The sequence below is a fragment of the Streptomyces sp. NPDC026589 genome (assembly GCF_040638385.1).
Taxonomy (GTDB): Bacteria; Actinomycetota; Actinomycetes; order Streptomycetales; family Streptomycetaceae; genus Streptomyces.
Map to the genome: position 1 here is coordinate 17,789 of NZ_JBEZYG010000027.1, position 112,114 is coordinate 129,902.

Genomic DNA, 112,114 nt, shown 5'->3' on the forward strand with positions numbered 1-112,114 from the left:
CCGGACAGGCTGGGTTTGCCGGGCCCGCCCAACCCCGTAGGCGCCTCGCCCGCCCGCCTGGACGGTTCCGTCCTCAAACGCCGGACAGGCTGGGTTTGCCGGGCCCGCCCAACCCCGTAGGCGCCTCGCCCGCCCGCCTGGACGGTTCCGTCCTCAAACGCCGGACAGGCTGGGTTGGGAGGGCGCGGTCAGTCCTTCGCCAGGACGAAAGACGCTCGCTGGACCGGTTCACCGGGGGTCTTCGCCTCCAGGAGGTACGTCCCCGGGCCGGCCTTGCCGGCCGGCGGGGTCGCACAGCCGGGGGCGGACAGCGTGCGGTTCCAGTCGACCGTGTGGATCACCGTCGCGCCCGCCGGAACCTTCAGGAACAGCGGGCCGGCCGCGGCGGGGCAGTCCTTCGAGGACCAGATCGGATCGTCGTCCTCGCCGCCGGCCTCGGTCACCGTGAGGATCGCGCTCTTCGGCCCGAGGTCGGCCTTGCAGGCGGCCGACGAGGTGTTCTTGGCGATCAGTTCGAACTTCGGCTTGTCGTCGGGGCCGTAACTGACCTTCGTCCGCAGGCTCAACCGCACCGCGTCGGGCTTGCACTCGGGGAGCGGGGAGCCGGCCGGGACCTGCTGGCCGGCCGTGCCGCCGCCGCCCGCACCCGAACCGGCCGTGTCCGCACCGCCCGTTGACGCCCCGTCGGACGAGGCCCCGTCGCCCGCGCCGCCGGAGGACGCGCCCGCGCCACCGTCGGAGCCGCCCGGCCCGCCCGAGCCTCCGGAGCCGCCGTCCGCACCCGACTCGTCGCGGCCGCCCGGCTGTTGGCTGATCGCGGGGCCGGAGCCCGACGGCCCGGGTGTGATCGACTCGACCGGATCGGAGCCGCCGGACTTGCCGTCGTTCCGGTTTCCCCCACCGCCTCCGGACGTCACGCCCCAGGCGATCAACACGGCGAGCAGCGCAACCAGAAGTCCCGCTACCGCCCTCCGTCGCCAGTAGATGCTGGAGGGAAGCGGACCGACCGGATTGCGCATAGATCCCACGTCCCGAACTCTACGAGAGATCCGGGCCCGCTCCGGCCCCACCCGCCGCTCCGGCAGCAAGTTTTGCCGATCATCATCACGGGGATCCGGTCACAGGGGACAGAACGGGTGGCGTTGTCACCCCCTGGGCCGCCGCGTGGGCCGACACTCCCCCGCCCGTGACCGCCGCACCCTCTTCCGTGCCAGGATCGTCCGTGCGATGACTGCCATGACTTCGACACAGACGCCCCCCGCCGCCTCCCTCCACGCCCCCGTCATCGGGTGGTTCGAGCAGCATGCCCGCGATCTGCCCTGGCGCCGCCCCGAAGCGGGCGCCTGGTCGGTGATGGTCAGCGAGTTCATGCTGCAGCAGACCCCGGTGAGCCGGGTCCTCCCGGTGTACGAACAGTGGCTCGCCCGCTGGCCCCGCCCCGCCGATCTGGCCGCCGAGGCGCCCGGGGAGGCGGTCCGCGCCTGGGGCCGGCTCGGCTACCCGCGCCGTGCGCTGCGCCTGCACGGGGCCGCGCAGGCAATAACGGAACGGCACGGCGGCGATGTGCCGAGCGAGCACGCCCAGCTGCTGGCGCTGCCCGGGATCGGCGAGTACACGGCGGCGGCCGTGGCCTCGTTCGCGTACGGACAGCGGCACGCGGTGCTCGACACGAACGTCCGCCGGGTGTTCGCCCGCGCCGCGTCCGGGGTCCAGTACCCGCCGAACGCCACCACGGCCGCCGAGCGCAAGCTCGCGCGGGCGCTGCTGCCCGAGGAGGACGAACGGGCGGCGCGCTGGGCGGCGGCCACGATGGAGCTGGGCGCCCTCGTGTGCACCGCGCGCAACGAGGACTGCGACCGGTGCCCGATCGCCTCGCGGTGCGCCTGGCGGCTGGCCGGGAAGCCCGCGCACCAGGGTCCGCCGCGCAAGGGCCAGACGTACGCCGGCACCGACCGCCAGGTGCGCGGGCGGCTGCTGGCGGTGTTGCGGGACTCGGTGAGCCCCGTGGCCCAGGCCGCGCTGGACGCGGTGTGGGAGGAGCCGGTGCAGCGGGCCCGCGCGCTGGACGGGCTGGTGGCCGACGGACTGGTCGAGCCGCTGGCCGACGGCCGGTACCGGCTGCCGCTGACCTGATCCCCGGGCCCGCCGCACCGGGCCCCCGGGCCTGATCCGTAATCCGTGATCCGTAATCCGTGATCCGTAATCCGCGGGGCACGGGGCGCTGTGCGCGGTGCCTGGCCCGTGATCCGTAGCGTGATCCGTAGCCCGTGATCCGCGGGCCCCGGCCCCCTGGCCCCGGTCCGCGGAAACGTCCTCTCCTGCACTGTTACACAACCGATGGGCAGCCGTGCACCGGCCTACGGCTGCTCCGCACATCGCCGTGACAACGCCTCCGTAGCGTCTCCGACAGCAGGACGGCCGGACCGCGCGGAACACCCGCGGCCCGGCGGTGACACGGGGATGTTCGGGGACGGAGGCGGTTGTCATGGCGCAGGGCGAGGTGCTCGCATTTGAGGACTACGTACGCACACGGCAGGAGGCGCTGCTGCGCAGCGCGCGCCGTCTGGTTCCCGACCCTGTGGATGCCCAGGACCTGCTGCAGACCGCCCTGGTGCGCACCTACGGCCGCTGGGACGGCATCGCCGACAAGTCGCTGGCCGACGCCTACCTGCGCCGCGTCATGATCAACACCCGTACCGAGTGGTGGCGGGCGCGCAAGCTCGAAGAGGTCCCTACCGAGCAGCTGCCCGACGCGAGTGTCGACGACGGCAGCGAGCAGCGCGCCGACCGCGCCCTCCTGATGGACATTCTGGGCATTCTGGCTCCCAAGCAGCGCAGCGTCGTCGTGCTGCGACACTGGGAGCAGATGAGCACGGAGGAGACGGCCGCGGCGCTCGGCATGTCGGCCGGTACGGTCAAGAGCACGCTGCACCGGGCCCTGGCACGACTGCGCCAGGAGCTGGAGAGCCGCGATCTGGTCAGCCGCGAGGCGGTCGCCCGGGAGACCGGGGCCCACCGGAGCGCGGTGCCGGTCGCCTCCGCCCGTGTCCCCGCCCAGCGGTCGCCCGTCACGACGGTGCCGGGGGCGAGGGCACACACACCGGCGCAGCGCAACGGGCGTCACGACGAGCGGGGGATGGAGCGGTGCGCGGCCTGAGTGGCAGCAGCGGCGGCGGGGGCGGCTTCGGGGACGATTCCTTGGGCAGCGTTTCCAGGAGGGGCCCTGCGTCGAGTGATTCCTCCTCGAACAACTCCTCCAACTCCTCCCTGAGTGGTTCCTCCTTCACCAGATGCCCCCCGAGTGGTTCGTCCGTGAGTGGTTCCGGGGGCTCGGACGACGGCGACGATCCGGGGAGACCGGGCCGGAACCGGGGGTTGCGGAGCGGTATGGCGGCGAGTGGCACGGCCTTGGCCGGACTCGTCGCCTTCGGGCTGTTCGGCGTCGGCTGCTCCACGGGCGGGACCGGCACCCGGGACGAGGGCCCCGCCGGCAGTCAGCCGGTCGCCCAGATCACCCCCCAGGCCAGCCCTTCCGGCACGACCCCGCCCGTCAGGCGGGTCGACGCCGTACGGCTGCTCAAGGGCGACCCCAAGGTGGGCGAGCAGGTCAGGGACGGGCTCAAGCCCTGCGCGGGCAAGGCCTATCCGGTCGACACCTCCTACGGGTCGTTGACGGGCGGCCGGGCCGCCGACGTGGTGGTCAACGTGATGAGCTGCGCCGACTCGGTCGGCGTCGGAACGTATGTGTACCGGGCGGACGGCGACGGCTCGTACGAGAACGTCTTCGCGGCCGAGGTCCCCGCCGTCTACGGGACGATCGACCGGGGCGACCTGGTGGTGACGACCCAGGTCTACGGGTCGAAGGATCCGCTGGCGTACCCGTCCGGCTCGGAGGTGGTCACCTACCGTTGGGCGAGCGACCGCTTCACCGAGCACGACCGGGTGCACAACGACTTCAGCCGTGCCGTCGAGGGCACGGACGGCGAGCTGCCGGTGCAGTCGGAGCCGGTGGACCCGGTGGAACCGGTTCCGTCGGAGGCGCCGGTGGAGCAGGACAGGAATTGAGACCGGGCAGGCACGAAGCCGTGCCGGTGCAACCGGGCGGGAACGGAAAGCGAGAAGCAGCCCCATGGCCGAGACCCACGTCCTCTTCGTCGAGGACGACGACGTGATCCGCGAGGCCACCCAGCTCGCCCTGGAGCGGGTCGGCTTCACGGTCACCGCGATGCCCGACGGGCTCTCCGGTCTGGAGGCGTTCCGCGCCGACCGGCCGGACATCGCCCTGCTCGACGTGATGGTGCCGGGTCTTGACGGGGTGAGCCTGTGCCGCCGCATCCGGGACGAGTCGACCGTCCCGGTGATCATGCTCTCCGCGCGGGCCGACTCGATCGACGTGGTGCTGGGTCTGGAGGCCGGGGCGGACGACTACGTCACCAAGCCCTTCGACGGAGCGGTCCTGGTGGCCCGCATCCGGGCGGTGCTGCGCCGCTTCGGCCACGCGGCCGGGCCGGACGGGCTGGGCCAGGGCGGTGCGGAGGGGGAGGCCGAGACGTTCGGCGGAGTGCTGGTCTTCGGCGATCTGGAGGTCGACACGGACGGCATGGAGGTGCGGCGCGCCGGTGAGCAGGTGGCGCTGACACCCACCGAGATGCGGCTGCTGCTGGAGTTCTCGTCCGCGCCGGGCACCGTCCTGTCCCGCGACAAGCTCCTGGAGCGGGTCTGGGACTACGGCTGGGGCGGGGACACCCGGGTCGTGGACGTCCACGTCCAGCGGCTGCGCACCAAGATCGGCCAGGACCGGATCGACACGGTCCGCGGCTTCGGCTACAAGCTGCGCGGATGAAGCGGCCCGCGCGGACGGAGCGACCGGTGGGGACGGAGCGACCGGTGGGGCGCGCATGAAGCGACTGGCCCTGCGGACCGGGGTCCGCTGGAAGATCAGCATCGCCATCGCGGCGGTGGGCGCGCTCGTCGCGGTGGCGCTGAGCCTCGTGGTGCACAACGCGGCCCGCGTCTCGATGATCGAGAACGCCCGTGAGGTACAGCTGGAGCGGCTGCTGGGCGCCCAGCGGTTCTACGAGGCGACGAGCATGCAGAAGGGCGGGCCGAAGTTCGGGGCGAAGCTCAACGACCCGACGATCCCGCCGAGCCTGCGCGACGAGGTCCGCAAGAACCGCCGGGCCACTCACGTGACGCAGGGCTCCGACGGGGTCCCCGAGGTCTGGGCGGCTGTTCCGCTGGCCGGTGGGGACGTGCTCTCGCTGCACTCCCGGTTCGCGGACCGCTCCGCCACGATCATGGACGACCTGGACCGGGCCCTGATCATCGGCTCGGTCTCGGTGGTCTTCGGCGGCTGCGCGCTCGGGGTCCTCATCGGCGGCCAGCTCTCGCGCCGGCTGCGCAAGGCGGCGGCAGCGGCGGGCCGGGTCGCCGAGGGGCAGACGGACGTACGGGTCAGGGAGGCCGTCGGCGGGGTCGTCCGCGACGAGACCGACGAGCTGGCGCGGGCGGTCGACGCGCTGACCGACGCGCTGAACGAGCGCATCGAGGCGGAGCGCCGGGTCACCGCGGACATCGCCCATGAGCTGCGTACCCCGGTGACCGGGCTGCTCACGGCGGCCGAGCTGCTGCCGCCGGGCCGCCCCACCGAGCTGGTACGGGACCGCGCGCAGGCGATGCGGACGCTGGTCGAGGACGTGCTGGAGGTGGCCCGCCTGGACAGCGCATCGGAGCGGGCGGAGCTCCAGGAGCTGCCGCTCGGCGAGTTCGTCAGCCGCCGGATAGGCCTGCTGAACCCCGAGGTGACCGTGCGGGTGGTGCACGAGTCGTGGGTGTCCACCGATCCGCGCCGGCTGGAGCGCATCCTCGGCAATCTGCTGGGGAACGCCGCCAAGCACGGCTCGACCCCGGTGGAGGTCACGGTCGAGGGCCGGGTGGTGCGGGTCCGCGACCACGGTCCGGGATTCCCTGAGGAGCTGCTGCGGGACGGGCCGAGCCGGTTCCGTACCGGAAGCATGGACCGGGCCGGACACGGGCACGGCCTCGGCCTGACGATCGCGGCGGGCCAGGCGAGGGTGCTGGGGGCCCGGCTGACCTTCCGCAACGCGGCGCCCTCGGGCGCGGCGGAGGGCACGGGCGGGGCGATCGCGGTGCTCTGGCTGCCGGAGCACGCGCCGACGGTCACCGGAAGCTTCCCGGTGCTGCGGATGGCGGACCAGCGGCCGGCGTCGGACTGAGCCGGACGCACGGTGCACCGTGCACCGTGGATCGTGGACGGTGGACGGTGGTGGGGGACGGTGGGCCGTGTGGTGGAACGCCGACGGCGACCCCGAGGAGTGAGCCGTGAGGCTGTCCTCGACGTCGCCGTCGGACGGGTGGCCCGGGCGCACGCCCCGGGTACCGGGGTGTAACGGGTCCACTGACTCTTTTCGGTTGTGCTGCGCGTCCGCCGGGCACAGGGCTCCGGCGCGGCCGCGCGGTTACGCCGGCCGGATCAGATGGAGACGTGCACCGAGCGGAGGAACGCGGCCGGGTTCAGCGCCGAGCCGTAGTTCGGGCTGGTGCGGATCTCGAAGTGCAGGTGCGGGCCGCTGGAGTTTCCGGTGTTGCCGGACAGGGCGATCTTCTCGCCCGTCTTCACGGTCTCGCCGACCTTCACGTTGACCGTCGACAGGTGCGCGTACTGCGAGTACTTGCCGTTGGAGTGCTTGATCACGACGGCGTTGCCGTACGCGGGGCCGTCGCCGGCGCCGTTCGGGCCGGCCTTCACGACGGTGCCCTTGTGGACGGCCGTGACCGTGGTGCCGACCGGCACGGCGAAGTCCTGGCCGGAGTGCTTGGCGGCCCAGCGGGCGCCGCCGGTGCCGTAGCTGGCGCTCAGCGTGTACTTCTTGACCGGCGACTTCCAGGAGGCGGCGTTCTTCTTCGCGGCCTTCTTCTTGTCCTCGGCCTTCTTCTTCGCGTCGGAGGCCTTCTTCGCGGCCGCCTCGGCGGCCTTGCCCTGCGCGGTCGCCTGCGCGGCGACGGAGTTGGCGGTCGTGCCCGCGGCCAGGGGAGCCGCGGCGGCCTCGGTGCCGCCGGAGGCGAACGCCGTTCCGGCACCCAGCACCACGGACGCTCCCAGGCCGGCGGCCAGGACGGCGCCACGGACGCGGAAGGCGGACGGGCGGATGGTGTGCTGGTTCGTTGCGCGCTTCATACGAGGAAGTCCTCCGAAGGTGAGTGGACCCGGCGTGCTGTCCGGGCTTGCTCCACCTTGGTAACCCGCACCCCTGCCGGTGCTCAAACACCCCATCTACGAAGAAAAGCCGTAGAGAGGGCTGGGGGAATTCGTCGCGCTTGTCCCTTTGCGGGGAGTCGACGCGGGCCTCGAAATCCTTCGCACGGAAGCGTTTAACACCTGCTCCATGAGTACTTTTCCGGACATGGCGCCGCGAAAAGGCCGTACCGCCCAGAACCTCGAAAGGGCCCGCCGAGGCCGGGCCGAAGGTCCTGCGGCCGCTCACGGCCCTTTCCCCTAGCCCGGGTAGTAGGCCTGTTTCGGCCTGTGCGCCTTGTCACCGCCGGTGGGACCTAGGTCCTTCCGATTCGGGACCTTCGGCCTGCTACTTCACTACGCTGACGGGAAAGCGGCACCGCACCCCGGGGGGACCCCATGACGGCCGAGAACACCCATGCACCGGACACCCACGCGCTGGAAACCCACGCGCTGGACGGCATCGAGCTCGCCGATGCCGTCGCGTCCATCCGCAACCAGCTCATCGACGCGGCGACCCGGGCCACGGACCACCCGGTCTCGTTCGCGGTCGGCGACATTCAGATGGAGTTCACCCTCGAACTCCGCCGGGAGGCCAGGGCGGGCGGCAAGGTGAAGGCGTGGGTGGCCGAGGCGGGCGCGGACGCCGCCCGCACCACGGGCCGCACGCACAAGGTGGCCTTCACCCTGACCCCGCGCAACGCCGCCACGGGCGAGGCGTGGGAGATCGGGACGGAGGACGACGGGTCGACGGCGGGGTTCGGTGACGGGGCGGGGCGCCCGTGAGTGCGCCGCACACCACCGTCACCCATTTCGCCGACCGCACGGTGGTCGTCTCCGGCGACCTCCAGGGCAGCGGCGTTCTGCTCACCGACCGGCTGGTCCTGACCTGCGCCCATGTGGTCAAGTCCGGCTCCGTCCTCATCGCCCACCCCGCGCTCCCGGACCGGATACGGGCCACCGTCACCTGGATCGACTACCGGCTGGACGTGGCCCTGCTGGAGGCCACCGAGCCGGTGCAGCCGATCCCCCCGGCGCGGCTCGGCGTGCTGGACACCCGCGAGGCGATCCCGGGGTGCGAGATCACCGGCTTCCCGCGTGTGCAGCGCTACGGTGGCGTCCGCCGCAGGAACCTGGAGGTGGACCAGTACACGGTGACCGTCCTGCCCATGGCGGGCCGCGTGCGTGACCTGCTGGTCTGCGACCTGGACAGCCCGCCCGCCGTCCGCCCGGACGACGAGTCCCCGGCCCTGTCCGGACTCTCCGGCGGCCCTGTCTTCGCCGGGGACATCCTCCTGGGCCTCGCCCGCCGGGTTCCGCAGCAGCGCGGGGGCCGCCGCGTCGAGTGCGTACCGCTCGGCCCGGTCCTCGCGGCGGAGCGCTTCCTTCAGGCCTACCGCAGGGCCGGCGCCCTGCTGCGCGAGGAACGCGTCCACGGCAACTTCCCGAGAGACCTGCGGTACGAGGCGGAGTACGCGCAGGCTCTCGGCGTCGCCTACCGCCGCACGAAGATCTTCGGCCTGGACGAGCTGAGCCGGCACGACGCCGAGTGGGACCTGGACACCGCCTACCTCAGCCTGGAGGCCCAGGCCCAGGCGCATGACCGGGCCGCTCCCGGGCCCCCCGCGGCCCACGCCCCGCCCCTCCCCCAACGCGTCCACACCCTCCTCGCCGACCGGCCCCGGGTCCTGCTGCGCGGCGAGGCGGGCGCGGGCAAGACGACGCTGCTGTGGTGGCTTGCCGCCCACGCCTCGGCCCGCACCCTCGACGACGACCTGGCCCCGCTCAACGGGCTGGTCCCCTTCGTGGTGCCCCTGCGCACCCTCCGGGCCCGCGGGGCGACGTTCCCGAGCCCGGCCGAGCTGTCGGGTGCGGCGGGACTGGTGGTCGACGGGGCGCCGGAGGGCTGGGCGGGCCGGGTCCTGGAGTCGGGGCGGGCGCTGCTCCTGGTGGACGGGCTGGACGAGGTGCCGCCGGAGGAGCGCGAGCAGACGCACACCTGGCTCACGCAGCTGCTGGCCCGCTACCCGGACACCCGGTGCGTCGCGACGGTACGGCCGCTCGCCGTCGAGCCGGACTGGCTGCGCTCGGAAGGCTTCGCGGAGTTACGGCTGCTACCGATGAGCAACGAGGACATCCAGGCGTTCGTGGTCTCCTGGCACCGGGCGGCCCTGCTGTCCGAGCCGGACGACCACGACCGGCTGAACGAACTCGAAGGCGACCTGTCCCGCCAGTTCGACCAGAACGCCACGCTCCGTGACCTGGCCCGTACGCCGCTGCTCTGCGCGGTGATCTGCGCCCTGCACCGCCGCCGCGACGGCTTCCTCCCGGAGACCCGCTGGAAGCTGTACCGCTCGGCGCTGGAGATGCTGCTGGGCCACCGCGACCGCCGCCGCCGGATCGGGGGGCCCGAGGGCGTCGAGCTGGAGGTGGAGGAGCACACCCAACTGCTCCAGCGCATCGCGGTGTGGCTGGTCCGAGAGGGCCAGTCGGAGTTCACCCGGGGCCAGGCGCTGCGCCAACTCGGGCGTGCGCTGGCGGGGATGGGCCGGGTCAGGGCCCAGGGCCCGCCCGAGAAGATCCTCACCCACCTGCTCAACCGCAGCGGTCTGCTTCAGGAACGCACCGACGACACCTACCAGTTCATCCACCGCACCTTCCAGGACTACCTGGCCGCGAAGGAGCTGATCGAGGACGAGCACCTCAACGAGCTGCTGCGGCACGCGGACGAGGAGTCCTGGCAGGACGTGATCCTGCTGGCGGCGGGGCATTGCGGCAGGCGCGAACTCGCGGTGCTGGTGGACGGGTTGCTGGACGCGGGGCTGAAGCACGCGGAGGGCTCCGCCGAGCGGAGCGCCCTCCATGTCCTCGCGGCGCTGTGCGAGCAGCATGCGACCTGGCTGGACGGCTCGGTACGGGACCGGGTCCGCCACAACACGGCGTCGCTGTTCCCGCCCGCCGACGCGGACCAGGCAGCCGTCCTGTCCCGGCTCGGGGCGGCGGCGCTGGACCACCTGCCGGACCCGGAGAGCGTGCCGACGGACAGCCCGGGCGCCCATCACGTATCCCTCCTGCTCCGCAGAATCGGCGGTGCCGAGGCCATCCGGCACGTCCGCGCATGGCTTACCGCGCACCCCGCGCTGTTCAGCGACTTGGCCGTGCTGTGGAGCACCTTTCCACCGGAGGCCTACGCCCGTGAGGTGCTCGCCCCTCTCGACCTCTCGAAGCGCATCGTCCTCGTCGACCGGGGCCGGCTCGACGCCCTGCGCCACCTGCCGTCCCTGGAACAACTCGTCCTGTTCGGTGATCTGACCGATGACGAGTTGCGCACTGCCCTGGCCGAGACCCGTCTGAGGCATCTGCGCCTCCACGGAAACACCCTGTTCGCGGACATCTCCCTGCTGGACTCCCAGGCGGACACGCTTCGCCATCTCAGTCTCGGCCAATGTCCTGCGATCGAGGACCTGACGCCGCTCGGCGCGCTGCCTTCCCTCACCGAGCTCGGGGTGGACCTGGGACAGCGATCGGCCGGTCTCCTCGCTCCCGTGGCCGGCATGCCCGGCCTCACCTACCTGAATGTCGTCGGATTCGACCCGGCCGAGTGGGACGAGCTGCCCATCCTCCCGGGCCTGACGCAGCTCTGGATCCGCAGTGACCAGCCCCTGTCCGTGCGGGGGCTCGGGGCCTGGAAGTCACTCACCGCGCTGCGTGTCTCGGAGGTCGCGTCCCTCGGCGACGTACTGGCCGAACTCCGCGCGAACCCCCGCATCACCCTGCTCGAGCTCCGGCCGTTCCCCTTTCCGGCGTCGGCCGCTCTCGAACCGGTCCCCTCGGTCAAGACGCTTGAGGTCGATACCGTCCGGGACGCCGAGCAGGTGGACCTATTGCACCGGCTCTTTCCCGGACTCACCACGCTGACGCTGAACGTTCCGGTGGGCACAGCGGAACTGGACCTCACGCCCTTGCTCTCCTGGACCGGTCTACGGGTGAACGTCTACGGACGCGTTGGCACGCCCCTGGTGGGCGGCGACGCGCTGGGAGACCGGCTCAGCATCCATGTCTGACGCGAAGGGGCTGCCCCGGACCGGTACGGATACCGGTTCCGGGGCAGCCCCTTCACACACGCTCGGGCTCACGCCCTAGGCGCGCGTCACGCGTCCTTCGTGAGGTTCGGGCCGGCGCCGCCTGCCGCCTGCTCGATCGGCGGGGCGTCGGGCAGAGCCGACTTCTCCTCGCCGCGGAAGGTGAACGTCTTCTCGTCACCCTCGCCCTCGGTGCCCACGACCACGATGTGACCGGGACGCAGCTCACCGAAGAGGATCTTCTCGGAGAGGATGTCCTCGATCTGACGCTGGATCGTCCGGCGCAGCGGCCGGGCGCCCATCACGGGGTCGTAGCCCTTCTTCGCGAGCAGCATCTTGGCCTCGCCGCTGAGCTCGATGCCCATGTCGCGGTCCCGGAGGCGCTCGTCGACCTTGGCGAGCATGAGGTCGACGATCTGGATGATGTCTTCCTCGGTCAGCTGGTGGAAGACGACGGTGTCGTCGACACGGTTGAGGAATTCCGGCCGGAAGTGCTGCTTGAGCTCCTCGTTGACCTTGGTCTTCATCCGCTCGTAGTTCGTCTTGACGTCGCCCTGGGCGGCGAATCCCAGGTTGAAGCCCTTCGAGATGTCCCTGGTCCCGAGGTTGGTCGTCATGATGATGACCGTGTTCTTGAAGTCCACGACCCGACCCTGGGAGTCGGTCAGGCGACCGTCCTCCAGAATCTGGAGCAGGGAATTGAAGATATCGGGGTGGGCCTTCTCGACCTCGTCGAAGAGGACGACGGAGAACGGCTTGCGGCGCACCTTCTCGGTGAGCTGCCCGCCCTCCTCGTAGCCCACGTAGCCGGGGGGCGAACCGAAGAGACGGGAAACCGTGTGCTTCTCGCTGAACTCCGACATGTCGAGGGAGATCAGCGCGTCCTCGTCGCCGAAGAGGAATTCGGCGAGCGTCTTGGAGAGCTCGGTCTTACCGACACCGGACGGGCCGGCGAAGATGAACGAGCCACCGGGGCGCTTCGGGTCCTTCAGACCGGCTCGCGTACGGCGGATCGCCTGCGAAAGGGCCTTGATGGCGTCCTTCTGCCCGATGACGCGCTTGTGGAGCTCGTCCTCCATGCGCAGCAGACGGGAGGACTCCTCCTCCGTCAGCTTGAAGACCGGGATTCCGGTGGCCGTGGCCAGGACTTCGGCGATGAGCTCGCCGTCGACCTCGGCGACGACGTCCATGTCGCCGGCCTTCCACTCCTTCTCCCGCTTGGCCTTCGCCGCCAGCAGCTGCTTCTCCTTGTCGCGGAGGGAAGCCGCCTTCTCGAAGTCCTGGGAGTCGATGGCCGACTCCTTGTCGCGGCGGACGCCCGCGATCTTCTCGTCGAACTCGCGGAGGTCCGGCGGCGCGGTCATCCGGCGGATGCGCATGCGGGAGCCGGCCTCGTCGATCAGGTCGATCGCCTTGTCCGGCAGGAAGCGGTCCGAGATGTACCGGTCGGCCAGGGTCGCGGCCTGGACCAGCGCCTCGTCCGTGATGGAGACCCGGTGGTGGGCCTCGTAACGGTCGCGCAGACCCTTGAGGATCTCGATGGTGTGCGGCAGCGACGGCTCCGCGACCTGGATGGGCTGGAAGCGGCGCTCGAGAGCGGCGTCCTTCTCCAGGTGCTTGCGGTACTCGTCGAGCGTGGTGGCGCCGATGGTCTGGAGCTCACCGCGCGCCAGCATGGGCTTCAGGATCGAAGCCGCGTCGATGGCGCCTTCCGCGGCACCCGCACCGACGAGCGTGTGGAGCTCGTCGATGAACAGGATGATGTCGCCGCGGGTGCGGATCTCCTTGAGGACCTTCTTCAGGCGCTCCTCGAAGTCACCCCGGTACCGGGAGCCGGCGACCAGGGCGCCGAGGTCCAGGGTGTAGAGGTGCTTGTCCTTGAGGGTCTCGGGCACCTCGCCCTTGACGATCGCCTGGGCCAGGCCCTCGACGACCGCCGTCTTGCCGACGCCGGGCTCGCCGATGAGGACCGGGTTGTTCTTGGTCCGGCGGGACAGCACCTGCATGACCCGCTCGATCTCCTTCTCGCGCCCGATGACCGGGTCGAGCTTGGACTCACGAGCGGCCTGGGTGAGATTCCGGCCGAACTGGTCGAGCACCAGGGACGTGGAGGGCGTGCCCTCGGCGGGACCGCCTGCGGTGGCCGCCTCCTTGCCGCCCGAATACCCGGAAAGCAGCTGGATGACCTGCTGCCGGACCCGGTTCAGGTCGGCGCCCAGCTTCACGAGGACCTGGGCGGCGACGCCCTCGCCCTCGCGGATCAGGCCGAGCAGGATGTGCTCGGTGCCGATGTAGTTGTGGCCCAGCTGAAGAGCCTCGCGGAGCGACAGCTCCAGGACCTTCTTGGCTCGCGGGGTGAAGGGGATGTGCCCGGAAGGAGCCTGCTGCCCCTGCCCGATGATCTCCTCCACCTGCTGGCGGACCGCCTCGAGCGAAATCCCGAGGCTCTCCAGGGCCTTAGCGGCGACACCCTCACCCTCATGGATCAGGCCCAGGAGGATGTGCTCGGTGCCGATGTAGTTGTGGTTGAGCATCCGGGCTTCTTCCTGAGCCAGGACGACAACCCGCCGCGCGCGGTCGGTGAACCTCTCGAACATCGTTAATCGCTCCTCAGAGCGGTCGGTCAGTGAGGGGTCGGTCCCCTCCCAGTCCTTCCGCATGCTAGTCCCGCAGGACGGGACAGCTCATTCCAACTGCCGACATCCGTCCGGATCACCCCGCGCCGGGCGGGGATTCTTACTGCCGAACAGCTGACAACTGCTCCAACCCGATGGTGCGAGACGATGTTCCCGCAGGCCAGGCAGATACCCCTTTCGCCAGTACGCCGATGGCGAACGTGAGACGCCTCGGCCAGCGTGTCGCCCCTTCCCACTAGGAAAGTCTTACCCGCAATCACTGACAGTCCATGCGGCGCGCCTCGGTTCCCTCCGCTACGGGCGAACATCCTTGCGCTGCTGAATGCTCTCGCGCGCCCCCACAGCCAGGACTGAACGTGATGTCGCGGAAACCCTGCGTAACCCCGGAGGCGGTGCGGCGGTTCATCGGACATGCCTCCCACCGTTCCCCAGCCCCGATCCTCACCCGATGCCGCTCCGGGTTCGGCCGATGCCGCACTCGCTCAGCGGTACGCGAGGGAGCTGGGCTGGGCCACCGCCGGACGGACTCCGCTGCGACTGCTCACCGGGGCGCTCTTCGATGTGCTGGAGCTGCCCGCCGAGGCCGGTCACGCCGTGCTGCGGCGCGGGGTGCGCACCGGTCCCGTGCTGCTGTCCGGTACGCGGATGGGGCTGCTGGTCGCCGCGGGCGGCGCCGATGAGCTGCCGGGGCTGCTCGACTGGCTCGAGTGGGGCCCGGTCGCCCTGGACCTGACCGCCGTGGGCGCGGGGGGCCGCGTCACGGCCCCGCCTCTCCCGGGCGCCCCGGGGGACTCGCCGGGGGCCGCCGTGTGGCTGCGGCCCCCAGAGCCGAGGCGTGCGCCCGAGAGGATGCTGCCGGCCTTCGCGGGCTTCGGGAGCAGCGGTGGGGATGCCCCCGATCTCGTACGCCTGGTGGACGCCGCGGCAACCGAATGCCATCGGGTCCGGCTGTCACGCGCCCGTTCCGGGGCGCCGACAAGGGGTGGAACGGATCAGCCGTTGGCCTTCTCGTAAGCCTCGCGGATCTCTGCGGGAACGCGGCCGCGGTCATTCACATTGTGGCCGTTCTCCCGCGCCCACCGGCGGATTTCCGCGGTGTCCTTGTTACCGCCGGCCACGGCGCGGCCCTTGCCACGGCCCGTGGCGGCACGGCCACCGGTGCGACGCCCACCCTTGGTGTAGGGCTCGAGAAGGCCGCGAAGCTTGTCCGCGTTGGCCGTGGTGAGGTCGATCTCGTACGTCTTGCCGTCAAGGGCGAACGTGACGGTCTCATCGGCCTCGACGCCGTCGAGGTCATCGACAAGAAGGACCTGAACCTTCTGTGCCACGGGATTTCCTTTCATCGAAAATGGAGTACGCGGAAAGGAAACCGCTTTTCCCTCGAAAACACAAACCCCCTGCAGAGGTTCAGCAGCCCGAGAAGACAGGAAACGTGCGCGATTCGGACATAGGGTTGCAGGTCCTTCTGCAGATCACAGGTGCAGAAGCATCCGACTGTTGCCCAAGGTGTTCGGCTTCACTCGTTCGAGACCGAGGAACTCCGCGACACCCTCGTCGTACGAACGCAGCAGCTCACTGTAGACATCGGTGTCCACAGGCGTCTCCCCGATCTCGACGAAGCCGTGCTTCGCGAAGAAGTCCACTTCGAAGGTGAGACAGAAAACCCTGCGGACACCGAGCCATCGCGCGGTCCGCAAGAGCTTGTCCAGTACGTGGTGCCCGACTCCCGCACCCCTGATGCGGGGGTCGACGGCAAGGGTCCGCACTTCCGCCAGGTCTTCCCACATGACATGAAGTGCGCCGCAGCCGATGACCGTCGCGTCCTCGTCGCGTTCCGCGACCCAGAACTCCTGGATGTCCTCGTAAAGGGTGACGGTCGCTTTGTCCAGCAGGATGCCTCCGGACACGTACCCGTCGAGGAGGCGTCGTACGGACGTGACATCACTCGTCCTGGCCCGCCGGACGGTGAGGGCGGGCTTATTTACCGACGGGTCGGTATGGAGTTCGGTATCCGGATCGTTTTGCGGCTGCTCTGGGGACATGCCCCGACGCTATCTCCCGCTCTCCGGCTCCACGTCATCGGCCGGGGCGTCATCTCCGCCGGCGTCGGCGGTCGGTTCCGCGGGGTTGCCGGAGGATTCGACGGGGTTGACGGAGGATTCGGCGGGGCTGGGGGAAACCATGCGAACAGCGTCCTGCAGCGCTTCGCGCTGTTCGGCGGACATCATGCCGAAGAACGCGACAAGTGCGGCGGCGGGGTTGTCACTGCGTGACCAGGCTTCGTTCATCAGTGCGGCCGAGTAGGCGGCCCTGGTGGAGACGGCCGTATATCGATAGGCCCGGCCGTCGACTTCCCTGCGGACCCAGCCCTTCTGATGGAGATTGTCCATTACCGTCATCACGGTCGTGTAGGCGATGGACCGTTCCTGCTGAAGGTCCTCAAGGACTTCCCGCACGGTGACCGGTCGGTTCCATTGCCAGACGCGTGTCATCACGGCGTCTTCGAGGTCTCCCAATGGGCGGGGCACAGGATCACTTTAGTGCTAGATGTCCTGAATGTTCTGGTATTTACACAGCGAAAGAGCGCACGGCTCCGATGAGTCGTGCGCTCCGGGGGTGCGCGTCGGGAGGATTACGGGGCGGACGGGCCACTCGCGCGATCAGGCATTATCCGGACGAGCGGTCTGCTTCACGGATTCCGCGCGGGCGAGCGCCGCGTCCACCACGGCGTCCTCCTTGGTCTTGTTCGGACCGCCCTGGCTCTTGACGATGATCACGATCAGGGCGATGAAGAAGACGGCCATCACCACGGGGGGCACGAGCGCGGATACGTAGTCCATGCCGTCCAGAGTAGCGAGCCCGGAACGGTCCGACGCGGCGACCTCCCGGTGGGAGGCCGCCGCGTCGGACACCGCGCGGAGGTCAGCCGGCCGCCCGCTCCTCGGACGGCGGCGGCGCGGGGCGGCGGCGCGGCGGGAAGACCTCGGAGGGCTTGGGCATCGGGCGGTCGCCGGGTTTCCGCGGGCGGTCCGGGGCGGTCGGGGCGCTGGGCCGGTCCGGTTCCCGGTCGGCGGCGCGGCCGCCGGGCAGGGCGAGCAGCCGACTGCGGGGCCCGGGGGCCGTGAGCCCGGCGGAGCGGCCGGCGAGCCGGGCCCGTACGGAACGCTCGGCGAGCACCTGGCAGCGTTCCAGGAGGGCCGCCGCGAGCCGCCCGCCGCGCAGGGCCCGCAGGGCGGCCAGATCGTCCGGGCGGGGGTCGTAGCCGGCCGCCAGGGCGTCCTGGAGCAGCTCCAGGTAGCCGGCGGCGGAGCCGGGGAGGGCGTTGCGGTAGCGGGCGAGGTCGGCGAGGAGGAACGCTCGCAGCCGACCCGCCTCGCCGACCGCCTCGTCCACGGAGCCGGCGAGCCGCAGGCAGTCCTGGACATCCTCGTCGGACAGGGGCATGGGGTGGAGGGCGATGGCAAGGGCACGTCGGAGCACCCGCAGCTCGTCCGCGCTGAACGCCATGCCGCCTCGTGAACCGTAGGGCGTGGGCATAACGCGACAATACGTGCTAAATGGACAAAATCCGTTTAACTGGTCGTCGGTGGCGCGGCGTACCCCGGCGGTGTCCCGGCCCCCGTCCCCGGTCGTCGCCGCAGGTACCGCCCGGTTCCGGCGGAACGCCCCCTACGACCGGGAGACGTTCCGTTCGTACACCAGGCGCAGTCCGATGAGCGTCAGCCACGGCTCGTGCTCGTCGATGACCGAGGACTCCCCCAACACCATCGGAGCAAGGCCGCCCGTCGCGATGACGGTGACGTCGTCCGGGTCGGCCGCCAGCTCCTTCTTCATCCGGGCCACCACCCCGTCGACCTGGCCCGCGAAGCCGTAGACGATGCCGGACTGCATGGCCTCGACGGTGTTCTTGCCGATCACGCTGCGCGGCCGGGCCAGCTCGATCTTGCGGAGCTGGGCGCCCTTGACGCCGAGCGCCTCGACCGAGATCTCGATGCCGGGGGCGATCACCCCGCCGGTGTACTCGCCGCGCGGGGAGACCGCGTCGAAGGTGGTGGCGGTGCCGAAGTCGACGACGATCGCCGGGCCCCCGTACAGCTCGACGGCGGCGACCGCGTTGACGATGCGGTCCGCGCCGACCTCCTTGGGGTTGTCCATCAGGATCGGCACGCCCGTCTTGACGCCGGGCTCCACCAGGACCGCGGGCACGTCGCCGTAGTAGCGGCGGGTGACCTCGCGCAGTTCGTGCAGGACCGAGGGGACGGTGGCGCAGATCGCGATGCCCTCGATGCCGTCGCCCAGCTCCATGCCGAGCAGCGGGTGCATGCCCATCAGGCCCTGGAGCAGGACGGCCAGCTCGTCGGCGGTGCGGCGGGCGTCCGTGGAGATCCGCCAGTGCTCGACGATCTCCTCGCCGTCGAAGAGGCCGAGGACCGTGTGCGTGTTGCCGACGTCGATGGTGAGCAGCATCAGGCGTCGGCCCCGTCGCTGGCGGAGGCGTCGGCGTCGGCGTCGGCGTCGGCGTCGGCGTCGCGGAAGTCCAGGCCGATGTCGAGGATCGGCGAGGAGTGGGTGAGCGCCCCGACCGCGAGGTAGTCGACGCCCGCGTCGGCGTAGGCGCGGGCCGAGTCGAGGGTCAGGCGGCCGGAGGACTCCAGGACCGCCCGGCCGGCGACCAGGGCGACGGCCTCGGCGGTCTCGGCCGGGGTGAAGTTGTCCAGCAGGATCAGGTCGACGCCCGCGTCCAGCACCTCGCGGACCTGGTCCATCGTGTCGACCTCGACCTCGATGGGCAGCTCGGGGAACTCGGCGCGGACCCGCTTGAAGGCCTCGGCGACGCCGCCCGCGGCGATCACGTGGTTGTCCTTGACCAGGGCCGCGTCGGAGAGCGACATCCGGTGGTTGACGCCGCCGCCGCAGCGCACCGCGTACTTCTCCAGCGCGCGCAGGCCCGCCGTCGTCTTGCGGGTGTCGCGGACCTTGGCCTTGCTGCCCTCCAGCACGTCCGCCCAGGCGCGGGTGGCGGTCGCGATGCCGGAGAGGCGGCAGAGCAGGTTCAGCGCGCTGCGCTCGCCGGTCAGCAGGTCCCGGGTGCGGGTGGTGACGGTCAGCAGCTTCTCGCCGGGGGCGATCCGGTCGCCGTCCTCGACGTGCCGCTCGACCTCGAACTCCTCGGTGCAGACGATCGACAGGACCGCCTCGGCGACCCGGAGCCCGGCGACCACGCCCGCCACGCGGGCGGTGAAGTCGCCGGTGATCACGGCGTCCTCCGGGACGGTCGCCACGGTCGTGACGTCCACCCCGCCGTCGAGGTCCTCCTCGATCGCCACATGGGCGACGTCCTCGACCTGGACGGGGTCGAGCCCCGCCCGGGCCAGCAGCAGGGCGAGCGCGGGGTCCAGGCCGCACTCCAGGGCTTCGGGGTCGAATCCGTCGTCACCACCGCAGCCGCAGCCGTCGCCGCAGCCGCCTTCCGCCGGTACGGAGGATGCGGGCGCGCCGACGCTGATCAGCGGTACGTCCACGGGTGTGGGGCGCGGATTCTCTTCGGGCGTGCTCACGGTGACGGCTCCTCGGGGACGTGGCGGGCGGTGCGGGTAGGGCGGGTAATTCTCGTGGGCCGCCGATACCGCCCTGTGGTGTCCGGCGGTGCGGCTGCTTCCAGCAGTCTGCTCAATCCGACGGGCGTACGGGCGGGAACGCGGCGGTCTCCGTGCGGTGCACGACCGGGGTGCGGTCCGGCGCGATGCGGACGACCAGGTGGCTGCGGCCGTGGGCGTCGTCGCGGTCGGGCCGGTCCTCGCGCCAGTGGCAGCCGCGGGTCTCCTCGCGGTCCCGGGCGGCGGCGACCAGAACCCGGGAGACCAGGAGCAGGTTGGTGACCTCCCAGGCGTCGACCCCGGGGACGACCGCCTTGGCGTCCCTCGGCCCCTCCGCGTCGGCGGCGGCGTCGCGGTGCAGGGCCTCCAGCTCCTCGGCGGCGGCGGCCAGGCTGTCGGCGGAGCGCAGGACACCGGCGCCCCGGGTCATGGCGCGCTGGATCGCCGTACGGGCCTCGGGGGCCAGCAGCGGGACGGGGGCGCCGGCGTCCGGGCTCGCGGCCGGTTCGGTGCGGGGCGGGCGGGCCCCGGCGATGTCGGCGGCGATGCGCTCGGCGAAGACCAGGCCCTCCAGGAGGGAGTTGGACGCGAGGCGGTTGGCCCCGTGCACACCGGTGCAGGCGACCTCGCCGCAGGCGTACAGGCCGGGGACGGTGGTGCGGCCCCGCAGGTCGGTGCGGACGCCGCCGGAGGCGTAGTGCGCGGCCGGGGCGACCGGGACCGGCTCGGTCACCGGGTCGATGCCGTGGGACCGGCAGGCGGCCAGGATGGTGGGGAAGCGCTGCTCCCACATCCGCGCCCCGAAGTGCCGGGCGTCGAGATACATGTGCTCGGCGCCGTGCTCGTACATGCGGCGGGTGATGGCCTTGGCGACGATGTCGCGGGGGGCCAGCTCGGCCAGCTCGTGCTGTCCGAGCATGAAGCGGACGCCGTCGCCGTCGACGAGGTGCGCGCCCTCGCCGCGTACGGCTTCGGAGACCAGCGGCTGCTGGCCCTCGGAGTCGGCGCCGAGGAACAGGACGGTCGGGTGGAACTGGACGAACTCCAGGTCGGAGACCTCCGCCCCGGCCCGCAGCGCGAGCGCCACCCCGTCGCCGGTGGAGACGGGGGGGTTCGTGGTGGCGGAGAAGACCTGGCCCATGCCGCCGGTGGCCAGGACGACCGAGGGTGCCCGGACCGCGCCGACGCCGTCGTGCTGGCCCTCGCCCATGACGTGCAGCGAGACGCCCGCCGTACGGCCTTCGGCGTCCGTGAGCAGGTCCAGGACCAGGGCGTTCTCGATGGTGTGCAGGGCGGCCTCGCGGACCGCGCCGACCAGGGCGCGGGAGATCTCCGCACCGGTCGCGTCGCCGCCCGCGTGGGCGATGCGGCGGCGGTGGTGGCCGCCCTCGCGGGTCAGTGCGATGTCGCCGCTGTCGGTGGTGTCGAAGTGCGCGCCGGTGGTGATCAGCCGGCGTACGGCGTCGGGGCCCTCGGTGACCAGGGTGCGCACGGCCTCCTCGTCGCAGAGACCCGCGCCCGCGACCAGGGTGTCGTCGAGATGCTGCTCGGGGGTGTCGCCCTCGCCGAGCGCCGCGGCGATGCCGCCCTGGGCCCAGCGGGTCGAGCCGTCGTCGAGGCGGGCCTTGGTGACGACGACGGTGTCCAGGCCGGCGGCGGCGCAGCGCAGCGCCGTGGTGAGCCCGGCGACGCCGGAGCCGACCACGACGACGTCCGCGTCGATGGCCCAGCCGGGGGCGGGGGCGGTCAGCCGTATTCCGGTCACGTCAGGGCTCCGAAGGTGAGGGGGATGTTGTCGATGAGGCGGGTGTCCCCGACCCGGGCCGCGACGGCGAGGATCGCCTCCCCGCTCTCGCGGTCGTCCGGGATCTCGGTGAAGTCCGCCGGGTCCACCAGGGCCAGGTAGTCGAGGGCGAGCGGCGCCCTGTCCCGGGCGGCGGCGGCCTCCAGGATCGTCCGCGCGGTGGCCCGGACGGCGGCGGGCGCCCCGTTGGGCCGGGCCAGCGCCACGGCCTGGGCGTCGGCGGCGGCGCGGGCCTCGCCGAGCCTGTTGAGCCCGGCGGCCCGGTCGCCGCCGGGCGCGGTGGCCCGGGCCCGCTCGTGCAGGGCCTGCTGGGCGGCGAGCCGGTCGCGGGCCGCGAACAGGGCACGGGACAGGGCGAGCGCGGTGTGCCGCTCCGCGGCGGTCAGGAAGCGGTTGCGGCTGGAGAGCGCGAGGCCGTCCGCGTCCCGGACGGTGGGCACGCCGGTGATCCGGACGCCGAAGTTCAGGTCGCGGACCATGCGGCGGATCAGAGCGAGCTGCTGGGCGTCCTTCTGCCCGTAGAACGCCTCGTCGGGCCGGGTGAGGTGGAGGAGTTTGGCGACGACGGTGAGCATGCCGTCGAAGTGCCCGGGGCGGGCCGCGCCTTCGAGGCGCTCGCCCATGGGGCCGGCGGTGATCCGGACCTGGGGTTCGCCGCCCGGATAGACCTCGTCCACACCGGGGGCGAAGACCGCGTCGGCCCCCGCCGCCGCGGCGGTCTCCAGGTCGGCGTCCAGGGTGCGCGGATAGCGGTCCAGGTCGGCGGCCTCGCCGAACTGGAGCGGGTTCACGAAGACGGTGACCACGACCTGGCCGCCCGCACCTGCGGCTTCGCGTGCTGCGCGGATCAGGGAGGCGTGGCCGTCGTGGAGCGCGCCCATCGTCATGACGACGGCACGCTCGGCCCCGGCGGGGCGGGACAGCGCGTCCAGCTCGGCGGCGGTGCGCAGGAGGGCGGGCCGGACCGTGCGCGTCATCGGGGCTCCCCGGGTCCGGTGCGGCCGGTGATGGGCGCGGGGGCCGGTCCCGCACAGCCGGTGATCGTCCCGCTGGTGATCGGCGTCATCGGGTCTCTCCCGGCCCGGGGCCACCGGGGCGGCGTTCCTGGTCGGCCAGGACGACGAGGAGGTCCTCGGCCAGCTCGGCCTTGAGCAGACCGTGGGCGAGCGCCCGGTCGGCCGTGGCGCGGGCCATCGCGAGGTATCCGGCCACCGCCTGCGGGGCGTGCTCGCGCAGCTCGCCGATGTGGGCGGCGACCGTCCCCGCGTCACCCCGGGCGACCGGGCCGGTCAGCGCGGCGTCGCCGGAGCGCAGGGCGTTGTCCAGGGCCGCGCCGAGCAGCGGGCCGAGCATCCGGTCCGGGGCGGCGACCCCGGCCTTGGCCAGCAGCTCCATCGACTGGGCGACCAGGGTGACCAGGTGGTTCGCGCCGAGGGCGAGGGCCGTGTGGTAGAGCGGGCGGGACTCCTCGGCGATCCACTCCGGCTCGCCGCCCATCTCGATGACCAGGGCCTCGGCGGCGAGCCGCAGCTCCTCGGGGGCGGTGACGCCGAACGAGCAGCCCGCTAGCCGCTGAACGTCGACGGCGGTGCCGGTGAACGTCATCGCGGGGTGCAGCGCGAGCGGCAGGGCCCCGGCACGCCTCGCCGGGTCCAGCACCTTCGCCCCGTACCGCCCGGAGGTGTGGACGAGCAGCTGGCCCGGCCGTACGGCGCCGGTCTCGGCGAGGCCCTCGACCAGCGTGGGCAGCACGTCGTCGGGGACGGTCAGCAGCACGAGCTCGGCGCGGGCCAGCACCTCGGCGGGCTCCACCAGGGGCACGTCGGGGAGCAGCTCGGCGGCGCGGCGCCGGGAGGTGTCGGAGACGCCGGACACGGCGACCGGGCGGTGCCCGGCGAGCCGGAGCGACGCGGCGAGGGCGGGTCCGACCCGGCCCGCACCGACGACGCCGACCGTGAGTCGGGCGGGGCGGTCCCTCGCGTCGAGGGGTTCCTTCGAAACTGGTGCGTTCACGCGGCGATGGCCTTCCGTTCCAGTCCGCGGGGGGTACCGGACGATTTCTCTGCATGCTACGCCAGCCGTTTCGGCGGAGCCCTCCAGCCGCCCACAGCCTGTGGATAACTTTCCCGGCCCGACCACCGCCCAGCCCTGCCCGCCTCCTGTCCGCCCCTGTCCGACCCCGGCGGGCTCCGGCGCGCTCCGGCGGGGCTCCGGCGGGGCTCCGGACCTGCCGGGACGCCGGGCGGAAATCGGCGGGCGCGCGGTGGGAGGCACGGGTGATGATCTTCCCATGGTGACCATGGATGAGCAGGAGCGGCGGCGGCGCAGGCTGACCGCGTGGCGGGCGTCGCGGCGGACGCTGGCCCGGGTGGGCGCGGACGGCACGCTGGGCGAGCGGCTGGCGGCGCTGGCCGCCGACGCCTCTTCCGTACACGACCTGGAGGACTGGAGCGACGTGTACGGGGGCGGGGTCGTCGCCGATCTGGAGCGGCGGGTCGCCGGGCTGCTGGGGATGGAGTCGGCGGCGTTCTTCCCGACCGGGACGATGGCCCAGCAGATCGCGCTGCGGTGCTGGGCGGGACGTACGGGCGACGCGACGGTGGCGCTGCACCCCCTGTCCCACCCGGAGCTGCACGAGGGCGGGGCGCTGGGCGCGGTGAGCGGGCTGCGCACGGTGCATCCGACGTCCGAGCCGAGGCTGCCGAGCGCCGAGGAGGTCCGGGAGCACCCGGAGCCGTTCGGGACGCTGATGCTGGAGCTTCCGCTGCGGGACGCCGGGTTCGTGCTGCCGTCCTGGGAGGAGCTGACGGCGGTGGTGGCGGCGGCCCGGGAGCGGGACGCGGTGGTCCACTTCGACGGGGCGCGGCTGTGGGAGTGCGCGCCGCACTTCGGGCGGGAGCTGTCGGAGATCGCCGCCCTCGCGGACAGCGTGTACGTGTCGTTCTACAAGTCCCTGGACGGGCTGTCGGGCGCGGTGCTGGCGGGCCCCTCCACGCTGGTGGAGGAGGCCCGGGTGTGGCGCCACCGGTACGGGGGGCTGCTCTTCCAGCAGTACCCGGCGGCGCTGTCCGCGCTGCTGGGCCTGGAGCGGGAGCTGCCTCGCCTCCCGGCGTACGTGGCCCACGCGAAGGTGGTGGCCGGGGCGCTGGCGGAGGGGTTGGCGGCGTCGGGGGTGCCGTGGTTCCGGGTGCGTCCGGAGCCGCCGCACACGCATCAGTTCCAGGTCTGGCTGCCGTACGGGGCCGACGTGCTGGACGAGGCGTCGGTGCGGCAGGCCGAGGAGACGGGCGTGACGCTGTTCCGGCGCTGGTTCGCCGGGGCGGGCGGGGCGGGGCTGCCACTCCCGCCCGGGGTCTCGTGCACCGAGGTGACGGTGGCGGGGGCGGGTCTTGAGTGGTCGGCCGAGGATGTGCGGGACGCGGTGGCGGGGTTCGTGGGGTACGTCGGGTAGGGCGGGGGCTGCCCGGCCTCGGGGCCTTGTCGCGTGGCCGGGCCCCGGCGTCAGGGTTCCGTCCTCAAACGCCGGACGGGCTGGGTGTGCCGGGCCCGCTGGAAGTGCCGGGTCTGCGGAGGCTGCGGTACAGGTCGCGCAGGACCGAGCGGTCGTGGCGGCCCGGGGGCGGGGGTGCGGGCTGCGACAGCCGGGCCGTGCGGTGGAGGTCGAGCAGGTGCTGCTGGGTGGCGTTCATGCGGCCCAGCCTGTGCGGGTCACGGCGGCAGCGCGCATGGATTGACGGCCCCCGTCAAATGGCACGACGGCCCGCCCGCGTACCCCCACTATGGAGAGGTGAGCGTGCACATAGACATCGCGGGCCTGCCCGCCGACCGCGTCGTTTTCGCGACCTCTCCCCTGGCCGAACTGGGCCTCGCCCTGCACGCGCTCGCCGAGCCCGGACACCATCCGGGGCTGCACGGCTGGGCCACCGCGACCGCGACGGCCCTGGAGCCCGACCTCGCGGACCGGCTGGTGGAGGCGGAGTTCCTCTGGCGGAACACCTTCTCCGACGTGTTCATGGCGTTCGCCGGGATCCGGGGCGGCGACGGCAGGACCGGGGCGACGCTCGCCGAGGACCTGGACCTGCTGGACAAGCTGGACGACGAACGGTTCGTCGCCGCGGCCCTGGAGTTCACCTGCGCCAGCCATTACGGGGCCGGGTCGCCCTCACCGCTGAACGACGCGGGGATGCGGGGCCGCGCCCTGGACCTGGCGGCGGCGCGCGGCCCGCAGCAGATGGACTTCACCCGGCGGCTGCTGGCCGACCCCGCCTCCGTACGCGGCTGGGTCCGGCGGCTCTTCGAGGACTGCGACCAGGCGTTCTTCGCCGACACCTGGCGCCGGGTCTCCGTCCAGCTGGTCGCCGACGCCCGGCACAAGACGGAGCTGCTGCGGCGCAAGGGGCTGGCCGACGCGGTCGGGGCGGTGTCGTCCGCCGTGACGTTGGACGAGGGCGCGGGCCGGATCAACGTCGACAAGCTGTCCGAGGGCCGGACCACCGCCGTCGACCCGGGCGTCGGCCGGGGCCTGACGCTCATCCCGACCAGCTTCGGCTGGCCGCATCTGATGGTGCTGCACGCCCCGGGCTGGCGGCCGGTGATCCACTACCCGGTCCACCTGCCCGACCTGCCGGCGCCCGCCTCCGTGGAACTGCTCCAGCTGCGTCTGGAGGCACTGGCCCACCCGATGCGGATGCGGCTCTGCCGCAACCTGGCCCGCTCCCCGTACACCACCGGCGAGCTGGCCGACTCCAACGGCATCACCTCCCCCGAGGTCTCCCGCCATCTCTCCATGCTCAAGAAGGCCGGCCTGGTCACGACGCGCCGCCGCGGCCGCTACGTCCTGCACCAGCTGGACCTGACGGTCGTCGCCCGGCTCGGCAGCGACTTCCTGGAGGGCGTGCTGCGCTGAGCCCGTCAGCTTCCTGAAGGGCCGTCCCGCACCTTCCTGAAGGGCCGTCCCGCACCGAGGCTCCTCAGCCCGCGCCGCCGCCTGCCCGGACCAGACCGGTCTCGTAGGCGAGGACGACGACCTGGACCCGGTCGCGGAGGTTCAGCTTGGTGAGGATCCGGCCGACGTGCGTCTTGACCGTGGCTTCGGAGAGCACCAGCCGGGCCGCGATCTCCCCGTTCGACAGGCCCTGGGCGACCAGGAGCATGACTTCCCGTTCGCGCTCGGTGAGCTTGCTGACGTGCTTGTTCTTCGGCTCCTTGTCGCCGCTGGGCAGCATCGGCGAGAAGCGGTCGAGCAGCCGGCGGGTGGTGGACGGGGCGACGACCGCGTCGCCACTGTGCACCGAACGGATCGCGGCGAGCAGCTCGGCCGGCGGCACGTCCTTGAGCATGAAGCCGCTGGCCCCCGCCTTCAGCCCGGAGAAGGCGTACTCGTCGAGGTCGAAGGTGGTCAGGATGAGCACCTTCGGCGGGTCCTGCTGCGCACAGATACGGCGGGTCGCCTCGACGCCGTCCAGCCGGGGCATGCGGACGTCCATCAGCACCACGTCGACGGCGGTGGACCGCAGGACCTCGATCGCCTCCGCACCGTCCCCGGCCTCGGCCACGACCTCCATGTCGGGCTGGGCCGCGAGCACCATCCGGAAACCGGTCCGCAGCAGCACCTGGTCGTCGACGAGCATCACGCGGATGGCCGTGGTCATGGGGATCGTGTCCTGTCCTGGGGTCGGTCGTCGTGTCCTGGGGTCGGTCGTGGTGTTCGTTGTGGCGGCCGTGGCGGCCGTGGTGTTCGTTGTGGCGGCCGTGGTCGCCGTGGTCGTGAAAGGCGGGTCGACGACCGGGCGGCGGATCAGCCCGGGGGCTTGAGCGGCAGCAGGGCACTGATCCGGAATCCGCCGCCGGGGCGGGGCCCCGCGTCCAGAGTGCCGCCGACCATGCCGATCCGCTCCCGCATCCCGATCATCCCGTGCCCGGCGCCGTCCGCGCCGCCGTCCTCGTACAGTTCGTGCGCCGCGCCCCGGCCGTCGTCCTCGATCAGCAGCCCGAGGCCGTCGTCGAAGTAGACCAGCCGGACGCTGGCCCCGGCGTCGGGTCCGCCGTGCTTGCGGGTGTTCGTCAGGGCCTCCTGGACGACCCGGTACGCGGTCAGCTCCACGCCGCTGGGCAGCGGGCGCGGGGTGCCCTCCACCTTGAAGTCGACCACCAGGCCGGTCTGCCGCACCTGCGCGACCAGGTCCTCGATCTGCTCCACATCGGGCTGGGGGACGTACTCCCCGCTCTCCGGGGCGTCACCGGTCCGCAGCACCCCGAGCAGCCGCCGCATCTCCGCGAGTGCCTGGCGGCCGGTACTGGAGATGGTCTCCAGGGCCTGCTTGGCCTGGTCGGGGGCGGCGTCCATGACATAGGCGGCGCCGTCGGCCTGGACGACCATCACGGAGACGTTGTGCGCGACGACGTCGTGCAGTTCGCGGGCGATCCGGGCCCGCTCGGCGGCGACCGCGACCTTGGACTGCGCCTCCCGTTCCCGCTCCAGGCGGGCGGCACGCTCCTCCAGCTGGTCGAAGTAGGCGCGCCGGGTCCGCAGCGAGTCCCCGAGCACCCAGGCCAGCACGAACGGAACGGTCATGATGATCGTCACGAAGACCACCTGGGCCCAGGAACCCCCGGGCTCGGCCTCCCACCGCAGCTGCGACAGGGCCGCCGCGCTCAGGCTGCACACCAGGGCGAGCCGGGACGCCCAGCGCTCGCCGACCGTGGCGACGGTGTAGGTGATCACCAGCATCGCGAAGTCCCCGATACCGGGCCGGACGTCGAACACCAGCTGCACGACGCCCACCAGGATGGCGAGCAGCAGCATCTTCTCCGGGGCCCTGCGGCGCAGCGCCACCACCGTGGAGAGCCCCAGCATCACGGGAATGGCGACGATCTCCTCACGCCCGGTGTCGTACATGCCCGACACCATCGACATGCCGGAGAGCCCGAGGAGGAAGACGGCCCAGAAGACGTCGACGCCCGTCGGGTGTCTGCGGATGAAATCGTAGAGGCGCTGCACGTAACCCAGCGTAGGGACAGCTGATCGGTGCCCGGGTCAACCGGAGGGTCGATCCGGGTCCTGGGACCGTACTCCCCAAGGTGGAGACTTGGCCATGTGACGGACGAGTGGCGTGGGTGGCGGGAGGCGGCTCAGGCCGCTCTGTACGGATACGAGGGCTTTTATCGCAGCCGGCTGCGGAGCCCGGAGGGGCCGGCGGGCCACTTCCGTACATCGGTCCACGCCTCGCCCCTTTTCGCGGCGGCGGTGGCCCGGCTGCTGACCGGAACGGCGCGGGAGCTGGGCACCGGCACGGTCGCGCTGGTCGACGTCGGGGCGGGGCGCGGCGAGCTGCTGACCGGAGTGCTGGCCGCCCTGGCCCGGCTGTCCGGCGGGCCGGACGTGACCGCGTACGCCGTCGAGGTCGCGGACCGGCCCCCGGGCCTGGACCCCCGGATCGAGTGGTGCGCGGAGCCGCCCGCGGGGGTCACCGGGCTGCTGTTCGCCAACGAGTGGCTGGACAACGTTCCGGCCGAGGTGGCGGAGGCGGACGCGGACGGCGTCCCCCGGTACGTCCAGGTGCGGACCTCGGACGGCGCGGAGCGCCTCGGCGAGGAGGTGAGCGGAGCGGACGCGGCATGGCTGGAGCGCTGGTGGCCGCTGACCGCGCCGGGCGAGCGGGCCGAGATCGGCCGGACCCGGGACGCGGCCTGGGCGCGGGCGGTCGGCTCCCTCACCGCCGGCCTCGCGGTGGCGGTGGACTACGCGCATGTACGGGGCGCCCGGCCGCCCTTCGGAACGCTGACCGGCTTCCGGGGCGGGCGCGAGGTGCGCCCGGTGCCGGACGGCTCCCGCGACCTGACCGCGCACGTGGCGCTGGACGCCTGCGCGGCGGCGGTGCCGTACGCGAGCGCGGAGCTGACCGACCAGCGGGCGGCGCTGCACCGGCTGGGCGTCGACGGGGGCCGGCCGCCGCTGAGCCTGGCCGCGACCGATCCCGCGGGCTACGTCACCGCTCTGTCGGCCGCGGGCGAGGCGGCGGAGCTGACGGCCCGCGGCGGCCTCGGCGACTTCGGCTGGCTGCTGCACCGGGTGGGACCGGTGCGGCCGGTGCTGCCTGATCGCGGGTGACCCCGTGGCGGGCCGGCGTCAGGGAATACTGTCCCGCATGACGGAGACGACGATCGGCATCGGCGGAGCGGCGGAGAGCACCGACATGGTGCTGAACATCGGTCCCCAGCACCCCTCGACGCACGGGGTCCTCCGGCTGCGGATCGTGCTGGACGGCGAGCGCGTACAGCACGCGGAGCCGGTCATCGGCTATATGCACCGGGGTGCGGAGAAGCTCTTCGAGGCGCGCGACTACCGGCAGATCATCATGCTCGCCAACCGCCACGACTGGCTCTCCGCGTTCTCGAACGAGCTGGGCGTGGTGATGGCCGTCGAGCGGATGCTCGGCATGGAGGTCCCCGAGCGCGCCGTGTGGACGCGGACGCTGCTCGCCGAGCTGAACCGGGTCCTCAACCACCTGATGTTCCTCGGCTCCTACCCCCTCGAACTCGGCGGCATCACCCCGGTCTTCCACGCCTTCCGGGAGCGCGAGGAGCTCCAGGCGGTGATGGAGGAGGTCTCCGGCGGGCGGATGCACTACATGTTCAACCGGGTCGGCGGACTCAAGGAGGACGTCCCGGCGGGCTGGGCCGGCCGGGTCCGCGACGCCGTCGCCTCCGTCCGCTCCCGCATGGACGTGTACGAGAACCTCGTCCTCGGCAACGAGATCTTCCGGGGCCGTACGCGCGACGTGGGCGTGCTGTCCGCCGCGGCGGTGCACGCGTACGGGGTGTCGGGGCCGATCGCCCGCGCCTCGGGCGTCGACTTCGACCTGCGGCGCGACGAGCCGTACCTCGCGTACGGGGCGCTCCAGGACACCCTGAAGGTCGTCACCCGGACCGAGGGCGACTGCCTGGCCCGCTTCGAGTGCCTGCTGGAGCAGACGCTCAACTCCCTGGACCTGGCGGACGCCTGCCTGGACCGGATGGCCCACCTGGCGCCGGGGCCGATCAACCAGCGGCTGCCCAAGGTGCTCAAGGCGCCGGAAGGCCACACCTACGCCTGGACGGAGAACCCGCTCGGCGTCAACGGCTACTACCTGGTGTCCAAGGGCGAGAAGACGCCCTACCGGCTGAAGCTGCGCTCCGCCTCGTTCAACAACATCCAGGCGCTCACCGAGCTGCTGCCGGGCACCCTGGTCGCCGACATGGTGGCGATCCTGGGCTCGCTGTTCTTCGTCGTCGGCGACATCGACAAGTAGGGGTTCTCAGACCGCGCCGCGCAGCTCCGCCACCTCGATCTGCTCGGTCTCGTCGTGCGCGGTGAGGTCGATGACCTTGCCCACGGCCCGGTTGTCGACGGCTCCCGTGCGGTGGGCGGCGAGCGCCTCCTCGCCGACGACGTCCGCGAGGTCCTCGTTCTGCACGGACTCGATCACGGCGTTCGCCTTCTCGGCGCTCTGGGCGTGCTGGGCGCCGAAGAAGTCGAAGTTGCCCTGGGGTGCCAGGTCGCGGCGCGCGGCGTACGGGACGACGGCCGAGGCGCCCGGGATCGCGCGCGGCACGGGCACCGGCGCGATGGAGGCCGGGGCCTTCCCGCCCGGGAGCGCCGGGGCGGGCAGGGGGGTGGAGGGGCGGCGGTGCTGGTGGTCCCGGTGCTCGCCCGCCCCGGGGGCCGCCGCGTGCTTCCCCCGCGGGCCCTCCCCCTCCGTGTCCTGGTGCCGGTCGTCGACGGCCGGCTGTCGCCGCCGGGCCGCCTCCACCGTCCGGCGGGTCTCCTGGAGCGCCGCGTTGCGTGTGAGGTTCATCAGGGCCTCGTCCGCGCGCCGGTACGACTCGGGGGTCGGCGTGGACCGCGCGGGCAGCAGCTCCTTGGGGGCGGCGGCCTCGATGGCGAGCTGCCTGCGGCCCTCCAGCGCGCTGGCCCGCTCGGTCTCGGCGTTGGCGTAGCGGCGCAGCAGCCCGGCGTGCTCCCCGCGCAGCCCCGCGAGCTCTACGCGCTTGCGGCGGAGCTTGGTCTCCAGACGGCCGCGCAGCTCGCGCGACTCCTCCAGATCCTGCTCCAGCTCGGCTATCCGCTCCTCGGCCCGCCATTCGTCACTGGCGCGGGCCCGGGTCAGCTCGGCGACCCGCAGCCCCGCCGCCCGGTCCCAGCTGCGCATCAGATACGCGCCGGTGACGGCGGCGGCCGCCACGGCGGCCACCAGGCCGCGCAGGACCAGGGGTTCGGCCAGGAGCCAGGCGCCGGCGGCACCGACGACCGGCACTCCCGCCACCACGGAGGGGGGCAGGATTCTGTGGAGGGGTGGGGAATGGCGGTGGCGTCCACGTGGCATGGCCTGAAATTTACCGTGTGTACGCGCCACTTGGGGGCCGCTCGGCAATCTGTTCCCCGCCGGTTACCTCGCGGCCCCCGAAATGACCCGTAGCCCGAGCCCTACTTCTTGATCAGCCCCTTCGACTCCAGATACTCCTTGGCCACGTCGGCCGGCTTCGCGCGCTCGGCGTCGACCTTGCGGTTCAGCTCCGCGAGATCCTCCGTGGTGAGCGCGTCGGTGAGCTTTCCGAGCGCGTCGGCGATCTCCGGGGCGCCCGCGTCCTCGGCATTGAGGACCGGCAGGACGTTGTCGGCGTTCTGCAGCTTCTTGTCGTCCTCCAGGAAGACCAGCCCGTCCAGCACGGCGTCCGTCGTGGTCGTCAGGACCAGCTCGACCTTGCCGTCGCGGACGGCCTGCTTGGACTGCGGGGTTCCGACGCCCTTGGGGTCGATTCCGGTGACGTCGATGCCGTACGTCTTCTTCAGACCGGGCGCGCAGAACGGCCGCACCTCGCACTCGTCGCCCGCCGCGATCTTCACCTTGAGCTTCGACTTTCCAAGATCGGAAAGGGTCGTGAGCTTGTTCTTCTCGGCGAATTCCTTCGAGACCGCGAAAGCGTTCTGGTCGACGGCCTTCCCGGCCGGGAGCACCTTGAGGCCCAGCGGGCCCGCGAGCTTCTCCAGCTCGGCGACCGTGGCGTCGGCGTCCGGGGAGGCGAGGGGGGCGCCCTGGGCCTTCTCCGCCCCGTTCACCTTGGCGTTGAGGAATTCGGTGATCGTCGCGGCGTATTCGGGGACGACGTCGATCTCCCCCTTCTCCAGCGAGGGCTCGTACAGCTCGCGGTTCTTCACCGTGGTGACCGAGGTGTCGTACCCGGCGTCGCCGAGGATCTGCGCGTACAGCTCGGCGAGCACCTTGGACTCGGTGAAGGAGGCCGAGCCGACGACGAGGGAGCCCTTCTTGCCGTCGCCGCCCGAGGAGCCGGAGCCCTTCTCCTGCTCCAGGCTGTCGCCGCCGCAGGCCGCCAGCGACCCCGCCAGCGCCACCATGCCGATGACCGCTCCGGCTATCCGCGAGGTTCTGCTCATGTCTGTTCTCCGTCCGAACCGAAAAAAGGTGACCAAAGGGAAGTTGGGGAGGGGCGTCGGGCCCGTCACGCGGGCCGGCGGCGGCGCAGCGGTGACAGCAGCCGGTCCAGGCCCACGAGCACCCCTTCCACCAGCAGGGCGAGTCCCGCGACCAGGATCGCGCCCGCGAAGACCTGGGCCGTGTCGTAGGTGTTGAACCCGGCGGTGATGATCCGGCCGAGACCGCCGAGGCCGACCATCGCCGCGATCGAGGCGGTGGCCACGACCTGGACGGCGGCGGACCGCAGCCCGGTCATGATCATCGGGTAGGCGAGCGGCAGCTCGACCCGGACGAAGAGCTGCCCGCCCGACATCCCCATGCCGCGCGCGGCCTCCACCACGGCCCGGTCCACCTCCCGCATCCCGACATAGGCGTTGGTCAGCAGCGGCGGCACCGCGAACAGCACCAGCGCGATGATCGTGGGCCAGTAACCCGAGTTGCGCAGGGGCGTGACCATGAACAGGGCGAGCACCGCGAAGACCGGGACGGCCCGCCCCACGTTGGAGATGTTCACCGCGAGCGCACCGCCCCTGCCGATGTGCCCCAGATACAGGGCGAGCGGCAGGGCTATCGCGCAGGCCACCGCGAGGGCGACCCCGCTCACGTACAGATGCTCGCCGAGCCGGTGCGCGGCGCCGCCGTCGCCCGACCAGTTGGACCCGGTCGTCAGCCAGGTCCAGGCATCGCCGATGACTCCCACGGGTCAGCCCGCCTCCACCTTCGCCGGGGCGGGCAGGCCCGCCGGTCCGCCCGGCCCGTCCGGGTCCGTGCGCCTGGCCTTGTCCACCCCGGACGGGCCGGGCGCCCCGGAAGCCCCGGATATCCGGGTCCAGGGCGTCAGGAGCCGCTGGAGGCCGAGCAGCAGCAGGTCCGCCGCCACCGCGAGCAGCACGCACAGGACCGAGGCGGCGAGCACCTGGGCCTTGAAGAAGCTGGGCAGCGCGTCCTCGATGAGATTGCCGAGGCCACCCTTGCCGACGAGCGAGCCGACCGTGGTCAGCGCGACCGTCGACACGGTGGCTATCCGCAGCCCCGCCATCACCGCGGGCAGCGCCAGCGGGAGCTCCACCTCCCACAGCAGCCGCCCCGGCCCGTATCCCATGCCGCGGGCGGCGTCCCGGGCCTCCTCGGGCACCGCTTCGAGCCCGGCCAGGATGTTGCGGACGAGGATGGTCAGCGAATAGAGCACCAGGCCCGTGACGACGAGCGCGGCCGACAGCCCGAACAGGGGCAGCAGCAGCGAGAACATCGCCAGCGAGGGCACGGTGTAGAGCACGGTCGTCAGCCCGAGCACCGGCCCGGCGAAGCGCCGGCCCCGGCGGGCGAGCAGCGCCAGCGGAAAGGCGACCGCGAGCCCGATCAGCACCGAGACCACCGTGATCCCGATGTGCTGCACGGTCGCGTCGGTCAACTCCTGGCTGCGGGAGCGCAGATACTCCCCGCAGATCCAGTCGTTCGTCACCAGGCAGTTCTGCTCGGCCATCCGCCCCCCACCTCCTGCTTTCTCCCGTCGTCCGGAATCTCGCCCGGGATCACGCCGGGTTCCCCCGGGGATCACGCCGGGTTCTCCCCCGGATCGCCCCGGATCGCCCCGGATCGAACTGATGACTGGCGAGCCTATCCTCGACCACTGACAATCGCGGAGGCTGTCGCATTCCGGCAACACGCCCTTCACAGAACGCCCTCCACAATGGGGAACCATGATCCGTTTCGAGCACGTCACCAAGCGTTACGCGGACGGCACCACCGCCGTCGACGACCTTTCCTTCGAGGTCGCCGAGGGTGAACTGGTCACGCTCGTCGGACCTTCCGGTTGCGGCAAGACGACCACCATGAAGATGGTGAACCGGCTGATCGAACCGACCGAGGGCGGGATATTCCTCGACGGGGACGACATATCCACCATCGATCCCGTCCAACTGCGCCGCCGCATCGGCTATGTGATCCAGCAGGTGGGACTCTTCCCGCACAAGACGGTGCTGGAGAACACCGCGACCGTTCCCCATCTGCTGGGCTGGAAGCGCGGAAAGGGGCGCGAGCGCGCCGCCGAACTCCTCGACCTCGTCGGACTCGACCCTTCCGTTTATGGCGACCGCTATCCGGAACAACTTTCCGGCGGCCAGCGCCAACGCGTGGGCGTGGCCCGCGCATTGGCCGCCGATCCGCCCGTCCTCCTGATGGACGAGCCTTTCGGCGCGGTCGATCCGGTCGTCCGCGAACGGCTCCAGAACGAATTCCTGAAACTCCAGGCCCAGGTGCGCAAGACCGTGTTGTTCGTCACGCACGACATCGAGGAGGCCGTCCGCCTGGGCGACCGGATCGCCGTCTACGGCCAGGGCCGCATCGAGCAGTTCGACTCCCCCGCCACCGTGCTCGGAGCCCCCGCGACCCCGTACGTGGCCGACTTCGTCGGCGCGGACCGCGGGCTCAAGCGGCTCTCGGTGACGCCCATCGAGGAGAGCGACCTCGACCAGCCGCCGGTCGTCCATCTCGACGACCCGCTGGCCACGGCCACCGAACGGCTCAGGTCCCAGGGCGCGCGCTGGGCGGTCGTCCTGGACGGCCGGAACGACCTCCACGGCTGGATCCCCGCCGACGCGACCGCCGACGCCACGGCCGGCACGGCCACCGATGGCGCACCGGCCACCGCCAAGGGCACCGTCCGCGAACACGCCCGCCGGATGGAGGCCTGGCTTCCGCTCGGCGCGCCCCTCAAGCAGGCCTTCGCCACCATGCTCCAGCACGACGCGGGCTGGATCGCCGTCATCGACAAGAAGAGCGAGGGGCGCTTCCTCGGTGTGCTGACCCCCGCCCGGCTCCACGAGGCCCTGCGCCGCTCCATCGACGCGGACGCCCAGGACGTACCGCGCGCCGAGGTCGCCGTGGAGACGGTCGCGACGATCCCGTCCCCCTGAAGTCCGCCCGCATCAGTTCGCGCTGAGCCGGGCGCTCAGCCACTCCAGGGCCGGCGGGATCTCCCGCCGCCAGGTCGTGAAGTTGTGCCCGCCGCTGTCGAGCACGATGGAGGACACCTTCGCGGGCGCCCTCACCTTCTCGATGAACTCCATCGTGCTCCCGAGGTTGTCCTCGCCCTCCCGGGACGTCGTCACCAGGAACGAACCGCCGGACGGCGGCCGGTTCTCCAGGGTCCACATCAGGTCGGCCCGGTCGCGCAGCTCCTGCCTCCCGTGGAACAGGTCGCCCGTCGTCGGGTCCTCGGCCGCCTTGTAGTACGCGGAGAGCCCAGCGCTCGCCGCGTACCGTTCCGGGTGGTGCAGCCCGATCTTCAGCGCGCAGTAGCCGCCGGTCGAGTTGCCGATGATGCCCCAGTTGCGGGCCTTCTCCCCGACCCGGTAGGTCCCCGAGATCGCCTCCGGGAGGTCCTTCGCGAAGAACGTCTCGGTCCGCGGGCCCCCGGGGACGTCCACGCACTCGGTGTCCCGGGGCGGCGCGACGGTCGGCCGCAGCATGACCAGGATCATCGGCCGGGCCTTCCCCGCCTTCACCCGGTCATGCGCCGTCTGCGGGTAGCGCAGCCCCTTCAGCAGGTTCTCCGCCGTGCCCGGGTAGCCGGTGAGGACCACCGCCGCCGGGAACGTCCGCCCGGCGTACGCCGCCCGGAAGTACTCCGGCGGCAGATAGACGTACGCCGGGGACTCGATGCCCGAGGTCCGCCCGGAGACGACCACCTGGTCGATCCGCCCGCCGACCGAGGGCACCCGGCCGCCCGGCACGTCCGGGTGCTGGGTGCCGATCCGCGTCATCTGCCGCGAACCGGACCCGTTCCCCGCATGATCGGTGACCACACCGAGTTCCTGCTGCCGGCCGAAGAGGTCGGCCCAGGAACCGTAGAAGAGGAAGGCGTTGTTGGCGGCGAGACCCACCGCCGCGAACAGCGTCAGCTGGGTCGCCAGCAACAGCCCGACCCGGCCCGACACCGCCGCGGCCCCGGGCCGGGCCAGCCGCGGCCAGAGCCCGACCGTGGCGGCGAACAGGGCGACGGCGACCGCCGCCACGACCGCCAGAACGGCGGAGCTGGTGAGACCCATGAGCGTGCTTTCTCCGTGATTCCTTACGCGAGCCGGATGCGGGAAATTTCCGGAATGTGGGGGAACCCGCGCTCCCCGGCCCACGTCCTAGAGGGCGCACATCGTCCGTGGGGCTCCAGTCGGCGGACTCAACGAATCTCTCGCGAAGCCACGGGAAGCGATGTCTGTCACGCTAGATGGGGATAAGTCGGTTTCGGTTCCGCAGCGCGTACGCCGGTTGCTCCGCGGACCACGCCCCGAATCCGTACCGGCGCTCGTCGGTACCGCCTGCACCGTCGTCGGGCTGATCGACGTCGCCGCCGGGGTCTTCCCCCGCTTCCGGCACAGCCGGATGCACACCCTCGCCGAGGTGCTCCCCGGGGCGCTCGGCCCGTTCGCCGCCGCGCTCTCGCTCAGCGCGGGCATGCTGCTGCTCCTGCTCGCCCACGGGCTGAAACGGCACAAGCGGCGGGCCTGGCGCGCGGCGGTGATTCTGCTGCCCGCGGGGGCCGTGGCCCAGTTCGCGTACCGCCACTCGATCGTCGGGGTGCTCGTGTCGCTGGCGCTCTGCTGGCTGCTGGTGCGCCACCGGGACCAGTTCCGGGCGCTGCCTGACCCTCGAAGCCGCTGGCGCGCGCTCGCCAACTTCGTACTGCTCGGGGCCGGCTCGCTGGGGCTCGGGCTGATCATCGTCAGCGTCCACCCCGGCCGGGTCGTAGGCGACCCGTCCATCGCCGACCGTCTCCAGCACGTGCTGTACGGCCTGTTCGGCGTCGAGGGGCCCGTCGGCTACGCCGGGCGCACCGGCTGGACCGTGGCCTACTCGCTGGGCGCGCTCGGCCTGCTCACCGCCGTCACCACCATCTACCTCGCCTTCCGCCCCGAACACCCGGCCGCCCGCCTCACCGAGGACGACGAGAGCCGGCTGCGGGCCCTCCTGGAGCGGCACGGCGGCCGGGACTCGCTCGGCCACTTCGCGCTCCGCCGCGACAAGGGCGTGGTCTTCTCCCCCAGCGGCAAGGCCGCCGTCTGCTACCGGGTCGTCTCCGGGGTGATGCTGGCCGGCGGCGACCCCATCGGTGACGTGGAGGCCTGGCCGGGCGCGATCGAACGCTTCATGGACGAGGCGCAGGCGCACTCCTGGACCCCCGCCGTGATGGGCTGCAGCGAGACCGGCGGCCAGGTCTGGACCCGCGAGACCGGCCTCACCGCCCTGGAACTGGGCGACGAGGCGGTGGTGGACGTGGCGGATTTCTCCCTCGCCGGACGGGCCATGCGGAACGTGCGCCAGATGGTCAAGCGCATCGAACGGAACGGCTACGAGACCCGGGTCCGGCGGGCACGTGACATCGGCGACACCGAGCTGGACCGGATCCGCCGCGCCGCCGCCGAGTGGCGCGGCACCGACACCGAACGCGGCTTCTCCATGGCGCTGGGCCGGATCGGCGACCCGGCCGACGGCGACTGCGTGATCGCCACGGCCCACCTGACCGGCTCCGGTACGGAGGACTCCCCGGGCGGCGACCTGAAGGCGGTCCTCCACTTCGTCCCCTGGGGGCCGGACGGCATGTCCCTGGAGCTGATGCGCCGCGACCGCTCGGCCGACCCCGGCATGAACGAGCTCCTGATCGTCGCCTCCCTCCAGGCCGCCGAGAGGCTCGGCGTCGCCCGGGTCTCGCTGAACTTCGCGATGTTCCGCTCCGCGCTGGCCCGCGGCGAGCGGCTCGGCGCGGGACCGGTGCTGCGCTGCTGGCGGGGGCTGCTGGTCTTCCTCTCCCGCTGGTTCCAGATCGAGTCGCTGTACAGGTTCAACGCCAAGTTCAAGCCCCGCTGGGAGCCCCGCTTCGTGGTCTTCCGCACCAGCCGCGACCTGCCCCGCATCGGGATCGCGGCGATGCGGGCCGAGGGCTTCGTGAACCTCTCGCTGCCGCGCCCGTTCCGCCCCCACCGTCCGCGCCCGTGCGGCCACACGCCGCGTACGCCGTCGGAGCACAAGGTGAGCGCGGCGTGAGCGCGGCGCGCGGGGCCCATGGCAGGTCCTAGTCTGGTCGTATGAGTACGACACGCACGCGGGGCACGGTCCGAGGACTGCCGGAGTGGGACCGCTGCGCGGTCATGGGCGTCGTCAACGTGACGCCCGACTCCTTCTCCGACGGCGGCCGCTGGTTCGACACCGCGGCCGCGGTCAAGCACGGTCTGCACCTGGTGTCCGAGGGCGCGGACCTGGTGGACGTGGGCGGTGAGTCGACCCGTCCCGGCGCCAGCCGGGTGGACGAGGCCGAGGAGCTGCGCCGGGTCGTGCCCGTAGTGCGGGGGCTGGCCTCCGAGGGCGTCACCGTCTCCGTGGACACCATGCGCGCCCGCGTCGCCGAGCAGGCCGTCGCCGCCGGGGCCGCCCTGGTCAACGACGTCAGCGGCGGCCTCGCCGACCCGGACATGATCCCGGCCGTCGCCGCCGCCGAGGTCCCGTTCGTCGTGATGCACTGGCGCGGCTTCAGCGAGTCGATGAACAGCCGCGCGGTGTACGAGGACGTGGTCGCCGAGGTCCTCGACGAGCTGCGGCAGCGGATGGACGCGGTGGTCGCGGGCGGCGTCGCCCCCGAGCGCGTCGTGATCGACCCCGGCCTCGGCTTCGCGAAGGACGCCGCCCACGACCTGTCGCTCGTCGCGCACCTGGCCGGCCTGCACACGCTGGGCCGCCCGCTGCTGGTGGCCGCCTCCCGCAAACGTTTCCTCGGGCACGTCCTGGCCGGGCCCGGATCGGCCCCGCCGCCCGCCCGCGAACGCGACGCGGCGACCGCGGCCGTCTCCGCGCTGTCCGCGTCGGCCGGAGCCTGGGCGGTCCGGGTCCACGAGGTACGGGCCACCGCCGACGCGGTCCGCGTCGCCCGCGCGGTCGAGGGCGCCGCGTGAACGAGGAACACGCACGGGCCGCCGCCGACATCGCGGAGGTCGAGGCCGCCAACACCGCCTTCTACGAGGCGTTGGAACGCGGCGACCACGACGAGCTCGCCGGCCGGTGGCTGCCGGGCGAGGACCTCACCGTCTCCTGCGTCCACCCCGGCTGGCCGGTACTCACGGGCCGCGGCGACGTACTGCGCAGTTACGCCCTGATCATGGCGAACACCGAGTACATCCAGTTCTTCCTCACCGACGTCAACATCGCGATGACGGAGGACACCGCCCTGGTCACCTGCACCGAGAACATCCTCAGCGGCGGCCCCGCCGAGGAGGGCAACGCGCTGGGCCCGCTCGTGGGCCAGCTGGTCGTCGCCACCAACGTGTTCCGGCGCACCGCCGACGGCTGGAAACTCTGGTCCCACCACGGATCGCCCGTCCTGACCGAATCCGATGAGGACGACGACGAGGAAACACCCTCCTGAGTGGGTACGGGACCCGTAGGGGTTGGAACCGATGACCACCGGGTAGGGGCGGCTACCAGCCCGAAGGCGCTGTCCACGGCCCCCACGGGCGAGCACTGTCGGTGCTCGCAGGTAGATTCGAAAGAAGGCACCTCGCCGCCCGCACGCGGCCGGGTGCCTCTCGACCAACGACAGCAGGAGTGATTCGCGTGGATCGTGTCGCGCTGCGCGGCCTCAAGGCCCGTGGGCACCACGGTGTCTTCCCCCGGGAACGGGAAGAGGGCCAGACCTTCATCGTCGACCTGGTGCTCGGCCTCGACACCCGCCCCGCGGCAGCCACCGACGACCTGGCCCGCACCGTGCACTACGGCGTGGTGGCCGAGGAGGTCGTCGACGTGGTGACGGGCGAACCGGTCGATCTGATCGAGACGCTCGCCGAACGCATCGCCCAGCAGTGCCTGAAGCACGAAGGCGTCCAGGAGGTCGAGGTCGTGGTGCACAAGCCGGACGCACCGATCACCGTCCCCTTCGACGACGTGACCATCACCATCATCCGGAGCCGAGCATGACTGCATTTTCCACCGAAGGGCAGAGCGACCCGACCGTACAGCCGGTTCCGACCGCCGTCGTCCAGCAGGTGGACGCCGCCGACGTCACGCTCTCCAACCCCAAGATGGCCGTGATCTCCCTCGGCTCCAACCTGGGCAACCGGCTGGAGACCCTCCAGGGGGCCGTCGACGCCCTGGAGGACACCCCGGGCCTCCGGGTCAAGGCCGTCTCCCCGGTGTACGAGACGGAGCCCTGGGGCGTTGAGGCGGATTCCCAGCCCTCGTACTTCAACGCCGTCATCCTCGTGAAGACGACGCTGCCCCCCGCCTCCCTGCTGGAGCGCGGCCAGGCTGTCGAGGAGGCCTTCGACCGGGTCCGCGAGGAGCGCTGGGGTCCGCGCACCATCGACGTCGACATCGTGGCGTACGCCGACGTCCTCTCCGACGACCCGGTGCTCACGCTCCCGCACCCGCGCGCCCACGAGCGGGCCTTCGTCCTCGCCCCCTGGCACGACATCGACCCCGAGGCCCAGCTGCCCGGCGCCGGCCCGGTGGCCCAGCTCCTCGCCGAGGTCGGCCGCGACAGCGTCCTGCCCCGCACCGACCTGGAACTGCGCCTGCCGGAGTAATGGTCAGGGTCTGTCGTTCGGATCAGCCCGGCATGATCCGAACGACAGGCCCTAAGCTCGACGGACGGTGGTCCGGCACACGGCCGGACCGGGCACAGGCGGCGCGAAGGGCGGCTCACTCGGTGAAGCAACTACGGCTCGGGGTACTGGCGGGCCTCTTCGCCGCCGCCGGTGTCCTCTCCTGGGGCGGGGCCCGCCTCTGGGACTCCCTCGGCACCCTGCCGAGCGTCCCGCTGGCCGCGTCGATCGTGCTCGCCGTGATCGCGGTGATCCTCCTCGCGACCGCCCTCTCCACCCGCACCCGCCTGCGCGCCCAGCGCGAGCGCCGCCCCGGCGCCAAGGGGGTCGAGCCGCTGTTCGCGGCCCGCGCGGTCGTCTTCGGCCAGGCAAGCGCCCTGGTCGCCGCCCTCGTCGCCGGAATGTACGGCGGCACCGGCGTCTTCCTCCTGGGCTACCTCGACATCCCACCCCGCCGCGACCAGGCCATCTACGCGGGAGCGGCGGTGGTGGCCGGCATCGCGGTCATCGCGGCCGCGCTCTTCCTGGAACGCGTCTGCCGCCTCCCGGAGGACGGCAACGACCACGACGGCACGGGCGCGGCAGCCGCGTAGACGGATACGGGCGCGGCAGCCGCGCCACGCGGCTGCCGCGCCCGCTTCTCGCGTTCGGGAGAGCGTCAGCGCGCCATGATGAGGCTCATCGCCTCGGCACGGGTCGCCGGATCCCGGAGCTGGCCGCGGACCGCGGAGGTGAGGGTCTTCGCCCCGGGCTTGCGGATACCGCGCATCGACATGCACATGTGCTCGCACTCGATGACGACGATGACTCCGCGGGGCTCCAGGATCGACATGAGCGACTCGGCGATCTGCGTCGTCAGCCGCTCCTGGACCTGCGGACGGCGGGCGTAGACGTCGACCAGCCGGGCGAGCTTCGACAGTCCGGTGATCTTGCCGGTGGAGGCGGGGATGTAGCCGACGTGCGCGACGCCCCTGAACGGCACCAGATGATGTTCGCAGGTCGAGAACACCTCGATGTCCTTGACCAGCACCATCTCGTCGTGGCCCAGATCGAACGTGGTCGTCAGGACGTCCTCGGGCTGCTGGTACAGGCCCGCGAATATTTCCTTGTACGCCCGCGCAACCCGCCCCGGCGTCTCCCGCAGGCCCTCGCGGTCCGGGTCCTCTCCGACGGCGATCAGCAGTTCGCGTACGGCCGCCTCGGCCCGCTTCTCGTCGAACTCGCCGATCGAACCCTGGCCGTCCAGCGTCACCGGGTCGGTCATCTGTGCCTCGTTCCTCTGTGCTGTCCCGTGCGCGGGTTCGCGCTCAGACCTCGCAGGCATACGAAAAGCCGCGCCCCCACAGGCTAAAACCTGGGGGGCGCGGCATCCATTCCGGGACCGGGTCGGCCCCCGTGACGGGGGTCTCACCGGAGTCGGAGTGTCACTGGCTCTCGGGACGCTCCTCGGGGATCGCCTCGGTGGACGGGGCGACGTCCTTCGTCAGGTCCTTCGGGGCGATCTCCGGCGGGGTGGCCGAACCGTTGGCGACCGATGCGCCGTTGGTGAGGGCCAGCTCCTTGGGAGAGAGCACCGGGGGCCGCGTCGACGGGGTGCGCCGGACGGATCCGGTCCATGCCGGTCGGGCGGGACGCCGGACGAGCGGGGCGAAGATCTCCGCGATCTCGTCCTTGCCCAGCGTCTCCTTCTCCAGCAGTTCGAGCACCAGGGCGTCGAGGATGTCGCGATTCTCGACGAGGATCTCCCACGCGTCGTTGTGGGCGGTCTCGATGAGCTTCTTGACCTCCTCGTCGACCAGTGCCGCGACCTCTTCCGAGTAGTCGCGCTGGTGGCCCATCTCACGGCCCAGGAAGGGCTCCGAGTTGTCGCCGCCGAACTTGATCGCGCCGAGACGCTCCGTCATGCCGTACTGCGTGACCATCGCGCGGGCCGTCGCCGTGGCCTTCTCGATGTCGTTCGCGGCGCCGGTGGTCGGGTCGTGGAAGACCAGCTCCTCGGCCGCACGTCCGCCCAGCATGTACGCCAGCTGGTCGAGCATCTCGTTGCGGGTCGTGGAGTACTTGTCCTCCTCCGGGAGCACCATCGTGTAACCGAGGGCGCGACCGCGGGAGAGGATCGTGATCTTGTGGACCGGGTCCGACTGGGGGGAGGCCGCCGCGACCAGGGCGTGTCCGCCCTCGTGGTACGCGGTGATCTTCTTTTCCTTCTCGGACATGATCCGGGTCCGCTTCTGCGGACCCGCCACGACGCGGTCGATGGCCTCGTCGAGGCTCTCGTTGTCGATGAGCTTCTTGTTGCCGCGCGCCGTCAGGAGCGCGGCCTCGTTGAGCACGTTCGACAGGTCGGCGCCGGTGAAGCCGGGCGTGCGTCGGGCGACGGCGCCGAGGTCGACGCCCTCCGCCACGGGCTTGCCCTTCTGGTGCACCTTGAGGATCTCCAGGCGGCCCTGCATGTCCGGGCGGTCGACCGCGATCTGCCGGTCGAAGCGTCCGGGGCGCAGCAGCGCCGGGTCGAGGATGTCCGGGCGGTTCGTGGCGGCGATCAGGATGACGCCGCCCTTCACGTCGAACCCGTCCATCTCGACGAGCAGCTGGTTGAGCGTCTGCTCGCGCTCGTCGTGACCGCCGCCCATGCCGGCGCCGCGGTGGCGGCCCACTGCGTCGATCTCGTCGACGAAGACGATCGCCGGGGCGTTCGCCTTGGCCTGCTCGAAGAGGTCACGCACCCGGGAGGCGCCGACACCGACGAACATCTCGACGAAGTCGGACCCGGAGATCGAGTAGAACGGCACGCCCGCTTCGCCGGCGACGGCGCGTGCGAGCAGCGTCTTGCCCGTACCGGGCGGCCCGTAGAGCAGGACGCCCTTGGGGATCTTGGCGCCGACGGCCTGGAACTTCGCCGGCTCCTGGAGGAACTCCTTGATCTCGTGGAGTTCCTCGACCGCCTCGTCGGATCCCGCCACGTCGGAGAAGGTCGTCTTGGGGGTGTCCTTGGTGATCAGCTTGGCCTTGGACTTGCCGAACTGCATGACCTTGGATCCGCCGCCCTGCATCTGATTCATCAGAAACAGGAAGACGACCACGATGAGGACGAAGGGCAGCAGCGAGAGGAGAATCGAGACGAACGGGGACTGCTTCGACGGCGAGACGGTGTAACCCTTCTCGATGTCACCGTCCTCGAACTTCTGCTGCAGCGTGTCGGCGAGCTCGACGCCCTGGTTGCCGATGTAGCTCGCCTGGAACTTGCTGCCGGACTCGCCTTCGAGCTTCTGGCCCTTCTTCAGCTCGATCTTGAGGATTTGTTCGTCACCGGTGGTCAGCTTGGCCTGCTCCACCTGGTTCTTGCTGATCGCCTGGATCACCTTGCCGGTGTCCACCGTCTTGTGGCCGCCGGACGAGCCGACGACCTGCATCAGCACGACCACGGCGAGGACGGCCAGCACGATCCACATGACGGGCCCACGGAAGTATCGCTTCACGTCCATCCATACGGAGCGAAGATGCCCCGTCCCTCCTGCCCGTAGGTAAATGCTGCTGTTGGAAAAGACTGTTCTTCGGACGGTACCCCAGCATCGTCACCAGCGACTGCCGGGTACGACGGAGAAACCTGCTTTCGCAGCTTCAACGGCCCGAGGGCGGCGAGGGTTCCCCGGCAGGTCGCCGGGGTCAGCCGCCGTAGACGTGCGGGGCGAGCGTGCCGACGAAGGGCAGGTTGCGGTACTTCTCCGCGTAGTCCAGCCCGTAGCCGACGACGAACTCGTTGGGGATGTCGAAACCGATCCACTTCACATCGATCGCGACCTTTGCGGCATCCGGCTTGCGCAGCAGGGTGCAGACCTCCAGCGAGGCCGGTTCCCGGGAGCCCAGGTTGGAGAGCAGCCAGGACAGCGTCAGACCGGAGTCGATGATGTCCTCGACGATCAGGACGTGCTTGCCCTTGATGTCGGTGTCGAGGTCCTTGAGGATCCGGACGACGCCGGAGGACTGGGTGCCGGCCCCGTACGAGGAGACGGCCATCCAGTCCATCGTGACGGGGGTGGACAGCGCGCGCGCCAGGTCCGCCATGACCATCACCGCGCCCTTGAGGACGCCGACGATCAGCAGGTCCTTGCCCGCGTACTCCGCGTCGATCTCCGCGGCCAGCTCGACGAGCTTCGCGTCGATCTCTTCCTTGGTGAGGAGCACCGACTGAAGGTCGGTACCCATGTCCTTCTCGTTCACCCACGTCTCTTTCTCTGCCTGCCGGCCCGGGAAAGCGCCCGGGCCGGGCCGGCTGTTCGCCTGCACTTCAGCCGCTCGCGCGTCAGCTCTGCCGAATGACCAGTCTGCCACCCTGCCGCATCGCCTCGACGCGGCCGGGCAGGTTGATGGCCCGCTGACCGCGCCAGCCGGTGATCAGGCGGTCGACTTCTTCGAGGTGCCGGGCGAAGAGGGAGCCGGCGGGCGCCCCGGCCTCGATCAGTGCGCGGCGCAGCACCCGGCGGCGTACCGCGGGCGGCAGGACGTAGAGCTTGGCGCACTCCAGGCGGCCGGTCTCGTCGCGTACGGACAGCTCGGCCTCGGCGGCCCAGGTGTCCAGGGCGTCGGCGTCGTCGCGTGAGAGCTGGGCGGTGCGGGCGAGGGCCTCGACGACGCCTTTGCCGAGCGCCTTCTCCAGCGCGGGCAGGCCTTCGTGGCGGAGCCGGGAGCGGGTGTAGGCGGGGTCGATGTTGTGCGGGTCGTCCCAGACGGGCAGGGACTGGACCAGGCATGCCTTGCGGACGGCCTGCCGGTCGAGCTGGAGGAAGGGGCGGCGGTAGCGGCCGGCCGGCCCGGAGGCGGCGGCCATGCCGGAGAGCGAGCGGATGCCGGAGCCGCGGGCGAGGCCGAGGAGGACCGTCTCGGCCTGGTCGTCGCGGGTGTGGCCGAGCAGGACGGCGGCGGCGCCGTGGCGCTCGGCGGCGGCGTCCAGCGCGGCGTAGCGGGCGTCGCGGGCGGCGGCCTCGGGGCCGCCCTCGCGTCCGACGTGCACGGCGACGGCCTCGACGGGGTCGAGGTCCATGGCGGTGAGCCGGGTGACGACCTCGGCGGCGCGGAGGCCGGACCCCGACTGGAGGTTGTGGTCGACGGTGATGCCGCCGGCCCGGACGGAGAGTTTGCGGGCCTCGAACGCGAGGGCGGAGGCGAGCGCCATGGAGTCGGCGCCGCCGGAGCAGGCGACGAGGACGAGCGGGGTGTCGGGCCGGTCGGGGAGAGCGGTCCTGCCCGCGGCGCCGGCTTCGGCATAGCGGGTGCGGGAGCGGGCGGCGTGCGCGGGGCGCCTCGCCGCGTCGGCGGGCCGGTCGTGGTCGGCGCGCCGGTGGAATTCGGTGAGGACGTCGTGGAGTACGCGGCGGACCGCCAGGCGTATCGCCGCGACCGCAGGATGGGGACCCATGTCCGGTGCCCTTCGTGGAGTTCTGGAGGAGCGTCGAGCGCCGGAACGCGTCAGTCCCGTCACTCAGAGTGCGTCGATGGTGACAGAGGCAAGCTGTTCATCGAGCATTGCACGCCTTCCCATGCCTCTACGGTCCCTCGGATGGGTGATTGGCGGGCCAATATGGCTCCCCGGGCCGTCCGATGGTCAGGATTCGGCCTTACGGTGCACCCGCGCGACCCAGTCGGCGGGCTTGGCGATCTCGGCCTTGGTCGGGAGGGTGTTCGGTGAGGTCCAGACGCGGTTGAAGCCGTCCATGCCGACCTCTTCGACGACCGATCGTACGAACTTCTCGCCGTCCTTGTACTGCCGGAGCTTGGCGTCGAGGCCGAGGAGCTTGCGCAGGGCCTGGTCGAGACGGCCGGCGCCCTGGGCCCGGCGCTGCTGGAACTTCTCCCGGATCTCGGAGACGGAGCCGACGACGTCGGGGCCCACACCGTCCATCACGTAGTCCGCGTGCCCTTCGAGGAGGGACATGACGGCGGTGAGGCGGCCGAGCACTTCGCGCTGGGCGGGGGTCTGGACGATGTCGACGAGGCTCCGGCTGTCGCTCTCGCCCTGTTCGCCCTCGGGGCGGCCGGCGCCGGAGAGGGACTGGGCGGCCTCGCGGAGGCGTTCCAGGAAGGTCATCGGGTCGACGTCGGTCTCATCGAGGAACGTCTGGATCTCGCCCCGGAGGTGGTCGCGGAGCCAGGGCACGCCGGTGAACTGGGTGCGGTGGGTCTCCTCGTGGAGGGCGACCCAGAGCCGGAAGTCGTGCGGGTCGACGTCCAGCTCGCGTTCGACGTGGACGATGTTGGGGGCGACGAGGAGCAGCCGGCCGCCGCCGTCGGCGGAGGCGGGGAGGTCCCTGGTGGCCGGGGCGAACGTCTCGTACTGGCCGAGGACCCGGGAGGCGAGGAACGAGAGCAGCATGCCCAGTTCGACGCCGGTGACCTTGCCGCCGACCATGCCGACGACGGCCCCGCCGGGTCCGCCGGAGCGGCGGCTCTCCATCTTGGCGAGCAGGGGGCGCAGCAGTTCGCGGAAGCCGGCGACGTTGGCCTTGATCCAGCCGGCCCGGTCGACGACGAGGACGGGGGTGTCCTCGGGTTCGGTCCCCTCGGGGATCATCCGGGTGAAGAGCCGGACGTGTTCCTCCGAGGCCTTGGCATGCCGCCGCAGCTCCGCGACGACGGCGCGGGCCTCCTCGCGGCTGATGTCGGGGCCGGGCCGGACCAGTCGGGTCGCGGTCGCCACCGCGAGATTCCAGTCGACCATCTGGGCACCACCGATGCTCGTCATGCGTCAACCGTACGTGAGCCCGTCGCCCGGTGGTGGGGTCTTGCACCGCTCTTCGGGTGCTGGGCGGTGATCAGCGGGCCGGGCGGGCGAGTGCGGTGGCCAGGGCGTCGAGGGCTGGTTCGGCCTCGGTCGCGGAGCGGCTGCCGGAGGCGAGGAAGGCGAAGGCCAGCAGGCGGCCCCGGGGGTCGACGACGGTCCCGGCGAGGGAGTTGACGCGGCTGAGGGTGCCGGTCTTGGCGCGGATCAGGCCGGTGCCCTCGGAGCCGTCCCCGTAGCGGCCGCCGAGGGTGCCGCTGAATCCGGCGATCGGGAGGCCGGTGAGGACCGGGCGCAGTCCGGGGCGGCCGGGGTCGGCGGCGCGGGCGAGGAGGGCGGTGAGGAGCGCGGGGGTGACCCGGCCCTCTCGGTCGAGGCCGCTGCCGTCGGCGAGGTGGGCCCCGGTCACCGGGACTCCCAGCTTCTTCAGTTCGTTGGTGACGGCGCGGCGGGCTCCGGCGAAGTCGGCGCTCTCGCCCTTGGCGATGGCGGTCTGCCGGGCGAGTGCCTCGGCGATGTCGTTGTCGCTGTTGGTGAGGGTGCGCTCGACGAGGGCGGCGAGCGGGGCCGAGTGGTGGGTGGCGACGGTGCGGGCCCCGTCGGCCGGGCGGGCCTCACGGGGGGTGCCGGTGACCTCGACGCCGGCCTTCTTCAGCTGTGCGGCGAAGGCGCGGGCGGCGTCGCCGGCGGGGTCGTCGGTGCGCTTGGCGGGGCCGCGGTCCGTGTCGTTCAGGCGGCCCTCGTTGACCATGAGGGCGGTGACGGGGGCGATGTTCACGTTGGGGCTGATGGGGTGGAGCACGGGGCCGGTGTAGCGGGAGACGTCGTACGTGAGGCGTACCGGGCCTGCTGGGTCCTCGCCGTCGTCCCCGCCGTCCCCGGCGTCCTCGCGCAGGGCCTTCGCGGCGTCGGCGGCCATCGAGCGCAGGGCCGCCCTGCTCAGCGTGGGGTCGCCGCCGCCGACGAGGGTGAGGGTGCGGGCGTCGGGGGAGAGCGCGGCGGTGGTGGCGATGCGGTGGTCGGGGCCCAGGACGGAGAGCGCGGCGGCGGTGGTGGCGATCTTGACGGTGGAGGCCGGGGTCATCGGGGCGGTGGCGCGGGTTCCATACAGCTGCTTGCCGGTGGCGGTGTCGATGACGGACGCGGCGACCCTGTCGCCGAGTCCGGGCGCGCCGATGAGCGGGGCGAGGGTGTCGCGGAGCGCGGCGGCGTCCCTCGGGGCGTCGTGGGTGGTGGTGCCGAGGGCCGGGAGGACGGCCGGGGCGCTGGGGGCCGGTCGGGGGCCGTCGGGTGTCGGGCGACCGTGATGTGCGCCACCTGTTCGGTCCGCGGTGACTGCCAGTGCCCGCTCGGCCTTACGCTGACCGTTGTCCCAGGGGCCGGCGGCGAGGACGGCGCCGGCAGCGACGACCAGGCCGAGCGTTGCGGAGCCTGCGATGACCTGCCAGGTGTACGACCCGTTGTGTCTGTTCTTCAGGACCCTCAGCCCGCCCCACGGGTCCGACGGGCGCATTGACGGTCTTTCCACCGGCTCGGCCACCGTTGACCAGCCCCTTTCGCGAGCACTCTTCTGCGTGGGGGACACTTAATCACCAGTCGTATGTGTTGATCATGGAGGAGCCACCCGTGGAGTTCGACGTCACCATCGAGATCCCGAAGGGTTCGCGGAACAAGTACGAGGTGGACCACGAGACCGGTCGGATCCGCCTGGACCGTCGACTCTTCACCTCGACCAGCTACCCGGCCGACTACGGCTTCGTCGAGAACACCCTCGGCGAGGACGGCGACCCGCTGGACGCGCTGGTCATTCTGGACGAGCCGACCTTCCCCGGTTGCCTCATCAAGTGCCGCGCCATCGGTATGTTCCGGATGACCGACGAGGCGGGCGGCGACGACAAGCTGCTCTGCGTCCCGGCGTCCGACCCGCGGGTGGAGCACCTGCGCGACATCCACCACGTGTCGGAGTTCGACCGCCTGGAGATCCAGCACTTCTTCGAGGTCTACAAGGACCTGGAGCCGGGCAAGTCCGTCGAGGGCGCCGACTGGGTCGGCCGTACCGAGGCGGAGGCCGAGATCGAGGCCTCGTACAAGCGTCTTGAGGCGCAGGGCGGCGCGCACTGACGTCCCTCTTCCGGTTCCGTTTGTGAGCCGGACGGCCGTCTCGGCACGGGCGGCACACCTTCACGGGTGTGCCGCCCGTTTCGCTGTCCGCACTTCCGCGCGTGCGGGGCCCATGCCCGTGGCCATACTGGGCAGACGTGCGACGGGACAGACACCCAGGGTTGTGCGGTCGAGGAGGAGCGAGGTCGAGTGGTGGCGGAATCGGGCGGTCCCGAGGACCAGAAGCCCCAGTCCGACGAGGCGCGGAGCGCTTTCGCCCCGCCCGCGGGGACGAGTCATCCGGCGTCGCCGCCCGAGGAGGACCATCCGACGTCGGAGTTCGCGCTGCCGACCGGTGTGCACCAGGAGCAGGCCGGTCCGGCGGGTTCGGGCGGCGGCTCCGGGGGCGGTTCGAACTCCGACACGCTGAGTTCCGCTTTCACCCCGCCGGCCACGTACAGGGCCCAGCAGTCGCCGCCCGCGTTCACCCCGGCGCAGGGCATTCCGATGGTCAGGCTGACCAAGGAGGCGCCCTGGCAGGACCGGATGCGCACGATGCTGCGGATGCCGGTGACCGAGCGTCCGGCCACCGAGGCGATCCAGCGCACCGACGACGAGACGGGTCCCGCCGTGCCGCGCGTGCTCGACCTGACGCTGCGTATCGGGGAGCTGCTGCTGGCGGGCGGCGAGGGCGCCGAGGACGTCGAGGCGGCGATGTTCGCGGTGACCCGGTCCTACGGTCTCGACCGCAGTGAGCCGACGGTCACGTTCACGCTGCTGTCCATCTCGCACCAGCCGTCGCTGGTCGACGACCCGGTGACGGCGAGCCGTACGGTACGCCGCCGGGGCACCGACTACACCCGTCTGGCGGCCGTGTTCCGGCTGGTCGACGACATCACCAGCACGGACACCGAGATCTCGCTGGAGGAGGCCTACCGGCGGCTCGCGGAGATCCGCCGCAACCGCCACCCGTATCCGGGCTGGGTGCTGACGGCCGCCGCCGGGCTGCTGGCCGGTTCGGCCTCCGTGCTGGTCGGCGGCGGGTTCCTGGTCTTCGTCGTGGCGGCGGCGGGCGCGATGCTCGGCGACCGTCTCGCGTGGCTGTGCGCCGGGCGCGGGCTGCCGGAGTTCTACCAGTTCACGGTGGCCGCGATGCCGCCCGCCGCGATGGGGGTGGCGCTGACGCTGACCCATTCGACGGACATCCGGCCGTCCGCGGTGATCACCGGTGGGCTGTTCGCGCTGCTGCCGGGGCGGGCGCTGGTGGCAGGGGTGCAGGACGGGCTGACCGGTTACTACATCACCGCGTCGGCCCGGCTGCTCGAAGTCATGTACTTCTTCATCGGGATCGTCGCGGGTGTGTTGATCGTCCTGTATCTGGGGCTCCAGCTGGGGGCCCAGCTCAATCCGGAGGCGCGGTTCACGCCGTACAACGAACCGGTGATCCAGATCCTGGCGTCGATGGCGCTGAGCCTGGCCTTCGCGGTGCTGCTCCAGCAGGAGCGCTCCACCGTGCTGGCGGTCACCCTGAACGGCGGAGTGGCCTGGCTCATCTTCGGGGCGCTGGCCCGGACCGGGGGCATCTCGCCGGTCGCGGCGACGGCGGTGGCGGCCGGTCTGGTGGGACTGTTCGGCCAGTTGTTCTCGCGCTACCGGTTCCATTCCTCGCTGCCGTACATCACGGCGGCCATCGGGCCGCTGCTGCCCGGTTCGGCGACGTACTTCGGTCTGCTGGGCGTGGCGCAGAACGAGCTGGACACGGGGCTGGCCTCGCTGTCGACGGCGGTCGCGACGGCCCTGGCCATCGCGATCGGGGTGAACCTGGGGAGTGAGATCTCGCGGCTGTTCATGGGGGCGCCGGGGGCGGTCGGCGGGGCGAGCCGCCGGGCGGCGAAGCGGACCCGGGGGTTCTGAGCGCGCGTACGCGCCGGGCCCGTGCCGCCCCCGAGCGATCGCGCTGCCCGTACCTCGTGCCCGTGTCCGTGTCCGTACGACGCCTCGCGCCCGTGCCCGTGTCCGTACGACGAAGGCGCCCCTCCCCGGATCTGCGGGGAGGGGCGCCTTCGGTGCGTGCGTACGCGGCGTGAGGTCAGCGCTTGGCGTGCCGGCCGCGCTGGCCGGTCGAGGGGCCGTTGCCGCCCGCCGGGGGGAGACCGGAGCCACCGCCCTCCCGTGCCTCGGCCGCGGCGGCCTTCTTGCCCTGGCTGCGGGCGCGCAGCACCTCGACCACGATCGGCACCACGGAGATGAGCACGATCAGGATGAGGATCATCTCGATGTGCTCGTGCACGAAGTCGATCTTGCCGAGCATCGCGCCGAGCACGGTGACGCCGACGCCCCAGAGGATCGCGCCGACGATGTTGTACGTGATGAAGGAGCGGTAGTTCATCCGGCTGACGCCCGCGATGATCGGCGTGAAGGTGCGCACGATGGGCACGAAGCGCGCCAGGACCAGGGACTTCGGGCCGTGCTTCTCGAAGAACTCGTGGGCCTTCTCCACGTTCTCCTGCTTGAAGAGGCGGGAGTCGGGGCGCTTGAAGAGGGCCGGGCCGACCTTGCGGCCGAAGAGATAGCCCACCTGGTCGCCGACGATCGCGGCGACGGCGACCAGCGTGCAGACGAGCCAGAGCGGGTACTTCAGCTGGCCCGTGGTCACCAGCAGCCCCGTGGTGAACAGCAGCGAGTCGCCGGGCAGGAAGAACCCGATCAGGAGGCCGGACTCGGCGAAGACGATGAGGAGCAGGCCGGGGAGCCCGAACGTGTTGAGCAGATAGTCCGGGTCCAGCCAGCTCGGTCCGAGCGCAAGCGTATTCAAGGGTCCGGGCTCCAGGATGGTGTGCGATGGCGGCTCTGTGGCTGCCCCAAGCTATCAACGCCCGGCCGGCGCCCTTGGTTCCAGTGGCGCACAGCGGGAGTGCGCATCGTACGGAGCGGTCCGAAGCCGCTCACAGGAGGTGCCACAAACATGGGCATTGAGGATTTCGGCGGCGGTCGGGCCGCCCGGGCGGACGTGCTGGTCGTCACCACGAACGACGTACCCGGCCATCAGGTGACCCAGGTCATCGGCGAGGTCTTCGGACTGACCGGGCGAGACGCGGGACCGCTGGGGCCACCATTGAGGCGTTTTGTCTGGTTCGCCCCTCTAGGGTGAGCCGGTGGTCCCCGAATCCCCCGCACCTCCGTCGGCTCCCCCGCACCCTCCGGCCGCCCCGGCCCGGCGGCTGCTGCCGCTCGTGCTGCCCGCGATCGCCGTCGGCGTCGCCTGCGCGCTGATCCTGCTCGGGGTGAGCCTGCTCGCGGAGAGGCTCCAGGACGTGCTCTGGGAGACGTTGCCCGACGCGCTCGGAGTGGGGCGCTTCTCCTCGCTGTGGATGATCGTGATGCTCACCGCGACCGGTCTCGCGGTGGGGCTCGTCCTGCGGACCGTGCCCGGTCACGGCGGGCCCGATCCGGCCACCACCGGCCTGGTGGACGCGCCGATGAGCCCGGGCATCGTGCCCGGGCTGCTCCTGGTGACCACCCTGGCGCTGGCGGGCGGGGTGAGCCTCGGTCCGGAGAACCCGATCACCGCGGCCAACGTCGCGCTGGCCTTCTGGCTCGGCCGGCGGTTCGCGCCCGGGGCGCCCGGCGAGCTGTGGGTGGCGCTCGCCGCGGCCGGGACCATCGGGGCCCTCTTCGGGACCCCGGTCGCCGCCGCGCTGATCCTCTCCGAGACGCTGGCCTCGCAGCCGGGCCACGGGGCGTTCTGGGACCGGCTGTTCGCCCCGCTCGCGGCCGGTACGGCGGGCGCGCTGACCATGTCGCTGATCGCGCACCCCAGCTTCGACCTGTCCCTCCCGGCGTACGCGGGACCGCACTGGGGCGATCTGCTCTCCGCCCTGCTGATCGCCTCGGCGGGCGCCCTCCTCGGTCTGCTCGCGGTGTACGCCTTCCCGGTGGCCCACCGGGTCTTCACGGCGCTGCGGTACCCGGTGCTCGCCCTGACGCTGGGCGGGTTGGCGCTGGGGCTGCTCGGCGCGCTGGGCGGCCACCTCACCCTCTTCAAGGGGCTCGACGAGGTGAAGGAGCTCGCCGGGGACCCGGACGGCTGGTCGGCCGGGGAGTTCGCGGGGATGGCGGTGGTGAAGACGGCCGCCCTCGTGATCGCGGCGGCCTGCGGCTTCCGGGGCGGCCGGATCTTCCCGGCGGTCTTCGCGGGGGTGTCGCTGGGGCTCTGCGCCCACGCGCTGGTCGACGCGGTCCCGCCGTCGCTCGCGGTGTCCTGTGCGGTGCTGGGCGTGCTGCTGGCCGTCACCCGGCAGGGCTGGGTGAGCCTGTTCACGGCGGCGGTGCTGGTGAGCGACACGTCCGTGCTGCCGCTGCTGTGCGCCGCCACCCTGCCCGCCTGGCTGCTGGTCACGGGACGGGCCCAGATGCAGCTGGACGAGGACGGGAAGTCGCTGCGCTGAGGGGGCGGGTGCCCCCGGTCACGGAGAAGGGCTGCGTCCGACGCGCCGGACGCAGGGAACCTCCGTATCGTCTGCTGCGTGTGCTTTTGAGCCATCTTGTACCGATCCTGCTTCGACGGAGGTCCCTCGCATGCCCCCACCCGTCAACGTCGCCGTCATCTACTACTCCTCCACCGGCACCGTCGCCGCGATCGCGAAGGCGATGGCCGGGGACGCGGAGCGGGCCGGGGCGCGGGTGCGGCTGCGCCGGGCGGCGGAGCTCGCCCCGCAGGCGGCCATCGACTCCAACCCGGCGTGGGCCGAGAACGTGACCGCGACCGCGGACATCCCCGAGGTCTCGCAGGACGACATGGCGTGGGCGGACGCGGTGATCTTCGGTTCGCCGACCCGGTACGGGAACGTCACCGCCCAGCTGAAGCAGTTCATCGACACGCTCGGCGGGATGTGGCAGGCGGGGCAGCTCGCCGACAAGGTCTACAGCGGCTTCACCTCCAGTTCCACCGCCCACGGCGGTCAGGAGTCCACGCTGCTCGCGCTCTACAACACGATCCACCACTTCGGCGGCATCCTCGTCGCCCCCGGGTACACCGACCCCTCGAAGTTCGTGGACGGCAACCCGTACGGCACCTCCCACGTCTCCGGGCAGGGCGACATCCCGGTCGGCGAGCAGACCCTGACCGCCGCCCGGGTGCAGGCCGAACGGGTCGTGAAGTTCACCCGGGCGATCAAGGCGGGCCTGGCCGCCGAGAGCTGACCCCGCACCCCGAGCCGACCCCGCGCCGAGAGCCGACCCCGCACCCCGACCGCTTCGGCCGAGAGAAGGGCCTCCACCATGCCGCTCCACCGCGGTGCCCACCCGGAACAGGACGAACCCTCGAACGAGCGGCGCAGGCTCGCCCTGAACCCGTTCTTCGGCGAGGCCGACCCGACGGCCGCGATGAACACCGCGCCGCCCCGGCACCGGCTGCCCGACGGGCCGCTGCCGCCGTCGACGGCGTACCGGCTGGTCCACGACGAGCTGATGCTCGACGGCAACTCCCGGCTCAACCTGGCCACGTTCGTCACCACGTGGATGGAGCCGCAGGCCGGCGTCCTGATGGGTGAGTGCCGGGACAAGAACATGATCGACAAGGACGAGTACCCGCGCACCGCCGAGCTGGAGCGGCGCTGTGTGGCGATGCTCGCCGACCTGTGGAACGCGCCCGATCCGAGGGCGGCCGTGGGGTGTTCGACCACCGGGTCGAGCGAGGCGTGCATGCTCGCGGGGCTCGCCCTGAAGCGGCGCTGGGCGAAGCGGAACGCCGACCGCTATCCCGCGACAGCCCGGCCCAATCTGGTGATGGGCGTCAACGTTCAGGTCTGCTGGGAGAAGTTCTGCGATTTCTGGGAGGTGGAGGCCCGGCTCGTCCCGATGGAGGGCGAGCGGTTCCATCTCGACCCGGCGGCCGCCGCCGAGCTGTGCGACGAGAACACCATCGGGGTCGTCGGCGTCCTCGGCTCCACCTTTGACGGGTCCTACGAGCCGATCGCCGAGCTGTGCGCGGCCCTGGACGCCCTCCAGGGGCGGACCGGTCTCGACGTCCCGGTCCATGTGGACGGGGCGTCGGGCGCGATGGTGGCGCCCTTCCTCGACCCCGACCTGGTGTGGGACTTCCGGCTGCCGAGGGTGGCGTCGATCAACACCTCGGGCCACAAGTACGGCCTCGTCTACCCGGGGGTCGGCTGGGCGCTGTGGCGGACGGCGGACGCGCTGCCCGAGGAGCTGGTCCTGCGGGTCAACTACCTGGGCGGCGACATGCCGACGTTCGCGCTGAACTTCTCCCGGCCCGGGGCGCAGGTGGTCGCGCAGTACTACACGTTCCTGCGCCTCGGGCACGAGGGCTACCGCGCGGTCCAGCAGGCCTCCCGGGACGTGGCGTGCGCTCTGGCCCGCGCGGTGGAGGAGCTGGGCGACTTCCGCCTCCTCACCCGGGGCGACGAGCTGCCGGTGTTCGCCTTCACGACCAACGCGGACGTCCACGCGTACGACGTGTTCGACGTGTCCCGCCGGCTGCGGGAGCACGGCTGGCTGGTGCCCGCGTACACCTTCCCCGCCAACCGGCAGGACCTCTCCGTGCTGCGGGTGGTGTGCCGCAACGGGTTCTCCTCGGATCTGGCCGAGCTGCTGGTCGAGGACCTGAAGCAGCTGCTTCCCGAACTGCGGGCCCAGAAGCACCCGTTGAGCCATGACCGGGAGGCCTCGACGGCCTTCCACCACTGAGCGCGGCTACCGGCGCCACCCGGAGCGCCGCTACCGGCTGAGGCGCGCGAACTTGGCCACCGCCAGGGGGAAGAACACCGCGATGATGGCCACCGGCCAGAGCACCGCCAGGAGCCCTGCGTGCTCGGCCGCCCAGGAGCCGGTCGCGCCGCCCGGGTTGCCGAACAGCTCCCGTACGGCGGTGGCCGTGGCGGACATCGGGTTCCACTCGACCACCGCACCCAGCCAGCCCGGCATCGACTCGGGGGTGGCGAACACGTTGGAGAGGAAGCCGACCGGCCAGACCAGGATCTGGACCGCCGCGACCATCTCCGGCCGTCCCGCCACCATGGCCAGCAGGATGCCGACCCAGAGCATCGCGAACCGCAGCAGGAGCAGCAGACCGAACGCCCCCAGCGCGGCGGCGGCCCCGTGGTGCCAGCGCCAGCCGACCGCGTACCCGACCCCGGTCATCACCGCGAGCGCGGCCGTCGACTGGAGCATGTCCGCAGCGCTGCGGCCGACCAGGACGGCGCCGGGGACCATCGGCATCGAGCGGAAGCGGTCGATGACGCCCTTGCCGAGGTCCTGGGTGACCGCGAGCATCGTGCTCTCCAGGCCGAAGGCCATGGTCAGCGCGAGCATCCCGGGAACCAGGAACTCCACGGGGTCGCCGTCCAGCCCCCGGCCGCCGCCGACCAGATAGGTGAACATCACCAGCAGCATCACCGGGAAGACCAGGCCGACGAGCACCTCGACGGGCTGCCGGGCCCAGTGGGCCAGTTCGCGGCGGGTCATCGTCCAGGAGTCGGCCAGCGCCCAGCCGAACCGGGAGGCCGCCCCGCCCGGTCCTGGCGCCGTCGTCGTCGCCGCGCTCATGCCGCCACCTCCGCCTTCTCCGCCTTCGCCGTCTTCCCGTCACGCCGTTCGCCGGCGGCCCGGCCGGTCAGCGACAGGAACACCTCGTCCAGGGTGGGGCGGCGCACCGCGATGTCCTCCGCCTCGATCCCCGCCTCCTCCAGCACCCGCACCGTCCGGGCCAGGGTCGCCATCCGGTCCGGGGCCGGCGCGCCGATCCGCCGCCGGTCGGCGTCCAGCACCAGGTCCGCGCCGCCGAGCAGGGCGCCCGCCTCCACCAGCCGGGACGCGTCGCGCAGGACGACGTCGATCCGGTCTCCGCCGACGAGGGCCTTCAGCTCGTCGGGGGTGCCCTCGGCGACCGCCCGGCCGTCGTCGATGAGGGAGATCCGGTCGGCCAGCTGGTCCGCCTCCTCCAGATACTGCGTGGTCAGCAGCACCGTCGTGCCACCCCCGACCAGGGACCGCACCGCGTCCCACACCTCGGTCCGGCCGCGCGGGTCGAGGCCGGTCGTCGGCTCGTCCAGGAACAGCACGTCCGGGTCGGTGATCAGCGACGCGGCCAGGTCGAGGCGTCTGCGCATGCCGCCGCTGTACTGCTTGACGGCCTTGCGCCCGGTGTCCGCGAGGCCGAACCGCTCCAGCAGCTCGTCCGCCCGGCTGCCCGCCCGGCGTGCGCCCAGGTGGTACAGCCGCCCGAACATCTCCAGGTTCTGCCGACCGCCGAGCTGCTCGTCCACCGCCGCGTGCTGGCCGAGCAGCCCGATCCTGCGCCGCACCTCGCCCGCCCGTTCGCGGACGTCGAGGCCGGCCACGGTCACCCGGCCCGCGTCGTGGCGCAGCAGTGTCGACATGATCCGTACGGCGGTGGTCTTGCCCGCCCCGTTGGGGCCGAGCACTCCGTGCACGGTGCCGCTGCCGACGGCCAGGTCCAGTCCGTCCAGGGCGCTCTTCTCCCCGTACCGCTTGTGCACGCCGTCCATGACGATCGCTTCGGACACGTTCCCCGCCCTCCTGTAGTCAAACTTGACTAGGAGGTCGAAGGTAAACCCGGATCCCCCATTCGTCAAACTTGATTAGTCGTGGTCCCCGGGGTGGGGCACACCGGTGGCGTAAGGATTCCCCTCGTCATCGGCGAGCAGCCCGACGAACGGGTCACCCTCGTCGGCGAAGGTGTACGCGCCGCCCTCGATGCGGGCGATCAGACCCCGGGTCCACTCCGCGCCGGTGTCGGCCGAGTGCACCCAGAAGTTCATGATCTCGCCGATGTGACCGAGGGATTCGGGGCCTTCCTCGGGGGTGTAGTACTCGGTGACCGCCGTGCGCCACTTCTCGATGCCCTCGATCCGCTCCCTGAGCAGCGCGACCGCCTCCGCCCGGGGCAGGTCGACGATGAAACCGATGGCCGCCGAGAGGACGTCCATGCCCTGGTCGTGGGAGCGGATGGCGTCACGCAGCAGGCGGCGGCACTCCACCAGCCCCTCGTCCGTGAGCTCGTACTCGGTGCGCGGCGGGCCGCCCGCCGTGGAGGGGGCCGTCTCGTGCGCGAGGAGCAGTCCCTGCTTCGCCATCTGCTTCAGGGCGTGGTAGATCGACCCGGGCTTGGCGTTGGACCACTCGTGCGCGCCCCAGAACTCCAGGTCGTTGCGGACCTGATAGCCGTGCGCGCGGCCGTGCATGCGCACGGCGCCGAGGACCAGCAGTCGGATCGCGGACATGACACCAACACCCATCTTCCTATTCAACTTTGACTAGGGTAGCCCGCCCGCTTGCGTTCGGCCGGTCGGTGTGCCCTCACGCGTACGGCCGGGGCCAGCAGTGCGGCGACGAGGCAGCCGGCCGCCAGCGCCGCCCACACCACGTCGTACGTACCGAAGACGTCCCGCGCGGTGGCCCCGAGGAACGCCGAGGCGCCCGCCCCCAGCTGGTGGGCGGCGTTCGTCCAGCCGAAGACGACGGCGCCGTCGTCCCCGTACACGCGGCGGGCCAGCTCGATGACGGGCGGCACGGTCGCGACGTCGACGAGTCCGTAGACCGCCACGAACAGCAGCATCGGGGCCGTGACCGTGGAGGTGAACACCAGGGGCAGCGCGAGCAGGGTGAGCGCGCGGACGGCGAAGCAGACGGTCAGCAGCCGGCGCGGGTCGAACCGGTCGGTCAGCCACCCGGCCAGCAGCGCGCCGAGGGCGGAGAAGATCCCGACGAGGGACAGCAGCGAGGCCGCCGCCGTGGCCCGCATGCCGTGATCATGCGCGGCGGGCGCCCAGTTGGACCACATGATGCCGTTGGTCGACGCTCCGCAGAGGGCGAAGACCCCGGCCAGCAACCAGAACGGGCCGGTGCGCGCCGCACGCAGCAGCACCCTCAGCGCCCGCCCGGCCGCTCCGGGGACCGGGGGCGGGCGGGGGACGAACTCCGTTGCCCCGTACGGCTTCACGCCCACGTCCGCCGGGTGGTCGCGCAGCAGCAGGAACACCAGGGCGGCGACCGCCAGGGCCACCAGGGCCAGCGTCACCACCGGCGGACGCCAGCCGAAGCGGCCCACGGACCAGGCCAGCAGGGGCAGGAAGAGCAACTGGCCCAGGTGGCTGGAGGAGCTGAGCGCACCGGTCACCAGGCCGCGCCGCCGGTCGAACCAGCGGGCGGTGATCCCGGCGGCGAATGTCATGGTCAGGCAGCCGCTGCCGAGGCCGATCAGCACGCCCCAGTACGCGACCAGTTGCCACGGCCGCGTCATGACGCCGGTGAGCAGCGCCCCCGCGGTGACCAGCAGCAGCGCACCCATGACGACGCGGCGGGCCCCGACGCGGTCCATCAGCGCCGCCGCGAACGGGGCGGTGAGGCCGAACAGCACCATGTTCACCGAGGCGGCGAGCGCGATCTGCCCCCGTTCCCAGGCGTACTCCTCGTGCAGGGGCGTCACCAGCAGGCCCGGCACGGTGGTGAACGCCCCGGCCGTGACGATGGCCGCGCCCGCGACGGCGGCCATCAGCCAGGCGCGGTGGATCCGGGAGGGCCGGCGGGAGAGCGGGGTGTACGGGGATGCCGAGGTCGAAGGGGCCATGGCTTCAGCGTCGCGAGCGGGGCCCGTCCCCACGAGTGTCCAGATGGACCAGGTGCGCAAGGATATGGCCATGACGGTCTTCACCCACCCCGGGCGGCACCGCGTCGCCGTGCTCGCCCGCGAGGTCCTGCTCCCCATCGAGCTGGGCATCGTGCACCAGCTCTTCGGCCAGGCCAGGCAGGGGGCCTCGGCGGACGGCGAGCCGCTGTACGAGGTCGCCACCTGCACCCTGTCGCCCGGGGACGTGCGCACGGACGGCGACTTCACCGTGGCCGTCCCGCACGGCCCCGAGGCGCTGGCCGAGGCCGACACCGTGATCGTCCTGTCCTCGTACGAGGACTACGTCCAGGAGACCCCGGCGCTGCCGGCCCCGCTGGCGGAGGCCTTCGCGCTGATCCGGCCCGGCGTCCGGGTGGCCTCGATCTGCACGGGGGCGTATCTGCTGGCCTCGGCAGGACTGCTCGACGGGCACCGGGCGACGACCCACTGGCGGTACACGGAGCGGTTCGCCCGGCTCTTCCCCCGGGTCGAGCTGGACCCGGACGTGCTCTACACCGACGGCGGGACCGTGCTGACCTCGGCGGGCTGCGCCTCCGGGATCGACCTCTGCCTGCACATGATCCGCCGCGACCACGGGAGCGCCGTCGCGAACGACGTGGCCCGGCGCACGGTCGTACCGCCCCATCGCGAGGGCGGGCAGGTCCAGTACATCCGCAGGCCGGTGCCCGAACGGTCGGCTCCGGGGACCTCGGCCGCCCGTGCGTGGGCGCTGCGCCGGCTCCAGGACCCGATCACGCTGGGGCAGCTGGCGGCCAGGGAGTCGATGAGCGTCCGGCACTTCACCCGGCGGTTCCGGGACGAGGTCGGGCTGACGCCCATGAACTGGCTGACCCGGCAACGTATCGAACTGGCCCGGGAGTTGCTGGAGGAGTCGGACGTGCCCGTCGAGCAGGTGGCCGCCCGCGCCGGGCTCGGCACGGCGGCCAATCTGCGCCACCACTTCCACGCGGCGCTCGGCGTCTCGCCGAGCGCCTACCGCACCACGTTCCGGGGGCCGGGGAACTGAAGAAGGCAGCAGCCGCCATCAGAAAGCGGCAGCCCCCGTCAGAACGGGGAGACCGCCGGAACGGAACGGCCGTCAGAACGGGAAGACCGAGCGGCCGTGCTGGATCGACATCCACCGCTGGGTGGTGAACGCCTCGACCACGGCCTCGCCGTTCAGCCGGCCGACCCCGGACGTCTTCTCACCGCCGAACGCGACGAGCGGATCGTCCTGCACGGTGGAGTCGTTGACGTGGAACATCCCGCTGACGATCCGCTGCGCGAACTTCACGCCGCGCTCCGCGTCCCGGGTGTGCACCGCGCCGCTGAGTCCGTACGGGCTGTCGTTGACGATCCGCACGGCCTCCTCCTCGCCGTCGAACGTCATCAACAGGGCCACCGGGCCGAGGATCTCCTGCCGAAGCAGCGGGGAGTCCTCCGCGAGGCCGGTCAGGACGGTCGGGCCGACGACGTTGCCGACGGTCCGGCCGCGCACGAGCGCCGTCGCGCCGTCCGCGACCGCCCGGGCCACCAGGGCGTCCAGCGCGTCGGCCTGGAAGGCGTTGATGACGGGGCCGATCCGGGTCTCCGGGTCCCTCGGGTCCCCGGTCTTCAGGGCGGCCACCTCGGCGGTGAACCGCTCGGTGAACTCCGCCGCCACCGACCGGTCCACCAGGATCCGGTTGGCCGCCATGCTGACCTGCCCCTGGTGCAGGAAGCGGCTGAAGACGGCCGCCCGGACCGCGTAGTCGACGTCGGCGTCCTCCAGCACCACCAGGGCGCTGTTCCCGCTCAGTTCGAGGATGGTCCGCTTGAAGGCGCCCGCCGCGGTGGCGGCGATGTGCCGGCCGACCCGGTCCGATCCGGTGAACGAGATCACCTTGGGCACGGGGTGCTCGATGAACGCGTCGCCGATCTCGGCGCTGTCGGTGATCACCACGTTGAGCAGCCCGGCCGGCAGCCCGGCGTCCTCGAAGATCCTCGCTATCAGACCGCCGCCCACGACGGGCGCGTTCTGATGGGGTTTCACGACGACCGCGTTGCCGAGCGCCAGGGCGGGGGCCACGGACTTCATCGTCACCAGGAAAGGGAAGTTGAAGGCGCTGATGACACCCACGACACCGACGGGCAGCCGGTAGAGCCGGTTCTCCCGGCCGTCCCCCACGGCGGGCAGCAGCCGCCCGGTGGGCCGCAGCGCCTGGCGGATCGCCTCGCGCAGGAACTCGGTCGCACCCCGGACCTCGTACTGGGCCCGCAGCCGGGTGCCGCCCAGTTCGTCGATGATCGCCTCGACGATCTCCTCCGCGCGTTCACCGGTGACGCGGAGCGCGCGTTCGAGGACGGCTCGGCGCTCGTAGGGATTGACGGCGGCCCACTCCCGCTGGGCCCGCTCGGCGGCCCGGTAGGCCCGGTCGACCTCCAGCGCGGTGGCCACGGTGACGGCGGCGAGTTTCTCACCGTTGTAGGGATTGAAATCGATGATGTCCCACGAGCCGCTGCCGGTCAGCCACTCGCCGTCGATGTACTGGTGGGCCAGTTCATGGAAGAAGGACATGCAATCCCTTACTGCAGGCGTTCGCAGACTCCTGATGCGACGTCATCGTACTGAGAAATTACGCCAGTTGGAGTAGACCGCGCAGAAGATCCCGGCTGTCTTCCGGTGTGGGGCTGTCCTGGGCGAGACCCGCCATGGCTTTTTCGTACTGCGCGACTTCCTCGGGCTTGTCCAGATAGAGCGCACTCGTCAGCTGCTCCAAATAGACAATGTCCGACAGATCGGATTCCGGGAAACGCAGCATCGTGAACGATCCGCTCTCGCCGGCATGACCGCCATGACTGAAGGGCATGACCTGGAGCGTGATGTTCGGCTGCTCCGACATATCGATCAGATGCCGCAATTGGGCACGCATGACGTCGCGTTCGCCGTACGGGCGGCGGAGCGCCGCCTCGTCGAGCACGGCGTGGAACGTCGGGGCGCGCTCCGAGACGAGGGCCTTCTGGCGCTCCAGCCGCAGGGCCACCCGGCGGTCGACCTCGGCGGGCGAGGCTCCGCGCATTCCGCGCGAGACGACGGCGTGGGCATACGCCTCGGTCTGCAACAGCCCGTGCACGAACTGCACTTCATAGACACGGATGAGAGAGGCGGCGCCCTCCAGGCCGATGTACGTCTGGAACCAGCCGGGCAGCACGTCTCCGTAACTGTGCCACCAACCAGCCACGTTGGCCTCACGGGCCAGACCGAGGAGGGAGTCGCGCTCCGCCTCGTCCGCGACTCCGTAGAGCGTGAGCAGGTCCTCGACGTCCCTGGCCTTGAAGCTCACCCGTCCCAACTCCATGCGGCTGATCTTCGATTCGGAGGCCCGGATCGAGTAGCCGGCCGCCTCACGGGTGATTCCGCGCGACTCCCGCAGTCTCCTGAGCTGAGAGCCCAGGAGGATGCGCCGCACCACCGATCCACTCGACTCGCCTGCCGACACTGGCCCGACCCTCCCCATCGCTTCCCCTGGCAACCGGAGTCCCCCAACCCCGACTGCCGGATTCTGCCACCAAAACGCTTCAGCCCGTACTCATTCGATTACGGAAATGGGAAGACGTTTAAGAAGCACCCGAAACTGACCCAGGGAAGAAATGCCCCGGAACCACCACGGTATCGGGCAGGTCCGGCGCGTGCACGTGCATCTGCCCTTGCATCTGCCCTGCGCATTCGGAACCATGGTCCTCGCGCACCTGCGTGCTCGTGTTGTGCCGCTGTACCCCCCGCAGTACCGCTACAGGCAGTGCCGCTACAGCCGCGAATCCCGGGAGTGCCTCGTATGGGGACGAATGGATCGACGATGCTCGAGCCGTTACGGCAGGGGCTTCCCCCCACCGACCCCTCAGGGGTTGCCGGATCGGCGTCCTGTGCTCTGCCCGCACGCTACGAAGCGGTCGGCGGGGCACGGAAGTTCACCCGGTCGACGCTGGAGCGATGGGAGCTGGGCGACCGTTTCGACGACGTCGCCCTGGTGGTGTCCGAACTCGTCACCAACGCCCTGCGCCACGCGCTGCCCGGCGATCCGCCCCGGGAATTCCAGGACCCGCCGGTGCGACTGCATCTGATGCGCTGGACCTCGCGACTGGTGTGCGCCGTGCGCGACCCCAGCCGGGAGAGCCCGGTCGCGGGCGAGGCGGCGGATTCGGCCGAATCCGGCCGCGGACTCTTCCTGGTGGAATGCGTCAGCGACAGCTGGGGCTGGCACCCCTCGCCCGTACAGCTCGGAGAACTGCCTTCGGGCCCGCTGTACGGCAAGGTCGTCTGGGCTCTTTTCCGGCTCCAGGAGAACGCGAAGCCGAGTTCGTGAGTACGCCGGGTCCGGCCCGTCACGGGCCGGACCCGGCGTCAGGCGCCCGCGGCGAGGTGGTCGAACTCGCCGTCCTTGACGCCGAGCAGCAGTGCCTCTATCTCCGCCGGCGTATAGACGAGGGCGGGCCCGTCGGGGTGGCGGGAGTTCCGCATCGCCACATTCCCTCCGGGCAGCCGCGCGAACTCCACACAGGATCCCTGGGAGTTGCTGTGCCTGCTCTTCTGCCAGACGACTCCGCGAAGCTCTGTGGCCGCCATGCCGTTGTACACGTGGTGCACAGGACGCTCCCCGAGTTGCAAGGTGCAAGTGTCAACTAGCTCGGATCATAGCTCTGTTCATATGCCAATGCATGAGCAGATGCACGTGCACACGGGGTGTTGCTTTGATTACAGGCTTTTCCGCCCCGGCCCCGCCCTCCGGGAAGAGAGACGAACGGCACGCCTATTTCGCTCCCGTTCAAGGGAGTTGATCGCTGCGGACCTTGGTAACGTGGCGCGGTCTTTCGACCGGAAAACAGCAAGGGGGAACTCCACGTGACCAGGTCTCTACGCACCGGCGCCGTCGCGGTCGCCGCTCTGGCCGCCGCACTGGCGCTGACCGCATGCGGCGGCGACGGGGCGAGCAAGGATTCCGGCGCGGATTCCGCGGCGAGCGCGACGCCCGGGAGCGGCGGCGGCCATGGTTCCGGGGAGTCCGCCGGCAGCGGCGCCGTGGACGCCGCGGCGCTGGAGGGCACCTGGGTGGGGCTGACGGACGGCAAGAACGTCACGGCGTCCATCAGCGCCCGCAAGGTCGCCCTGGTCGCCGATCAGTCCGTGTGCCAGGGCGATGTGAAGGACATGGGCGGCGAACCGATGCTGGCGCTGAAGTGCACCGGCGGCTCCACCGACCGCACGATGGGCGCGATCGACTCCGTGGACGGCACGAAGCTGGTGCTCTCGTGGGACGGCGGCGTCAAGGACACCCTCACCAAGGCCGACCCGGGCAAGCTGCCGAGCGGCATGCCCTCGCTCCCCGGCCTCGGGGACCTGCCCGAGATCCCCGCGCCCTGACACCCGCCCGGGGGCCGCTCAGCCCTCGGCCAGCGTGCTGCTGACCCGGGTGGAGCCGCCCCGCTCGTCCAGGGCCCGGGTGAACTCCTCCAGCGCGTCCAGGAGCAGCGCCGCGCCCCGGCGCACGACCGGGTCGCCGATCGGCGTCGTGCCGTCGTCCGCCGGGGTGGGCATGTCCCAGTGGGCCACCGCGTCCACCACCGGCTGCCAGTCGGGCAGCCGCCGCTCCCGTACCGCCCTGGCGCCCTTCTCGGTGGCCCGGCGCAACGCCTCGGCCAGCTGGGCGGCGCCGGGCACCGGGTCGGCCGACCGGGCCGGCAGATGGGCCTCCAGCACCATCGCGGACCGGCCCAGCTGGGCCAGCGCGTGCTGGGCGTCGGTCGCGGCGGCCCGGGAGATGCCCCGGTGGCGTACGGGTTCGTGCTGGGCGGTCGCCAGCGCTTCCTGCCACGCAACACGCGCCTCCCGGGTGGCGATCAGGGCGTCCCGGACGTCCTCGGCGTCCCGGGAGGCGGGCTCCGCGTACCGGTCGACGACCGTGGCCGCGTACCGCCCGTCCGCCACCAGCCACTCGGCCAGCCGGTCGCGCAGCCGCGGGGTCTCCCAGGCCGGATAGACGGCATACGAGATCATCGCCAGGAGTCCGCCGACGAGCGTCAGGACGATGCGCTCGGTGACGGTCTGGGACCAGTCGTCGCCGGCCATGCCGAGCAGGAAGACGACGTACGCGGCGACACAGACCTGGCCGACGGCGTAGCCGGTGCGCATCAGCAGGTACATCAGCCAGGCGCAGATCACCGCGAGGAGCGCGGAGAGCCGGGCGTCGGGATTGGTGGTCTGCACGACGGCGGTGGCGAGCCCGACGCCGACCAGGGTGCCGCCGAAGCGTCCCGCCGCGCGGGCGTACGTCTGCGAGAACTCGGGCCGCATCACCATGACGGCGGTCATCGGCGCCCAGTAGCCGTGGCCGAACGGCACGGCCTCGCCGACGAAGTACCCGGAGACGGCGACCACCGCGACCCGGACGGCGTGGCGCAGGATCGGCGAGCCGTGGTGCAGCTCGCGGCGCATCGAGGTCAGCACCACCGGGACCAGCTTCAGCAGCGTGGGCCGCTGCCGGGTGTCCGGGGCGAGGCCGGAGGGGATCCCGCTGTCGGTCCCCGTGCCCTCGGCGATCTCCAGGACGTCGTCGAGCAGGGCCGAGAGCCGGTCGGCGGCGCGGCGGGCGGGGCCGACGAGGATCACATCGTTGTCGGGGGTCTTCAGGACGCCCAGGTCCGTGGCGGAGAGATGGACGGGCTCGCCGTGCCGGACAGCGCGCGCGGCGGCGTCCAGGACCGATCCGGCCGCGCCCAGCAGCTCGTTCACCCAGAGCCGCTCAAGACCGTCGCCGGGCACCCCCATCGCCGGGTCCGCGAGCGAGGCGAGCACCGGGCGCAGCCGCTCGGCGACCCCCCGGGCCCCGTGCAGTTCGGCCGGGCGGCGGCGGGCCTCCCGCGGGGTGACGGCGGCGGCGCTGCGGGCGGTCATCAGGGGCAGCGGGTCGAAGGGGGCGACCGGGTCGAGCCGCAGGCGGCGGGCGTAGTCGGCCTCGGCGGCCAGGGCGTCGGCGAGCGCGTCGCGCTGGGCGCCCCATCTGCGGACCGGGAAGAGGACGATGAGGGCCGCCTGCACGACCCCGCCGACGGCGATCATCCCGGCGTGGGCGGCGGCGTCCACGACCGAGGTGGGCAGGGTGATCGTCACCAGCATGATCGCGACGTTGGACGCGGCGATGATGCCGCCCGTGGGGCCCGCCGCCCAGGCCAGTCCGGCGAGGAAGGTCCAGGCGCCGAGGAGGCACAGGAAGAGCACGACGTGCGCGCCGCTGACGTAGCCGACGAACGTCGATACGGCGAGGCTCGCACCGGAGACGAGGGCGAGGACGGGGCGGGGCCGCCAGCTGCGCTGGAAGGTGGCGAGGGCCGCCTGGAACGCGCCGAACGCGGAGCTCGCCGCGATCTCCGGCCCGAACATCACGAGGCCGGCCCCGACGACGAGGGCGAGGCCGGCCGCACCGCGCAGGGCGATGAGGGGTTCCAGCCTCTGCCGCTCGATCTCCAGCCCCGAGCGGGCGGTCTCCTTCAGCGCCCGGAGCCAGCTCATGGGCCGAGCCTAGCCGTGCAATCCAGGACAAGCTCGACTTAGGACATGATTTCGCCATCGGGTCGGTGGGACGTGCCGCCCGTGTGCGCCCGGTCGGCGGCCTCGGTGCCGTGCGTCCAGCCGTCCAGGTCGGTGACGCCGCGGACCCGCGATGTCGTGGTCCTCGGGAACATCCGCCCGGCGGTCTCGGTGACCGCGACGTCCCGGGCGGCCAGCACCGGCAGCAGCTCGCCGGCCGGAACCGCGTCGGCGCCGTCCGCCGCGGTGACCCGCTCGGCGCCGTCGGCGAGCCGGCGGCCGAGCCGCTGGGCGTACCCCATCAGAAACGCCTGCCGGAAGGTCTTGGTCCGCTTGCGTCCTCCGGCGCGCTGACCGGCCTCCGCCCGGGTCATCGCGGCCGTCCCCTGGACGAGCAGGGAGGTGAACAGCAGCTCGACGGCCTCCAGGTCCGGCTCGAAGCCGACGACCGTGGTGAAGCCGAGATCGTCGTTCCACACGGCCCGGCAGCGGTTCGCGGAGGCGACCGCGTCGAGCAGGATCGCCTTGGCGCTCTCGTACGGGGGCTCCACCCCGATCCGGCGGGCGCCCGGCGTCTCGCGGCTGTGCGTCCGGGCGGCGAGGAGGGCCTCGTCGATGCTGTGCCGGGCCATCAGCTCCTGCGCCTTGGTGGTCAGCGCCTCGGCCTCCTCCGGGAAACCGGTCGCCTCCGCCTTCGCCAGCAGCGCCCGGATCCGGGTCAGCATGCGGGGCTCGTCGGCGGCGGGCGGCCGGTGCAGGTGGTCGGCGGCGGCGCCGGGCGGGGGCCCCACGGGCTCGATGGCGGGCAGCCGCAGCAGCAGCCGGTACAGCTCCAGCAGGTCACCCGCGTAACGGAACCGGTCCGGGCGGTTGCGCGGCACGGGCGCGGGCAGTTCGGCGAGCTGCTGCCGCCAGCGGGGCGGCAGCTCCGCGTAGCGGGCGGTCTCGGCGGTGATCAGGGTCGCGGCCAGCGCCGCCCGCCGCTCGTCCAGCTCATGGCGGACGAACCGGACCAGGTCGGCCGGGTGCCAGCCCCGGTCCCACGCCCGGCGCACGAACTCCTCGCCGCGCCGGTGCGCCTCCGCGTCCGCCTCCGGGGCGGCGGCGAGCAGGGAGGCCCCGGTGTCGAGGGCGGCGTCGCCCTCCACGTAGAGGGCCGCCGCGCACGCCCGGTCGATCACCGATTCCATCCGGCCAAGGGTAGGCGCACCGCCCGCACCGCCCGCACGGCCCGCACGGCCCGCACCGCCCCTTTTACGGAAGCAACGGAGGCGGGAGCCCTCAGGCCCAGGGGCGGCCCGGACCACGGGCAGCCCGGACCACGGGCAGCCCGGACCAGAGGCGGCCGGCCCCTGCCCACGGACAACCCGGCGCGCCGGGGGCCCGGCCCACCCGAGGCCCGGCGCGCTCCGCCTACGGGGCACTGTCAGTGGCGGGTGCCAGACTCGCACCCATGACCGAACGGTGGGCGGTGGCGGCTGCGGACGGGGGCGGGGCGCTGCTCGCGCCGCTGGCCCGGGACGGCATGCCCGCCGGGCCGGTCCTCGCCGAGCCCGACCTCGTCGAATCGGTCCGCTCCCGGCCCGACGTGGTGCGCTGGGTGTGGCGGTCGACCGCCGAGATCTACCCCCGGCTGCTGGCCGCCGGGGTCCGGGTCGAGCGGTGCTACGACATCGAGTGCGCCGAGCTGCTGCTGCTCGGGCACGCCGGGCGGCTCGGCGAGCCCCGTTCCGCCGCCGCCGCGCTGGCCCGGCTGGACAACGCGCCGGTGCCGCCGGACCCGCCCGCCCGGTCCGCCGAGCCGGGCGCGCAGTCCTCCCTCTTCGAGCCGCCGTCGGGCCCCGCGGTGCCGTTCGAGGGGCACCTGCGGGTCTACGCGGACCAGGTGCGCCGTCACGACGCGGCGGAGCACCCGGACCGGATGCGCCTGCTGACCGCGTCGGAGTCGGCGGGGATGCTCGTGGCCGCCGAGATGCACCGGGCCGGGCTGCCCTGGCGTGCCGACGTCCACCGGGAGCTGCTGAACGGACTCCTGGGCGAGCGGTACGCGGGCGGCGGCGAGCCCCGCAGGCTCGCCGAGCTGGCGGACGAGGTGTCGGCGGCGTTCGGCCGAAGAGTCCGCCCCGACCTGCCGGCCGATGTGGTGAAGGCGTTCGCGCAGGCGGGCATCCCGGTGAAGTCGACCCGGCGCTGGGAGCTGGAGGAGCTGGACCATCCGGCGGTCGAACCGCTGATCGCGTACAAGAAGCTGTACCGGATCTGGACGGCGCACGGCTGGTCCTGGCTCCAGGACTGGGTGCGCGAGGGCCGCTTCCGCCCGGAGTACCAGCCGGGCGGCACGGTCAGCGGCCGCTGGACGACCAACGGCGGCGGGGCCCTCCAGATCCCCAAGGTGATCCGGCAGGCCGTCGTCGCCGACGAGGGGTGGCGGCTCGTCGTCGCGGACGCCGACCAGATGGAGCCCCGGGTGCTGGCGGCGATCTCCCGCGACCGGGGTCTGATGGAGGTGGCCGGTCATGACGGCGACCTCTACAAGGCCCTGTCCGACCGGGCGTTCTCCGGCGACCGCGACCACGCCAAGCTGGCACTCCTCGGGGCGATCTACGGCCAGACGTCCGGGGACGGACTGAAGAACCTGGCCGCCCTGCGCCGCCGCTTCCCGCTCGCCGTCGCCTATGTCGACGACGCGGCGCGGGCGGGCGAGGAGGGGCGGGTGGTGCGCACCTGGCTGGGCCGGACCAGCCCGCCGGTCGCGCCGGCGGGGCAGGACGAGGAGGCGGGCCTTCCCCAAGAGGGTCCCGAGGGCTCCGGGGCCGCGCCGGACGGCGGTCCGGCGCGGGCCCGGGGGCGCTTCACCCGTAATTTCGTGGTGCAGGGCAGCGCGGCCGACTGGGCGCTGCTGCTGCTGGCCGCGCTCCGCCGGACGCTCCATGAGCAGGGGCTGCGGGCGCGGTTGGTGTTCTTCCAGCACGACGAGGTGATCGTGCACTGCCCGGCCGAAGAGAGCACCGCCGTCGCCGAGGCGATCCGCGCGGCGGGCGAGCTGGCCGGGCGGACCGCCTTCGGTCGGACGCCGGTGCGGTTTCCCTTCACGACGGCGGTGGTGGAGCGGTATGCGGACGCCAAGTGACGCCCGTGGCGAGACTGGGACATGCCGGCCGTCGCGGGCCCGGTCCCTGGCGTAACCGGGACATGCCGGCCGTCGCGGACCCGGTCATGATGCGCCGGACGTCCCTTACCGCTGCTGGAGCCTCGGCCATTCCGGGCTGATGGCCAGGGCGGTGAGCTGGTCCATCGTGAGCGCGGGCGCGGGCCGGGTGGCGGGGCTCGACTGCTCGCCGGAGTTGAAGGCCGAGACGACGACCCGCATACCGTCGGGGCGCATCGTGTCGGCCGTCCACATGACCACTCCCTGTCCGCCCTTCTCACCGGGCTTCTTCGAGGTGGCGAGCAGGGTGCCGTCCGGCAGGGTGGTCGCCTCGCGGTACAGCTGGTCGGCGACGTCCCGCATGTCGCGCTGCACATTGATCTGCACGAGGGACCGGCCCTTGCCGTCGTCGACGACGACCGACGCGAACTCGCCCCCGCTGTCCGTCTCCTCCCCCACGGAGAGGCCGTCGGGCAGCAGCGAGCGGAAGGTGGGCATCAGCAGCGCATAGTCGAGCGGCGGCGCCGGCTCCCCCGCATCGTGCGTTCCGCGCGACGCCGGGTCCGGCGATGGCTCGCCGGTGCGCGCGGTGTCCTTGGCGGTGGGCGCCGGCGCGTCCGGGGTCGGGGCCGGGGGCGCGCCCGACGGGGTGGCCGTCGCGGCGTCCGTGGGCGCGGCCGCCGGCGTGGGGGTGGCGGTGTCCGTGGCAGCGTCCGTGGGGGTGGCGGCCGTCTGCGGGATCGGGCCACTGCTCGCGACGCTCGCCCCGTCGCCGGAGGCGCCCAGCTGCCCGGTGGCGAACGTGACCCCGCCGCCGACGAGGGCCAGGGTCAGCACACTGCCCGCCACGGCGGCGGCACGGCGGCGGCGCAGGGTGCGCCGGCCGTGTTCCAGCGCGCCGTCCACCAGGGCGCCGCGGCCGGACAGCTCGAAGGTCTCTCCGGCACGGCGGATTTCCGTACCGAGGCCGTCCTCGAACGGCTGCTCGTCTTCACTGGGCATGGGGAACCACCACTTCTCGTTCTGGATGATCGACGGTTGACGGCCCACGGGGCCGGTCGGGCAGGCGGCCGGAGGTCAGCGGGCGGCGAACTCCGCGATGCTGCCGCCCAGCAGTTCACGCAGCCGCCCGAGGGCCCGCACGCAGCGGGTCCGTACGGCGGCGGAGCTGACCTGGAGGGCGGCGGCGGTCTCCTCGATGCTCCGGTCCTCCCAGTACCGCAGCACCACGACCGCCCGGTCCTTGGGGGCCAGTTGGGCCAGGGCCCGGAGCAGCGTCATCCGCAGCGCCGGGTCGTCGGGGGCGGTCTGAGCGCCCTCGGGCAGTTCGGCCAGCGGGCGTTCGCTCGCGGAGCGGCGTCGCCGGTGGGTCAGGAAGGTCCGTACGAGGACGGTCTGCGCGTACGCCGCCGGGTTGTCGATCCTGCGGGCCCGGCCCCACAGCACGTACATCCGGCTCAGCGTCTCCTGCACCAGGTCCTCGGCGAGGTGCACATCGCCGCTGGTCAGCAGGCAGGCCGAGCGGAACAGATGGCCGGCCCGGCCGGCCGCGAACACCTTGAACTCCTCGGTACGCGACGCCCTCATGCACTCCCCCGTCCGTCCGTTCCGCCCTTCCCCCTGTACGACGCGGCGGGGGAGGGCAAATGTTTCGGACGATCCGCGAGAACTTTTCCGGTCCCGGGGCCGGACCACCTCGTGGGGGCTCGTGGGGCTCGTGGGGGGAGGGGAACGCGAGAAGCGCCCCGTTCACGCGCCGGACGGCGTGAACGGGGCGCGGGCGGTGGTGCGCTCGCTGTGTCCTCGTCTACCCGCGTTCCCACAACGCGGGGACGTTCGGCGGCTCCCAGCCCGACATGGCCCGGTGTGCCTGCAGACAGCGGTAGGCGACCCCGCCGTACGTCACGCGGTCACCCGCGCGGTAGGAGGTGCCGGACGACCAGGTGCCGCCCGGCGGATCGGTGGGCGGATCGGTCGGGCCGGGCGTCTGGGCGACGTCCAGCACGAAGTCGAAGGTGCCCTGCCGCCCGTTCCCGACGGTGCGGACGTTCATCAGCAGCTCGGGATCGAACAGCGCGTCGGTGTTGTTGCGCGGCTCGTTCGGGAAGTACAGCTGGGTGGTGAGGATGCGCCCGCCGGGCGCCTGCGCCTTCACATGGATGTGCCGGGTACGGCCCGGGTAGAGGCCCGCCACGATGGTGGTGAGGCTGAACGACCCGTCCGTGCCGGTGAACTGATGCCCCCGGAAGGCGAACTGGGCCATGTCGTAGGACCCGTTGGTGTCGGCCTGCCAGAAGTCGAGCAGCGCCCCGGCGATGGGACGGCAGGCCCGGCCGAAGACGTAGCCGCTCACGGTGAGCGGTACGCCGGGGGTGCTCGGGGTCACCAGGCTGGTGCGGCGCGGTGAGTTGGGCTTGAAGTACGGCCCCTCCATCTGCGGAGGCGTCGTGTCGTCGCCGTCGTCGCACTCCGGGGTCGGGGCCAGCGGCCCGTTCCCGGACGAGGCGGCGTCCCGGGCGAGCGCGACGCCCCCTCCGGCGAGCAGGGGCGCGGCGCTCGCGACGAACGCGGCCTTCAGGAGACCTTTGCGGCTGATCCGCCGCCGGCCCCCCGACGTCTCGTCGGACGCGTTGGGCTCATGGGGGGTTGTGTTGTCCATTTGTGGGGTCATGACGGTTTCCTCGGAGTCCTCGGGGTTCCTCGACGCGGGGAGGCGGGAGGCGGGAGGTTCAGGAGGTTCGGTGGTGCCGGACCGGTCCCGGGGCGGTCAGTCCCGGGACCGGTCCCGGGTGGTCAGACCCGTTGCCAGAGCGCCGGGACGGCCGCGGGGGTCCAGCCGGGCTGGGCCGTGTGTCCCTGGAGGCAGCGGTAGGTCGCTCCGCCGTACGTCACCGTGGCGCCGGCGGCGTACGCGGTGCCGGCCGCCCAGGTGCCGCCCGGCGGGTCGGTGGGCGGGTCGGTCGGCGGGTCGGTGGGCGGGTCCGTCGGCCCGCCGTTGGTGACCAGGGTCAGCCCGTACGTCTGGAGCAGCGGGTTGATGGGCTGGAAGTACGTCGTACCGCCGGAGGAGCAGTTGCCCGAGCCGCCGGAGGTGACGCCCTGTGCCTGGTTGCCGGAGATGTAGGAGCCGCCGGAGTCGCCCGGTTCGGCGCAGACGCTGGTGCGGGTCACCCCGGAGATGGTGCCCTCCGGGTAGGTGACGCTGGTGTTCAGCTGCTGGATGGTGCCGCAGTGCCAGCCCGTGGTGGAGCCGGAGCGGCAGACCGAGGCGCCGACGACGGACGCGGTGGAGCCGGCGACGGTGACGTCGCCCCGCCCGTAGCCGTTCACCAGCGGACGCGGGGTCCAGTTGGCGTTGGTGGCGACCCAGGCCATGTCCCGGCCCGGGAAGGTCGAGCCCTGGAAGGAGCCCTGGGCCTGCTGGTTGACGCCGTTGGTGGTGGTGCCGACGCGGCCGCAGTGGCCGGCGGTGGCGAAGCCGCCCTGGGTGCCGCGCTTCACCGAGAAGCCGACGGAACAGCGGCCGGAGCCGTTCATGTAGTACGCGTCGCCTCCCCGGATGTCGGCGAGGGCGCGGGGCTGTTCGGCGGACCTGGCGACGGTGACGAGGCCGCTGTCGACCCCGGCCGCCTTGAGGAACGCCTGTCCTGCGGCGGTGCTGGCGGCGTTGACGACGACCCGGTTGGTCTCGACGTCGACGTACCAGACGGGCACGTTCTTGGGCGCCTTGTTCAGCGCGGCCTTGTCGAGGGTCTTCCTGACGCCCTCGAGCCGGTCCAGGCTGTGGCCGACGACCTCGGCGCGCGCTCCGGCGTCGGTGATCCGGGCGGCCTCGGAGGCGTCGGTGGTGGCGACGGTCAGCGTCGCCTTCGCGCCGCTGACCCTGGCTCCGGCGAAGCTGGCGCCGAGGGACTTCTCCAGCCCGGCGGCGACGGCGGCGGCGCGGTACTCGTTGGCTATCCGGCTGCGGGCGTCGTCCGCGTCGAGGCCGAGGTCGCGCTCCAGGGCGGCCAGCATGCCGGGCGACAGGCTGTCGGCGGAGACCGGCGGAACGGCGGTGGCCGCGGGGTCGGCGGACGCCACGCCGGTCAGCCCGGCGAGGGCGAGCGCACCCACGGCCACCGTGGCGGTGCCGGCGGCGAGGGCGCGTCTGCGGAGCGTGGTTCTCTCCACGTCACTCTCCTTGGTTCTGGGGGTGTCCCGGTCCGGCTGGGGTTGGTCCGGACCAGGGAATTGCCGAAACCGTAGCGGCGGCGACACCCGGCGCAGGAGATCCCGTTCACCCCCCTCCCTCCGCGTTATGGGGCCGCGCGGCGCGTGCTTCGGCCCACTCCGCGGGCGGGTACGGAGCCGATTTCGCGGCCCTGCCGGGCGAAGCCTGATCGCGTCTCCCTTTCGGCGGGGCGCCCGGGTAGGTTCGGCCCCATGCACACAGGCCAACTTCTGGGCTCGGGACGCACCGCCGACGTGTACGCACTCGACGGCTCCTGGGTCCTTCGCCGCTACCGGGACCGCACCGACATCACGGAGGAGCTGGCCGTGATGAGTTACGTCGGCGCCTTCGGCTTCCCGGTGCCGCGCATCGGTCCGCCCGCCGAAGGGGCCCGCCCCACGGACCTGGTGCTCCAGCGGCTGACCGGCCCGACCCTGGCCGAGGCCCTGCGGGCGGGGCGGTGGGAAGCGGCCGAGGCGGGTGCGCTGCTCGCCCGGCTGCTGCGCGAGCTCCACGCCATACCGCCCCGGGTCTCGGCCGACCCGGAGGACTGCGTGCTCCATCTGGATCTGCGTCCGGAGAACGTGGTGCTGACGGAGGGGGGCGCGGTGGTGATCGACTGGTCCACCGCGGCGGAGGGCCCGCCCGGTCTCGACCGGGCGATGTCGGCTCTGACGCTGGCCCGGATCGCGCTCGACCCGGAGCTCCCCGCCGGGGCGGGCATCCGGCCCCTGCTGACGGCGTTCCTGGCGGAACTCTCCGACGAGGGCGGCGCGTCGGCCGCCGATCTGTCCCTCGCCCGCGCCCGCCAGCGGGCGAACCCGCATCTGACCGACCCCGAACGGGCCCGCCTGGACCGGGCGGTGGACCTGGTGCTGGGCTGCGCCCCGTAAGGGGAAATCAAGCCCCTCCGGCGATTGAGGAGCGGGGGCCCGGGGGCGGAGCCCCCGATCAGCCCGGGCTGGAGCCCCGATCACCCCGCGCTCAGCGCCGCCCACGCTTCGCGTCGCGCACACGCCGCAGCCGGTTCACCGTGACCGGGTCCTCGCGCAGCGCCCGCTCGTCGTCGATCAGCGCGTTCAGCAGTTGGTAGTAGCGGACCGGCGAGATTCCGAGCTCTTCGCGGATCGCCCGCTCCTTCGCCCCGGGCCCCGCCCAGGGCCGCCGCTCCAGGGCCAGCACCGCCCCGTCCCGTACGGACAGTCCGCCGGCGTCGGGGGCGGGATCGGCCCGGGGGGCCCGGTGCTCGTGGTCGGGGGCGGTCATGTCGACCAACCTAACGCCCACCCCCGACACCGCGCCCGCGGCCGCTACTCGGCGGCCTCCGCCTGTGACGCCTCGGTGGCGAGCTCGCCGAGGATGCTCTCGGGGTTGCTGCCCGGCGCGACCGCGCTGCCGATCTTCTTCTTGATCCCGTCGCTGACCGTGGCCCAGGACGTCTTGCTGTAGGGGATGAGCGTCGAGTTCGGCAGGGCCGCCAGGAACGGCCGCAGCTTCTTGTGCTTCTTGTCGGTCTCCATCGCGGCGGAGGCGCTGCCGGTCACCGGGAGCAGGTCGTAACTCTCGGCGAACTCCAGCACGTTCTCGTCGGAGTAGGCGTAGTCGAGGAACTTGCCTGTCTCCTGGCGGTGGCCGTTCTCCTTGAAGCCCATCATCCAGTCGGCCACGCCCATGGAGCCCTTGGTCGGGCCGTCGAAGCCGGGCAGCGGCACCATGCCGACCTTGATGCCCTTGGCCTCGGCCTTGTCCATCAGGGTGGGGTGGCCGTTGAGCATGCCGACCTCGCCGTCGGCGAACGCCTCGAAGGCCTTCGCGCGGTCCAGCTTGCTGGGCTCGACCGGTCCGGTGAGGCCCTCGCCGACGAGGTTGTCCCGCAGCCAGCGGAACGTGGCGATGTTCTGGGCCGAGTCGAGGTCGTACGCGCCGACGTCGTCCGTGTAGCCGCCGCCACCGCTGAGGAGCCACATCAGGGTCTCGGCCTGGGCCTCCTCCTCGCCGAGCGGCAGGGCGAAGGGGTAGTCGACGCCTTCCGCCTTGAGCGCGGCGGCGTCGCTCCGGATGTCGTCCCAGGTCTCGGGGGCGCCCAGCCCCGCCTCGTCGAAGAGCTCCTTGTTGTAGAAGAGCAGCCGGGTGCTGGCGACGAAGGGCAGGCCGTACAGCGTGCCGTCGATCTTGCCCGCGTCGGCGAGCCTCGGCAGGAAGTTCGCCGTGGTGCGGATCGCGAGCATCTCGTCGGCGGTGTAGAGCTTGCCCGCCTTGGCGTAGTCCGCGTACGCGCCGATCTGGGCGACGTCCGGGGCGTTGCCGGCCTTGACCATGGCGGCGACCTCGCGGTCGACGTCCTTCCAGTGCAGGACGGTGACGTCGACCTTGATGCCGGGGTGCTCCTTCTCGAAGCCCGCCGCGACTCCGCTCCAGTACTTCTCGGAGCTGTTCTCCGGGCTGGTGCCGTAGTCGGCGGCGACCAGCTTGAGCGTGACGTCGCCCGGGCCGCCGTCACCGCCGCAGCCCGCCAACGTCGCCGTCATTGCCAACGCGGCCACCGCCGCGGTCAGACCCACAAAGCGCCGCTGCACAGCCTCGCCCATCCTCGTTGATCACCTGGCTCACGGACGGCGCGCACGGCGCCGGCCCCCGGCCTCCGTTCGGCCGCGGCAGCGCCGCCCTGTCCTGGGCACCGTCCGGATGAACTGCGATTTTCCCCCATTGGCGATGCGGAGGTCTACACCACCGGCGTATCGCTTCGGCAACGTATACGGGCCCCGGGGGCCACAACTGGCTTACGCGCACTGGCAGTCGGGGGCCCCTGCCCGTATCTTGGTCCAGACCTTTGGGCCGATTCCCCCCGGTCCGTGGGTCCCCATGAGTGACTTTCCGGTAGAAAAAGACCGGCCTTCACTCCTTCATCATTTTGTATGGGTGCGCAACAAACCTCGCTAGTGGACTAGACCTTTTGGGGGTCGGCGGGCGAAACTGTCTCCCGTGAGACATGTCATCGCCCTCGATGTGGGCGGCACCGGAATGAAGGCCGCACTGGTCGGGACCGACGGCACCCTCCTCCACGAGGCGCGGCGAGCCACCGGCCGGGAGCGCGGCGCCGACGCGGTCGTCGAGACCATCCTCGGGTTCGCGGCGGACCTGCGGGCCCACGGCGAGGAGCACCTCGGCGAGAGCGCCGTCGCCGCCGGGGTCGCCGTGCCCGGCATCGTCGACGCCGAGAAGGGCATCGCGGTGTACTCCGCGAACCTGGGCTGGCGCGACGTACCGCTGCGCGCCCTCCTCGGCGAACGCCTCGGCGTCCCCGTCGCCCTCGGCCACGACGTCCGCACCGGCGGGCTCGCCGAGGGCCGGATCGGGGCCGGGCGGGGCGCGGACCGCTTCCTGTTCGTCCCGCTGGGCACCGGGATCGCCGGGGCCATCGGCATCGCGGGGACCATCGAGGCGGGCGCCCACGGGGACGCGGGCGAGATCGGCCACATCGTGGTCCGCCCGGACGGCCCCGACTGCAGCTGCGGCCAGCGCGGCTGTCTGGAGACGCTGGCCTCGGCCGCCGCCGTGACCCGGGCCTGGGCCGCCGCCTCCGGGGACCCCGGGGCGGACGCCGCGGACTGCGCGAAGGCCGTCGAGGCGGGCGACCCCGCGGCGGTCCGGGTCTGGCAGGACGCGATCGACGCGCTCGCCGCCGGCCTCGTCACCGCGGCCACCCTTCTCGACCCGGGCACGCTGATCATCGGTGGCGGTCTCGCCGAAGCCGGGGAAACCTTGTTCACACCACTGCGTGCGGCCGTCGAGGAACGCGTCACGTTCCAGAAACTGCCCCACATCGTCCCGGCGGCCCTCGGGGACACCGCCGGATGCCTGGGCGCGGGGCTGCTCGCCTGGGATCTACTCTCCACGGAGGTTTCCGCCTGATGGCCGGACGCGCAGCAGACAGCACCGTTCTCGCCGGCGCCCGGGTGGTGCTCCCCACCGGCACCGTCGAGGACGGCCGGGTGACCGTCGAGGGCTCCCGGATCTCCGGTTCCGCACCGGAGGGCGCCCGGACCATCGACCTCGCCGGCCACTGGGTGGTCCCCGGCTTCGTGGACATGCACAACCACGGCGGCGGCGGGGCCTCCTTCACCTCCGGCACCGTCGAGGAGGTCCTCACCGGCATCCGTACGCACCGCGAGCACGGCACCACCACGATGGTCGCCTCCACGGTCACCGGCGAGATGGACTTCCTCGCCCGGCGCGCGGGCGTCCTGTCCGAGCTGGTCGAGCAGGGCGACCTGGCCGGGATCCACTTCGAGGGCCCCTTCATCTCGCCGTGCCGCAAGGGCGCCCACAGCGAGGAACTGCTGCGCGACCCGGACCCGGCCGACGTCCGCACACTGCTGGACGCCGCGCGCGGCACCGCCCGGATGTTCACCCTCGCCACCGAACTGCCCGGCGGCATCGACTCCGTACGGCTGCTCGCCGAGCACGGGGTCATCGCCGCGATCGGCCACACGGACGCGACGTACGAGCAGACCGTCGAGGCCATCGAGGCGGGCGCGACCGTCGCCACGCACCTGTTCAACGCGATGCCGCCGCTCGCCCACCGCGACCCCGGTCCGATCGCCGCTCTGCTGGAGGACGACCGGATCACCGTCGAGCTGATCAACGACGGCACGCATCTGCACCCGGCCGTGCTGGAGCTGGCCTACCGCCACAAGGGCGCGGGCCGCGTCGCGCTGATCACCGACGCGATGGACGCCGCCGGCTTCGGCGACGGCACGTACGAGCTCGGCCCGCTCGCGGTCGAGGTCACCGACGGCGTGGCCCGGCTGGTGGAGGGCGGCTCGATCGCCGGCTCCACGCTCACCCTGGACACCGCGTTCCGCCGGGCCGTCACCCTCGACAGGATCCCCGTCGAGGACGTCGTCCGGTCCATCTCCGCCAACCCCGCCCGGCTGCTCGGCGTCCACGACCGGGTCGGCTCGCTGGAGGCGGGCAAGGACGCCGACCTGGTCGTCCTCGACGAGGACTTCGTCCTCAAGGGCGTCATGCGCCGGGGCGAGTGGATCATCGAGCCGAAGACCGCGTAGCCCGCGCGGTGAGCACGTAACGAAGCGACGGCGGTCGGCCCGCGGGACTGGGCCGACCGCCATCGCTTTGACATGATCATCAGATGGGCGCGCCGCGGACGGATGCGCGCGCCGTTGGGCCCATGCACCGAAGGAGGGGCCGGCAGAGGTGATCCTGACCGTCACTCTGAACACCGCGCTCGACGTGACGTACACCGTCGACGCGCTCGTCCCGCACCGCAGCCACCGGGTCGGCGAGGTCACCGAACGCCCCGGCGGCAAGGGCCTCAACGTCGCCCGGGTCCTCGGCGCGCTGGGCCACGAAAGCGTGGTGACCGGCTTCGTCGGCGGCGCCACCGGAGGCGTCCTGCGCGACCTCCTCGCCCCGCTCCCGCCGCGCGACGCCCTCGTGCCCGTCGCCGGGAACACCCGCCGCACCCTGGCGGTCACCGACCGCTCGACCGGCGACACCACCCAGCTCAACGAACCCGGACCGCAGGTGAGCCCCGCCGAATGGGCCGCCTTCCTGCGGACGTACGAGGAGCTGCTCGCCGGAGCCGACGCCGTCGCGCTCTGCGGCAGCCTGCCGCCCGGCATCCATGTCGGGGCCTACGCGGACCTGGTCCGGACCGCCCGCGCCGCCGCCGTGCCCGTGCTCCTGGACACCAGCGGAGAACCGCTGCGCCGGGGCATCGCCGCCCGCCCCGACCTGGTCAAGCCGAACGCCGAGGAGCTGGCCCGGCTGACCGGCTCCCGCGAACCGCTGCGCGCCGCCCGCGACGCCCGCCGCCGCGGGGCCCAGTCCGTGGTCGCGTCCCTGGGCCCGGAGGGGGTGCTCGCGCTCACCCCGGACGGCGTCTGGCGGGCCGCCCCGCCCGCCGCCGTGCGCGGCAACCCGACGGGGGCGGGCGACTCCGCGGTGGCCGGGCTGCTGTCCGCCCTGGCCGAGGGCCTCGACTGGCCGGAGCGCCTCGCCCGGGCGGTGGCCCTGTCGACGGCGACCGTGCTGGCCCCGACGGCCGGCGAGTACGACGCGGCGGCCTATGCGGAGCTGCTGCCGCGCGTCACGGTGGAGCCGCACACGCAGACGCCCTGACCACCTCGGGGGGGTCAGGGCGTCGTCGCGCACACGCGTGTCTAGCTCTTGATGTGGCCGGACTTCAGCTCCAGCTGGTCGAGATTGGCGTCGCACTGGTCGCCCGTCTCGCACGACAGCTTGAGGGTGTTGGACCCCTTGTCGAGCTGGACGTACGCGTACGTGTTCGTCCAGCCCTTCTCCAGGTCGCCCTCGGCGGCCCGCGCGAAGTTCTCCATGTTGATGGAGCGGGGCTCCTGCGCGTTGACCGTCAGCGTCGTCTTCGCGTCCTTGCCGGGCACGCCGTACGTCACGTAAAGGGTGTACGCGCCGGCCTCGGGAACCTCGACCGTCCAGGTGGCCGACCGGCCGACCTCGTTCAGGTTGATGTAGTTGCCGTTGGCGCCCTTGGCGCCCTTGACCGTGGAGTCCAGGGCCGCCGTGCCGCCCAGCGTCAGCGTCGCCGCGTCCTGCTTCGGCAGCTCGACCGGCTTCGGGGTCTCCTTGGGCTTCTTCTCCGGCTTCTTCGACTGCTCGACCTCGCCGGCGGGGCCCTGCGAGGAGGACGCCTCGTCCTTGTTGTCGTCCTTGTCGCCGTCGTCGCCCGTGAGCAGGGCGGCGCCGATGCCGATGACGACGACCGCGACCACGGCGACGGCCCCGATCAAGAGCGCCTTGGTGTTCGGTCCGCCCCGGCCCGGACCGCCGCCATGGCCGCCCTGCGCCGGAGGCTGTCCGCCCGGCCCGCCGCCCGGGTAGGTCTCGGGGGCCGCGTACTGCGGGTTCGGCCGGTTGTACTGCTGCGGGGGCTGCTGGCCGTAGCTCTGCTGGGGCGGGTAGCCGTACCCGCCCTGCTGCTGGGGCGCCTGCTGCTGGCCGTACTGGCGCTCGCCGACGGCCCGCACCTGGTTGTAGGACGTTCTGGGCACGCCCGGCTGCGCGGCCGGCCCCGGGTAGCCGTAGCCGCCCTGGCCGGGCGGCTGGGCGCCTGCCGCCTGTCCGTCCGCGTACAGATAGCCGAACGGATCGTCGTCCTCGGGCTTGCTCGCGCCGTTGTTTCCGGCCGTCATCCCTGGGTCACTCCTCACCATGTCGCCAGCCGTCGCCGACCGGCCGAGCCTACCTCGAACGGAGCAAGCCCCGAATTGTGCTCGGTGACCCGGACGGCGGTGGGGAACGGTTACGGGGTAGGGGGAGAAACCGGCCGTGAACGTCATCCGGCCCTGCGGTGAACCTTCGACCGGGACCGCTTTTCCACGTACATCCGCTGGTCGGCGGAGCGCAGGACCTCTTCGACGGTCATGCCGCACTCGGCCCAGCCGATGCCGAAACTCGCCCCGACCCGGACCGCGCGACCATCGACCCTTATGGGCGGAATGATGGCATTTCTCAGGCGAACGGCCAGGTCAGCGGCGTCCGCCGCCCCGAGCCCGTCGGCGAGAACGACGAATTCGTCACCCCCGAGCCGGGCGACGGTGTCACCGTCCCGCACACAGGTGCTCAGCCGCCGGGAGACCTCGATGAGCACGGCGTCGCCGGTGTGGTGTCCGAAGCGGTCGTTGATGGACTTGAAGCCGTCGAGGTCGCAGAAGAGGACCGCGAGGCCCTTCGTCCCGTCGTCGTGCTCCGGATCGGGGGCCACCGTGTGCACATGGTGGTCGAAGGGGCCGCCGCCGGGGACGGCCTCGCCCTCGTAGCCGTCGGGCTGGTAGCCGTGGGTCCCCTCGTACCGGTCGGCCCGGTAGCCGTGGGTCAGGGACGACTCGACGTCCCCGTACGCCGCGTCCAGCGCCTCGATCGCGGTCGCGGCCGGGGAGTGCGGCCGCTCGCAGATCCGGGCGCTGAGCCGCGACTTCAGCTCGGCGCTGTTGGGCAGCCCGGTCAGCGCGTCGTGCGAGGCGCGGTGGGCGAGGTTCAGCTCGTGCCGCTTGCGCTCCTCTATGTCCTCGACATGGGTGAGCAGGAAGCGCGGCCCGTCGGCGGTGTCGGCGACGACCGAATTGCGCAGCGAGACCCACAGATAGGTGCCGTCCCGGCGGCTCAGCCGCAGTTCGGCCCGGCCGCCCTCGGCGGAGGTGCGCAGCAGGGTGCCGATGTCCTCGGGGTGGACCAGATCGGCGAAGGAGTAGCGGCGCATGACGGAGGCCGGGCGGCCGAGCAGCCGGCACAGGGCGTCGTTGGTGCGCAGCAGCCTGCCCTGCTGGTCGCCGCCCATCTCCGCGATGGCCATGCCGCTGGGCGCGTACTCGAAGGCCTGCCGGAAGGACTCCTCGCTGGCCCGCAGCGCCTGCTGCTCCCGCTCCAGGCGGACCAGGGCACGCTGCATGTTGGCCCGCAGGCGGGCGTTGCTGATCGCGATGGCGGCCTGGGAGGCGTACATCTGGAGCGCCTCGCGCCCCCAGGCTCCGGGGCGGCGCCCGTTGCGCGGCCGGTCGACGGATATGACGCCGAGGAGGTCACGGCCGCCCGCGGCGGCGTACATCGGGGCGTAGAGCCGGTCCAGCGGGTGCCACTCGTCCTCGAACCGGGGCTCGGGTCCCTCGGTGTGCCACTGGGGTACGTCGTCGTCGAGGAGGACCCAGCCCTCGGTGTGCGGGATGAAGCGGAGGCTGTCCCAGGCCTCGCCCATGGAGAGCCGGCGTTCCCAGGAGGCGCGGGAGCCGACGCGCCCGGTGATCAGGGCCTCGGCCGCGGCGTTGCCGGCGAAGGCCGCGATGACGAGGTCGCCGTCCGGCCGGACCAGGTTCACGCAGCCCAGCTCGTAGCCGAGGCCGGTGACGATTCCGTCGGCCACGGTCTGCAGCGTGTCCGCCAGACTCCGTGCCGTATTGAGATCAGCGACGGCCTGATGCAGCTGCCGCATGGTCGCAAGGCGGACGTACGGTTCCGACTCGGCCTCCATCGCTCGCACTCCCCGAGACCTCGACAGCAACTCCAGGTTTCATATCGACGTACTTGTTGCAGTGTCACGGCCACTGAATCACAGTGAGCTGTGCACCCGGTACACAGGGTCAGCAGAAAATGGACTCTGTGACTCAAGTCACAACAGATGGCCGGGTGATGCCGGTGACTCACGGTGGCCGTTGCTGTTCGGAACGAGACCGGAAGGGCCGGCTCGGCGGCGCATGGAGCCGGAGGATCCGGTTCCCGTTGTGTGCGCCCGTGTGCCGCACCGCTCGTGGGCCCGTGTGCTGCCGCACCGCTCGTGCGCCCGCGTACACGGTTCTTGCCGGAGTCCTAGGACCGGCCTGGTCCCCTGGCCCGATGCGACCGCGCGCCCCCCGCGGTTAGCGTCGGTGTGTGCTCCAGACGAAGCCCCCCACCCCGCGCCCCGAGACCGTCCCCCATGCTGAGGGAGTGAGCAACGACGAGTTCCGTGCCGCCCTCGCGCGGCTGGCCGCCGGGGTGGTGCTGGTCACCGCCCAGGAACCGCCCCTCGACGAGGACGGCCGGGGCGAGGACGTGGGCATGACGGCGACCGCCTTCATGTCCGTGTCCCTGGACCCGCCCCTGGTGATGGTGAGCCTGCGCAACGGCTCCCGGATGGACGACCTCCTGGAGGAGCAGCCGCTGTGGGCGGTCTCCGTCCTGGCCGCGAGCCAGCGGCACATCGCGGGCCGGTTCGCCATGAAGGGCCGGATCAGCGACCGGCTGCTGTTCGAGGACGTCCCGTACGTACGGGGCGAGGTCACGCACGCGCCACTGATCGGCGGGGCGCTGGCGACGCTGGAGTGCCGCACCGAGCAGCGCGTGGTGGCCGGGGACCACACCCTGGTGATCGGGCGGGTGCTCACCGCGGTGCTGCCGAGCCCGGAGGGCGACCCGCTGGCGTACTTCAAGGGCCGCTACCGCCAGTTGGGCTGACGGGACAGGGCCCCCGGAGTCACCCGTCGAGGCTTGAGCGTCACCCGTCGCGGGCCCGAGCGTCACCAGTCGCGGCCCGAGCGCCCGCGCTTCGTGTCGCCGCGCTGCTTCTTCTCCCGCAGCCTGCGCTCGTTGATGCCTCGCGGGATCTTCCGCTTGATCCGGGGCTTGGGCGGCGGCGCCGTGGCCTCGGCGAGGAGTGCGGCGAGGCGGGCGCCGGCCGTCTCGCGGTTGCGCCACTGGGAGCGGTGCTCGGAGGCCCGTACGGAGATCACCCCGCCCACCAGCCTGCTCGCGAGCCGCTCCAGCGCCCGCGCCTTCCACACCTCGGGGAGCGCGTCGGTCGCCGCCAGGTCGAAGCGCAGCTCCACCTGGGAGTCGCTGGTGTTCACGTGCTGGCCGCCGGGCCCGGAGGACCGCGAGAAACGCCACATGAGCTCGGCCTCCGGGAGGGAGACCGAGCCGCGGATGACATAGGGCCCGGACATGACACCCATGGTCCCTTCCCCGCGCCCTGTTCGTCACCTTCTTTTGCCGACGGGATCGCGCACGGCACCGCACGGTGTCCCCTGACCGGCTCCACTTCGGGACGAAGTTCGGCAAAGAAAGTAAAGCGACCAGGAACCTCGTGGTCTGCTGCTTGCGTTATGACGGGTGACGGTAGCTTTCGTGATGGCACGAAGCCCGCACACGACGAGGAAAGGGACTTCCCATGGCAGTAAGCCTGTCCAAGGGCGGCAACGTCTCGCTCACCAAGGAGGCACCGGGCCTTACCGCCGTCACGGTCGGCCTCGGCTGGGACGTCCGCACCACCACCGGCACCGACTTCGACCTCGACGCCTCGGCGATCGCGGTCAACCCGGCGGGGAAGGTCGTCTCGGACGGCCACTTCGTCTTCTTCAACAACAAGTCGACGCCGGACCAGACCATCGTGCACACCGGTGACAACGTCACGGGTGAGGGCGAGGGCGACGACGAGCAGATCAACGTCAACCTGGCGGGTCTGCCGGCCGACGTGGACAAGATCGTCTTCCCGGTCTCCATCTACGACGCCGAGAACCGCAGCCAGAACTTCGGCCAGGTCCGGAACGCGTTCATCCGCATCCTCAACCAGGCCGGCGGCGCCGAGATCGCCCGCTACGACCTGAGCGAGGACGCCGCCACCGAGACCGCCATGGTCTTCGGCGAGCTCTACCGCAACGGCGCCGAGTGGAAGTTCCGCGCGGTCGGCCAGGGGTACGCCTCCGGCCTGCGCGGCATCGCCCAGGACTTCGGCGTCAACCTCTGACCCGAGCGCACAACCGCTTCACCCGCTTCACCGGAGCCCCCGGCCGCCTTCGCGGCCGGGGGCTCCGGCGGGTGTGAGGGGCCGTCACGCCGCCTGCCCTGCTACGGCGGAAATCCACCACTTCACCGAATACCGGACAGCACGGCCCCCCATACGTACAAGAGCTGGTCAAAAACTTGTGAGGCAATTGTCGGCACACCGTCAACTTCGCTCATCAGGTGGCACGCTCTCCGCTCGTAGTCCCCCCACAGGACGACCAACGGAGAAGCCACACATGAACCTCCAGACCACCCCCCACACCTCCCGCACCTCCCGCGCCCACCGCGGCACCCGTCGGCTCGCAGCACTCGCGGCGGTCGCCGCGATGGTCGTCGCCGGTGTCCAGGCCGGATCCGCCGTCGCCACGCCCGGCGGCGACGACGCCCGTACCACGGCGGCGACGCCCTCCACGGCCGCCGCACTCGGCGTGAACCCCTCGGCGCAGCGCGCCACGGCCATCAAGTCGGCCCAGGCGGACGCCTCCTCGGCGGCGAAGGCCCTGAAGCTCGGCGGCGCGGAGAAGCTGATCGCCCGCGACGTCATCAAGGACGCCCGGGGCACCGTCCACACCCGCTACGAGCGCACCTACGACGGCCTGCCCGTCCTCGGCGGCGACCTGATCACCCACGCCACCGCCGCCGGAAAGATCAAGAGCGTCGACAGGGCGACCGACGCGAAGATAGCCGTGGCGTCGACGACGCCGAAGCTGAAGGCCGCGGCGAGCGCCCGCAAGGTGATCCACGCGGGCGGCGACAACCCGGTCCTCGCCTGGGAGACCGTCAAGAAGGGCGTCCAGAAGGACGGCACGCCCAGCCGCGTTCACACCATCACCGACGCCACGACCGGCGAGAAGCTGCACAGCTACGAGGCGATCGAGACCGGCACCGGCACCAGCCAGTACAGCGGCGAGGTCGAACTCACCACCACGAAGACCGACGCCGGCTTCGAGCTGACCGACGGCGAACGCGGCGGCCACCGGACGTACGACCTGAACCAGGGCTCCTCCGGCACCGGCGAGCTCGTCACGGACGACGACGACGCCTGGGGCGACGGCACCGGCGCGGACCGGCAGACCGCCGCCGTCGACGCCCACTACGGCGCCGCGAAGACCTGGGACTTCTACAAGACCGCGCTCGGCCGCGACGGCATCGCGGGCGACGGCAAAGCCGCCTACTCCCGGGTCCACTACGGCGAGAACTACGTCAACGCCTTCTGGGACGACAGCTGCTTCTGCATGACGTACGGCGACGGCGAGGGCAACAAGAACGCCCTCACCTCCATCGACGTCGCCGCCCACGAGATGACCCACGGCCTCACCTCCGCCACCGCCGACCTGGACTACGCGGGCGAGTCCGGCGGCCTCAACGAGGCGACCAGCGACATCCTCGGCGCCTCGGTGGAGTTCTTCGCCGACAACGCCTCGGACGCCGGGGACTACCTCATCGGCGAAAAGATCGACATCAACGGCGACGGCACCCCGCTGCGCTACATGGACAAGCCCAGCAAGGACGGCAGCTCGGCCGACTTCTGGGACGAGAACCTCGGCGACATCGACGTCCACTACTCCTCCGGCGTCGCCAACCACTTCTTCTACCTGCTCGCCGAGGGCAGCGGAAAGAAGACGGTCAACGGCGTCGACTACGACTCCGCGACCTCCGACGGCTCGACGCTGACGGGCATCGGCCGGGAGAAGGCGTACCAGATCTGGTACAAGGCCCTCTCCGTCTACATGACCTCCACGACCGACTACGCGGGCGCGCGCGTCGCCACCGAGAAGGCGGCGACCGACCTGTTCGGCGCGGACAGCGAGGAGCTGAAGGCGGTCTCGGCCACCTGGACCGGGGTCAACGTCAAGTAACGCGGTACGTCGCGAGCACCGCGGTACATCCGCGAGTAGCGCGGTACGTCCGCGAGTACGGGAGCCGGTCAGCCCTCCAGGGGCGGCCGGCTCCTGCCGTACAGCCAGGCGTCCCACAGCTCGGTGAGGTCCCGCCCCGTCTCCTCCTCCACGTACGCGGTGAAGTCGTCGGTCGAGGCGTTGGCGTGCCGGTGCGCCTTCGTCCACCCCTTGACCAGGGCGAAGAACGCCCGGTCGTCGTCCAGGGCGAGCCGGACGCGGTGCACGGCCATCGCCCCCCGCCCGTAGACCGGCGGCCCGGACAGCTCGGCGGCGCTCGGTGGATCGGCGGGCGGGAACGCCCAGTTCGCGTCGTCCGCGTACGCCGCCTCGAAGCTCTCCTCGACCGGTACGTCCTCGTGGTCGGCGGCCCAGAGCCACTCCGCGTAGGTCGCGAAGCCCTCGTTCAGCCACATGTCCCGCCAGGTCGCGGGCGTGACGGAGTTCCCGAACCACTGGTGGGCCAGTTCGTGTACGAGGAGCGCGGTGTCCGGCGGGCCGGGGAAGACCGGCCGGTTCTGGGTCTCCAGGGCGTACGCCGAGTCGCCCGTCCGCTCGACGATCGCCCCGGCCGAGGAGAAGGGATACGGGCCGAACTTCCCCGCCGACCACTTCAGCACCGCCGGGATCCGCGCCAGCACGTCCGCGCTCGCCGCCGCCGACTCCGGATCCACGGCGGTGAACAGCCGGATGCCGTCGGGGGTCACCGACTCCGCGGTGGCGAACCGCCCCACGGCGACGGTCGCCAGATAGCTCGCCATCGGTTCGGCGGTCCGCCAGCGGTAGGCGGTGCGCCCGTTCGCCGTACGCCGGGACACCAGCTCCCCGTTGGAGATCCCCGCGAGCCCTTCGGGCACGGTGACCGCGATGTCGTACGCGGCCTTGTCGCTCGGGTGGTGGTTGCCGGGGAACCAGGCCATGGAGCCGGCCGGTTCGCCGAGGGCGACCGCGCCGTCGGCCGTCCGCAGCCAGCCCTCCTTCGACCCGTCCGGGTCGGTGACCGTCTCCGGGGAGCCGGAGTAGCGCACTACGGCGGTGAACGTACGCCCCTTGCCCAGCCGGCCCTCCACGTCGGCCGCCGGACGCAACGTCAGCTCCTTGCCCGCCCGGTTCACGGCGGCCGGGCGGCCCTCGACGGTGGCGCCGTCCACGTCGAGCCCGGCGAGGTCGAGGTGGAAGGCGCTCAGGTCCTGAGTGGCGCGGGCGGTGATCGTGGCGGTGCCGCGCAGCCGGTCTCCGGCCGGGTCGACGTCGAGCTCCAGGCCGTAGTGGGTGACGTCGTAGCCGCCGTTGCCGAGCCCCGGGAAGTACGGGTCGCGCAGTCCGGCCGCGCCCGGGGTTCCCGGCACCCCGCCCGTACAGCCCCCGCCGAGGAGGGCGAGTGCCAGGGCGAACGGCGGGAGGAGGCGCACGGTGCGCAGCCGGGCCGGGTGGGGGTGGTTCACCCGGTCGATCCTAGATCTCGGTACGCCGGAATCCGGGACCGGAAGGAGCCGCCCGCCTCGGGGGAAGCCGGGGAGGGGGCGCCGCCTCGGGGGGAGCCGGGGAGGGGGCGCCGCCTCGGGGGGAGCCGGAAGGAGCCGCCCGTCTCGGGGGAAGAACGGGCGGCTCCCGTTTAGAGGATGGCGATTCCGAGCGGCCGGTTGCCTGCCTCCAGGCGGACCGGCTCGCTGCTCCCGCCGTCCAGGTCGACGACCGTGATGCCGTTCCAGTACCCGTCGCGGGTGAAGCCGCCGGTCACGTACGCCGTGCGGCCGTCCTTCGACACCGCCACGTCCTCGTGCGGCCCGTCCAGCGGAACGACCCGTTCCTCGCCATCGGGGGACCGGACGGTGAGCGAGGGGTCCGCGTCGTCCGACCCGATCGGGCCGGTGCCCACCACCAGGAGGGTGCCGTCGGGGGTGAGGGCCGCACCGTGCTGGTGGGTGTTGGCGGTCATCGGCTCGATGGTCACCTCTCCGTCGCGCGGGTCGAGGACCGCGAGCCGCTCCCCCTCGAACGGCAGCAGCAGCTTGCCGTCCTCGGGGCGCACGACGGCGTAGTGCGGCTTCAGCCAGGAGCCGAGCCCGCCCTCCGTGCCGTACGGGGCGACCTCCATGCGCCGGGTCTCCAGCGAGTCGGCGTCCACCGCCGTCACGTCGAAGGAGTCGTGATCGGTGGCGTACACCTCGCGGCCGTCCGGGGACACGTCCACGTCGAAGGGGCGCATGCCTACGGTCGCGACGCCGGTGACCTCGCGGGTAGCGGTGTCGATGACCTCGACCGCGCCGTCGCCGCCGGGCACGTTGACCCCGACGTAGACGTGCTTCCCGTCCGGGGCCAGGGCGATGCCCATGCCGCCGCCCCGGTACTCGCCGGTGGTGACCGGGCCGGACTCCGTCTCGTACGGGACGAGCGCGAGCCGGGTCCGCTCCCGGGTGTCGACGACCGCGACGCCCTCGGCGGTGGCGACCCAGGCCCGCCCGTCCTCGCCGACGACGAGGCCGTAGGGCGCGGTGCCGACCTCGACGGAGGCGATGGGGGCCCCGTTCCTCCCCGAACCGTCCTTCCCGGGGTCGACGAAGGTCACGGTGTCGCCGCCGAAGTCGGCGACGAGGAGGGTGCCGTCGGGGGTGCGGCCGGCGGGGGCGCGGGAGGGGACGGGGGTCGCCGCGGTGCCGGCCGCGGCGGACGGGCCACGGGTGCCAGGGGTGTCCGGGGCCGCCTCCGTCGTGCCGGTCGAGCACCCGGCGAGCAGGGCGGCGGCGACGAGCCCGAGGGCGAGGCGACGGGCGCGGGGGCCGGGCAGCCGGGGGGCGACGCGGGGAGCGGAGGCCGAGGAGCCCTCGTCACGGCCTTCGGCGCCGGGGCCATTGACCGGGAAGGCTTCGCGGAGGGCGGTGCGGGGGCCGTGGTCCCCGGTCATGCGACGTCCCGCAGCAGGGCGGCCAGCTCGGCGAAACCGCGCCGCTCGGCGTGGGCCAGGGGCGTCACCCCGTCGCCGTCGGGCAGGTCCCGCGTCGCCCCGGCCGCGAGGAGCAGCTCCACGACCTGTTGGTGGGCGAGCCCGCCCTCGCCGAGGATCACCGCCTCCAGCAGGGCGGTCCAGCCGAGCCGGTTGACGTGGTCGACGTCGATGCCGGTGACCCGCAGCACCTCCCGTACGTACGGGACATGGCCGCATTCGCTCGCCGGGATGAGGGAGATGCCGCCGAACCGGTTGCGCAGGGTCAGATCCGGTCCGGCCGGCAGCAGTACGTGCAGCATCGCGACGCTGCCGGTGACGCCGGTGGCCAGCCACGGGCTCTCCTCGCGCCGGTCCTGGGCGTCCGGGTCCGCCCCGGCGGCCACGAGCAGCCGGGCCGCCTCGACGTGGTCGCCGTGGACGGCGAGGAGGAGAGGGGTGCGCAACTCGTCGTCGCGGACGTCGACCCGGGCGCCGCCCTCGATCGCGGTGCGCACACCTTCGGTGTCGCCGGTGCGTGCGGCGGTGAGCAGGTCGTGATCGAGGGCGTTCATGGGTACTCCGTTCCCGTCTGTGCCTGTGCCTGTGCGGGTGCCTGTGCGGGTCGTGACTACCGGGCGAGGGCCGCGACGCCCGCCTGGGCGAACTTCTCGTCGAGGTCGCCGCTGGGCGCGCCGGCCACGCCGATGCCGGCCACCGGGGCGCCCTTGACCTGCACCGGAGCACCGCCCCCGAGGAACAGGGTGCCAGGGATGTCCTTCAGGTTCGGGGCCTGCTCCAGGCGCTTGACCAACTCGGAGGTGGGGGCGTTCCAGGAGACGGCGGTGTACGCCTTCTTCACTGCGGACTCGGGGGACTGCGGGCCCGCGCCGTCGCCGCGCAGGGAGACGATGGTGTTGCCGTCGCGGTCGACGACCGCGACGGAGATGCGCTGGTTCTCCTTCTTCGCCGCGTCCAGCGTGGCCTGCGCGGCCTTGGTGGCGGCGGCCACGGTCAGGTGCGTCGTCTGCTGGAGGTTCCGGTTGCTCGTGTCGGCCTTGACCGCGGCGGCGGGGGCGGCGGCCGGGGAGGAGGCGCTCGCGGACATCGCGCCGAACGTGCCGGCCCCGAGGGCGGCGACGACGACGGCGCCGGTGACGACACGGGTGCGCGGCGACAGCTTCTTCATGGTGGCTCCTTGGTGATCCGGGGGCGGCCCGGTGGTTCGGTGTGCGGGGAGGCCCGGAAGAGGTCCGGGCGTTTCGCTCTGGTATCGATCCTCCCGGCGGATCCGGCCCCGTACGGTCGACGTACCGGCTGGAAGCGGCGCGCGGGTCGGCCGACGCCCCCGTCGGCCGATCGGTTGATGCGGGGGTGGCCGGATCGGGTCACCATGGAAGATCCGCGCAGGTCAGCAGGGTCTCAGCGGGCGGGTTCGGGCGAGACGGAATACGAGGTACGAGGTGGAGCACCGGAGCGATGCGCAGGCCCCGGAGGGGGACGGAGCCACCGGCTCCGCTTCCGGCCCGGGGGCTGGCTCGGGGGCCGGCCCGGGGGCCGACGCTGCACCCGGCTCGGGCTCCGGCCCGGGTTTCGCCTCGGGTTCCGGCGCTGCCCACGGCCCGGGCACCGGCCCCGGCACAAGCGCCAGCCCCCCGGGCACGGGCCCGGGCACAAGCGCCAGCCCCCCGGGCACCGGCCCGCGCACAAGCGCCGGCCCCGGCCCCGGCCAGGGTTCCGGCCCAGGGCCCGGCGCCGACCCCGACGCCCGCTGGCTCGCGCTCCTCATGCACGCCGCGTTCTTCCTGCTGCTCGGCGCCTCGCTGACCCGGTTCCTGATGCGGCACCCCGGGGAGGCCCGGACCCCGTGGATCATCGCCCTGTCGATCACCCTGGCGGTGCTGTACCTCCTGGGACCCGTCCTGGGTTCGCGTCCCACCCCGCGCCGGCTCTCCTGGCTCGGTGTGCTCGTCCTCGTCTGGATGGTGCTGGTCGTCCTCGCGCCGAGCTTCGCGTGGTGCGCGGTGCCGTTGTTCTACACCGGGCTGCGCATCCTGCCGCCGCGCGCGGCCCTCGCCCTGGTCGCTCTGCTCACCGCGTTCGTCGTGGCCGCGCAACTGCGCCTGGCCGAGGGGTTCGACCCGAATCTGGTCCTCGCCCCACCCGCGGTCGCCGCCGTGGCGACCGCCGTCTTCGTCCATATGCAGCGCCAGGCGGTACGCCAGCGGGAACTGGCCGGACGCCAGCGCGAGCTGATCGACGACCTGCTGCGCACCCGGCGCGAACTGGCCGCCACCGAGCGGCGCGAGGGAACCCTCGCCGAGCGTCAGCGGCTCTCCATGGAGATCCACGACACCCTGGCGCAGGGCCTGTCCAGCCAGCAGATGCTGCTCCAGGCGGCCGACCGCACCTGGAGCGCCGACCCGGACGCGGCCCGCCGCCACGTACGTACGGCCACCGGCATCGCGGAACGCAACCTCACCGAGGCCCGCCGCTTCGTCCACGACCTGGCCCCCGCCGACCTGGCGCAGGGCGGCGGCCTGGAAGCGGCCCTGCACACGCTGGCGGCCCGCGAGAGCGCCCAGGCGGAGGGCGCGATCACCGTCCACTGCCATGTGGAGGGCACTCCGCACGCCCCGCTGCCGGACCGGGTGCAGTCGGCCCTGCTGCGCATCGCCCAGGGGGCCCTGGCCAATGTGCGGGAGCACTCCGGGGCCACCGCCGCCGGGCTGACCCTGACCCACCTCGACGACCGGGTGGTCCTCGACATCGGCGACAACGGCCGCGGCTTCACCGTGGAGCCCGCGCCCGTCCGCAGCCCCGCCGCCGTGCGCGGTCACGGGCTCCCCGCCATCCGGGCCCGCGTGCACCAGCTCGGCGGCACGCTCACCATCGAGTCGGCCCCGGGCGAGGGCACGGTCCTCTCGGCGGCGATCCCGCTCGTGCCCGTCCCCCTCACCGCCCTGGAGGACCCCGTATGACCGGCCAAGGCCCGCAGACACCCCCCGTACGCATCCTGCTCTGCGACGACCACGTGGTCGTCCGCGCCGGACTGCTCGCCCTCCTCGGGAGCGAACCGGACATCGAGGTCGTCGGCGAGGCCGGCAGCGGCGAGGAGGCCGTGGTGCTCGCCGCCCGGCTCACGCCGGACGTCGTCCTCATGGACCTCCAGCTCGGCGAGGGCATCGACGGCGTCGAGGCGACCCGCCGCATCGCGGCCGACGGCACGGTGCACGTCCTCGTGCTGACCACGTACGACACGGACGCCGACATCACCAGGGCCATCGAGGCGGGGGCGACCGGTTATCTGCTGAAGGCGGAGCGCCCGGAGGAACTGTTCGCCGCGATCCGGTCCGCCGCCCAGGGCCGCACCACGCTCTCGGCCCCCGTCGCCAGCCGGGTCATGGCCCGGATGCGCAGCCCCCGCCCGAGCCTCACCGACCGCGAACGCGACATCCTGGCCCAGCTCTCCCAGGGCCTCGGCAACCGCGACATCGCCCGCGCCCTGTTCATCAGCGAGGCCACGGTCAAGACCCACCTGGGCCGGATCTACGACAAGCTCGGCGTCGACACGCGTGCGGGCGCGGTGTCGGTGGCGAAGGAGCAGCGTCTGCTTCCGTGAGCCGGGGCGCGAGGGGTGCGAGGGGTGCGAGGGGCACCAGGCTTGCGTGATCCGCCTGATCCCCCTGAGATCCGCTGGACCGTAGCGCGGCACACCGGCACACCGGCACACCGGCGCAGCGGCACAGCGGCACAGCGGCACAGCGGGACCGGGTGGCTCCGGAACTTTCGTCCAAGACAGACGCGCAGGAGTCGGCAACGGTAGGGGCATGCGCAGAAATCACGTGCGTCCCGCGCCTCGGGAGCACGATTCCGAGCACGGCTGGGAGGTCGCCCACTTCCTCGGCAGCACGGCGCTCGACGGGGTCCGGATGGCCGGCTTCCGTGACCGTGCCTCCGTCGGGCTGGACATGCAGGTGCTCCCCCAGCCCGTCGTGGTCCTCGTCATCGGGCTCGGGGACACCCCCCTCACGGTGGAGAGTGCCGCGGCGCGCCGGCCGCTGAGGAGCTTCGTCGCCTCGTTGTCGCCCGGCCCGGCCCGTGTCCGGGGCGAGCACGTCGAGTGCGTCGAGGTCTGTCTGCCACCCCTGGCCGCCCATGCGGTACTGGGCGTCTCCCCGCGCGAACTGGACGGGTCGGTCAACGGTCTGGAAGAGCTGTGGGGGCGGCACGCCCGCCACCTCCGCGAGCAGTTGACCGACGCCACGACGTGGCAGGAACGCCTGGCGCTGACGGACGCGTTCCTCGCGAAGCGGGCTGCCGGCACACCACCGGTATCACCCGAGGTCGCCGCCGCCTGGGACACCATCGTGGCCCGCCGGGGCCGGGTACGGGTCGCCGGCCTCGCCGCGTCCTTCGGATGGAGCCGCAAGCGGCTGTGGTCCCGGTTCACCGACCAGATCGGTCTCACCCCCAAGCGCGCCGCCATGCTGGTCCGCTTCGACCACGCCGCCCGGGCCCTCTGCGCGGGCGAGAGCGCCGACGCCGTCGCCCTCGCCTGCGGATACGCCGACCAGTCCCACCTCCACCGCGACGTCACGGCCCTGGCCGGGTGCGCGCCGCGCGCCCTGGCCGGCAGGTCCACGTCCGCCGGCTGACCTTCGCGCACGTACGCACCGCCCTTCGCGCACGTAGGCACCGCACGTACGCACCGCAGGTACCCATCGCACTTCGCACCGCACACAGTCGAGAGGAAACACCCATGACGAACACGAACGCCGATGTCACGGCAGCGGAGACGGCCGACCGCGATCTGGTCGTCCGGCTCGCGTTCGGGAGCATGGCGGCGCAGGCCCTGCGCGCGGCAGCCCGGCTGAGGGTGGTGGAACTGCTGGGCGACGCGCCGCGCCGGGCTGTCGAGGTGGCCGCCGAAGCCGGAGCCGAACCCCAGCCCATGGAGCGGCTGCTGCGTGCCCTGACCGGGCTCGGCCTGCTGCGGGAGCCCGCCCCGGGAACCTTCTCGGTGACCCCCGCGGGGGCGCTGCTGCACCCCGGCCGCCCCGACTCGCTCGCCTCGTTCGTCAGGATGTTCACCGAGCCGACGATCGTCCGTGCCTGGGAGCACCTGGACGACAGCGTCCGCACCGGCGAGGTCGCGTTCGACGGCGTGTTCGGCACCGACTTCTTCAGCCACCTCGCCCAGCACCCCGAGCTGTCCGCCGAGTTCAACGCGGCGATGAGCCAAGCCTCCTCGGAGACCGCCGCCGCCCTGCCGGGCGCCTTCGACTTCGGCCGGTTCGCCTCGGTCACGGACGTCGGCGGGGGCGACGGGACCCTCCTGGCCGGTGTGCTGGCCGCCCATCCCGGCCTCACCGGTGTCGTCCTCGACACGGCGGGGGGCCTGGCCGGAACGCCGGACACGATGGCGCGGCACGGGCTGGAGGACCGGTGCTCCCTGATCGCCGGAGACTTCTTCCACTCGGTGCCCGGGGGCTCGGATCTCTACCTGCTGAAGAGCGTCCTGCACGACTGGACGGACGACCAGGCGGTCACGATCCTGACCCACTGCCGTCAGGTGCTGCCGCCCGGCGGCGTCGTCCTGATCGTGGAGCCCGTGCTTCCCGACGCGGTCGACATCCGTGCCGACGTCACCGATGGCGGGGTCACCTACCTCAGCGACCTCAACATGCTGGTGAATCTGGGCGGCCGGGAGCGCACCCGCGATGACTTCGCGGAGGTGTGCCGCCGCGCGGGTCTGACCCTCACGACGGTCACCCCGCTCACCGAAGCCGCGCCGTTCGCCGTGATCGAGGCCGTGGCCGACTGACCTGCGCCGAACAGCCCTCGGACACCGGACGTTGGTGAAGTGCGCGCGGAGACAAAACCTCCGGGACGAACCCGGCGATCAGGTCTCCGCGAGCACCGCGTCGGCGGTCGTCGCCGTGACGGCGCGCTCGAACCACACATCGAGCACCGCAAGGTCCTTGCAGGCGGTGATCCGCTGCCGTGCTTCATCGGGCACCGTGACACCGCGCACCGCGAGAATCCGCAGAATGTCCTCGGCCCGGCCTTCGACGCGGCCTTCCACACGGCCTTCGTCGCGGCCTTCGTCGCGGAAGCTCTCGGCGACGAAGCCGCGGAAGTGACTGAGACCAGTGCCCATCAGGTTCCTCCAGATCTCACGGGCCGGGGTGGCTCCCAGACCCGCCTCGGTGAATTCGGCGAAAACCGCTGCGGCATCGGCGTCCGTGGCCCGGAGCGCCTCGGCAAGAGCCTCCAGTATGGCAGCGATGTCGTGATCGTTACTATGCGTGATCGCCGAGAAGACGGCCATCGGGATGTCGTCGGCCGCCCTGACGGCGTCCGTGACCATGGGTACGTTGTGCGGTCCGAGCACCAGGGGGTGAGCGACCAGGCTGGGGTGCTTGTCCAGGCCGATACGGATCGGCTCGGCTGCCCACTCCGCCGTCCCCTTGTCCCGGCAGACGACCAGGAGCACGCACGGGTAGCGGAACTTCGCGTAGAGGTGGGCGAGGTAGTACGCCCAGCTACTGCGCTTGTCCGGGTCCTTCTTGCCCTGGGCCTCGATCGCCAGCAACAGGGAGCCCCCGTCGGCCACATCGATGCGCAGCAGCGTGTCCACGTGCCGTTCGAGCGGCCTGATCTCCGTGAGATCGGTGTCCATGAGCGACACCGCGACAGGTTCCGGAAAGGGGATGCCCAAGGTACGGAAGGCACTCGCGAATAAACCCGGATTCTCCTGGAAGATCCGATGATGAGCCTCATGAGGCGAACTGACCATATGCCGGAGACTAGGAAGCGATCGGCATATGCGTCTGGCATACCTGCTCCGCTTCACCCGATCGTGTCGGTCCGCCCCGGACGGGCATGACACCATCGATCCGTGCTCGACATCGGCTACTCCCTCTCCCGCCGCTTCCCCGACCCCCCGCAGACCGACTACCGCCGCGCGGACGTCCGCGCGCTGCGGCACGATCTGTTCTCCGGCGACGTCTACCTCGCGGACACCAAGGCGGACCGCGAGGTGTCCACGGCCTGGGGATGGGTGCCGGTGCTGGACTTCGCGTGGGCGCTGTGCGACATCGTCGAGCAGATCGACCAGGACCCGCGCGGCAACCGCTCGCACCGGCAGCAGTACGCGGAGCTGGACTTCACCGAGTCATCGGACCGGATGATGTTCGAGCGGCGCTTCGGCTGGGTCGACGTCGAGGCGGACTGGATGCCCGGCGACGAGCCCCCGCTGACCTTCAGCCACTCCCTCCTGCGCCGCGAGGCCCGCGACTTCCTGCACGACCTGATCGCCGACCTGGCCGACATGCACGAGGGACTCGCCGACAACCCCGCGATCTGGGACCTCCAGGCCCGCTTCCCCCGCATGTGAGGCCCGCGCCGCCGCCCGAGGGCCTCACGCCTCCACTCGCACCCCGATCTGCGCCGCGAACGCCGGAGCCAGCTCCATCAGCTGCAACGGGCTGATCACCGCACCCGCCAGCCGGTCCACGCCCCGCGCGATGTCCAGCTCGGCCACCGCGCGAAGGTCCACCGACTCCATCCGGACCCCGCTGAAGTCCGCCCGCTTCAGCACGCAGTCCCGGAACTCGACGCGGACCAGATGCGCGTCACCGAAGTCCGGCTCGGAGAGCACACAGCCCTCGAAGACGACGTCCTTGAGCCGGGCCTTGCGCAGATTCAGGTAGTCGATCTTGCCGCCGCGCACCACCACCCGCTCCAGCACCGCGCCATGCAGCTGCACCCCGCCCAGGCGCGCGTCCACCACCTCCACGTCCCGCAGCGACGCCTCCGCGAGATCGGTGCCCACACCCCGTACGCCCGTCAGCACCGCGTCGATGAAGCGGGCCCGCGCCAGCTCCGTGCGGTCCAGGGTGCAGCCGTCCAGGGCGCAGTCCATGAACCGGGCGCCCCGGCCCGACGCGTCCGCCAGGTCCACCCCGTCGAACCGCACCCCGTCGTAGTCCCCGTCCGGCTCCAGGCCCTCGCCGTCGTAGGGAACGAGCGGTGGCAGCCGCACCTCCGGACGCCTCGCCGCCGCGATGGTGTCCTTCTTGCCCTTGACCGCCCTGGCCCCCCTGGTCGCCCCGGTCGCTCTGGTCGTCCTGCCCTCGCTCGCTGCCATGCCCCCATCGTGACGCACCCCACTGACAATCCCCCGTCGACCGTGTCACGAGCCGCCGCCCCCGATCCGTCGCATCATCAAAGACGCGAAGGAGATCCAGCCATGGAACACATCCACGTCATCGGCGGCGGCCTCGCCGGCCTCACCGCCGCCATCACCGCGGCCGAGTCCGGTGCGCGCGTCACCCTGCACGAGGGCCACCGGACCCTCGGCGGCCGAGCCAGGACCGCGGACGGGCCGTACCGCGCCAACGAAGGCCCGCACGCCCTGTACCGGCGCGGGCCGCACTGGACCTGGCTGACCCGGCGCGGTCTTCTCGGCGCCGTCGTCTCCGTACCGTCCCTCGAAGGCCTCCGCTTCCGTTTCCGCCGCGCGGGAGCCGCCCGCCGGACCCCGCCGGCGGCTCTGCTGCGGCTCGCCCGCCGGGCTCCCCGCACGGCCCCGGTCGACGTCGCCTTCCTGGAGTGGGCCGTCGGACAGGTCGGCGAGGAGGGTGCCCGGGCCGCCTCGAACTTCGCCGCCACCGCCCTGTTCCACCACGACCCGGGGTCGCTCTCCGCCCGGTTCGTCCAGGAGCGCCTGCACCGCCTGGCCTCGTTCCCGCCCGAGGCCCACTACCCGGTCGGCGGCTGGGCTCCGCTCGTCGAGCGGCTGGCCGGCCACGCCCGGGGCCTCGGGGTCGGCATCGAGACCGCCGCCCGCGTCGATGCCCGGATCCTCGGCGAGCTGGCCCGTACCGGACCGGTCGTCGTCGCCACCTCCCTCGACTCCGCCCGTGTCCTCCTCGATGACGCGTCCCTCACCTGGGACAGCGGCCGCACCGTCCTGCTGGACCTGGCGGTGCGCACCCGGCGCGGCGACGCGTTCGTCGTGTCGGACCTGGACGCGCCCGGCTGGCTGGAGCGGTTCACCGCCCAGGATCCCGGCCTCGCCCCGGCCGGCGAACAGCTGCTCCAGGGCCAGTTCCCGATCGGCCCCGACGCGCGCAGGGCGGAAGGGACCGCGCGGGCCGAGGAACTCCTCGACCTCGGTTTCCCCGGCTGGCGGGAGCGCACCACCTGGCGCGTCGAGGCCCTCGCCGACGGCCGCACCGGGGCCGTCGACCGCCCGGGCACCACCTGGCGGGACCGGCCCTCCGTCGTCCGGGGCAACGGGATCTTCCTGGCGGGCGACCAGGTCGCCGCCCCCGGACTCCTCAGCGAGGTCTCCTTCACCAGCGGCATCGAAGCCGCCCTGCTCGCCGTGAAGGCCGCCGGGCCGCGCTCCCGGGTGGGGATCCAGGACGGGGATCCAGGACGGGGGCCCAGGACGGGGGCCCAGGACGGGGGCCCAGGACGGGGTCTACGGGGTTGACCTCAAGCGCACTTGATGTATGAGGGTGGGGTCACAGCCCGCGGCGAGCACGGCCCGCGGCGCGACCCCATGGAGCTTGTCATGCGCGCTGTACGCCTTCACGCCTTCGGCCCCGCCGAGAACCTCGTGTACGAGCGGACCGAGGACCCCGTCCCCGGCCCCGGCCAGGTCCGTATCGCCGTGGCCGCGGCCGGGGTCCACGTTCTGGACACCGTTCTGCGGGAGGGAGAGCGCGGCCCGTACCCGGAGCCCGTCGGCCTCCCCACCATCCCCGGCCGCGAGGTCGCCGGAACCGTCGAGTCGGTGGGCGAGGGGACGGACCCGGCCTGGCTCGGCAAGCGCGTCGTCGCCCACATCGGCGTGGCGCCCGGCGGGTACGCCGAACTCACCGTCACCGAGGCCGACCGGCTCCACGAGATCCCCGAGAGGCTCGACGCCGCCGAGGCCGTCGCCATGATCGGCACCGGCCGCACCGCCCTCGGCATCCTCGGGTTCACCCCGCTCGGCCCCGATTCCGTGGTCGTCGTCACCGCGGCGGCGGGCGGGATCGGCACCCTCCTCGTCCAGTACGCGAAGAGCGCGGGCGCCACCGTGATCGCGCTGGCCGGCGGCCCGGCGAAGGTGGCCCGGGCGGAGGCCGAGGGCGCCGACCTCGCCCTCGACTACACCCGCCCCGACTGGCCGCGCCAGGCTCGTGAACACCTCGAAGCGGCGGGAGTGCGGGCCACCGACGTCTACGACTCCGTCGGCGGGACCACCGCCCGCGCCGCCGTGGACCTCCTCGGCCCCGGCGGGCGGCACGTGGTCTACGGCTGGTCGGGCGAGGGGCTCCACGACGGGGGCCCGCTCACCTTCACCGACGAGGAGCTGGCCGAACGCGCCATCACGTCCGGGTCCGTCCTCGGGCCGGGGATGATCGAGAACGGCGGCGGTCTGCGCGCGCTGGAGACCCGTGCCCTCGCCGACGCGGCGGCCGGCCGGCTGCGGCCCGCCGTACAGCGCTTCCCGCTCGCCGGGGCCGCCGCCGCGCACCGCGCGCTGGAGACCCGGGGCACGATGGGCAAGGTGGTCCTGGAGCCGTAGTCAGGCCCCGCGCCCGTCGGCCCCCAGACGGGTCAGCGCCCCGTCCGTCAGCCGGTACACCGTCCACTCGTCCTGCGGGCGCGCGCCCAGCGACTCGTAGAACGCGATGGACGGGGCGTTCCAGTCGAGCACGGACCACTCCAGCCGCTGGTAGCCGCGCTCCACGCAGATCCGTGCCAGCTCCGTCAGCAGCGCCCTGCCGTGGCCGCCGCCGCGCCGGTCGGGGCGGACGTACAGGTCCTCCAGGTAGATGCCGTGCACTCCGCGCCAGGTGGAGAAGTTCAGGAACCAGAGGGCGAAGCCGATCACCTCGCCGCTGTCGTCGTCGGCCGTCGCCACGTGCGCGAAGGCGGCGGGCCGGTCGCCGAACAGCGCCTCGTGCAGCTGGTCCTCGGTGACGACGACCTCGTCGAGGGCCTTCTCGTACTCGGCGAGATCCCGCACCAGGGAGTGCAGGGCGGGGACGTCTTCACGTGTGGCGGTACGAATCATGGGCGCAGCGTAAGCAACCCGGGGACCCGGCCACACCTTGTTTTGTTCTTCGCGGCTTCCGGCCAGGCCGCGGACCCGACTCCGCCCCTGGCTCCGCCCCTGCCCCCCTGCCCACGGCCCCGACCGGCGCGCGGGAGGCGGGCCCCTCACCGCCCCAGCAGCCGCCGGGCGATCTCCGCGTGGTCGGGGGCGATCCGACCCTCCCCGCCCTCCGCCGCCCACAGCCCGTTCTGGAGCACCCGCCCCAGCGTCCAGGCCCGCGCCCGCTCCCGGTCCCGCTCCAGGCCCAGCGCCTCCGTCAACGCGTCGAACCGCCACACCACCTCGTCGGCGTCGAAGAGGTTGTCCAACGCCGGGAACAGCTCGAATCCCGGGTCCCCCGCGAGCGGCTTCGGGTCGAGCGCCACCCACTCCCCGGCCCGCCCCGCGTCCGCGCGCCCGGCCAGGACGTTGTCGTAGTGCAGGTCCCAGTGCAGCAGCCGGTCCCCCGGCTCCCCCGCGACCTCCCGCACCGCCGCCGCGCAGTCCTCGACGAGCCGCCGGTCCTCGGCGTCGGCCAGCAGGCCCACCCTCTCCGGAACCGCCGCGAGCATCCGCTCCACCGCCCCGCCCAACGTGCGCAGCCCCTCCGGCGCGGGCACCGCCACCAGCCGGGCCAGCACCGCGCCGAGAACCGTCACCGCCTTCCGCACGTCGGCCTCGCCGGACAACGGCCTCCGCTCGTCGAGCCGTTCCAGCAGCATCGCACCGGACTCCGGGTCATGGCCGAGCAGTTCCACCGCCCCGGCCCCCGCGTCGGCCCACGCCCGCAGCGCGACCGGTTCGCCCGCCGTCTCCTCGTCCACCGACTGGAGTTTCAGCGCGGCGGGCCGCCCGTCGGCCTCCCGCACCACCGGCAGGACCAGCGCGCACATCCCGTACATCGACGGGCCGTCCGGCCGCAGCCCCCACCGCTCCAGGCACCGCTCGGCGAGGCCGGGCAGGGCGGCGACGAAGGCCCGGCCGGCCGCTCCGTTGTACTGGGACTGCGTGGCGATCAGTTCGTCAGGAATGTCGATCACCTCACCGATCCTAGGGACACCGATCCTGAGGTCACCGATCCTGGGGCCGCCGAACCTGGGGCCGCCGAACCTGGGTCACCGATCCTGGGGTCGCCGAACCTCATGGCCCGGCGTCGACCGGGCCATGACGGAACAGCCCCGCGCGCAGTAACGTCCCGCCACACGTACGCTCGGCATCTCACCGGACCGGGCAGGGACACCAGGGGCATCATGAGCACCGTCAGTACCGTCGTCGGCGGCATATCGTTCTGGTACGCGCGGGAGGGCACCCCCGCCCCGCGCGAACCCCTCCCCGGCGACACCAGCGTCGACGTCTGCATCGTCGGAGGCGGCTACACCGGGCTCTGGACGGCGTACTACCTGAAGAAGGCCGTCCCCTTCCTCAACATCACCGTCCTGGAAGCCAAGTTCTGCGGCTACGGGGCCTCCGGCCGTAACGGCGGCTGGCTGTACAACGGCATCGCGGGCCGTGACCGGTACGCCAAGCTGCACGGTCACGACGCCGCCGTACGGCTCCAGAAGGCGATGAACGACACCGTCGGCGAGGTCGTCAGGACCGCCGCGGAAGAGAAGATCGACGCCGACATCCACCAGGGCGGCGTCCTGGAAGTGGCCCACACCCCCTCCCAGCTCGCCCGGCTCAAGGACTTCCACAGCGTCGAGATCGCCTTCGGGGAGAGTGACCGGGTCCTGCGCGGCGCCCGCGAGACCGCCGAGCGCGTCCATGTGACGGGGGCCGTCGGCTCGTCCTGGACCCCGCACGGCGCCCGGCTGCACCCGGCCAAGCTGGTCAAGGGCCTCGCGGACGTGGTGGAGGCGCTCGGCGTGACCATCCACGAGTCGACGCCGGTCACCGAGATCAAGCCCAAGCACGCCGTGACGCCGTACGGCACGGTCCGCGCCCCGTACGTCCTGCGCTGCACCGAGGGCTTCACCGCGAGCCTCAAGGGGCAGAAGCGCACCTGGCTCCCGATGAACTCCTCCATGATCGTCACCGAGCCGCTGCCCGCCCGGATCTGGGACACGATCGGATGGGAGGGCCGCGAGACCCTCGGCGACCTGGCCCACGCCTACTTCTACGCCCAGCGCACCGCCGACGACCGCATCGCGCTCGGCGGCCGCGGCTACCCGTACCGCTTCGGCTCGGCCACCGACAACGACGGCCGCACCCAGCCCGCCACCGTGGCCGCCCTGCGCGATCTGATGGTCCGCCTCTTCCCCACCACGGCGGGCGTCCACGTCGACCACGCCTGGTCCGGCGTCCTCGGCGTCCCGCGCGACTGGTGCGCCACGGTCACCCTGGACCGCTCGACGGGTCTGGGCTGGGCGGGCGGTTACGTCGGCTCCGGCGTCGCCACCGCCAACCTCGCCGCCCGCACCCTGCGCGACCTGATCCAGCAGGACTCCGGGCAGGCGGGTCCGACGGATCTGACCACCCTGCCGTGGGTGAACCACAAGGTCCGCCGCTGGGAGCCGGAGCCCTTCCGCTGGCTCGGCGTCCACGGCATGTACGCGGCTTACCGCGCAGCCGACCGCCGCGAGAGCACTTCGCCGCGCCCCGGCACGGACCCCGTCGCCAGGGTGGCCGACCGCATCGCGGGCCGCCACTGAGCCACCGGGCCCGCAGGCCCGGGGCCCCAGGCCCGGGATCGCAAGCCCGGGCCCGCTCAGTCGCGCGGCCAGGGCCGTCCGTCGAGACGCTCGATGGAGAGGTTCAGGCGGCCGAGGGAGTCGGCGAGCTGCTGGGCCTCCTCGGGGGTCCAGTCCGTGAGGACCTTCGCGAGGCCCGCCATGTTCCTCGCCCGGTCGCTCTCCAGACGGCGTCCGCCCTCCTCGGTGATGGCGAACTTGCGGGCGATGCCGCCGTCGGGGTCCGGGATGCGCTCGACGACTCCGGCCCGCAGCATCGCGGCGGTCTGCCGGTTGAGCGTGGAGGCGTCCAGACGGAAGGCGTCGCCGAGCTGGCCGATGGACATGGGCCCCTCCACCTGGATCCGGCTGAGCAGGATGTAGGCGGACCGGTCGAGCTGCCAGTCCACGCGCGGGGTGACCATGTGCATGTACCGGCCGAGCAGCATCGTCTCGCGTTCGATCCGGTCGATGGGCTTGTCCACGCGCTGCTTCCTTCGTCGAACCAGGTCTCTCACGATAGATGTGCATCATGCATGCGCTGTGAATGATGCACAATCAATGTATCTTGCATAGTCGAACGCCGGGAACTCGGCCCGCAAGCGCGTACGTGGGAACGCGCAAGCGAGAGCGCCTACGCGAGAGCGAACGCTCCGGACGGACGCCCCGGACGAACGACCCGAACGAACGACCGGCCCGGAAGGGCAAGAGGGAGCAGTACCCGTGGAGAGTTCACCCCCCGCAGCCCGCCCGGGAGGCGTGGTCGGCATCCTGGCCTTCGCCGGCATCGTGGCGGCGCTCACCCAGACCCTGGTGGTGCCGCTGATCGCGGAGCTGCCGAAGATGTTCGACACCTCCGCGTCGAACGCCTCCTGGGTGATCACCGCCACCCTGCTGGCCGCCGCCGTGGCCACGCCCGTCGCCGGCCGGCTCGGCGACATGTACGGCAAGCGGCGCATGCTGCTCGTCTCGCTCGTGCCGCTGGTCCTCGGCTCGGTGGTCTGCGCCCTGTCCTCGTCCGTGGTCCCGATGATCGCCGGGCGCGGGCTCCAGGGCCTGGGCATGGGCGTGGTCCCGCTCGGCATCAGCCTGCTGCGTGATGTGGTGCCGGCCGAGAAGCTCGGCCCGTCCATCGCGATCATGAGCGCCTCGATGGGCGTGGGCGGCGCGCTGGGCCTGCCGTTCGCCGCCGCCATCGCGGAGAACACCAGCTGGCGGGTGCTGTTCTGGGTGGTCGCCGTGCTGGCCCTCGCGGTCGGGGCGCTGATCCTGGCCCTGGTCCCCGGGGACCGCCCGGCCACCAGGTCCACCGGCTTCGACCTGCTCGGGGCCGTCGGCCTCGGCACCGCCCTGATCTGTCTGCTGCTCGCCGTCTCCAAGGGCGCCGACTGGGGCTGGGGCAGCGCCACCACGCTCGCCCTCCTCGCCGTCGTCCTGGTGCTGCTGCCCGCCTGGGGCTGGTGGGAACTGCGCCTCAGCGAACCGCTGGTCGACCTGCGCGTCGCCGCCCGCCCTCAGGTCCTGATGACGAACACGGCCTCGATCCTGGTCGGCTTCGCGATGTACGCGCAGTCCCTCGTCGTGCCCCAGCTGCTCCAGCTGCCCGAGGCCACCGGCTACGGCCTGGGCCAGTCGATGCTGGCGATGGGCCTGTGGATGGCCCCGGCGGGCCTGATGATGATGGCGATGTCCCCGGTCGGCGCGAAGCTGTCCGCCGCCAAGGGCCCGAAGGTCACCCTGGCCGTCGGCAGCCTCCTCATCGCCGCCGGCTACGGCCTGTCCGTGCCGCTGATCGGCGCGGACTCCCCGTGGAGCCTGCTGATCGTCACCCTCGTCTGCAACTCGGGCGTCGGCTTCGCGTACGGGGCGATGCCCGCGCTCATCATGAGTGCGGTGCCCCAGTCCGAGACCGCGTCGGCGAACAGCTTCAACGCCCTGATGCGCTCGATCGGCACGTCCTTCGCGGCGGCGGTGATCGGCGTGGTCCTGGCCCGGATGACCACGGACTTCGGCGGCTTCCCGCTGGCTTCCCAGAACGGCTTCCGCGTCGCGATGCTCATCGGCTGCGGCGTGGGCCTCGCGGCGGCGGCCGTCGCCGCCCTCATCCCCGTACGCCCGGCGACCGCGCCCCTGCGGCCGGCCGCCGCGAGCGGTCCCGCAGGGGTGCCGGAGGCCTCGGAGTCCAAGGCCTGACCGTCCGTCGCACGTACGGAGCGCGGCCCGTGGCCCGGTGGCTGAACCGCCGGTCCACGGGCCGGACTTCGTACGGTGACCCGGCACGCGGGCACGACGCCGGGTCAAGCGGGGCAGCGGGGCAGCAGGTCGCGGATCAGGGCGTCACCAGATCGCGGGTCAGCAGGCCGGCGCGTCAGCAGGCCAGCAGGTCAGCAGGCCAGCACGCCACCAGATCGCGGGTCAGCGAGTCAGTCTCAGCAGTCGCCCGGCTCTCGCCGTCGCGACCAGCTCCTCGACGGTGGCGAGCTTCACCCGGGGCCGCCCGTCGCGCCGGCCCCGGTCCCGTTCGGCACGGTCGATCGCGGCCAGGCCCCGGGCGTCCACCACCCGGCGGTTACGCCGTCGGGCCAGGCGCCGGAACGCCTTGGCGTCGCCCGTCGCGGCGGGCAGCGTCCCGGCGACCGCGTCGGCCAGGAGCGTGCCGACCGTCTCGGCCGCGCAGGTGCGGTTCGCGCCGATCCCGCCGGAGGGCCCCCGCTTGATCCAGCCGACCACATAGCCGCCGGGCAGCCCGGCGATCCGGCCGCCCTCGTGCGGGACGGTGCCCGAGGCCTCGTCGAACGGCAGCCCCGGGACCGGCAGCCCCCGGTAACCGATGGCCCGCAACAGCATCCCGGCGGCCAGATCCACCGCGCCCTCGCCTCCGCCGTCGCCTCCGCCCTCGCCGCCACCGTCGGTGACCCGTACGGTGCGCATGTCCCCGTCGCCCCGGACCTCCACCGGCTCGGAGTGGAAGCGGAGCACGATGCGCCGGTCCGCCCCTCGACCGGGCCCGGGGGACGCGGCGGCCGTCCGCACCCGGGCGAGCCCCCGGAGCAGCCCGGCCCGGTCGCCCGCCCCGGCCGCGTCGATCGCCGCCCCCGTGCGCGGATCGTGGTCGTCCACCACCAGCTCCACGCCCGGCAGATGCTTCAGCGCGAGAAGTTCGGAGCGGGTGTACGCGGCGTCCCCGGGCCCCCGCCGCCCCAGCACCACCACCTCGCGGACCCGGCTCGCCCGCAGCGCCTCCAGCGCGTGGGCGGCGATGTCGGTGCCCGCGAGCGCCTCGGGGTCGGCGACCAGGATCCGGGCGACATCAAGGGCGACGTTGCCGTTGCCCACCACGACGACCCGCTCGGCGGACAGGTCGACGCCCCGCGCGACGGCCTCCGGGTGGGCGTTGTACCAGGCGACGAACGAGGTCGCCGACAGGCATCCCGGCCCTTCCTCGCCGGGGATGCCGAGCCGCCGGTCCGTGGAGGCGCCGACCGCGTAGATCACCGCGTCGTGGTGAGCGGCCAACTCCTCCGCCGTGACGTCCCGGCCCACCTCGATGCCCAGGTGCATCCGGACCCGGGGGTGGGAGTGGAACCGGGAGAAGGCGTCGCCGGCCTTCTTCGTCGCGGGGTGGTCGGGGGCCACGCCGTACCGGACGAGCCCGCCGGCCACCGGCAGCCGGTCGATCAGGGTCACCTCGGCGGCCGTGTGCAGCAACAGGTCCTGCGCCGCGTACATCCCGGCGGGCCCGGTGCCGACGACGGCCACCCGCAGCGGCCCGAAGTCGGACGGCAGGCTGCGCCCGAAGACCGGCTCACCCCAGACGTGGAAGTTGGGCCCGTCCGTCGCCCCGGGGGCCGGCTCCCCGCCCTCGTAATAGGCGGCGTTGATGCCGGCGTACTCCCGCTGTGCGGCGGACAGCGCGTCCACCGGGAAGATCGCGTCCACCGGGCAGGCGTCCGCGCAGGCGCCGCAGTCGATGCACGCCCGGGGGTCGATGTGGAGCATCTCCGTACTGCCGAAGGCGCGTTCCTCGGGCGTCGGGTGGATGCAGTTGACCGGGCAGACGGCCACGCAGGTGGCGTCGTTGCAGCAGGTCTGGGTGATGGCGTAGGTCATGGCCCCGGCTCAGATCAGGTTCGCGCGCTTGTAGAACGCGAGGGCGGGCTTGGTGAGGAGGCGGGCGGAGGCCAGGAAGTCCATCAGCCCCGAACAGCTGGACCGCATCATGGACTTGTGGTGCTCGTTGCGCCGGGCGGCGGCCAGCGCGCGCTGCTTGTCCAGCCCGGCCCTCCGGTAGACCTCCGGATTCACCATGCTGGTCACGATGAAGTACGAGGCGACGGCGACGACGAACGCGTTGAGCTGCCGCCGGACCCACCCGGCGCCCTCCAGGCGCTTGAGGGTCTCGTCCCGGGCGAACTTCATGTGCCGGGACTCCTCCACCACATGGATGTTGTTGATGGTGCGGACGAACGGCACGACCCGCTCGTCGCGCATCCAGTCCCGCTGCATCACGTCGAGCACTTCCTCGGCGACCAGGATCGCCGCGTACGCCGCCTCGCCGAACGCCAGCGTCTTGAAGGCCCTGCCCAGCTCCATCACCGCACGGCGGGGGCGGTAGTGAGGCGCCCCGAGCTTCTTCGCACCGCGCGCGAACATGATCGAGTGGCGGCACTCCTCGGCAATCTCGGTGAGCGCCCACTGGAACTCCGCGCCCGCCGGGTTCTTCATGTAGATGTCGCGCAGCACCATCTGCTGGAGAATCATCTCGAACCAGATCCCGGTGCTGGCGACCGAGGCCGCCTCCTGCCGGGTCAGCTCCTTGCGCTGCCCCTCGGTCAACTCACCCCAGTACGCGGTCCCGTAGAGGCTGCACCACTCCGGGCTCGCGCCGTGGAACTCCTTGTCCAGCGGCGTCTCCCAGTCCACCTCGGTGGCCGGGTCGTACGCCAGCTGCGCGGCCGAGTCGAGCAGCCGCCGCGCGACGTCGTCGCCCTCGGGACTCTCCTGGACCTTCGACGGAACGGTGCTGCCGGCCATGCTGCGGCTCCTTGGGTCGAGTGCGGTGATCCTCGATCGTGGTGAGGTGCGTACATCGGCCGAACGCTGCGTACGCAATCGGCTCGCGCTGTACGGGGTCGGGTGGCGCTGTGTGCTGTGTGCTGTGTGCTGTGTGCGGTACGGGATCACCGGGGCCGGGGGCGGCGGCCCGCGCCGGACCGGACACCGGCCGACCCGGGATCCTTGTTAGACGCAAGGTATAACAAGGATCCCGGGTCGCCTACCCCCCGGTAGAAATCGGTACGGACGCTCACCACATCTCCTCGCCCCGAGGGCGGTTCGGGCGCTGTTCCTCCCCCCAGGTGACCGGCAGGGAGACCACTCCGTAGATGCTGGAGCGTTCACGCAGCGGCACTTCCCCCGGCGGGACCGCGAGGCGCAGAGAGGGTAAGCGGGCGAGGAGCGCCGGGAGCGCCACGGTCATCTCGACCCGCGCGAGCTGCTGACCGAGGCACTGGTGGGGGCCGTGACCGAAGGAGAGATGCCCGGTGGCCCGGCGACGGATGTCGAGCCGGTCCGGCTCGGGGAACCTGCGCGGATCACGGTTGGCCGCCTGCACGGAGACGGTCACCGTCTCCCCCGCCCTGATCAGCTCGCCCGCCACCTCGACGTCCTCCAACGCGGACCGCAGCAGCGGGTCGGCCACGCTGAGGTAGCGCAGCAGCTCCTCCGCGGCCGGCCCGGCGAGATCAGGGTCGCCGCGCAGGGCTTCCAGCTGGCCGGGGTTGGCCAGCAGGGCGAAGACGCCCAGGCCGAGCATGTTCGCGGTGGTGTCGAGCCCGGCGGCGAGGAGGAGTCCGCCGATCCCGGCCAGCTCCTCGTCGCTGAGACCGGAGGCGGCGGGGCCGGGGGCGGCGGACTCGGGGGCGGGGCCACCGGACTCGGGGGCGGGGCCACCGGGCCCGGTGGCCGCGAGATCGCTGAGCAGGTCGTCGGTGGGCTCGGCCCGCTTGGCGAGGACGAGTTCACCGACGTATCGGAGCAGCCCCGCGTAGGCCTCGTCCCTGGCCCCGGCGTCGGCCGCCTGGTCGAAGATGACCTCGACCAGCCCCAGAAAGCGCCCCCGGTCGGCGTAGGGCACGCCGAGCAGCTCGCAGATCACCAGCGTGGGCACGGGCCGGGCGAAGGCCTCCACCAGGTCGGCCGTGGGTCCGGCCTGCTCCATGGCGTCCAGGCAGTCGGCGGTGAACCGCTCGATACGACCGGTCAGTTGACGCATCCGGCGCACGGTGAACCGGCCGGCGAGCAGCCTGCGGTAGCGGGTGTGCTCCGGG

General features: G+C 72.4%; 103 protein-coding genes (1 of these 103 only partly in view). 45 read left to right on the plus strand and 58 right to left on the minus strand.

Annotation, left to right across the window (positions count from 1 at the left end; genetic code table 11):
- Positions 1–188: 188 nt before the first annotated feature.
- Positions 189–935, minus strand: coding sequence for a hypothetical protein (locus AB0F29_RS33980; RefSeq protein ID WP_361880737.1), 747 nt, complete (start codon positions 933–935; stop codon positions 189–191).
- Between the two features lie 292 nt (positions 936–1,227).
- Between AB0F29_RS33980 and AB0F29_RS33985 the strand changes: the two genes are divergently transcribed.
- From AB0F29_RS33985 to cseC, 5 genes are all read left to right on the plus strand, one after another.
- Entirely contained in the window at positions 1,228–2,133 is a 906-nt protein-coding gene (locus AB0F29_RS33985; RefSeq protein WP_026290844.1) for an A/G-specific adenine glycosylase, read from the plus strand.
- A gap of 352 nt (positions 2,134–2,485) precedes the next feature.
- Positions 2,486–3,157 (plus strand): SigE family RNA polymerase sigma factor, encoded by a 672-nt coding sequence (locus AB0F29_RS33990; RefSeq protein ID WP_361880474.1) that lies wholly within the window; start codon positions 2,486–2,488, stop codon positions 3,155–3,157.
- A 230-nt stretch (positions 3,158–3,387) separates the two neighbouring features.
- A complete protein-coding gene (locus AB0F29_RS33995) occupies positions 3,388–4,065 on the plus strand; it encodes a hypothetical protein (RefSeq protein WP_361880477.1) in 678 nt (225 codons plus the stop codon).
- Positions 4,066–4,129: 64 nt separating this feature from the next.
- Entirely contained in the window at positions 4,130–4,843 is a 714-nt protein-coding gene (gene cseB, locus AB0F29_RS34000) for a two-component system response regulator CseB (protein WP_018959698.1), read from the plus strand.
- A gap of 55 nt (positions 4,844–4,898) precedes the next feature.
- Positions 4,899–6,236, plus strand: a complete 1,338-nt coding sequence (gene cseC, locus AB0F29_RS34005; RefSeq protein ID WP_361880481.1) for a two-component system sensor histidine kinase CseC — start codon at positions 4,899–4,901, stop codon at positions 6,234–6,236.
- A gap of 257 nt (positions 6,237–6,493) precedes the next feature.
- Here cseC and AB0F29_RS34010 read toward each other — a convergent pair whose 3' ends face one another.
- Complete coding sequence (locus AB0F29_RS34010) at positions 6,494–7,198, minus strand: M23 family metallopeptidase (protein ID WP_361880484.1); 705 nt, start codon at positions 7,196–7,198, stop codon at positions 6,494–6,496.
- Positions 7,199–7,654: 456 nt separating this feature from the next.
- Between AB0F29_RS34010 and AB0F29_RS34015 the strand changes: the two genes are divergently transcribed.
- On the plus strand, positions 7,655–8,041 hold the full coding sequence (locus tag AB0F29_RS34015) for a trypco2 family protein (protein WP_361880487.1): 387 nt from the start codon (positions 7,655–7,657) through the stop codon (positions 8,039–8,041).
- Positions 8,038–11,319, plus strand: coding sequence for an NACHT domain-containing protein (locus AB0F29_RS34020; RefSeq protein WP_361880490.1), 3,282 nt, complete (start codon positions 8,038–8,040; stop codon positions 11,317–11,319). The genes AB0F29_RS34015 and AB0F29_RS34020 overlap by 4 nt, the downstream gene beginning before the upstream one ends.
- 86 nt (positions 11,320–11,405) lie before the next feature.
- Here AB0F29_RS34020 and AB0F29_RS34025 read toward each other — a convergent pair whose 3' ends face one another.
- The gene (locus tag AB0F29_RS34025; RefSeq protein WP_361880493.1) at positions 11,406–13,934 is read right to left on the minus strand and encodes an ATP-dependent Clp protease ATP-binding subunit; all 2,529 of its coding nucleotides are present in this window, start codon (positions 13,932–13,934) and stop codon (positions 11,406–11,408) included.
- Between the two features lie 450 nt (positions 13,935–14,384).
- On the opposite strand from AB0F29_RS34025, the gene AB0F29_RS34030 reads away from it, so the two are divergent.
- The gene (locus AB0F29_RS34030; protein WP_361880496.1) at positions 14,385–14,987 is read left to right on the plus strand and encodes an SCO3374 family protein; all 603 of its coding nucleotides are present in this window, start codon (positions 14,385–14,387) and stop codon (positions 14,985–14,987) included.
- Here AB0F29_RS34030 and AB0F29_RS34035 read toward each other — a convergent pair.
- The 10 genes from AB0F29_RS34035 to AB0F29_RS34080 all read right to left on the minus strand — a co-directional run bounded on the left by AB0F29_RS34035 (position 14,966) and on the right by AB0F29_RS34080 (position 23,387).
- Complete coding sequence (locus AB0F29_RS34035; protein ID WP_003968298.1) at positions 14,966–15,301, minus strand: Lsr2 family protein; 336 nt, start codon at positions 15,299–15,301, stop codon at positions 14,966–14,968. The two genes, AB0F29_RS34030 and AB0F29_RS34035, sit on opposite strands and share 22 nt — an antisense overlap.
- Before the next feature lie 144 nt (positions 15,302–15,445).
- Positions 15,446–16,015, minus strand: coding sequence for an amino-acid N-acetyltransferase (locus AB0F29_RS34040; protein ID WP_361880499.1), 570 nt, complete (start codon positions 16,013–16,015; stop codon positions 15,446–15,448).
- 9 nt (positions 16,016–16,024) lie between these two features.
- Positions 16,025–16,501: a BlaI/MecI/CopY family transcriptional regulator gene (locus AB0F29_RS34045; RefSeq protein WP_361880502.1), complete on the minus strand. Its 477-nt coding sequence runs from the start codon at positions 16,499–16,501 to the stop codon at positions 16,025–16,027.
- A gap of 132 nt (positions 16,502–16,633) precedes the next feature.
- Entirely contained in the window at positions 16,634–16,813 is a 180-nt protein-coding gene (locus AB0F29_RS34050; protein ID WP_361880505.1) for a hypothetical protein, read from the minus strand.
- 82 nt (positions 16,814–16,895) lie between these two features.
- The gene (locus AB0F29_RS34055) at positions 16,896–17,480 is read right to left on the minus strand and encodes a hypothetical protein (RefSeq protein ID WP_361880740.1); all 585 of its coding nucleotides are present in this window, start codon (positions 17,478–17,480) and stop codon (positions 16,896–16,898) included.
- A gap of 162 nt (positions 17,481–17,642) precedes the next feature.
- Entirely contained in the window at positions 17,643–18,440 is a 798-nt protein-coding gene (locus tag AB0F29_RS34060) for a type III pantothenate kinase (protein ID WP_361880508.1), read from the minus strand.
- Entirely contained in the window at positions 18,440–19,531 is a 1,092-nt protein-coding gene (gene nadC / locus AB0F29_RS34065) for a carboxylating nicotinate-nucleotide diphosphorylase (protein ID WP_361880511.1), read from the minus strand. Before nadC ends, AB0F29_RS34060 begins: the two co-directional genes overlap by 1 nt.
- Before the next feature lie 112 nt (positions 19,532–19,643).
- Entirely contained in the window at positions 19,644–21,335 is a 1,692-nt protein-coding gene (locus AB0F29_RS34070) for an L-aspartate oxidase (RefSeq protein ID WP_361880514.1), read from the minus strand.
- The gene (gene panC, locus AB0F29_RS34075; protein ID WP_361880517.1) at positions 21,332–22,351 is read right to left on the minus strand and encodes a pantoate--beta-alanine ligase; all 1,020 of its coding nucleotides are present in this window, start codon (positions 22,349–22,351) and stop codon (positions 21,332–21,334) included. The genes AB0F29_RS34070 and panC overlap by 4 nt, the downstream gene beginning before the upstream one ends.
- Before the next feature lie 85 nt (positions 22,352–22,436).
- Positions 22,437–23,387, minus strand: coding sequence for a DUF2520 domain-containing protein (locus tag AB0F29_RS34080; protein WP_361880520.1), 951 nt, complete (start codon positions 23,385–23,387; stop codon positions 22,437–22,439).
- A 277-nt stretch (positions 23,388–23,664) separates the two neighbouring features.
- Between AB0F29_RS34080 and AB0F29_RS34085 the strand changes: the two genes are divergently transcribed.
- Positions 23,665–24,825: a beta-eliminating lyase-related protein gene (locus AB0F29_RS34085; RefSeq protein WP_361880523.1), complete on the plus strand. Its 1,161-nt coding sequence runs from the start codon at positions 23,665–23,667 to the stop codon at positions 24,823–24,825.
- A gap of 64 nt (positions 24,826–24,889) precedes the next feature.
- Here the strand turns inward: AB0F29_RS34085 and AB0F29_RS34090 are convergent, their stop codons facing one another.
- On the minus strand, positions 24,890–25,063 hold the full coding sequence (locus AB0F29_RS34090) for a hypothetical protein (RefSeq protein ID WP_361880526.1): 174 nt from the start codon (positions 25,061–25,063) through the stop codon (positions 24,890–24,892).
- A gap of 104 nt (positions 25,064–25,167) precedes the next feature.
- Here AB0F29_RS34090 and AB0F29_RS34095 point away from each other — a divergent pair, with 104 nt between their 5' ends.
- Positions 25,168–26,280 carry a DUF5937 family protein gene (locus AB0F29_RS34095; RefSeq protein WP_361880743.1) on the plus strand — a complete coding sequence of 371 codons (1,113 nt, stop codon included), beginning with the start codon at positions 25,168–25,170 and terminating at the stop codon, positions 26,278–26,280.
- A gap of 64 nt (positions 26,281–26,344) precedes the next feature.
- Here the strand turns inward: AB0F29_RS34095 and AB0F29_RS34100 are convergent, their stop codons facing one another.
- Positions 26,345–27,025 carry a response regulator transcription factor gene (locus AB0F29_RS34100; RefSeq protein WP_361880529.1) on the minus strand — a complete coding sequence of 227 codons (681 nt, stop codon included), beginning with the start codon at positions 27,023–27,025 and terminating at the stop codon, positions 26,345–26,347.
- Positions 27,026–27,171: 146 nt separating this feature from the next.
- Entirely contained in the window at positions 27,172–28,374 is a 1,203-nt protein-coding gene (locus AB0F29_RS34105; protein WP_361880531.1) for a sensor histidine kinase, read from the minus strand.
- 96 nt (positions 28,375–28,470) lie between these two features.
- Here AB0F29_RS34105 and AB0F29_RS34110 point away from each other — a divergent pair, with 96 nt between their 5' ends.
- Both AB0F29_RS34110 and AB0F29_RS34115 read left to right on the plus strand, forming a co-directional pair.
- Complete coding sequence (locus AB0F29_RS34110; protein ID WP_361880534.1) at positions 28,471–29,484, plus strand: SAM-dependent methyltransferase; 1,014 nt, start codon at positions 28,471–28,473, stop codon at positions 29,482–29,484.
- Positions 29,485–29,521: 37 nt separating this feature from the next.
- Entirely contained in the window at positions 29,522–30,664 is a 1,143-nt protein-coding gene (locus tag AB0F29_RS34115; RefSeq protein ID WP_361880537.1) for an NADH-quinone oxidoreductase subunit D, read from the plus strand.
- 6 nt (positions 30,665–30,670) lie between these two features.
- Here AB0F29_RS34115 and AB0F29_RS34120 read toward each other — a convergent pair whose 3' ends face one another.
- The 4 genes from AB0F29_RS34120 to AB0F29_RS34135 form a co-directional block, all read right to left on the minus strand.
- Positions 30,671–31,738 (minus strand): hypothetical protein, encoded by a 1,068-nt coding sequence (locus AB0F29_RS34120; RefSeq protein ID WP_361880540.1) that lies wholly within the window; start codon positions 31,736–31,738, stop codon positions 30,671–30,673.
- Between the two features lie 101 nt (positions 31,739–31,839).
- A complete protein-coding gene (locus tag AB0F29_RS34125; protein WP_361880543.1) occupies positions 31,840–32,808 on the minus strand; it encodes an ABC transporter substrate-binding protein in 969 nt (322 codons plus the stop codon).
- Positions 32,809–32,873: 65 nt separating this feature from the next.
- The gene (locus tag AB0F29_RS34130) at positions 32,874–33,548 is read right to left on the minus strand and encodes an ABC transporter permease (RefSeq protein ID WP_018959723.1); all 675 of its coding nucleotides are present in this window, start codon (positions 33,546–33,548) and stop codon (positions 32,874–32,876) included.
- Positions 33,549–33,551: 3 nt separating this feature from the next.
- Complete coding sequence (locus tag AB0F29_RS34135) at positions 33,552–34,331, minus strand: ABC transporter permease (protein WP_361880547.1); 780 nt, start codon at positions 34,329–34,331, stop codon at positions 33,552–33,554.
- Between the two features lie 217 nt (positions 34,332–34,548).
- Between AB0F29_RS34135 and AB0F29_RS34140 the strand changes: the two genes are divergently transcribed.
- Positions 34,549–35,763, plus strand: a complete 1,215-nt coding sequence (locus AB0F29_RS34140; RefSeq protein WP_361880550.1) for a betaine/proline/choline family ABC transporter ATP-binding protein — start codon at positions 34,549–34,551, stop codon at positions 35,761–35,763.
- Positions 35,764–35,775: 12 nt separating this feature from the next.
- Here the strand turns inward: AB0F29_RS34140 and AB0F29_RS34145 are convergent, their stop codons facing one another.
- The gene (locus AB0F29_RS34145) at positions 35,776–36,897 is read right to left on the minus strand and encodes an alpha/beta hydrolase-fold protein (protein ID WP_361880553.1); all 1,122 of its coding nucleotides are present in this window, start codon (positions 36,895–36,897) and stop codon (positions 35,776–35,778) included.
- 160 nt (positions 36,898–37,057) lie between these two features.
- On the opposite strand from AB0F29_RS34145, the gene AB0F29_RS34150 reads away from it, so the two are divergent.
- The 6 genes from AB0F29_RS34150 to AB0F29_RS34175 all read left to right on the plus strand — a co-directional run bounded on the left by AB0F29_RS34150 (position 37,058) and on the right by AB0F29_RS34175 (position 42,026).
- A complete protein-coding gene (locus AB0F29_RS34150; protein WP_361880556.1) occupies positions 37,058–38,887 on the plus strand; it encodes a phosphatidylglycerol lysyltransferase domain-containing protein in 1,830 nt (609 codons plus the stop codon).
- A gap of 104 nt (positions 38,888–38,991) precedes the next feature.
- Complete coding sequence (gene folP / locus AB0F29_RS34155) at positions 38,992–39,789, plus strand: dihydropteroate synthase (protein WP_361880746.1); 798 nt, start codon at positions 38,992–38,994, stop codon at positions 39,787–39,789.
- A complete protein-coding gene (locus AB0F29_RS34160; RefSeq protein WP_361880560.1) occupies positions 39,786–40,259 on the plus strand; it encodes a nuclear transport factor 2 family protein in 474 nt (157 codons plus the stop codon). Before folP ends, AB0F29_RS34160 begins: the two co-directional genes overlap by 4 nt.
- Before the next feature lie 188 nt (positions 40,260–40,447).
- Complete coding sequence (gene folB / locus AB0F29_RS34165; RefSeq protein ID WP_018959729.1) at positions 40,448–40,807, plus strand: dihydroneopterin aldolase; 360 nt, start codon at positions 40,448–40,450, stop codon at positions 40,805–40,807.
- On the plus strand, positions 40,804–41,415 hold the full coding sequence (gene folK, locus AB0F29_RS34170; RefSeq protein ID WP_361880564.1) for a 2-amino-4-hydroxy-6-hydroxymethyldihydropteridine diphosphokinase: 612 nt from the start codon (positions 40,804–40,806) through the stop codon (positions 41,413–41,415). Before folB ends, folK begins: the two co-directional genes overlap by 4 nt.
- A gap of 122 nt (positions 41,416–41,537) precedes the next feature.
- A complete protein-coding gene (locus tag AB0F29_RS34175; protein WP_018959731.1) occupies positions 41,538–42,026 on the plus strand; it encodes a DUF3180 domain-containing protein in 489 nt (162 codons plus the stop codon).
- Positions 42,027–42,091: 65 nt separating this feature from the next.
- Here the strand turns inward: AB0F29_RS34175 and folE are convergent, their stop codons facing one another.
- From folE to dacB, 6 genes are all read right to left on the minus strand, one after another.
- The gene (gene folE / locus AB0F29_RS34180; RefSeq protein ID WP_018959732.1) at positions 42,092–42,697 is read right to left on the minus strand and encodes a GTP cyclohydrolase I FolE; all 606 of its coding nucleotides are present in this window, start codon (positions 42,695–42,697) and stop codon (positions 42,092–42,094) included.
- 160 nt (positions 42,698–42,857) lie between these two features.
- Positions 42,858–44,918, minus strand: a complete 2,061-nt coding sequence (gene ftsH, locus AB0F29_RS34185) for an ATP-dependent zinc metalloprotease FtsH (RefSeq protein WP_361880567.1) — start codon at positions 44,916–44,918, stop codon at positions 42,858–42,860.
- Positions 44,919–45,099: 181 nt separating this feature from the next.
- A complete protein-coding gene (gene hpt, locus AB0F29_RS34190) occupies positions 45,100–45,639 on the minus strand; it encodes a hypoxanthine phosphoribosyltransferase (RefSeq protein WP_032752963.1) in 540 nt (179 codons plus the stop codon).
- Positions 45,640–45,736: 97 nt separating this feature from the next.
- On the minus strand, positions 45,737–46,849 hold the full coding sequence (gene tilS, locus AB0F29_RS34195; RefSeq protein WP_361880570.1) for a tRNA lysidine(34) synthetase TilS: 1,113 nt from the start codon (positions 46,847–46,849) through the stop codon (positions 45,737–45,739).
- 186 nt (positions 46,850–47,035) lie between these two features.
- Entirely contained in the window at positions 47,036–48,172 is a 1,137-nt protein-coding gene (locus AB0F29_RS34200) for a zinc-dependent metalloprotease (protein WP_361880573.1), read from the minus strand.
- Between the two features lie 70 nt (positions 48,173–48,242).
- Positions 48,243–49,721, minus strand: a complete 1,479-nt coding sequence (gene dacB, locus AB0F29_RS34205; RefSeq protein ID WP_361880576.1) for a D-alanyl-D-alanine carboxypeptidase/D-alanyl-D-alanine-endopeptidase — start codon at positions 49,719–49,721, stop codon at positions 48,243–48,245.
- 113 nt (positions 49,722–49,834) lie between these two features.
- Here dacB and AB0F29_RS34210 point away from each other — a divergent pair, with 113 nt between their 5' ends.
- Both AB0F29_RS34210 and AB0F29_RS34215 read left to right on the plus strand, forming a co-directional pair.
- Positions 49,835–50,329, plus strand: coding sequence for an inorganic diphosphatase (locus AB0F29_RS34210; protein ID WP_018959738.1), 495 nt, complete (start codon positions 49,835–49,837; stop codon positions 50,327–50,329).
- A gap of 189 nt (positions 50,330–50,518) precedes the next feature.
- Entirely contained in the window at positions 50,519–52,222 is a 1,704-nt protein-coding gene (locus AB0F29_RS34215; RefSeq protein ID WP_361880579.1) for a threonine/serine exporter family protein, read from the plus strand.
- Between the two features lie 175 nt (positions 52,223–52,397).
- Here AB0F29_RS34215 and AB0F29_RS34220 read toward each other — a convergent pair whose 3' ends face one another.
- Positions 52,398–53,123: a VTT domain-containing protein gene (locus AB0F29_RS34220; protein WP_361880582.1), complete on the minus strand. Its 726-nt coding sequence runs from the start codon at positions 53,121–53,123 to the stop codon at positions 52,398–52,400.
- A gap of 150 nt (positions 53,124–53,273) precedes the next feature.
- Here AB0F29_RS34220 and AB0F29_RS34225 point away from each other — a divergent pair, with 150 nt between their 5' ends.
- From AB0F29_RS34225 to AB0F29_RS34240, 4 genes are all read left to right on the plus strand, one after another.
- Positions 53,274–53,459, plus strand: coding sequence for a hypothetical protein (locus AB0F29_RS34225; RefSeq protein WP_361880750.1), 186 nt, complete (start codon positions 53,274–53,276; stop codon positions 53,457–53,459).
- A 4-nt stretch (positions 53,460–53,463) separates the two neighbouring features.
- Complete coding sequence (locus tag AB0F29_RS34230) at positions 53,464–54,756, plus strand: ion channel protein (protein ID WP_361880585.1); 1,293 nt, start codon at positions 53,464–53,466, stop codon at positions 54,754–54,756.
- A 130-nt stretch (positions 54,757–54,886) separates the two neighbouring features.
- On the plus strand, positions 54,887–55,510 hold the full coding sequence (gene wrbA, locus AB0F29_RS34235; RefSeq protein WP_361880588.1) for an NAD(P)H:quinone oxidoreductase: 624 nt from the start codon (positions 54,887–54,889) through the stop codon (positions 55,508–55,510).
- Positions 55,511–55,588: 78 nt separating this feature from the next.
- On the plus strand, positions 55,589–57,016 hold the full coding sequence (locus AB0F29_RS34240; RefSeq protein WP_361880590.1) for a glutamate decarboxylase: 1,428 nt from the start codon (positions 55,589–55,591) through the stop codon (positions 57,014–57,016).
- A gap of 30 nt (positions 57,017–57,046) precedes the next feature.
- Here the strand turns inward: AB0F29_RS34240 and AB0F29_RS34245 are convergent, their stop codons facing one another.
- The 4 genes from AB0F29_RS34245 to AB0F29_RS34260 all read right to left on the minus strand — a co-directional run bounded on the left by AB0F29_RS34245 (position 57,047) and on the right by AB0F29_RS34260 (position 60,917).
- Positions 57,047–57,874 carry an ABC transporter permease gene (locus AB0F29_RS34245; protein WP_361880593.1) on the minus strand — a complete coding sequence of 276 codons (828 nt, stop codon included), beginning with the start codon at positions 57,872–57,874 and terminating at the stop codon, positions 57,047–57,049.
- Complete coding sequence (locus AB0F29_RS34250; protein ID WP_361880596.1) at positions 57,871–58,854, minus strand: ATP-binding cassette domain-containing protein; 984 nt, start codon at positions 58,852–58,854, stop codon at positions 57,871–57,873. Before AB0F29_RS34250 ends, AB0F29_RS34245 begins: the two co-directional genes overlap by 4 nt.
- A 75-nt stretch (positions 58,855–58,929) precedes the next feature.
- Positions 58,930–59,571, minus strand: a complete 642-nt coding sequence (locus AB0F29_RS34255) for a PadR family transcriptional regulator (protein WP_361880598.1) — start codon at positions 59,569–59,571, stop codon at positions 58,930–58,932.
- A 23-nt stretch (positions 59,572–59,594) separates the two neighbouring features.
- Entirely contained in the window at positions 59,595–60,917 is a 1,323-nt protein-coding gene (locus AB0F29_RS34260; protein ID WP_361880601.1) for an MFS transporter, read from the minus strand.
- Positions 60,918–60,981: 64 nt separating this feature from the next.
- On the opposite strand from AB0F29_RS34260, the gene AB0F29_RS34265 reads away from it, so the two are divergent.
- On the plus strand, positions 60,982–61,983 hold the full coding sequence (locus tag AB0F29_RS34265) for a helix-turn-helix domain-containing protein (protein ID WP_361880604.1): 1,002 nt from the start codon (positions 60,982–60,984) through the stop codon (positions 61,981–61,983).
- A gap of 72 nt (positions 61,984–62,055) precedes the next feature.
- On the opposite strand, the gene AB0F29_RS34270 is transcribed toward AB0F29_RS34265, so the two are convergent.
- Positions 62,056–63,513 (minus strand): aldehyde dehydrogenase family protein, encoded by a 1,458-nt coding sequence (locus AB0F29_RS34270; RefSeq protein WP_361880607.1) that lies wholly within the window; start codon positions 63,511–63,513, stop codon positions 62,056–62,058.
- A 58-nt stretch (positions 63,514–63,571) separates the two neighbouring features.
- The gene (locus tag AB0F29_RS34275; protein ID WP_361880610.1) at positions 63,572–64,435 is read right to left on the minus strand and encodes a helix-turn-helix transcriptional regulator; all 864 of its coding nucleotides are present in this window, start codon (positions 64,433–64,435) and stop codon (positions 63,572–63,574) included.
- Positions 64,436–64,792: 357 nt separating this feature from the next.
- Between AB0F29_RS34275 and AB0F29_RS34280 the strand changes: the two genes are divergently transcribed.
- A complete protein-coding gene (locus AB0F29_RS34280) occupies positions 64,793–65,299 on the plus strand; it encodes an ATP-binding protein (RefSeq protein ID WP_361880613.1) in 507 nt (168 codons plus the stop codon).
- Positions 65,300–65,337: 38 nt separating this feature from the next.
- Here the strand turns inward: AB0F29_RS34280 and AB0F29_RS34285 are convergent, their stop codons facing one another.
- A complete protein-coding gene (locus AB0F29_RS34285; protein WP_003968242.1) occupies positions 65,338–65,580 on the minus strand; it encodes a DUF397 domain-containing protein in 243 nt (80 codons plus the stop codon).
- Positions 65,581–65,835: 255 nt separating this feature from the next.
- On the opposite strand from AB0F29_RS34285, the gene AB0F29_RS34290 reads away from it, so the two are divergent.
- Positions 65,836–66,354 carry a hypothetical protein gene (locus AB0F29_RS34290; protein ID WP_361880617.1) on the plus strand — a complete coding sequence of 173 codons (519 nt, stop codon included), beginning with the start codon at positions 65,836–65,838 and terminating at the stop codon, positions 66,352–66,354.
- Positions 66,355–66,372: 18 nt separating this feature from the next.
- On the opposite strand, the gene AB0F29_RS34295 is transcribed toward AB0F29_RS34290, so the two are convergent.
- Entirely contained in the window at positions 66,373–68,499 is a 2,127-nt protein-coding gene (locus AB0F29_RS34295; protein WP_361880620.1) for an FUSC family protein, read from the minus strand.
- A gap of 38 nt (positions 68,500–68,537) precedes the next feature.
- Entirely contained in the window at positions 68,538–69,707 is a 1,170-nt protein-coding gene (locus AB0F29_RS34300) for a DUF2786 domain-containing protein (protein ID WP_361880623.1), read from the minus strand.
- 263 nt (positions 69,708–69,970) lie between these two features.
- Here AB0F29_RS34300 and AB0F29_RS34305 point away from each other — a divergent pair, with 263 nt between their 5' ends.
- A complete protein-coding gene (locus AB0F29_RS34305; protein ID WP_361880626.1) occupies positions 69,971–71,647 on the plus strand; it encodes a bifunctional 3'-5' exonuclease/DNA polymerase in 1,677 nt (558 codons plus the stop codon).
- 105 nt (positions 71,648–71,752) lie between these two features.
- Here AB0F29_RS34305 and AB0F29_RS34310 read toward each other — a convergent pair whose 3' ends face one another.
- The 4 genes from AB0F29_RS34310 to AB0F29_RS34325 form a co-directional block, all read right to left on the minus strand.
- Positions 71,753–72,667: a hypothetical protein gene (locus tag AB0F29_RS34310; protein ID WP_361880629.1), complete on the minus strand. Its 915-nt coding sequence runs from the start codon at positions 72,665–72,667 to the stop codon at positions 71,753–71,755.
- Positions 72,668–72,742: 75 nt separating this feature from the next.
- Positions 72,743–73,252 carry a SigE family RNA polymerase sigma factor gene (locus AB0F29_RS34315; protein WP_018959756.1) on the minus strand — a complete coding sequence of 170 codons (510 nt, stop codon included), beginning with the start codon at positions 73,250–73,252 and terminating at the stop codon, positions 72,743–72,745.
- 220 nt (positions 73,253–73,472) lie between these two features.
- Entirely contained in the window at positions 73,473–74,324 is an 852-nt protein-coding gene (locus tag AB0F29_RS34320; RefSeq protein WP_361880632.1) for a carbohydrate-binding protein, read from the minus strand.
- Between the two features lie 134 nt (positions 74,325–74,458).
- Positions 74,459–75,838 (minus strand): alpha-lytic protease prodomain-containing protein, encoded by a 1,380-nt coding sequence (locus tag AB0F29_RS34325; RefSeq protein ID WP_361880638.1) that lies wholly within the window; start codon positions 75,836–75,838, stop codon positions 74,459–74,461.
- A gap of 252 nt (positions 75,839–76,090) precedes the next feature.
- On the opposite strand from AB0F29_RS34325, the gene AB0F29_RS34330 reads away from it, so the two are divergent.
- Positions 76,091–76,771, plus strand: coding sequence for a phosphotransferase (locus AB0F29_RS34330; protein ID WP_361880641.1), 681 nt, complete (start codon positions 76,091–76,093; stop codon positions 76,769–76,771).
- Between the two features lie 91 nt (positions 76,772–76,862).
- On the opposite strand, the gene AB0F29_RS34335 is transcribed toward AB0F29_RS34330, so the two are convergent.
- Both AB0F29_RS34335 and AB0F29_RS34340 read right to left on the minus strand, forming a co-directional pair.
- On the minus strand, positions 76,863–77,144 hold the full coding sequence (locus AB0F29_RS34335) for a DUF3263 domain-containing protein (protein ID WP_361880644.1): 282 nt from the start codon (positions 77,142–77,144) through the stop codon (positions 76,863–76,865).
- Between the two features lie 44 nt (positions 77,145–77,188).
- Positions 77,189–78,466 (minus strand): extracellular solute-binding protein, encoded by a 1,278-nt coding sequence (locus AB0F29_RS34340; RefSeq protein WP_361880647.1) that lies wholly within the window; start codon positions 78,464–78,466, stop codon positions 77,189–77,191.
- A gap of 394 nt (positions 78,467–78,860) precedes the next feature.
- Here AB0F29_RS34340 and AB0F29_RS34345 point away from each other — a divergent pair, with 394 nt between their 5' ends.
- The 3 genes from AB0F29_RS34345 (at position 78,861) to AB0F29_RS34355 (ending at position 82,022) form a co-directional block, all read left to right on the plus strand.
- Positions 78,861–79,790 carry an ROK family protein gene (locus tag AB0F29_RS34345; protein ID WP_361880649.1) on the plus strand — a complete coding sequence of 310 codons (930 nt, stop codon included), beginning with the start codon at positions 78,861–78,863 and terminating at the stop codon, positions 79,788–79,790.
- On the plus strand, positions 79,790–80,947 hold the full coding sequence (gene nagA, locus AB0F29_RS34350; RefSeq protein WP_361880652.1) for an N-acetylglucosamine-6-phosphate deacetylase: 1,158 nt from the start codon (positions 79,790–79,792) through the stop codon (positions 80,945–80,947). Before AB0F29_RS34345 ends, nagA begins: the two co-directional genes overlap by 1 nt.
- A gap of 148 nt (positions 80,948–81,095) precedes the next feature.
- A complete protein-coding gene (locus AB0F29_RS34355; protein WP_361880655.1) occupies positions 81,096–82,022 on the plus strand; it encodes a 1-phosphofructokinase family hexose kinase in 927 nt (308 codons plus the stop codon).
- A gap of 41 nt (positions 82,023–82,063) precedes the next feature.
- Here AB0F29_RS34355 and AB0F29_RS34360 read toward each other — a convergent pair whose 3' ends face one another.
- Positions 82,064–83,071, minus strand: coding sequence for a carbohydrate-binding protein (locus tag AB0F29_RS34360; RefSeq protein ID WP_361880658.1), 1,008 nt, complete (start codon positions 83,069–83,071; stop codon positions 82,064–82,066).
- Between the two features lie 143 nt (positions 83,072–83,214).
- Entirely contained in the window at positions 83,215–84,903 is a 1,689-nt protein-coding gene (gene cdgB / locus AB0F29_RS34365) for a diguanylate cyclase CdgB (protein WP_361880661.1), read from the minus strand.
- Between the two features lie 455 nt (positions 84,904–85,358).
- On the opposite strand from cdgB, the gene AB0F29_RS34370 reads away from it, so the two are divergent.
- Positions 85,359–85,865, plus strand: a complete 507-nt coding sequence (locus AB0F29_RS34370) for a flavin reductase family protein (protein WP_361880664.1) — start codon at positions 85,359–85,361, stop codon at positions 85,863–85,865.
- Between the two features lie 62 nt (positions 85,866–85,927).
- Here the strand turns inward: AB0F29_RS34370 and arfB are convergent, their stop codons facing one another.
- Positions 85,928–86,362: an alternative ribosome rescue aminoacyl-tRNA hydrolase ArfB gene (arfB, locus tag AB0F29_RS34375; RefSeq protein WP_361880667.1), complete on the minus strand. Its 435-nt coding sequence runs from the start codon at positions 86,360–86,362 to the stop codon at positions 85,928–85,930.
- A 215-nt stretch (positions 86,363–86,577) separates the two neighbouring features.
- On the opposite strand from arfB, the gene AB0F29_RS34380 reads away from it, so the two are divergent.
- Both AB0F29_RS34380 and AB0F29_RS34385 read left to right on the plus strand, forming a co-directional pair.
- A complete protein-coding gene (locus AB0F29_RS34380; protein ID WP_018959769.1) occupies positions 86,578–87,153 on the plus strand; it encodes a TerD family protein in 576 nt (191 codons plus the stop codon).
- 274 nt (positions 87,154–87,427) lie between these two features.
- Positions 87,428–89,050, plus strand: a complete 1,623-nt coding sequence (locus AB0F29_RS34385; protein ID WP_361880670.1) for a M4 family metallopeptidase — start codon at positions 87,428–87,430, stop codon at positions 89,048–89,050.
- Positions 89,051–89,118: 68 nt separating this feature from the next.
- Here the strand turns inward: AB0F29_RS34385 and AB0F29_RS34390 are convergent, their stop codons facing one another.
- The 4 genes from AB0F29_RS34390 to AB0F29_RS34405 form a co-directional block, all read right to left on the minus strand.
- Positions 89,119–90,534 carry a M1 family metallopeptidase gene (locus tag AB0F29_RS34390; protein WP_361880673.1) on the minus strand — a complete coding sequence of 472 codons (1,416 nt, stop codon included), beginning with the start codon at positions 90,532–90,534 and terminating at the stop codon, positions 89,119–89,121.
- 170 nt (positions 90,535–90,704) lie between these two features.
- Complete coding sequence (locus AB0F29_RS34395) at positions 90,705–91,994, minus strand: hypothetical protein (protein WP_361880676.1); 1,290 nt, start codon at positions 91,992–91,994, stop codon at positions 90,705–90,707.
- The gene (locus AB0F29_RS34400; protein WP_361880679.1) at positions 91,991–92,587 is read right to left on the minus strand and encodes an ankyrin repeat domain-containing protein; all 597 of its coding nucleotides are present in this window, start codon (positions 92,585–92,587) and stop codon (positions 91,991–91,993) included. The genes AB0F29_RS34395 and AB0F29_RS34400 overlap by 4 nt, the downstream gene beginning before the upstream one ends.
- A gap of 56 nt (positions 92,588–92,643) precedes the next feature.
- Complete coding sequence (locus AB0F29_RS34405) at positions 92,644–93,201, minus strand: heme-binding protein (RefSeq protein ID WP_361880681.1); 558 nt, start codon at positions 93,199–93,201, stop codon at positions 92,644–92,646.
- A 274-nt stretch (positions 93,202–93,475) separates the two neighbouring features.
- Between AB0F29_RS34405 and AB0F29_RS34410 the strand changes: the two genes are divergently transcribed.
- The 4 genes from AB0F29_RS34410 to AB0F29_RS34425 all read left to right on the plus strand — a co-directional run bounded on the left by AB0F29_RS34410 (position 93,476) and on the right by AB0F29_RS34425 (position 97,839).
- Positions 93,476–94,993 (plus strand): sensor histidine kinase, encoded by a 1,518-nt coding sequence (locus tag AB0F29_RS34410; protein WP_361880684.1) that lies wholly within the window; start codon positions 93,476–93,478, stop codon positions 94,991–94,993.
- On the plus strand, positions 94,990–95,634 hold the full coding sequence (locus AB0F29_RS34415; RefSeq protein ID WP_215111152.1) for a response regulator transcription factor: 645 nt from the start codon (positions 94,990–94,992) through the stop codon (positions 95,632–95,634). The genes AB0F29_RS34410 and AB0F29_RS34415 overlap by 4 nt, the downstream gene beginning before the upstream one ends.
- 208 nt (positions 95,635–95,842) lie before the next feature.
- On the plus strand, positions 95,843–96,670 hold the full coding sequence (locus AB0F29_RS34420; RefSeq protein ID WP_361880687.1) for a helix-turn-helix domain-containing protein: 828 nt from the start codon (positions 95,843–95,845) through the stop codon (positions 96,668–96,670).
- A gap of 104 nt (positions 96,671–96,774) precedes the next feature.
- On the plus strand, positions 96,775–97,839 hold the full coding sequence (locus AB0F29_RS34425; protein ID WP_361880690.1) for a methyltransferase: 1,065 nt from the start codon (positions 96,775–96,777) through the stop codon (positions 97,837–97,839).
- A gap of 78 nt (positions 97,840–97,917) precedes the next feature.
- On the opposite strand, the gene AB0F29_RS34430 is transcribed toward AB0F29_RS34425, so the two are convergent.
- Positions 97,918–98,814 (minus strand): hypothetical protein, encoded by an 897-nt coding sequence (locus AB0F29_RS34430; protein ID WP_361880693.1) that lies wholly within the window; start codon positions 98,812–98,814, stop codon positions 97,918–97,920.
- A 102-nt stretch (positions 98,815–98,916) separates the two neighbouring features.
- Between AB0F29_RS34430 and AB0F29_RS34435 the strand changes: the two genes are divergently transcribed.
- Positions 98,917–99,414: a hypothetical protein gene (locus AB0F29_RS34435; protein WP_361880696.1), complete on the plus strand. Its 498-nt coding sequence runs from the start codon at positions 98,917–98,919 to the stop codon at positions 99,412–99,414.
- 24 nt (positions 99,415–99,438) lie between these two features.
- On the opposite strand, the gene AB0F29_RS34440 is transcribed toward AB0F29_RS34435, so the two are convergent.
- A complete protein-coding gene (locus tag AB0F29_RS34440) occupies positions 99,439–100,167 on the minus strand; it encodes a pentapeptide repeat-containing protein (protein ID WP_018959780.1) in 729 nt (242 codons plus the stop codon).
- Between the two features lie 102 nt (positions 100,168–100,269).
- Here AB0F29_RS34440 and AB0F29_RS34445 point away from each other — a divergent pair, with 102 nt between their 5' ends.
- Together AB0F29_RS34445 and AB0F29_RS34450 are read left to right on the plus strand one after the other, a co-directional pair.
- Positions 100,270–101,520, plus strand: coding sequence for an NAD(P)-binding protein (locus AB0F29_RS34445; RefSeq protein ID WP_361880699.1), 1,251 nt, complete (start codon positions 100,270–100,272; stop codon positions 101,518–101,520).
- An 81-nt stretch (positions 101,521–101,601) separates the two neighbouring features.
- Complete coding sequence (locus tag AB0F29_RS34450) at positions 101,602–102,603, plus strand: zinc-binding dehydrogenase (RefSeq protein ID WP_361880702.1); 1,002 nt, start codon at positions 101,602–101,604, stop codon at positions 102,601–102,603.
- Here AB0F29_RS34450 and AB0F29_RS34455 read toward each other — a convergent pair whose 3' ends face one another.
- Both AB0F29_RS34455 and AB0F29_RS34460 read right to left on the minus strand, forming a co-directional pair.
- Positions 102,604–103,095: a GNAT family N-acetyltransferase gene (locus AB0F29_RS34455; RefSeq protein ID WP_361880705.1), complete on the minus strand. Its 492-nt coding sequence runs from the start codon at positions 103,093–103,095 to the stop codon at positions 102,604–102,606.
- Between the two features lie 146 nt (positions 103,096–103,241).
- Positions 103,242–104,156, minus strand: coding sequence for an aminoglycoside phosphotransferase family protein (locus AB0F29_RS34460; RefSeq protein ID WP_361880708.1), 915 nt, complete (start codon positions 104,154–104,156; stop codon positions 103,242–103,244).
- Between the two features lie 210 nt (positions 104,157–104,366).
- Between AB0F29_RS34460 and AB0F29_RS34465 the strand changes: the two genes are divergently transcribed.
- Positions 104,367–105,767, plus strand: coding sequence for an FAD-dependent oxidoreductase (locus AB0F29_RS34465; protein ID WP_361880711.1), 1,401 nt, complete (start codon positions 104,367–104,369; stop codon positions 105,765–105,767).
- A gap of 56 nt (positions 105,768–105,823) precedes the next feature.
- Here AB0F29_RS34465 and AB0F29_RS34470 read toward each other — a convergent pair whose 3' ends face one another.
- Entirely contained in the window at positions 105,824–106,270 is a 447-nt protein-coding gene (locus AB0F29_RS34470; RefSeq protein ID WP_361880714.1) for a MarR family transcriptional regulator, read from the minus strand.
- Between the two features lie 238 nt (positions 106,271–106,508).
- Here AB0F29_RS34470 and AB0F29_RS34475 point away from each other — a divergent pair, with 238 nt between their 5' ends.
- On the plus strand, positions 106,509–107,978 hold the full coding sequence (locus AB0F29_RS34475; RefSeq protein WP_361880717.1) for an MFS transporter: 1,470 nt from the start codon (positions 106,509–106,511) through the stop codon (positions 107,976–107,978).
- 222 nt (positions 107,979–108,200) lie between these two features.
- Here the strand turns inward: AB0F29_RS34475 and AB0F29_RS34480 are convergent, their stop codons facing one another.
- The 3 genes from AB0F29_RS34480 to AB0F29_RS34490 all read right to left on the minus strand — a co-directional run.
- On the minus strand, positions 108,201–109,895 hold the full coding sequence (locus AB0F29_RS34480; RefSeq protein ID WP_361880720.1) for an FAD-dependent oxidoreductase: 1,695 nt from the start codon (positions 109,893–109,895) through the stop codon (positions 108,201–108,203).
- A gap of 9 nt (positions 109,896–109,904) precedes the next feature.
- On the minus strand, positions 109,905–110,819 hold the full coding sequence (locus tag AB0F29_RS34485; RefSeq protein WP_361880723.1) for a diiron oxygenase: 915 nt from the start codon (positions 110,817–110,819) through the stop codon (positions 109,905–109,907).
- A 271-nt stretch (positions 110,820–111,090) separates the two neighbouring features.
- Positions 111,091–112,114: the 3' portion of a cytochrome P450 gene (locus AB0F29_RS34490; RefSeq protein WP_361880726.1), read on the minus strand. Its footprint extends 311 nt past the window's final position; 1,024 of the gene's 1,335 nt are visible here — the last part of the coding sequence; its start codon lies beyond the right edge, outside the window; it ends in the stop codon at positions 111,091–111,093.

Excerpts from the sequence above, each read along its gene's own strand:
- AB0F29_RS34255 (WP_361880598.1), bottom strand. The coding sequence starts at position 59,571 with ATGTCCGCGATCCGACTGCTGGTCCTCGGCGCCGTGCGCATGCACGGC.
- AB0F29_RS34025 (WP_361880493.1), bottom strand. The coding sequence starts at position 13,934 with ATGTTCGAGAGGTTCACCGACCGCGCGCGGCGGGTTGTCGTCCTGGCT.
- AB0F29_RS34405 (WP_361880681.1), bottom strand. The coding sequence starts at position 93,201 with ATGAAGAAGCTGTCGCCGCGCACCCGTGTCGTCACCGGCGCCGTCGTC.
- nagA (WP_361880652.1), top strand. The coding sequence starts at position 79,790 with ATGGCCGGACGCGCAGCAGACAGCACCGTTCTCGCCGGCGCCCGGGTG.
- AB0F29_RS33990 (WP_361880474.1), top strand. The coding sequence starts at position 2,486 with ATGGCGCAGGGCGAGGTGCTCGCATTTGAGGACTACGTACGCACACGG.
- AB0F29_RS34200 (WP_361880573.1), bottom strand. The coding sequence starts at position 48,172 with ATGACGAGCATCGGTGGTGCCCAGATGGTCGACTGGAATCTCGCGGTG.
- AB0F29_RS34240 (WP_361880590.1), top strand. The coding sequence starts at position 55,589 with ATGCCGCTCCACCGCGGTGCCCACCCGGAACAGGACGAACCCTCGAAC.
- folP (WP_361880746.1), top strand. The coding sequence starts at position 38,992 with ATGGGCGTCGTCAACGTGACGCCCGACTCCTTCTCCGACGGCGGCCGC.
- AB0F29_RS34440 (WP_018959780.1), bottom strand. The coding sequence starts at position 100,167 with ATGGCAGCGAGCGAGGGCAGGACGACCAGAGCGACCGGGGCGACCAGG.
- AB0F29_RS34445 (WP_361880699.1), top strand. The coding sequence starts at position 100,270 with ATGGAACACATCCACGTCATCGGCGGCGGCCTCGCCGGCCTCACCGCC.
- AB0F29_RS34295 (WP_361880620.1), bottom strand. The coding sequence starts at position 68,499 with ATGAGCTGGCTCCGGGCGCTGAAGGAGACCGCCCGCTCGGGGCTGGAG.
- AB0F29_RS34330 (WP_361880641.1), top strand. The coding sequence starts at position 76,091 with ATGCACACAGGCCAACTTCTGGGCTCGGGACGCACCGCCGACGTGTAC.
- AB0F29_RS34140 (WP_361880550.1), top strand. The coding sequence starts at position 34,549 with ATGATCCGTTTCGAGCACGTCACCAAGCGTTACGCGGACGGCACCACC.
- AB0F29_RS34040 (WP_361880499.1), bottom strand. The coding sequence starts at position 16,015 with ATGTCCCCAGAGCAGCCGCAAAACGATCCGGATACCGAACTCCATACC.
- AB0F29_RS34150 (WP_361880556.1), top strand. The coding sequence starts at position 37,058 with ATGTCTGTCACGCTAGATGGGGATAAGTCGGTTTCGGTTCCGCAGCGC.
- AB0F29_RS34090 (WP_361880526.1), bottom strand. The coding sequence starts at position 25,063 with ATGAACGCCACCCAGCAGCACCTGCTCGACCTCCACCGCACGGCCCGG.
- ftsH (WP_361880567.1), bottom strand. The coding sequence starts at position 44,918 with ATGGACGTGAAGCGATACTTCCGTGGGCCCGTCATGTGGATCGTGCTG.
- panC (WP_361880517.1), bottom strand. The coding sequence starts at position 22,351 with ATGACGCGCACGGTCCGGCCCGCCCTCCTGCGCACCGCCGCCGAGCTG.
- wrbA (WP_361880588.1), top strand. The coding sequence starts at position 54,887 with ATGCCCCCACCCGTCAACGTCGCCGTCATCTACTACTCCTCCACCGGC.
- AB0F29_RS34310 (WP_361880629.1), bottom strand. The coding sequence starts at position 72,667 with ATGCCCAGTGAAGACGAGCAGCCGTTCGAGGACGGCCTCGGTACGGAA.
- AB0F29_RS34060 (WP_361880508.1), bottom strand. The coding sequence starts at position 18,440 with ATGCTGCTCACCATCGACGTCGGCAACACGCACACGGTCCTCGGCCTC.
- AB0F29_RS34305 (WP_361880626.1), top strand. The coding sequence starts at position 69,971 with ATGACCGAACGGTGGGCGGTGGCGGCTGCGGACGGGGGCGGGGCGCTG.
- AB0F29_RS34225 (WP_361880750.1), top strand. The coding sequence starts at position 53,274 with ATGGGCATTGAGGATTTCGGCGGCGGTCGGGCCGCCCGGGCGGACGTG.
- AB0F29_RS34015 (WP_361880487.1), top strand. The coding sequence starts at position 7,655 with ATGACGGCCGAGAACACCCATGCACCGGACACCCACGCGCTGGAAACC.
- AB0F29_RS34135 (WP_361880547.1), bottom strand. The coding sequence starts at position 34,331 with ATGGCCGAGCAGAACTGCCTGGTGACGAACGACTGGATCTGCGGGGAG.
- folE (WP_018959732.1), bottom strand. The coding sequence starts at position 42,697 with ATGACCGACCCGGTGACGCTGGACGGCCAGGGTTCGATCGGCGAGTTC.
- AB0F29_RS34335 (WP_361880644.1), bottom strand. The coding sequence starts at position 77,144 with ATGACCGCCCCCGACCACGAGCACCGGGCCCCCCGGGCCGATCCCGCC.
- AB0F29_RS34280 (WP_361880613.1), top strand. The coding sequence starts at position 64,793 with ATGCTCGAGCCGTTACGGCAGGGGCTTCCCCCCACCGACCCCTCAGGG.
- AB0F29_RS34465 (WP_361880711.1), top strand. The coding sequence starts at position 104,367 with ATGAGCACCGTCAGTACCGTCGTCGGCGGCATATCGTTCTGGTACGCG.
- cdgB (WP_361880661.1), bottom strand. The coding sequence starts at position 84,903 with ATGGAGGCCGAGTCGGAACCGTACGTCCGCCTTGCGACCATGCGGCAG.
- hpt (WP_032752963.1), bottom strand. The coding sequence starts at position 45,639 with ATGGGTACCGACCTTCAGTCGGTGCTCCTCACCAAGGAAGAGATCGAC.
- arfB (WP_361880667.1), bottom strand. The coding sequence starts at position 86,362 with ATGGGTGTCATGTCCGGGCCCTATGTCATCCGCGGCTCGGTCTCCCTC.
- AB0F29_RS33985 (WP_026290844.1), top strand. The coding sequence starts at position 1,228 with ATGACTGCCATGACTTCGACACAGACGCCCCCCGCCGCCTCCCTCCAC.
- AB0F29_RS34385 (WP_361880670.1), top strand. The coding sequence starts at position 87,428 with ATGAACCTCCAGACCACCCCCCACACCTCCCGCACCTCCCGCGCCCAC.
- cseC (WP_361880481.1), top strand. The coding sequence starts at position 4,899 with ATGAAGCGACTGGCCCTGCGGACCGGGGTCCGCTGGAAGATCAGCATC.
- AB0F29_RS34450 (WP_361880702.1), top strand. The coding sequence starts at position 101,602 with ATGCGCGCTGTACGCCTTCACGCCTTCGGCCCCGCCGAGAACCTCGTG.
- AB0F29_RS34265 (WP_361880604.1), top strand. The coding sequence starts at position 60,982 with ATGGCCATGACGGTCTTCACCCACCCCGGGCGGCACCGCGTCGCCGTG.
- AB0F29_RS34260 (WP_361880601.1), bottom strand. The coding sequence starts at position 60,917 with ATGGCCCCTTCGACCTCGGCATCCCCGTACACCCCGCTCTCCCGCCGG.
- AB0F29_RS34010 (WP_361880484.1), bottom strand. The coding sequence starts at position 7,198 with ATGAAGCGCGCAACGAACCAGCACACCATCCGCCCGTCCGCCTTCCGC.
- AB0F29_RS34425 (WP_361880690.1), top strand. The coding sequence starts at position 96,775 with ATGACGAACACGAACGCCGATGTCACGGCAGCGGAGACGGCCGACCGC.
- AB0F29_RS34420 (WP_361880687.1), top strand. The coding sequence starts at position 95,843 with ATGCGCAGAAATCACGTGCGTCCCGCGCCTCGGGAGCACGATTCCGAG.
- AB0F29_RS34300 (WP_361880623.1), bottom strand. The coding sequence starts at position 69,707 with ATGGAATCGGTGATCGACCGGGCGTGCGCGGCGGCCCTCTACGTGGAG.
- folK (WP_361880564.1), top strand. The coding sequence starts at position 40,804 with ATGACTGCATTTTCCACCGAAGGGCAGAGCGACCCGACCGTACAGCCG.
- AB0F29_RS34055 (WP_361880740.1), bottom strand. The coding sequence starts at position 17,480 with ATGGCGTTCAGCGCGGACGAGCTGCGGGTGCTCCGACGTGCCCTTGCC.
- AB0F29_RS34100 (WP_361880529.1), bottom strand. The coding sequence starts at position 27,025 with ATGACCACGGCCATCCGCGTGATGCTCGTCGACGACCAGGTGCTGCTG.
- AB0F29_RS34315 (WP_018959756.1), bottom strand. The coding sequence starts at position 73,252 with ATGAGGGCGTCGCGTACCGAGGAGTTCAAGGTGTTCGCGGCCGGCCGG.
- AB0F29_RS34415 (WP_215111152.1), top strand. The coding sequence starts at position 94,990 with ATGACCGGCCAAGGCCCGCAGACACCCCCCGTACGCATCCTGCTCTGC.
- tilS (WP_361880570.1), bottom strand. The coding sequence starts at position 46,849 with ATGGGTCCCCATCCTGCGGTCGCGGCGATACGCCTGGCGGTCCGCCGC.
- AB0F29_RS34485 (WP_361880723.1), bottom strand. The coding sequence starts at position 110,819 with ATGGCCGGCAGCACCGTTCCGTCGAAGGTCCAGGAGAGTCCCGAGGGC.
- AB0F29_RS34245 (WP_361880593.1), bottom strand. The coding sequence starts at position 57,874 with ATGAGCGCGGCGACGACGACGGCGCCAGGACCGGGCGGGGCGGCCTCC.
- AB0F29_RS34430 (WP_361880693.1), bottom strand. The coding sequence starts at position 98,814 with ATGGTCAGTTCGCCTCATGAGGCTCATCATCGGATCTTCCAGGAGAAT.
- AB0F29_RS34320 (WP_361880632.1), bottom strand. The coding sequence starts at position 74,324 with ATGGACAACACAACCCCCCATGAGCCCAACGCGTCCGACGAGACGTCG.
- AB0F29_RS34120 (WP_361880540.1), bottom strand. The coding sequence starts at position 31,738 with ATGCCACGTGGACGCCACCGCCATTCCCCACCCCTCCACAGAATCCTG.
- AB0F29_RS34380 (WP_018959769.1), top strand. The coding sequence starts at position 86,578 with ATGGCAGTAAGCCTGTCCAAGGGCGGCAACGTCTCGCTCACCAAGGAG.
- AB0F29_RS34115 (WP_361880537.1), top strand. The coding sequence starts at position 29,522 with ATGACGGAGACGACGATCGGCATCGGCGGAGCGGCGGAGAGCACCGAC.
- dacB (WP_361880576.1), bottom strand. The coding sequence starts at position 49,721 with ATGCGCCCGTCGGACCCGTGGGGCGGGCTGAGGGTCCTGAAGAACAGA.
- AB0F29_RS34455 (WP_361880705.1), bottom strand. The coding sequence starts at position 103,095 with ATGATTCGTACCGCCACACGTGAAGACGTCCCCGCCCTGCACTCCCTG.
- AB0F29_RS34340 (WP_361880647.1), bottom strand. The coding sequence starts at position 78,466 with ATGGGCGAGGCTGTGCAGCGGCGCTTTGTGGGTCTGACCGCGGCGGTG.
- AB0F29_RS34050 (WP_361880505.1), bottom strand. The coding sequence starts at position 16,813 with ATGGACTACGTATCCGCGCTCGTGCCCCCCGTGGTGATGGCCGTCTTC.
- AB0F29_RS34125 (WP_361880543.1), bottom strand. The coding sequence starts at position 32,808 with ATGAGCAGAACCTCGCGGATAGCCGGAGCGGTCATCGGCATGGTGGCG.
- cseB (WP_018959698.1), top strand. The coding sequence starts at position 4,130 with ATGGCCGAGACCCACGTCCTCTTCGTCGAGGACGACGACGTGATCCGC.
- AB0F29_RS34270 (WP_361880607.1), bottom strand. The coding sequence starts at position 63,513 with ATGTCCTTCTTCCATGAACTGGCCCACCAGTACATCGACGGCGAGTGG.
- AB0F29_RS34360 (WP_361880658.1), bottom strand. The coding sequence starts at position 83,071 with ATGACGGCCGGAAACAACGGCGCGAGCAAGCCCGAGGACGACGATCCG.
- AB0F29_RS33995 (WP_361880477.1), top strand. The coding sequence starts at position 3,388 with ATGGCGGCGAGTGGCACGGCCTTGGCCGGACTCGTCGCCTTCGGGCTG.
- AB0F29_RS34480 (WP_361880720.1), bottom strand. The coding sequence starts at position 109,895 with ATGACCTACGCCATCACCCAGACCTGCTGCAACGACGCCACCTGCGTG.
- AB0F29_RS34145 (WP_361880553.1), bottom strand. The coding sequence starts at position 36,897 with ATGGGTCTCACCAGCTCCGCCGTTCTGGCGGTCGTGGCGGCGGTCGCC.
- AB0F29_RS34395 (WP_361880676.1), bottom strand. The coding sequence starts at position 91,994 with ATGACCGGGGACCACGGCCCCCGCACCGCCCTCCGCGAAGCCTTCCCG.
- AB0F29_RS34030 (WP_361880496.1), top strand. The coding sequence starts at position 14,385 with ATGCCTCCCACCGTTCCCCAGCCCCGATCCTCACCCGATGCCGCTCCG.
- AB0F29_RS34400 (WP_361880679.1), bottom strand. The coding sequence starts at position 92,587 with ATGAACGCCCTCGATCACGACCTGCTCACCGCCGCACGCACCGGCGAC.
- AB0F29_RS34085 (WP_361880523.1), top strand. The coding sequence starts at position 23,665 with ATGGTGACCATGGATGAGCAGGAGCGGCGGCGGCGCAGGCTGACCGCG.